The following is a 114,577-nucleotide window of genomic DNA, read 5'->3' on the forward strand; positions in this document are numbered from 1 at the left end:
CAGGCTGTGGACCGCACGCCAGGAGGAGGTTGTCCTCCCAGCCCGAGGGGGTCCATTTGTCCAGCGGTTCCAGTGGTTCCAGCGCTTCCCTTTCGTCCGGTTCCAGCGGTTCCCGTCCGCTCCGCCGCCGGGTGATCGCGGGCGCCGCCGCATTCGCCGCCGCCGTCGCGCTCACCGCGTGCGGCGCCAAGACCGACGCCGCGGGCGGCTCGTCCGACCAGGCCGCGAAGGCCGACACGAGCGGCGACACCGTCAAGGTCGGCCTGCTCAACTCGCTCTCCGGCACCATGGCGATCAGCGAGGTGACCGTACGCGACTCGCTGAAACTGGCGATCGAGGAGATCAACGCCTCGGGCGGAGTGCTCGGCAAGCAGATCAAACCGGTCAGTGAGGACGGCGCCTCCGACTGGCCCACGTTCGCCGAGAAGGCGGCCAAGCTCATCAAGGAGGACCGGGTCGCGGCCACCTTCGGCTGCTGGACCTCCGCGAGCCGCAAAGCCGTGAAACCCGTCTTCGAGAAGAACAGGTCCCTGCTGTTCTATCCCGTGCAGTACGAGGGCCTTGAGGAGTCCCCGTACATCTTCTACACGGGGGCGACCACCAATCAGCAGATCGTCCCCGCGCTCGACTATCTCAAGAGCCGGGGCGAGAAGAGCATTTACCTCGTCGGCAGCGACTATGTCTTCCCGCGCACCGCCAACAAGATCATCAAGGCGTACGCCAAGGCCAACGGCATGAAGGTGCTCGGCGAGGACTACGCGCCGCTGGGCTCCACGGAGTTCAGCACGATCGCCAACAAGGTGAAGGCGTCGAAGGCCGACGCGGTCTTCAACACCCTCAACGGCGACTCGAACGTGGCCTTCTTCAAGGAGTACAAGTCGGCGGGCCTGACCGCCAAGAGCATGCCGGTCGTCTCGGTGTCGATCGCCGAGGAAGAGGTCAAGTCGATCGGATCGCAGTACCTGGCAGGGCAGTTGACGGCCTGGAACTACTACCAGACGACACCCGGCGCCGCGAACACCGAGTTCGTGAAGGCGTACAAGGCGAAGTACGGCCAGGACAAGCCGACCAGTGACCCGATGGAGGCCGCGTACACCTCGGTCTACCTGTGGAAGGCCATGGTCGAGAAGGCGAAGTCCTTCGACCCGGAGAAGGTCAAGGCCGCCTCGGACGGCATCACCTTCGACGCCCCCGAGGGCACGGTCACCGTGGACGGCGCGAGCCAGCACATCCACAAGACCGCCCGGATCGGGAAGATCGGCAGCGACGGGCTGATCGAGCAGGTGTGGGACTCCGGCAAGCCGATCGCGCCCGACCCGTTCCTCAAGGGCTACGACTGGGCCTCCGGCCTCTCCTGACCGACCGCGCGTGGGGGCCCTCACGCGGGCCCCCACGTCCTGCCTCCTCGGAGCCGCCGTATGACCGTGATCCTCGGTCAGACCTTCACCGGCATCAGCATCGGTGCCGTCCTGCTGCTCATCGCGCTCGGACTCTCGCTCACCTTCGGCCAGATGAACGTCATCAACATGGCCCACGGCGAGTTCATCATGGCCGGCGCCTACACCACGTACGTCCTCCAGAAGTCCGTCTCCGGTGCCGGCCTGTCCCTCCTCGTGGCGCTGCCCGTCGCCTTCCTGGTGGCGGGCGCGCTCGGCGCACTGCTGGAATGGGTGCTCATCCGGCGTCTGTATCTGCGCCCGCTCGACACGCTGCTCGTCACCTGGGGTGTGTCCCTGATGCTCCAGCAGCTCGCCCGGGACATCTTCGGCGCACCCAACGTGCAGACCCGCGCACCGGACCGGCTGACGGGGAACATCACCGTCCTCGGCGGCGACGACCCGCTGACCTTCGCCAACAGCCGGCTCTTCATCCTCGGTCTCGCGGTCGCGGCCGTCGTCGCCCTGTCGCTGACACTGCGGCTGACCCCGCTCGGCCGCCGGATCCGCGGGGTCGTGCAGAACCGGGACCTGGCCGAGGTGTCCGGCATCTCCACCTCACGGGTGGACCGGACCGCGTTCTTCCTCGGCTCCGGCCTCGCCGGGGTCGCGGGCGTCGCGCTGACACTGGTCGGCCCGATCGGACCCACGATGGGCACCAACATCATCATCGACGCGTTCCTGGTGATCGTGGTCGGCGGCATCGGACAGCTCAAGGGCACCGTGATCGTCGCGTTCGCCCTGGGAGTCATGCAGTCCGTCCTGGAGTACTCCACCACCGTCAGCGTGGCGAAGGTGCTCGTCCTCGTGGCCATCGTCGCCTTCCTCCAGTGGCGGCCCCAGGGGCTGTACACCCTGCGCACGAGGAGTCTCGTATGACCCTGTTGAAAGGGGCCTCGACGGTCAAGGGCCCGTCGGTGTTCAGGAGCCGCTCCGCCCGCGCCCGGGCCGGATTCGCCGCCGCGGCCGTCGCGCTCTTCGCCCTCGCGCCGCTGGCGCTCTCCGACTTCCGGCTCGGGCTGCTCGCCAAGTACCTGTGCACCGCGATGGTCGCCGTCGGCATCTGTCTGGCCTGGGGCCGCGGCGGCCTGCTCACCCTCGGCCAGGGTGTGTTCTTCGGACTCGGCGGCTACGCCATGGCGATGCATCTGAAGATCGCGGACGCCGGTCCCGGCAACCTCCCCGACTTCATGCAGCTGTACGGCACCGCCACCGAACTCCCCTGGTGGTGGCGGCCGTTCGGGAACCCGCTGTTCGCCCTCGCGGCCACCGTGCTGCTGCCGATGGCCGTCGCCGCGATCCTCGGTTCGTTCATCTTCCGCCGCCGGGTCAAGGGCGCGTACTTCGCGATCCTCAGCCAGGCGCTCGCCGCGGCCTTCGCGATCTGGCTGATCGGCCAGCAGGCGACGACCGGCGGCACCAACGGACTCACCGACATCCAGGGCTTCTTCGGCTACGACCTCGACGACCCGGTCAACCAGCGGATGGTGTACTTCGTCATCGCCGCCGCCCTGCTGCTCCTGATCGCCCTGGTCCGGCAGCTGATCCACAGCAGGTACGGCGAACTCCTCGTCGCCGTGCGGGACTCGGAGGAGAGGGTGCGCTTCCTCGGGTACGACCCGGCGAACGTGAAGCTCGTCGCGTACGTCGTGGCGGCCGGCACCGCCGGGCTCGCGGGGGCGCTGTTCGTGCCCGCGGTCGGCATCATCTCTCCGGCGATGATCGGCATCGTGCCGTCGATCGAGTTCGTCATCGGCGCCGCGGTCGGCGGCCGGGCGAGCCTCGCGGGGGCGGTGCTGGGCGCGATCGGGGTGGCGTGGGCGAAGACCGCCCTGTCGGAGGAGTTCCCGGCGGGCTGGACGTACTTCCAGGGGCTGCTGTTCATCGTGGCCCTGGCGTTCCTGCCGGGCGGTCTCGTCTCCCTGGCCGGGATCGTGCGGCGGCGCAGGGCCGCGCACCCGAGCGGGGACGCCGACGACGGGGACGCCGATCCGGACTCGGACTCGGGCACGGGCACGGGCACGAACTCGGAGACGGATGGGGGCGCCGGCAGGGAGAAGTCGTCCGCCCTTCCACTGGGAGGAGCGGTATGAGTGAGCTTTCCGGGCTTCAGATACGCGGACTGCGGGTGTCCTTCGACGGGTTCACCGCGGTCGACGGGGTGGACCTCGACGTGACGCCGGGCGACCTCCGCTTCCTGATCGGACCGAACGGCGCGGGCAAGACCACGCTCGTCGACGCCGTCACCGGACTGGTGAAGGCACAGGGCTCGGTCCTCTTCGGGGGCGGGGAACTGCTCGGCCGGAGCGTGCACCGGATCGCCCGGTCGGGCATCGGCCGGACCTTCCAGACCGCCACCGTCTTCGAGGAACTGACGGTCCTTCAGAACCTGGACATCGCGGCCGGCGCCGGGCGCGGCATGCTGACGATGCTGCGGCGCCGCAAGTGCGTGCCGGAGCCCGTCGCCCACGCGCTGGAGACGGTCGGGCTCACGGACCTGGCCGACAGCCTCGCCGGGACGCTCGCCCACGGCCAGAAGCAGTGGCTGGAGATCGGCATGCTGCTCGTGCAGGACGTACGGCTGCTGCTGCTCGACGAACCGGTCGCCGGGATGAGCCACGACGAACGGCAGGTCACGGGCGAGTTGTTGGAGCACATCAGCGAGGAGCGGACCGTGGTCGTCATCGAGCACGACATGGACTTCATGCGGTCCTTCGCGCGCAGCGTCAGCGTGCTGCACGCGGGCAAGGTGCTCAGCGAGGGGACCGTGGCGGAGGTCCAGGCCGATCCCCGGGTGCAGGAGGTGTACCTCGGTCACGCGGCCGTCGGCGCCGTGCCGAGCGCCGCCGTACAGGAGGTGTGAGGCGTATGAAGCTGGAGATCGACGACATCCGGGTCGGCTACCACCGCAGTCTCGTCCTGCACGGAGTCTCCGTCGACGTGCCGGACGACGGCGTCGCGGCGGTGCTCGGGCACAACGGCGCGGGCAAGAGCACCCTGCTGCGGGCTGCCGTCGGCCTGCTCACACCGTCGAGCGGCGCGATCAGGCTCGACGGCGAGGACATCACCCGCCGCAAGCCGCACGAGCGCGTGGCGCGCGGTATGGCGTACGTGCCGCAGGGGCAGCAGGCCTTTCCCCACCTCACGACGGCGGAGAACCTCCAGCTCGTCGCCGACGGCCGCAGACGGGGGAAGGCCGCCATCTCGGAGGCGCTGGACCTGTTCCCGGTGCTGCGTGCCCTGTCGACGCGGCGGGCGGGTCTGCTGTCGGGCGGACAACGGCAGCAACTCGCCATCGCACGAGCCCTGGTGACGGACCCTCGGATCCTGCTGCTCGACGAGCCGACCGAGGGCATCCAGCCCTCGGTCGTGGCGGAGATCGAGGAGACGGTCCTCGCCCTGGCCGCGCGCGGCGGACTCTCCGTGCTCCTCGTGGAGCAGCACGTCGGTTTCGCGATGCGGGCGGCCCAGCGGTACTACGTCCTGGAGGCGGGGCGGGTCACATCATTGGGCGAGGGAGGTCAGGAGGCCGAGCGGTCGGTGCGGGAGGCGCTGAGCGTGTGAGGTGGGCCGGTCACGGTCCGGACCGCGTGTAGTACGCGGCCCGGACCCGGCGCAGCCAGGCCTCGGCGGGAGCCTCGTCGGCCTGGTCGGGCAGGGCGCTGCGGGTCTCGTCGAAGGCCGCCTCGTACCGCTGGAGCAGGGGCAGCGCGACCATCGCGTCGGCCGCCACCTGCTCGCCGAAGCGGTGGTAGTCGTCGGGGTCCTCGACGCGGATGGTCAGGGCGCCGGTGGCGTACAGCTCGAAGCCCTGGTGGCACAGGCGCCGCAGGTGCCGGGCGTGCTTGGCGGTGCGCCTGCGAGTGTCCGCGGAGGCGGAGCCGGCCCCACGGTCGTAGAGCCGCTTGAACTGCTGGGTGGCGTAGCCGAGGTAGGCGTCACGGACCCGTTTCGCGGAGAGCAGGGTTGTGCGGATGCCGATCAGTTCGTCGCCGAGCGGGGTGCGGACCTCGTACAACTCGTCGGGCAGCCAGACCAGTTCGGTCACGGTCGGGTTGCCGCTCAGGGCGAGCCGGCACCACTTCGCCGCTTCGTGCAGAGTGTTGTCGGGCTTGGTCGTGACGTGGGTCTCCTTCGGCCCGTGCAGGCCGTGGAAGTCCTCGGTGGGGGCGGCGAACATGCCGAGCCGGTCCACGTCGGAGCCCTCGCGGGCCAGTCCGTACGCGGTCGAGCCGACGATGCCGGACAACAGGATGTTCTCGGTGCGCACAGCCGTCCCCCTTCTCCCCCGCCGCCCGCTGCCTTGTGCGAGCCGGGCGGCTCGGACAAGGTCATCACCCGGAGGACGGTCGCGTACAGCGAATTTCCTGGGAGTACGGGCGCTGGGGACAGGGTGCCGGGGACGGCGGGCTGAGGACGGGGGGTGCCGGGGACGGCCCCGGTGCTCAGCTCGCGAACGGGACCTGTGCCGAGGGAGCCGGCCGGGCGGCGAACGGGTGCTGCCACAGGCCCTGCGCGGCGAGCCGGGGCAGGACGCCCTCGCCGAACCAGTACGCCTCCTCCAGGTGCGGGTAGCCGGAGAGCACGAACTCGTCGATGCCCAGGCGGTGATACTCGCCGATGCGTTCGGCGACCTCGTCGTGGCTGCCGACCAGGGCGGTGCCCGCGCCGCCGCGCACGAGGCCGATGCCCGCCCAGAGGTTGGGGTGGATCTCCAGCCCGTCCCGGTTGCCGCCGCCGTGCAGGGCGAGCATGCGCTGCTGGCCCTCGGACTCGCTGCGGGCCAGTCCGGCCTGTACGGACTTCACGGTCTCGGGGTCGAACCCGGCGAGCAGCCGGTCCGCCTCCGCCCACGCCTGCGCGGAGGTGTCCCGGGTGATGACGTGCAGCCGGATGCCGAACCGGACGGTGCGGCCCTCCTTCTCGGCCAGCGCGCGCACCCGGGCGATCTTCTCGGCGACTTGCGCGGGCGGCTCGCCCCAGGTGAGGTAGACGTCCACGTGCTGGGCGGCGACCTCCCCCGCGATGGGCGAGGAGCCGCCGAAGTACACCTCGGGGACCGGGTCGGGCACCCGGGCCAGCTTGGCGTCCTCGACCTTGAGGAACTCGCCGTCCAGGTCGACGGTCCTGCCCTCCCACAGGCCCCGGACGATCTCCAGGAACTCGCCGGTACGACGGTAGCGGGCGTCCTTGTCGAGGAAGTCGCCGTACGCCCGCTGCTCGTGGCTCTCGCCGCCGGTGACGACGTTGAGGAGGAGGCGTCCGCCGGACTGGCGCTGGAAGGTGGACGCCATCTGCGCGGCGAGCGTCGGCGAGACGAACCCGGGCCGGAAGGCGACCAGGAACTTCAGCCGCTCGGTGTGCTGGCTGACCATCGCGGTGGTCAGCCAGGCGTCCTCGCACCACGCGCCGGTGGGCGTGAGCGCGCCGACGAAGCCGAGGTCCTCGGCCGCGCGGGCGATCTGGCTCAGATACGCGACCGTCGGCGGCCGGTCCCGGCCGGACACCGTGGCGGGGGTGCCGTGGCCGCCCCCGACGACATGGCGGCTGTCGCCGTTGGTGGGCAGGAACCAGTGGAAGGTGAGGGACACGGGTGCGTTCTCCGATCGGGCGCGGGGCGGGGCGGTGTGGTGTACGGGGCGGCTCTACGTTTCCGGATCCGCGGCTTCGGGTCTGCGGCTTCGGGTCTGCGGCTTCGGCTCTTCTGATTCGGCTCTGCTGTTTCGGCTCAGAGGAGTCCGTGGCGGGGCGGCAGGGTGCCGTTCAGGACGTACCGGCCGATGTGCTGGATCTTCCAGCGGGCCGGATCGTGCAGGGTGTGGGTGCGTGCGTCACGCCAGTGCCGGTGCAGATTGAGGGAGTCGAGGGCGGACCGGGTGCCGGACACCTCGAAGAGCGCGCTCGACACCTCGACGGCGGTCGCCGCCGCGTGCGCCTTGGCGGCGGCCACCGCGACGGACGCCTCGGCGGCCGACTCCTCGGTGAGGCCCGCGCGGGCCGAGTCGACCTCGCGGGCCGCCGCGCCGAGCAGCGCCTCGGTGGCCCGCACCTGGACGGCCAGTTCCCCGAACCGCTGGATGAGCAGCGGGTCCTCGGCCGCGGTCTCGAAGCCGCTCTCGAACCACGGGCGGCTCTTGGTGCGGACGAAGTCCACGGCCTCCGAGAGCGCGCCCGCCGCGATCCCGGCGTCGATGGCCGCGTGCAGCAACTGGGCGACGGCGCCGTGCAGTTGCGGTCCCTGGAAGGTGAGGTGGTGCGGAAGGACGCGATCGGCGGGGACGGGCACGGAGTCGAGGCGGACCGTACCGCTGGCGGTGGTGCGCTGGCCCATGCCGTCCCAGTCGTCGACGACGGTCAGCCCCTCGGCGTCCCTGTGGACGTACGCGACGTGCAGGGTGTCGTCCTCGGTGCGGGCGAGGACGGGGATCCAGTCGGCGAAGAGGGCACCCGTGGAGTACTGCTTGACGCCGGTGAGAAGGTACGAGCCGTCCGGCTGCCGTGCCAGGCGGGTGCGGATGTCCTGGACGTGTTTCGTGCCGGCCTCCGACTGGGCGTTGCCGAAGCGGCGCCCGGCCAGCACCTCGCCGAAGAAGAACGCGCGCTGCTCCACGGTCCCCTGCCGGCGGATGACGTTGACGTAGACGAAGTGGCTCTGCGGGATCTGGGCGAGGCTGGCGTCGGCGGACGCGAGGAGGCGGAAGACCTCGGCGAGCGTCTCCTGGGTCACGTCGGCGCCGCCGCGCTCGGCGGGCACCGTGACGGCGAGCAGGCCGGAGCCGGAGAGCCGGTCCAGCTCCGCGCGCGGGAGCCTGCGTTCGGCATCCCGGTCGGCCGCCCCGGTCCGGAACTCGTCGGCGAGGGCGGCGGCCACGGACAGGGCTTCGACGTCGTCGGCGATGACCTTGGCGGCGCCTCCGCCGGCGGCGGCTGCTGCTTCGGAGGAAGCCGTTTCGGAGGAGGCTGTCTCGGAGGCGGCTGTTTCGGAGGCGTGCGCGGAGGCCGCTTCCGCGGAGAGGTTCGCGGACATGGTCAGCTCGCCGCGGCCAGGACCGGCCGGCGGCCCAGCGCCTCGGAGAACTGGTCGAGCACCTGGGTCAGCGCCTCGGAGGCCGCGGGCGCCACCGTGAGGCCGCCGTCCTCACCGACCACGATGTCCTTGTCGAGGGTGAACCAGCCCTGGACTATGTGTTGGGCACCCATGGAGCTGAGCACCGGGCGCAGCGCGTAGTCGATGGCCAGCACATGTGCGGTCGTCCCACCCGTGGCCAGGGGCAGCACGGTCTTGCCGGTGAGGGCGTACTGCGGAAGCAGGTCGAGCAGTGCCTTGAGCACCCCGGAGTAGGCGGCCTTGTAGACGGGCGTGCCGATGACGACGCCGTCGGCCCGTGCGACGAGGGCGGTGGCCTCGACGATCGCCGGATGCCGGAAGTCGGCGCCGAGCAGCGCCTCGGCGGGGATCGTACGGACGTCGAGCGGGATCACTTCGTGGCCCTGTGCGGTCAGCCGGTTGTCGAGGTGGCGCAGCAGGCGGTTGGTGCGGGAGGAGGCGGAGGGGCTGCCGGAGACGGACAGGACGGTGGCCATGGGTCCTCTTTCGGGACGGGGGCGGGTTCGGGCAGCTGCCCTTCGGGGCGGCGGAAGCGGCCGGCTCAGACGCGGAGGGATGCGGCGGGCGCGGATTCGGTTGCGGCGTCCGGGAGTTGGGACTCCAGTTCACGTACGAGGGGCAGCACGCGACGGCCGAAGTACTCGACCTCCTCGTGGTAGTGCAGGAAGCCCAGGAGCAGGAGGTCGACGCCGAGGCGCTTGTAGGCGACGATCCGCTCGGCGATCTGCTCCGGGGTGCCGATGAGTCCCGTACGGAAGCCGTCGTTGTACTGGACCAGGTCCTCGAAGGAGGAGTCCTGCCACATGCCCTTGCCGTCGCCGGTGGACCGTCCGGCCTGCTTGACCGCGGCGCCGAAGCCCTCGACGGCCTCGCGGTCGGCGTGCGCGACGATCTCGCGGAGGGTCTCGCGGGCCTCGGCCTCGGTGTCGCGGGCGATGAGGAAGCCGTTGAGGCCGAACTTCGGTGGCGTACGGCCGACTTGGGCCGCCGACGCCCGTACGTCCGCGAGCTGTTCGACGACTCCGTCGAAGTCCTTGCCGTTGGAGAAGTACCAGTCGGAGACCCGGCCCGCCATGGCGCGCGCGGCCGTGGAGTTGCCGCCCTGGAAGATCTCCGGGTGCGGGCGCTCGGGAGTGTTGAGGGGCTTGGGCTTGAGGGAGAAGTCGCGCAACCGGTAGAAGTCACCGGCGAGTTCGGTGTGGTCCTCGGTCCAGATCTGGCGCAGGGCCCGGATGAACTCCTCGGAGCGGCGGTAGCGCTCGTCGTGCTCCAGCCAGGGCTCGCCGAGGGCGGTGAACTCGTCCTTGAACCAGCCGGACACGACGTTCACCGCGAAGCGGCCGTTCGACAGATGGTCGGCGGTGGCGCCGAGCTTGGCGAGGACACCGGGGTGCCACAGGCCGGGGTGGACCGCGGCGATGACCTTCAGGCGCTGGGTGGCGAGCAGCAGGGCGAGGCTGAAGCTGGTCGACTCGTGCTGGAACTCGGCTCCGTAACCGGCCATGTAGCGGACCTGGCTGAGGGCGTAGTCGAAGCCGTTGTTCTCGGCGAGGACGGCGAGTTCGCGGTTGTAGTCGTAGCCCCAGTCGGTGCGCTGTTCGATGGTGCTGGTGACCAGGCCGCCACTGACATTGGGCACCCAGTAGGCGAAGCGGACGGGGTCTGCGGAAAGGTTCTCGGCAGGCATGGGGAACTCCTGTTGCGGGAATTCGGGCAGGCCGAATTCAGGGGGTCGATTCAGCGGCGGCTGCGGCGTTCGGTGAATCGTCGAATTCGGGCGGCGGAATGCGTCGCACGGCGGTCGACGGCGATCGGTCGCGGTCAGGACCGTGGGAGGAACGTGGTGGGGCGCGGCGGACCCGGTGAATCGGGCCGCGGATCCGGGGGATCAGGCCACGGAGCAACAGGCGGCACTGGAGACACGCGCGAGGTCGACATGGCGTCGCCGCGTGAGGTCCAGTCGCATCATCATGTGCTCGATCGTGGCAGCCGACGGTCCGGACCGTCAAGGAATACCCGATCGGTCTCGTATCCCGGACCGGCGAATTTCACGAAGGCGTGACAGGGCAACCCTTGAACAGGGCGGTACGGCCCCGCATTCTGGCCGGGTGCGAACAGAGCAGCTGGAATACATCACGGCGGTCACCCGGCTGGGCTCACTGCGCCGGGCCGCCGAGGAACTCCACCTCTCGCAGCCCGCGCTGAGCGAGACCGTCCGCAATCTTGAGCGGGAACTCGGCGTCGACCTCCTGGAGCGGAAACGCTCCGGGGCGAAGATGAGCGCGGAGGGGCGGGAACTGCTGCCCCACATCATCCAAGTGCTGGAGGCGGTGGACCGGCTGCGGGGCGCGGCGGGCGAGCAGCACCGCATCAGGCGCATGGTGCGCGTCGGCACGGTGAACGCGGCGACGGTCCCTCTTCTGTTCCCGGCCGTGAGCGAGTTCCGTGCCTCGCATCCGCAGACGCAGGTGGAGGTGGTCGGCGCGCAGCAGTCCGACATCCACCGGACGCTGCTGGAGGGCGGCTTCGACCTGGGTCTGGTGAACCACCTGGAGGGCGACGACGTGGCCGCCGACTTCGAGTACACGGAACTGCTGTGGGGGCGGCCGGTGGTGTGCGTCCGGCCGGACAGTCCCCTGGCGTCGCTGTCCGTGGTGACCGTGCCGGACCTGCTCGCGCAGCCGCTCATCGCGATGCGCTCGGGCTATGTGATGAACCGGTTCGTGCACCGGCTCCTGGGCGGCCGTGAGCCGTCCTTCTCCTACTCCACCGACGGCGCGGAGATGGGAAAGCTGATGGTCGCGGAAGGGCTGGGTGCCACGGTGCTGCCCGACTTCAGTGTGATCGACGATCCGCTGGCCCGGCAGGGGGCGATCACCTGCCGCCCGCTGGCCGGCGACTCGACGCGGGTACTGCTGATGCTCCAGCGGCGCAGGGCGGACTCGGTGCCGCGGGCCGCGCACGATCTGCACGAGGTGTTCGTGCGCCGGGCGGCGGCACTCGGCGGAACGATGACCCGGGCCGTCTGACCGCGCCTGTCCCCGGGGACGGCGCCGGGCGCTCAGTCCCCGTCGTGCGCCGGGACGACCACGAGGAACGCGTCCGACTCCAGGTCCATCACCACGGCAGCGGGCTCGCCCTCGGCCCGGCGACGTGCCGCGTACTCCTCCGCGGGCCACGACCCACGCGGGGCTCCCGCGGGAAACTGCTCCAGCACCTTCGCACCCATGACGGCCGACCTTCCGTAGGAACCGACGCCTCTGTGGAAGCTCGTCTGCCCCCGATCTCCCCGCACATGTACCCCAAGTGGCCCACACGGCGCATCCGCAGAAGGCCGACACGGGGAAGGGATCACGAGGAGGACATCGAACAGAGCTGCGCACAGTCGCACAGAGCCGAAGAGAAGGGCCGGAACACCATGAGCGGTGACGACACCGGAGCCGGGCTGCGCTGCCTGGTGACGGGCGCGACGGGGTACATCGGGGGCCGTCTGGTCCCGGAGCTCCTCGCCGAGGCGCACCGGGTGCGCTGTGTGGCCCGCTCCCCCGGCGCGCTGCGGGACCATCCGTGGGCCGGTGACGTCGAGGTGGTCCGCGGTGACGTCACGGACGCCGACTCGGTCGCCGCCGCGATGCGGGACATCGATGTCGCGTACTACCTCGTGCACGCGCTGGGCACGGGCAAGGGATTCGAGGACACCGACCGCAGGGCGGCACGGATCTTCGGCGAGCAGGCCCGCGCGGCGGGTGTGCGCCGGATCGTCTATCTGGGCGGGCTCACCCCCGCCGGGGTGCCGGACAGCGAACTCTCCCCGCATCTGCGCTCCCGCGCCGAGGTCGGCCGCGTCCTGCTGGACTCCGGTGTCCCGACGACCGTGCTGCGGGCGGCCGTCATCATCGGTTCGGGCTCGGCCTCCTTCGAGATGCTGCGCTACCTCACCGAGCGGCTGCCGGTGATGGTCACGCCCAACTGGGTCCACACCCGGATCCAGCCGATCGCGGTGCGGGACGTCCTGCGCACGCTCGTGGGCAGCGCGCGGATGCCGGACGACGTCAACAGGGCCTTCGACATCGGCGGCCCGGAGATCCTGACGTACCGGCAGATGATGGTGCGGTACGCGGCCCTGGCCGGACTCCCCCGGCGGCTCATCGTGCCCGTGCCCGTCCTGACGCCGAGGCTCTCCAGTCACTGGGTCGGCCTGGTCACGCCCGTGCCGCGGTCCATCGCGCGCCCGCTGACCGAGTCGCTGCGCCACGAGGTGATCTGCCACGAGCACGACATCGCCCGGTACGTGCCCGACCCGCCGGGCCGGCCGATCCCCTTCGACGAGTCGGTGCGCCTGGCCCTGCAGCGCATCCAGGACGCCCGGGTCACCACCCGCTGGTCGTCCGCCTCGCTGCCCGGCGCCCCCAGCGACCCCCTGCCCACGGACCCCGACTGGGCGGGCGGCAGCCTCTACACGGACCGGCGCGAACGCGCCGTCGACGCCTCGCCCGAGGCCCTGTGGCGGGTGATCGAGGGCATCGGCGGCGACAACGGCTGGTACTCCTTCCCCCTCGCCTGGGCGGCCCGCGGGCTCCTCGACCGGCTGGTGGGCGGGGTGGGCCTGCGCCGGGGGCGCCGCGACGCGGCACGGCTGCGGGTCGGCGACTCGCTCGACTTCTGGCGCGTCGAGGAGATCGAACCGGGCCGGCTGCTGCGCCTGCGCGCCGAGATGCGGCTGCCGGGTCTGGCCTGGCTGGAGATGTACGCGGAGACGGACGACGACGGCCGTGTCCGCTACCGCCAGCGCGCCCTCTTCCATCCGCACGGACTGCTCGGCCACGCCTACTGGTGGAGCGTGTCGCCGTTCCACGCCGTCGTGTTCGGCGGCATGGCCCGCAACATCGCGCGGACCGCCGAGAAGACGGGTCCCCCGGCGGCGGCGCCGTCGCGCACACCCACCGGCTGACGCGGGCCGCCCGTCCGCGGCCTCCCGCCGACTGCCGCATCCGTCGGGCGTCCCGGTCCGGAAGTACTTGATGGCCGCAGGCAACCACGGCCCGGTCCGCCCTCTCTCTGCCCGTCCCGTCCCGGAGCTCCGGAGTCCCGTCATGAACGTCTCGGTCGTCCTGTTCACCTCCGACCTTCGGCTGCACGACCATCCGCCGCTGCGCGCGGCGCTCGACGGCTCGCGCACGGTGGTGCCCCTCTTCGTGCGCGACCGGGCCGTCGACAGGGCCGGTTTCGCCGCCCCCAACCGGCTGGCGTTCCTCGCCGACTGTCTGCGGGACCTGGACGCGGGTCTGCGCGAGCGCGGCGGCCGGCTCGTGTACCGCTCGGGCGACCTCGTCGACGAGGTGTGCAAGGTGGTCACCGAGACGGACGCCGACGAGGTGCACATGGCGGCCGGGGTCTCCGCCCACGCCCACCGGCGCGAGGAACGGCTGCGTGCCGCGCTGGAGAGCGACGGGCGCCGGCTGCACGTCCACGACGAGGTGGTCACCGCGCTGGCACCGGGCGAGGTCACTCCGGCCTCCTCGGACCACTTCGCCGTGTTCACCCCGTACTTCCGGCACTGGGACCGGCACCACCAGCGTCAGGTGCTCGGCGCGCCCCGCGCCTTCCGCGTACCGGAGGACGTCGGGTCGGAGCGCCTCCCCGAGCGCGGCGAACTGTCCGGCCTGTCCGAGGGGCTCGCCACGGGCGGCGAGCGGGAGGGCAGGAAGCGGCTCACGGCCTGGCTCAGGAGCGGGATTCACTCGTACGTGGACGGCCACGACGATCTCGCCGGGGACGCCACCTCGCGCCTCTCCCCGCACCTCCACTTCGGCACGCTGTCCGCCGTGGAGGTCGTCCACCGGGCCCGGAGGGCGGGCGGTCCGGGCGCCGACCCCTTCGTACGGCAGATGGCGTGGCGGGACTTCCACCACCAGGTGCTGGCCGCGCGGCCGGCCTCGTCCTGGAAGGACCTCCGCACCCGCAACGACCTGTGGCGCTCACCCGACTCGGCCGCCCAGGAGATCGAGGCCTGGAAGGAAGGGCGGACCGGCTATCCCGTCGTCGACGCGGCCATGCGGCAGCTGCGGCACGAGGGCTGGATGCACAACCGCGGACGCCTGCTGACCGCGAGCTTCCTCGCCAAGACGCTGTACGTCGACTGGCGGGTGGGCGCCGACCACTTCCTCGGCCTGCTCGTCGACGGCGACATCGCCAACAACCAGCTCAACTGGCAGTGGGTGGCGGGAACGGGCACCGACAGCCGCCCCAACCGGGTCCTCAACCCCGTCATCCAGGGCAAGCGGTACGACCCCCGGGGCGCGTACGTACGGCGCTGGGTGCCCGAGCTCGAAGGGCTCGCCGGGGCCGCCGTGCACGAGCCGTGGAAGCTCAAGGGGCCCGAACGGGCCGCCTACGACTACCCCGGGCCCATCGTCGACCTCTCCGACGCGCTGGCACGCTTCAAGCACGCCCGCGGACGCGACTGAGCCGGCCGTCGGCCCACCGGCGCGTCAGCGTCAGCCCACCGCCGTGACGCTCTCGTAGCGGGCCGTGAGGACGGACAGGGCCTCGTTCAGGCTCGGCGGGCGCAGCATTCCCTGGGCCGAACGGCCTGCCCAGCCGGGGCCGCCGAGCACGACCATCGGATGTCTGCGCGCCCCTCGTACGCCCCACTGCGTGGCGGCGACGTGCCGGGCCAGCGGGAGGCTCGCCGTGGAACGGGCCTGGGCCCACAGGACGACGGCCGCGGGTCCGAGGCGGCGGACCGCCGCGGTGAGTGCTTCCGCCGGCACCGCGGCGCCGAACATCCTGGTGGGCATGCCGTGCTCCGTGAGTCCGGCGTTGAGCGCCTCCAGAGGCAGGGTGTGCTGCTCGCCGGGTACGCAGGCCAGGACCACGGGCCCCGGCGCGCTGTCCGGTACGGCCGTGCGCGAGACCGGCGTGACCCGGCGGAGCACGGTGGAGATGTGCCAGGACAGCATGTGTTCGACCTCTACGTAGCGGTCGCCGGACGACGCCCATTTGCGGCCGACGGCGTGCAGGGTCGGCACCATCACCTCCTCCCAGGCGACGGCGAGGCCGTACCGCTGGACGGCCGAGGTCAGCTGGCTGTCCACGGCGGGGGCGTCGAGGCGCACCGCCGCCCTGGCCAGTCCGCGGCACTCCTGGCGCACGTCGCCGAGGGGCAGGGTGGCCGCCGCATGCGAGCGCCGGCCGCCGCCGGACGGCCGGTCGTCGGCCGGGAGCATTGCCGGCGACGCGATCGGGGGCGCTGCCGAGCGCGGCGGGGCTGCCGCCTCGGGGGCCGCTCCGCGCTCCCGCGTCACCGTCCCGGTGGCTGCCTCCCGGGCGGCGCGTGCCGCCTCGGCGGGCGGCACTCCGGCCGAGGTCAGCCGGCACATCGCCTCCAGCACCGCCACGTCCTGGGGTGTCCAGCGGCGGTGCCGTCCGTCGGCGCGTACGGCGGGACCCAGTCCGTACCGGCGGTCCCACGAGCGCAGCGTGGTCGGCGACACCCCGAGCCGGCGTGCGAGGCCGCCGGTCGTCATCCCCGTACCGCCCGCCGCGGTCTCCTTCGTATCGGGCTCCGGGGGACCCGGCTCCCCCGTCGGCTCATCCATGGAGCGACTATACGACGCAGAATCGACGCGGTTTGAAGCGTTCGCCCGATCGCTCCCAGGATGACGGGACATGGCCGCCCCGTGCGGCCGGGACGCCGACGTCCGAGGCGAGGAGCCGTGAGCCATGACCGGACAACCGATGCCCGCACAGCTGTCCGCGCCCCGGCGGGTGCTGCTGGAGGAACCGCTCACCGACGACGAGGTGGCCCTGGGGTTGGTGCGCGGCGACGAGGCCTGTCTCGCCGCCGCCCATGACAGGTGGGCGCCCCTGGTGCACACGCTCGCCCGGCGGGCGCTGGGTGACGACAGGGAGGCCGAGGACGTCACCCAGCAGGTGTTCCTGGGCATGTGGCGCGGCCGCCACGGCTACCGGCCCGAGCGCGGCGCCATCGCCGGCTGGATCGTCGGCATCACCAAGCGTAAGATCGCCGACGCCCTCGCGGCCCGGACGCGCCGCGCCGAGCTGGTCGCCTCGGCGGGGGCCGTGCTGGTGCTCGCCGATCCGGTGGCGGAGCGGCCCGAGGCGGTGCTCGACCGCGTGCTGGTGGGACGCGAGATGGCCAAGCTGCCGACCTCCCAGCAGCGGGTCCTGCGCCTGGCCTTCTACGAGGACCTCACCCAGACCCAGATCGCCCGGCGCACCGGCCTGCCGCTGGGGACCGTCAAGAGCCATGCCCGCCGCGGGCTGCACCAGCTGAAGCACGGGCTGCGCCTCGAAGCGAGCGGCTGACTCGACAGCTGTCGAACGGGTACACGACTCAGGTGATCCAGTTCGACGCAGAAACGATGCAAAATTTTCGCTGCCCTCACAAACCGGACCAACTTCGCTTCGAGTCGTGTCACTTTCGTTTCGGTGTATGCCTCTTTCGCTTCGGAACGTATCGATGTCGCTCCGGTGCATCCGTCAGCCCCGTATCTCCGGAAGAGCTGACGACAAGGGGTGGCACGGCCCTGGACTTCGGGCCGCGGACACGGGCAGCCGTGACATCACTCCTTCGAACCCTCCTCCCGGGGCAGTCGGCTGTCCCGGGAGGGGAGGCCGTTTCGGCGTTCGGCCCGCCGGTGCGGCCCAGCAGCCCGGGGCGCCGTCCTGGACCCTCGACGGCGCCCCGGTCTCGGGCTTCGGCCGACGCGTCCCTGCGGACGGGCGGGCAGAGAGCTCCACCCCTGACCAATCCGCCGGCGCCCCGGCAACGGATTCCAGCCGTACGAAGCTCGCCTCCCGGAGGACCCTCTCGTGAAAGAAGCCGTGCACATCGGCAAGAACCCCTCGGCCGAACCGGATCTGCAGGAGCTGATGGGCAGTGTCGCCCTCGGTGACCAGCAGGCCTTCGCCGGGCTCTACGACGTCGTGGCGGGCCCCGTCATCGGCGTCGTGCGCGGCGTGCTGCGCGATCAGGCGCAGTCGGAGGAAGTGGCCCAGGAAGTGCTGGTCGAGGTGTGGCGGTCCGCCGCCCGCTACCGGCGCGAACGCGGTTCGGTGATCAACTGGGTGCTCACGCTCGCCCACCAGCGTGCCGTCGACCGGGTCCGCTCGGTCGAGGCCTCCGCCGCACGAGAGCACAGGGCCGCTCTGCTCGACCACGCCCCCGAGTACGACGAGGTGACGGAACAGGTGGAAGCCCGGCTGGAGCGCGAACAGGTACGACGCTGTCTGCGCACGCTGACGGAACTGCAGCGTCAGTCGGTGACGCTGGCCTACTACCGCGGCATGACCTACCGCGAGGTGGCCGAGTCGCTGGCACTGCCGCTCGGCACGGTCAAGACCCGGCTGCGCGACGGCCTCATCCGCATGCGTGACTGCCTGGGGGTGACCGCATGAGCACGGTCGATCTGCACACGCTGACGGGCGCGTACGCACTGCACGCGCTCTCCGACGACGAGCGGGGCGAGTTCGAACGGCACGCCGCGGACTGCGAGGCCTGCACGCAGGAGGCTCTCGAACTGAGCGAGACCGCGGCCCGGCTCGGTCTGGCGGTCTCCGCCCCCTCGCCCGCCGCGCTCAAGAGCAAGGTCATGCGGCGGATCACGACGGTCCGCCAGGACAGCCCGCGCGTCGTACCCCTGACCCGGCCCCCGGGCAGCGGCGTCCGGGCCCGCCGGCTCTCCCGGTGGGCGCTCGCCGCCTGTGTCGCCGGGGTGGCCGCGTTCGGCGGCACGACCGTGTGGCAGTACGACCGGGCGCAGGACGCGAACGAGCAGGCACGGCAGTCGGAGGCGCGTACGGACGCGATCGCGTCGGTGCTGGCCGCCTCCGACGCCAGGACGAAGAGCGCCGAACTGGCGGACGGGGCCCACGGCACGGTCGTGGTCTCCCAGAGCCGTGACGAGGCGGTCTTCATCGCCTCGGGCATGGCGGCCCCGCCGAGCGGCAAGGTCTATCAGCTGTGGTTCAACGACGGGGGCACCATGCGGTCCGCCGGGCTGATGGACTCCCACCGGACGGCCGAGGCGGTCCTCATGGAGGGGGCCGTGGACAAGGCGTCCGGCATGGGCATCACCGTCGAACCGGCCGGCGGCTCGGCCGAACCGACCTCGGATCCCATCGCCCTGATGACGTTCCCTGCCTGACCCCGAACCGACTGTGCCGTTCCCTTCCCGGCGGGGGAGAGGAACGGCACAGTCAGTTGTGGGCAGGTACTCAAGAGGACATCAGAGGGACTTCAGAAGGTCTTCAGCCGCGCCGCTTCGGCGGTCGTGGGAAGAACCCGCTGGTCCTCGCCCGGTACTCGGCGAATCCCGGACGCTCCGACATGTGCCGCTCCAGCATGGGCTTCCCGCTGCCGTTCATGAGCAGGAAGCTCATCACGAGGGGGGACACCACGGTCACCGCGGCGGCCACACCCGAGTCGCAGACCAGCAGGAACAGGCCCCACCACACACAGAAGTCGCCGAAGTAGTTGGGGTGCCGGGTCCAGCTCCACAGACCGCGGTCCATGATCTTTCCCCGGTTCGCGGGATCGGCCTTGAAGCGGGCGAGCTGGAAGTCGCCGACCGTCTCGAAGAACATCCCGAGCGCCCAGAGCGCGACCCCGGCCCATACGAACCCGCTCAGCGATCCGGACACGTACTGCGCGGCCTGCACCGGCAGGGACACCAGCCAGACCAGGGCGCCCTGCAGGAGGTAGACCATGCGCAGCGCGAAGAGGTCGCGGTTGCCGGGGGCCTTGGCGAGCATCGCGTCGTAGCGCGGGTCCTCGCCGTGGCCCCGGCCGCGCCAGGCGATGTGCCCGGCGAGGCGCAGCCCCCACACCGCGGTCAGTACGGTGACCAGGAGGCGCCGCCCGTCGTCCCCCTCACCGGCGGACGCGAGGAACGACACGACGGCGACGGCGGTGAAGCCGAGCCCCCAGGCCACGTCCACCACACGGTGCATGCCCTTGCGGACGGCGACGGCGAACGTGACGAGCATGACGGTCAGTGCGGCGCCGGCCGCGAAGGCGAGGTTCTGGGCGAAGGCCGCCCAGGGGAACCCGTTCATCGTGCGTCCAGGGCCGTGTACCAGGAGCGCTGCGAGGGCGGCATTCCGCTGTCCCCGCCGGGCGCGGGACGGGTGCTGAGGATCTGGTCGACGCCCATGCGCCCCTCCTCGAACGCGAGGGCGGCGCCGACCATGTACAGCCGCCACACCCGGGCGGTCTCCTCGCCGACGAGGCGGACGAACGCGTCCCAGTTCTCCTCAAGGGTGCGGTGCCAGCCCTCGATCGTGCGGACGTAGTGCTCGCGCATCGACTCCACGGACCGTACTTCGAGTCCGGCGTCCTCCAGCAGGCCGACCGTCTGTCCCATGGGCCGCATGTGCATGTCGGGCGCGATGTACGCCTCGATGAACTCGCCGCCGCCGGGGGCGTTGCTGCCCCGGGACATCTGCTGGACCAGGACACGGCCGCGCGGTCGCACCATGCGGTGCAGGGCGGCGGCGAACGCCGGGTACTCGGCGTCGCCCACGTGCTCTCCCATCTCGACGGTGGCGACCGCGTCGTAGGCGCCGCCCGTGATGTCGCGGTAGTCCTGGCACACCACGTCGACCTGGTGCTCCAGACCGCGCTCGCGGACCTGCTCCCGGATGTACGCGGCCTGTTCGCGGGCCAGGGTGACGGCGGTGACCTGTGCCTTGTGCTGTTCGGCGGCGTACAGGGTGAGGGAGCCCCAGCCGCAGCCGATGTCGAGCAGCCGGGCGCCCGGGACGAGATCGAGCTTGCGGCAGATCAGTTCCAGCTTGGCCCGCTGGGCGTCGGCGTCGGTGAACTCGGCCTCGTCGCTGATCCAGTAGCCGCACGAGTAGGCCATGGTCTCGTCGAGGAGCAGCCGGTAGAAGTCGTTCGACAGGTCGTAATGGTGGCTGATGGCGGCGCGGTCGCGGGCCTTGCTGTGCAGTCCGCCCCTCAGACGTGCCTGGGAGGCGGGGGTGGCGGGGCGCGGGCCGACGGCTCCCAGCCGCACGGCGGTCCCGGCCGCCCTGACGAGGTCGGCGGGGGTGAACCGGGGAGCGTCCCCGCCCCGTTCGCGTGCGGCTCCCCAGATGGCGCGCAGGCCCTGGGCGAGGTCGCCCTCCACGTCGAGTTCGCCGGTGACGTAGGCCTGGGCCAGACCCAGTTCGCCGGGCTGCCACAGCAGCCGGCGCAGGGCGCGCCGGGAGCGTACGACGACGACGGGGGCGTCGGCGGGGCCGGTCTCGCTGCCGTCCCAGGCGCGCAGCCGGACCGGGAGCCGGCCGCCGAGCGCTTCCTCGGCCAGCGCGGCGAGCCGGTGGGCGGCCCCGGGTCGGGAGGGGCGGGCGGTACTCATCGGGACGGGTTCTCCTTCGTGAACAGGAAGTGCTGGACGTCGAGGTAGCCGGAGCGGAACCCGGCTTCCGAGTAGGACAGGTAGAAGGTCCACATCCGGCGGAAGGTTTCGTCGAAGCCGAGCGCGTCGACCTCGTCCGCGCGTTCGGTGAACCGTTCGCGCCACAGACGGAGGGTCTCCGCGTAGTGCGCGCCGTGGGCGTCGCGCCGGGCGACACCCATCTGCGTGTGATCGCGGACGGTCTGTTCCACGGCCTCGACGGAGGGCACCTGGCCGCCGGGGAAGATGTACTTCTGGATCCAGGTGAAGGTGTGCCGGGCGGCCAGCATCCGCTCGTGCGGCATGGTGATGGCCTGCAGTGCGGCGCGCCCGCCGGGGGCCAGGCGGGCGTCGATCGTACGGAAGTAGACGGGCCAGAACTCGACGCCGACCGCCTCGATCATCTCGACGCTCACCACGGCGTCGTACGTCCCCGTGGCCTCGCGGTAGTCGCACAGCTCGACGGAGACCCGGTCGGCGTGCCCGGCCTCGCGGATGCGCTCGCGGGCCAGGTCGCGCTGTTCGCGGGAGAGGGTGAGGGAGGTGACGTGGGCGCCGCGGGCGGCGGCGCGCAGGGCCAGTTCGCCCCAGCCGGTGCCGATCTCAAGGAGCCGGGTGCCCTCGCCGACCTCGGCCAGGTCGAGCAGCCGGTCGATCTTGCGGTGCTGTGCGGTGGCCAGGAGCGGCCAGGTGGCGGGGAAGCCCCGGAAGAGGGCCGCCGAGTAGCTGAGGGTGTCGTCCAGGAAGAGCGCGAACAGGTCGTTGGACAGGTCGTAGTGGCGGCTGATGTTGTCGCGGGCGCCGCCGGGTGTGTTGCGCTGGGCGCCCGGCTGCTTGGGGGCCCACAGTCCGCGCAGTCTCTGGAGCGGCGCCGGGATCAGCTCCGCCAGGCTGCCGGCGAGCACGGTCAGCGCGGCGACCAGGTCGGGCGCGTCCCACTCCCCCGCCATGTAGGACTCGCCGAATCCGATCAGGCCCTGGGTGCCGATGCGGCGGTGGAACGCGTCCGGGTCGTGGATCTCGACGAGCGGTCCGCCCGCGCCGAGCTGGGTCCCGTCGGGGAACCGCACGCGCAGCGGCAGGCGTTCGAGCGCTCTGCGCACCAGGGCCCGGGTGAGCGCGGTCCGGGCGCGCGAGGCGTCCGGCCGGTCGACCACGTCCGGCCAGAGCTCGGGGTTCACGTCCATGCGCCGTCCGGCGATGGAGCCGGGCTCTGCTGTCCTCATTCGGCACTCTCCTGGGATCGGTGACGGGGGCGGGGCTGGACGGGCAGTCCCCGCAGGAAAAGGCGTACGCCGTGGAAGCGGATGGCGGCCGAGACGACCGCGGTGGACCACGGGTGGCGCAGGGCCTCCCGTACCAGTGCGCCGCGGGTGGCGGGGCGGCGGGTGCCGCGGACGGTGGCGGTGAACGGCCGGCCGCCCTCGCGCTCCAGCCGCACGCTCAGGTCGAGCCGGTCGCCGGGCGCGGGCAGGCGCATGCGGTAGGCGCCGTCGACGGGGAAGAACGGCGAGACGTAGAACTCCTTGTCGGTGCGCGCCACACCGGCCTCGTCCGGGGTCAGCAGATAGCTGTGCCGCTCCCCGTAGGTGTTGTGGACCTCGGCGACGACACAGCGCAGTTCGCCCTGCGGGCCGTGGCACCAGTAGAGGCTGAGCGGGTTGAAGACATGGCCCAGTACGCGGGCGTGGGCGAGCATCACCACAGGGCCGCCGTCGAGGTCGACGCCGCGCGAGGCGAGGAAGCGGTCCAGGCCCGCGCGGATCGTCGGCGCGCCGCCACCGAAGTGGTCGCGGGCGTCGAACCGGGCCAACGGGCGCAGGTACCACGGCAGTTCGGGCGGCCGGTCGGGGTCGATGAGCCACAGATAGGTGCGGTGGCGCATGGAGTACCGGCTCGGGGCCGTACGCACGTGGGTGACCGTGCAGGGGTAGAGGGCGGGCGTGGCCGTGCCCGGGCGGGCGGGCGGCTTGCCGGTGCCGGGGTGCGGGGCGGGCTTGCCGGTGCCGGGGTGCGGGGCAGGTGCGTGGGTCACCAGGTCACCCCCAGTGCCTCGGCCGCCGTCACGCCGGAACGGCAGCCGTCCTCGTGGAAACCCCAGCCGTGATAGGCGCCGGCGTACGCGGTGACGGCGGTGTTCAGGGCGGGGAGCCGCCGCTGGGCGGCCACCGACTCGGGGGTGTAGACGGGGTGTTCGTACACCATGCGGGCGAGGACCTGGTCCGGGTCGACGCGGTCGAGACCGCCCAGGGTGACGACGTACGTCTCGGGTGCGTCGAGGCGCTGCAGCCGGCTCATGTCGTAGCTGACCCTGACCCGGTCGGCGCCCGCGGCGCAGGACGGCATCAGGTAGTTCCAGGAGGCGCGCGCTCCACGGGCGCGCGGCAGCGGTGAGGTGTCGGTGTGCAGGAGGGTGGTGTTGCGGGAGTAGCGGAACGCGCCGAGCACCTCCCGCTCCTCGTCGGTGGGGTCGGCCAGCAGGCGCAGGGCCTGGTCCGGGTGGACGGCCAGCACCACCGAGTCGTACGTGCTGGTCGTGCCGTCCTCCGCGATGATCTCGACGCGGTCGTGGTGCCGGCGGATCGCGCGGACCGGGGTCGAGGTGTGCACCGCGTCGATGTGTTTGACGACCCGGTCGACGTATTCGCGCGAGCCGCCGGTCACGGTGCGCCAGGCCGGAGAGTCGCCGATCGACAGCAGCCCGTGGTTCGCCAGGAACCGGAACAGATAGGCCGCCGGATAGCGCTGGGCGGTCTCGGCGTCGCAGGACCACACCGCCGACACCATGGGCGTCATGAAGTGCGCGACGAAGTAGGCGGAGAACCGCTGCTGTGCCAGGAACTCGCCCAGGGTGAGGGTGTGGCCCTCTCCCCCGGTGTCCGCGTCCGCGTCCGCGCGGGCCAGCAGTCGCCGCGCGGCCCGGTGGAAGCGCGGCACCTCGGCGAGCATGCGCAGGTACGGGCCGCGCAGGGCGTTCCGGGGCTGGGCGAAGAGTCCCTTGGGGCCGCGCGCGCCCGCGTATTCGAGGCCGCAGCCGTCGCAGCGTACGGACATGCTCATGTCCGACTCCTGCGTGGCGACGCCGAGTTCGGCGAAGAGCCGGAGCAGGTGGGGATAGGTGCGGCGGTTGTGCACGATGAAACCGGAGTCGACCCGGTGCACCCGGCCGTCCGACGAGGTCAGCTCATGGGTGTGGGCGTGTCCGCCGAGCCGCTCGTCCGCCTCGTACAGGGACACCCGGTGCGTACGTCCGAGGATGTACGCGGCGGTGAGCCCGGCGACACCCGAGCCGACGACGGCCGTACGTGTGGTCCGCCCCGGTATGTCCTCCCCGTCCCCCGCCGTGGCGTCCGGTGACGCTGCTGCCATCGTGCTTCCTCCCAGCCGTCTCCACTCGGAGCCGTCGTGGGTATTCCGAAGCTGCGGCGGACCTGGATTGGCCGGGTGGCCTGCGGATACATCTCCGGCCGGGTGGCCCGCAGATATATCCGCACACCTCTACACATAAAGGACGAATAAGCGCAAACTGGATTCAAGCGGCGTCCATCGCGGATCCTCCGGCCGCGGCTGGGCCCGCAGAGACAGCGGACAAAGGAGTCGAGTCATGGCCAACGTCTCGAACACCAGAGGTGACATCACCCGTCACCCCGATGTGCCCGAGATGCGGGATCGCTATGCCCGCATGCTCGGTGGTCGCGATGTGGCGCTCGTGGACGGACCGGTGTTCCTGCTCGGTCTGTACTGCGCCGCTTCCCCGTGGATCCTCCACTACACGGCGAGCCAGCCCGCCATGATGACGCACAACCTCATCATGGGCATCGCCATCGGCCTGCTGGCCCTGGGATTCACCGTCAACCCGGCACGGATGTACGGCCTGAGCTGGGCCATGTGCGCCATGGGCGTGTGGATGGTCGTCGCGCCCTGGATCGTGGGCAGCAGCCCCGACGCGGGCGTGGTGCTCAACAACATCGTCATCGGCGTCCTGGCCGTGGTGATGGGATTCCTGTGCGCGACGGCCGCGGCGAAGAGCACTCCGCAGACCTAGACGACAGGACGGGTGAGGACGGTCGGCCGGTCCGCGTGCCCGGCGCCGCGGACCGGCCGACGCACGGCCCTCACCGCACCCCCGCGGTCAGTGCTCAGGGACCAGCCACGGCTCCTGCGGCAGCGGCTTTCCGGTCTCCAGGAGCGACTTCAGGTTGGCCAGGACGGCCGGCCAGCCGAGGGAGACCTGCTTGACCGCGGTCTCGTCGGCCAGGTCCTCATGGGTGACGGTGAGCCGGACGATGTCGCCGTGCGGCCTGATGTCGTAGGTGACCCTTGAGTGCTTGTCCTCCTGCCCCTCCTCCTCGGGCGAGGCCCAGGTGGCGACCAGGCGGGTGGGCCGCTCGCTCTCCACGACGGTGCCGACCACGTCGGCGACGCCGGTTCCGTCCGTACGCCGGTGCTCCCACCGCGAGCCGGGGCGCCAGTCCTCGGAGACGTTGCTGTGGCCCCAGTAGGCGGCCGTCAGATCGGCGTCGGTGAGCGCGTCCCAGACCTTCTCCGGCGTACTGGCGATGTAGGTGACGTACACGAATGTCGGCTTGTCGGTCATGTCTTCCTCGGCTCGTCGCTTGAGTGCGCTCAGCGCGCGAAGGCGCGGACGCTCGAACTTGTCGATCCACCGCTCCTGGATCTCGTGGAGCGGTACGGGATTGAGGTAATGCAGCTTTTCCCGTCCGCGTCGCACGGTGGCGACCAGGTTGGCCGCCTCCAGCACGGACAGGTGCTGGGTCACCGACTGGCGGGTCATGTCGATGTGCCCGCAGAGCTCTCCCAGCGTCTGCCCGCCGTGCTCGTGCAGCCTGTCGAGCAGCCGTCTGCGTGTCCCGTCGGCCAGGGCCTTGAAGACCTGGTCCATGTCCGGCCCCCCGTTCGGGCCCGACTCACTCTCCGCCTCTGTTCCCTCATCCGATCGCACACTCAACGTTATGCAGGCAATTGCCTGCATGTCAATCGACGGAGACCGGGAGAGGTACGGGGCACTGAGGTCGGGGGCATACGGGACGGAGGGCGTCCGGGCACAAATTCGCTGGCCACGCCCGGCTCCGCTCGCTCACACTGTCGCGGTGAGCCGAACTTTCAGCGCGTGGGTGACGTCCGGTGAGGACTTTCTCGGAGTCGTCGGCCCCTTCGCCGTCGACGTGCCGTGGTGGGCCCAGGTCGAACCGGTCGTCCTGCGACTGCGACAGGCCCTGAACGTAAGGGTCCTGGTACTGCGCCTCCTGACCGTCGACGGCGGAAAGGGCGGACGCGACGGTCATGTGACCTACCACGTCGAGGCGTTGGAGCGACCGCACTTACTGCTCCACCTGCCTGCCGATCCGGGGCTGTTGGAGGGCGACGAGGCACTGCGGGCGCCGTGGGCCGACATCGACGGGCTGCGGGGGCTCCTCGACTGGTCGACGCGCACACTGGCCGCGGCGGGCCGGCCGGTGACCGGGCCGGTGGAGCAGCAGCGCACCTGGAACCTCGCCGGGCTCTTCCGGCTGCCGACCGACCGCGGGACGGTCTGGCTCAAGGCCACGCCGGCCTTCGGCGCGGACGAGGCCGAGGTGATCGCCGCGTTCGCCCGCGCCGACCCGGGGCTCGTGCCCACCGTCGTGGGTTCCGCCGAGGGGCGCCTGCTGATGGAGCACATCCCGGGCGAGGACTGCTGGCAGGCGTCGTCGCGGACCGCCGCCTCGGGGGTACGGCGGTTCGTCGCCGCGCAGGCGGCCCTCGCGCAGAGGCCGCGGGAACGGCCCGCCTCCGTACCGGACCGCCGGGTGCCCGTCCTCGCCGAGCGGGTCGCCCGGCTGCTCGACGGCCCGGTGTCCGCCGAGCTGACCCCGCAAGAGGTCGACGCGGCCCGGAAGTTGGCCGATCGCTGGCGGCTGCTGACGGAGTGCGGCCTGCCGGACACGGTCGTGCACGGCGACTTCCACCCCGGCAACTGGCGTGCGGACGGCGGGCCGCCGGTCGTGGTCGACTTCGCCGACGCACACTGGGGCAACCCGGTCCTCGACGGTCTGCGCCTGTACTCCTTCCTGCCCGAGCCGGTGCGCGCGAGCGCCACGCGCGCCTGGGCCGGCGCGTGGCGGGAGCGGGTTCCGGACAGTGATCCGGCCCGCGCCCTGGCCGTCGCCGAACCGCTCGCGCCCCTCGCGTACGCGGTGCGCCACCAGGAGTTCCTGGACGCCGTCGAACCGTCGGAAAGGGCCTACCACCTGGGCGATCCCGCATCCGCGATCCGCGAGGCGGTACACCGTGCCGCCACTCCCGACCCCTGCCTCGCAGGACCGGGGCGCACCCTGACGGGGCGGGCGTGAGCCACGCGCCCTTGGCCGCCCACCCGTGCGCGGGGCAGGATCACCCCATGGACAGTCCGCTGACACTCGACACCCCCTCGCACCTCCGCCTCGAAGGGGAGGGAGTTCACCTGCGCGAATGGTCCGAGGACGACCTGGACGCGCTGATCGCGCTGTACGACGACCCCGAGATCGCCCGCTGGACGCCGGTGGCCTCGCCGTTCGACCCGCCCGCCGCGCGGGTCTATCTCGCCGAGGCGCAGGAGGCCCGGGCGCAGGGTCGCAAGGTGCAACTCGCCATCACCACGGACGGTGGTCTGCCGCGCGGCGAGGTGCTGCTGTTCCCCAGCAAGGCCGACGAGCGGGACGCCGAGATCGCGTACGGGGTCGGCGCCGCCCATCGCGGCCGGGGGCTGGCCTCCCGGGCCGTCCGGCTGCTCTCCTCCTACACCCTGGGCCACACGGGAGCCCGCCGCGTGGTGCTGTGCATCGAGGAGGCCAACGCGGCGAGTGCGGCCGTCGCGCTGCGCGCCGGATTCGTCCTCACCGACGACGAGCCCCTCCTGCGGATGTCACGAGGACGCGAGATCGCGCTGCGGACATGGAGTCTCACCAGCCCCTCCTGAGCGCCCGTGCCCGGCAGTCTGCGACCGGGCGAGCCGCGGTGGCTCTGCTCCCCACCTGCTTTTCGTCTGCTACTCGGCGGGTGGGCCGGTGAGTTGGGAAACGGCTCGGACTGCACTCGTCTCCAGGGGGAAGTCCTTTGTATAAGGAGAACGACGAAAAGGGGCTGAGATGGAGATCTCGGGCATCATCAGTGCCATCCTGATCGGCATCATCATCGGTGTGCTGGGCCGGCTCGTGGTTCCGGGCCGTCAGCGGATCGGCATTCTGTGGACGATCGCGGTGGGCATCGTGGCCGCGCTCATCGGCTCGGTGCTCGCGAACGCGTTCGACGTGGGCGACACCGACGGGGTGGACTGGATCGAGTGGCTGATCCAGATCGGGCTCGCGGCGCTCGGTGTCGCGGCGCTGGACCGTTCGAAGGCGGGCCGCCGCTGACGAGAGCGGACACGGGAGCGGACGGCGGCGGTACACCGCACGCCGTTCGGCCCCTTCCTGCAGCGGGATCACGGCTCCTGTCGCGGGGTCACGGTTCCTGTCGCGGGCTCACGGCGCCGCGTGGACGTACGGGACGGTCGGGGTGAGCGGGGCGAAACCCAGCCGCTGGAGAATGGGGCGGCTCTGGTCGGAGGCGTCGACCTGGAGGTAGGGGTAGCCGAGGTCGACGGCGATACGGGCACGGTGGGCGACCATCGCGCGGTAGATGCCGCGACCCCGCCAGGCCTCGACCGTGCCGCCGCCCCACAGACCCGCGAACCGGGTGCCCGGGATCAGTTCCATCCGGGCCGAGCTGACTGGTACCTCACCGGCGAGGGCCACGACCGCGACGACGGTGTCCGGGGCCTCGTCGAGCAGGGCGAGCAGTTGGTGGCGCAGCCCGGTACCGGGTGCGCCGAAGGCCTGCTCGTGGACGTCGACCATGAGGTCGACCCCGGCGGCGTCGGTGACGGGCCGCAGCTCCACGCCCGGCGGTGGCTCGGCGTCGAGCTCCAGTTCCCCCGCCTCGATGATCATCAGGGTTTCCGCCGGTTCGGCGGTGAACCCGGCGGCCAGCAGGCGCTGCCCCAGATCCTGCGGCCGGTCGTGCCCGTACAGCTTCCACTCGAACTCGCGGCCCAGCTGTGCGAAGTAGCGGCGCTGCTCGGCGATCGCCGCGTCCGCGTCGGCCTCCGTGAGGTCCGACCAGAGCACTCCGTTCCAGCCCTGCTCCGATCCCACGTGCCGGACGACCCCGCCGACGCGTTCCACGACGGAGTCGGTGCCGAAGGGGCGCGCGTGCTCACGCATGTCCCGGTCGAACAGTGCCAGTACCGCTGTGTGATCCATCCCGCCACTCCAGCATCCGTGGACCGGCCGGGCAACGGAGTTTCGGGGGGGGTGCGCGGCGCCCGGTGTCAGAGGAGCGTCGGCTGCAGTGCTCCTTCGTGCGTGAGCAGCCGGACCTTGCGCTCGACGCCGCCGGCGTAGCCGCGCATGGATCCGTCCGCGCCGATCACCCGGTGGCAGGGGCGCACGAGGAGCAGGGGGTTCGCGCCGATCGCCGCACCCAGGGCCTGGATGCGCTCCCGGGGCAGACCGAGTCGATCCGCGAGGGTTCCGTACGTGGTTGTCGTCCCGTAGGGGATCTCCTCCAGGGCGTGCCACACACGCCGCTGGAAGTCCGTGCCTGTCGGGGTGAACTCGATGTCGAAGCGGGTGAGTTCACGGGCGAAGTAGGCGGCCAGCTGCCGTGCGACGGCCTCGAAGCGGTCCGGGTCCCGCCGCCAACCCGCCCTCGATTTAGGGGCGTTGCGCTGTTCGGGCATGGTCAGCGAGGTCAGTGTGACGCCGGCCCCCGTCTCCTCACCGACCAGCAGCAGTTCGCCCAGCGGGCTGTCGGTCGTCGTCCACGCGGTCATCGTCGCCTCCCGTTCCTGAACTTCGCTTCATGAGCTTCTGGTCATGAGCTTCGGTGTCACTTCCCATGGTGGGCCCGGACGATCAGGCGTGCTGGCGGGATTCGGACGTGGAGAGCGACGCCTTGCCTTCACACTGATGTGAGTGTTCCAGCCTGGCCCGATGACGACCGCCTCTCTCTCCGGTGGCACCGGTACGCCCGCCGCCACCACGCCCCGGCTGCCTCTCTCCGGGCTCCTCGCGCTGTCCACGGCGGCCTTCACCGCCGTCCTCACTGAACTGCTCCCGGCGGGTCTGCTGCCCCGGATGGCCCCGGATCTCGGCGTCTCCGAGGCACGGGTGGGCTTCCTGGTCACCGGGTACGCGCTCGCGTCGTTCCTCGCCGCGATCCCGCTGACGGCAGCGCTGCGGGGGCTGCCCCGGCGTCCCGTACTCATCGGCGCGCTCCTCGGTCTCGCGGCGGCCAACACAGTCACCGCGCTGTCCTCGTCGTACGGGCTGACGTTCGCGGCGCGGCTGACGGCCGGGGTCATGGGCGGCACGCTGTGGGCCATGCTCGTCGGGTACGCGGCCCGGATGGTGCCCGCGGAGCGGCGCGGCCGGGCCATCGCCCTCGTGCTGGCGGGCATCACCCTCGCCCTCTCGCTGGGCCTTCCCGCGGGCACGGCGCTGGCCGACGTGCTCGGCTGGCGTGCCGCGTTCGCCGCGCCCGCGGTGTCGGCCGCGCTGCTCGTGCTGTGGATACGGCGCCGGGTGCCGGGTTTTCCCGGCGAACCGCCCGGTGAGCGCGTGCCGTTGCTCCGCGTCGCCGCGCTGCCCGGGATCGGCACGGTCCTGTCCGTCACGCTGACGCTGCTCGTCGGCCATCAGGTGATGTACACGTACGTCGCGCCCTTCGCGGAGGACGCCGGTTTCGGCCGGACGGGGCTCGTGCTGCTGGTGTTCGGGGCCGCGACCGTCGCCGGGATCTGGCTGACCGGCGTCCTGGTCGACCGGCACCTGCGGCGAACCCTGCTGGGCGCGCTGGCCCTGTTCGCGGCGGCGATGCTCGCGCTGGGAGCCTGGGCCGGACAGCCCGCCGTCCTGCTGATCGCGGTCGCCCTGTGGGGTGCGGCGTTCGGCGGGGCGCCGACCCTGATCCAGACCGCCCTGGTCGACGCCTCCGGGACCGCGAACGCCGACGTGGCCACCTCGCTCCAGGCCACCGTCTACAACGCGGGCATCGCGGCCGGTTCCCTCACCGGCGGCCTGGTCCTGGAGAGTTCCGGCGCCGCGGCGCTGCCCTGGACGACGCTCCTGCTGGTCACCGTGACCCTCGCGACCGTCGCGGCGGGCCGCCGCCGGGCCTTTCCGCCCCGACGCCCCTCGGACGTACGCGCGAACGCGGGAGACGACTGAGCCGTACGTGAGGGGGCAGGCGGGAGAGATCGGCTCACCGCCACCGAGGCCAGGAGATGTGGTGTCGCACGATCTGTCAGCCCCCGCGCCGACCGCGCCACGGGGAAGCCTCACCGCGATCCCTGCCGAGCCGGTGTCCGCCCGCAGGGATCCGTACTTCGACAACGCGAAGTACCTCACCATCGTGCTGGTGGCCTGTGGCCACGCCTGGGAACCCCTGACCCACGGAAGCCGGTTCGCGACCGCCGCGTATCTGACCGTCTACGCCTTCCACATGCCCGCGTTCGCCCTCGTCTCCGGCTATTTCTCGCGGAGTTTCGACATGGCGCCGGGCCGGGTGCGGCGGCTCCTGACGAGCGTCGTCGTGCCGTATCTGGTCTTCGAGACCGCGTACACGCTGTTCTACCGGTGGGCGCAGGACGACCCCGGCTATCCGCTGAGTCTGCTGGACCCCTGGTACGTGATGTGGTTCCTGCTCGCGCTCTTCATCTGGCGGATCACCACTCCTCTGTGGCTGACGCTGCGTCACCCGGTGCCGGTCGCCATGGCGTTGGCCGTGCTGGCCGCCGTCTCACCGGATCTGGGCGGGGACATCTCCATCCAGCGGGTCCTGGGATTCCTGCCGTTCTTCGTGCTCGGTCTGACGCTGCGCGCCGAGCACTTCGAACGGCTGCGGACCTGGCGCGTACGGCTGTTCGCGCTGCCGGTGGGAGCCGCGGCGCTGATCACGGCGTACCTGGTGGCGCCCTGGTTCAGCGCCGGCTGGCTCTACCACCGGGGCAGTGTCACGGGCCAGGGCGTACCGAACTGGGTGGGCCTGTTCACCACACCCGCGCTGTTCTGCCTCGCCCTGGTCCTGACGGCCTGCTTCCTGTCCTGGGTCCCCGGGCGGCACCTGTGGTGCACGGCGCTGGGCGCGGGCACGATGTACGGCTATCTGCTGCACGGTTTCGTCATCAAGGCATCCCGCTTCTGGGACTGGTACGACCACGCCTGGCTGCACACCGCACCCGGCGAACTGGCCGTCACCGCGGCGGCCGTGGGCCTCATCACCGCGCTGTGCACCGCCCCGGTCCGCAGGGTGTTCCGGTTCGCCGTCGAACCGCGCATGGAGTGGATGTTCCGCCGCCGCGACGAGGTCCCGTCGGGGCGAGCGGCCAAGGACGGCTAGCCGAGTTCCAGCGTCGTGACCACGTACACGCGGTCCGTGGCATACGGCCGGACCGGGCCCGTGTACATCCGGGCCGTCTCGAACGACGGGGTGAGGCCGTGCTCCTCGGCCAGGGCGACGGCCGACGTGTGCGTCTCCGGGATGTCGGCGCAGACCCGCCGACCGCCGGACTCGCCGATCAGTGCGGCGAAGAGCGCTCGGGCGTCGTCCGGGGTGTCCGCGAACAGCGGGCCGATGCGCAGGGAGTCCGCGGCGGGCCGGATCACGCCGTAGCCGGTGAGCCGCCCGCCGACCACCCGGACCAGGGCGCGATGCCCGGTGGCGCCGAGCCAGCTCTCCACGAAGCGCGGCCGGTCGGCGGGGTGGCAACGGCTGTCGTACGCGATGATCGCGTCGAGGTCGGTCGCCTCCGCGCCGCGGACGCCGGAGGCGGCGGTCGTGATGGCGGCGGTAGCGGTGGCCGCGCCCGCTGTCGGGACTCCGCCGTAGCGGAAGGTCTTGTGGGCGAACTCGAATCCCGACCGCCGGTAGTTGCCCTGCTGCGCGACCACGCCGTCCAGGCCGACGGTCCGCCCGCCCGCGTGCGCGAGCGCCGTCCTCCAGGTGGTGAGCCCGTAGCCGCGGCCGCGCAGGTCGGGACGGACGAGGTAGCAGCCCAGGAACGCGTAGTCGGCGCCGTAGTTGACGACGGAGATCGCCGAGACCGGTTCACCGTCGATGCGGCCGAGGAAGAAGCCCTCCGGGTCCTGGGCGAAGAAGCACGGCCCGTCCGACACTCCCGGGTCCCAGCCCTCGTCCCCCGCCCATGCCTTGATCACCGGCCAGTCGCCGAGCGCGGCCCGGGTGACGACGAGGCCTTCGGGGTGCGAAGAGGGGGAGGTCATCGAGCCGCTCCGTTCTTGACCGGACACACAGAACCATGGCACGTACGGGCCCGGGGTCGTGCCCGGACCCGTATGTGCCGGCGACTTCGGGTCAGTGCCCGTCCCGGCGCCCGGTCCGCTGTGCGGCGGGCCGGAAGCGGCGGTGCAGGGCGACTCCGCCCAGCAGCAGCGCGGCACTCGCGGCGGCCGTCGGGCCCAGCAGGTCCGTACCGGTCTGCGCGAGGGCGGCCCTGGGGACCGCCTGCGGCAGGATCTGCGGCCCCTCGGCCTCCACCGGGTCGGCGGGGTCGGCGGGGTCCGCCGGGTCCACGGGCGGCTCCGCCGGCTGGGCCGGCTTCGAACCGGACGGTGTCTCCGGGAGCTGCGGCCCCTCGCCCGAGGTGTTCGTGGATTCGTTGCCGACGGCGGGGTTGCCGATGCCGACCACGCTCACCGAGTTGCCGGTGACGTTCACGGGGAGCTGGACCGGCAGGTGCACGCCGTTGCCGGAGATCAGGCCCGGGGAATCCTTCTCGGCGCCCTCGGCGACCGCCCCGGCGGAGCCGTCGTGGCCGCCTCCCTTGCCGTCGCCGCCCTTGTTGGCGCAGCTGTTGCCCGCCGCGGGGTTGAGGAGCCCGACCACGTTGACGGTGTTCCCGCACGCGTTCACCGGCACGTCCACCGGGAGCTGGACGGTGTTGCCGGAGATCACCCCGGGCGAGTGGGCCGTGCCGCCGTCGGCCGCGGAGTCCGCGAACGCCGGCATGGTCACGGCCACGGCGCCGGAGGCGGCGGCCACGATGATCAAACCACTTCGGGCAACCCGTTTCATAGGTTCCCTGCCTTCCAGGACATGATCGCGAGCAGGCGCCCGCACCGTTTAAACGCGGGCAAACCATGCAGGTTATGGCTCATCCGGCAAACGCCCCCCTTCGAGCGGACGACCGAACGCGGCCGAACACGGCCCGGCGGACAGCGGTCGAGAGGACCCCGGCCGAGCAGGCGTCGGCCGGGCGGGCGGCGCAGGATAAGGCCTGTTCCGGCGCCCCGCTCGCCGAGAGGCGTGGCCGCAGGTGCCCCCTTATCGTGATCGAGGGGGAAATCCCGGCTGTGGGCCGGGGCGTCCCGGGAGGCCTGATGCTGTCAACGCGCCAACGCCGCGCCTTCACCTGCGCCATGACGCTGGCCCTGCTGGGAGCAGGACTGCCGTCGCTGGCCGCGGCTGCCGCCGACCGACCCGACCTGTCCCGCTTCCACGACCAGACGATCCAGTGGTCGGCCTGTCCGGGCGACGGACTGCCCGACGGCCTGCAGTGCGGGAAGGTGACCGTCCCCGTCGACTACGCGAACCCCGCCGACGGGACGCTCGACCTGGCCATGGCCAGATTCCGGGCGACCGGCAAGTCCAGAGGCTCGGTGCTGCTGAACTTCGGCGGCCCCGGCGGCCCGGGGGTCGGCGAACTCGCCGACGGCGGCAAGGACTTCATGGGTCTCACGAACGGCTACGACGTGGTGACCTTCGATCCGCGCGGCGTCGGCCGGAGCTCGCCGGTCAGCTGCGGCGAGGGCATGGAGGACGGAACGCGGGCCCCCGACCCCGACGCGGAGACCGGGGCGGAGCCGGACGAGAGCGACGATCCGCGGGCCGCTCTCGAAGTGCTGCGCGAACTCGCCGCGGACTGCACCGAGCACTCCGGGCCGGTACTGCGGCACATCGGCACGGTCGACGCCGCGCGCGACCTCGACGTGATGCGCGCGGCCCTCGGCGACAAGAAGCTCAACTACCTGGGCTTCTCGTACGGAACGCGGCTGGGCGCGGTGTACGCGGCCCAGTTCCCCGGCAGGACCGGCCGGATGGTCCTCGACGGCGTGGACACCCTCACCGAACCGCTGAGCGAGCAGGGCGTCACCGGCGCCCAGGGCCAGCAGACCGCCCTGGACGACTTCCTCGACTGGTGCACCGAGGACGTCAACTGCGCGTTCGGCCAGGACCCGCGCTCGGCCCGGGAGGAGGTGCTCCGGCTGATCGGCTCGCTGGACGCGGACCCGGTGCCGTCGGACTTCGGCATACCGTTCTCCGGCCAGGACCTGGTGGGCGCGATAGGGCAGGCCCTCTACAGCAAGGAGCTGTGGCCGGCCCTCTCGCAGGCACTCACCTCGCTGGTCCAGGACGGGGACACGCGGGGCATCATGGGGTTCTACGTCGGCGGCGACTCGCACCCCCATGACCGCCTCCCCCGCCAGGACTCCCCTCGTGAGGACGGCGGTCTCGTCGACGAGGGCGAGATCCCGCTCGACAACCTCCCGGCCGCGCTCATGGCCGTCAACTGCGCCGACGACCCCGACCGGCCCACCGCCGACCAGGTCGTCGGGAACCTCGGCAGGCTGCGTGCCGCGTACGAGCAGGCGTCACCGGTCTTCGGCCGGTACCGGCTCGCCCAGGCCCTGATGTGCTACGGACGCCCCAAGGGCACCTCGTACATCCGTGACGAGGTACGGGACGTCGACACCCCGAAGATGCTCCTCGTCGGCACCCGCGGCGACCCCGCCACGCCGTACCGCTGGACCACCGAGACCGCGGACCGGCTCGGCCCGTCGGCCGTCGTCCTCGACAACAAGGGCGAGGGCCACACCGGTTACTCCTCCTCGAAGTGCGTGCACCGGAAGATCGACGACTTCCTGCTGTACGGGCGGCTGCCGGCCGACGGCAGCTCGTGCGGCCCGGAGGAGTGAGCCACGTACGACACACCTGGAAGGGGAAGGGGTCGAGAAGTCGGCCCGGCCTCAGAAGTCGACCGGGTCGCGCACGATCGGGCACGTCATGCAGTGCCCGCCGCCCCTCCCCCGCCCCAGCTCGGCGCCGACGATGGTGATGACCTCGACGCCCGCCTTGCGCAGCAGGGTGTTGGTCTGGGTGTTGCGGTCGTACGTGAAGACCACGCCAGGCTCCAGCGCGACGGCGTTGTTGCCGCTGTCCCACTGCTGGCGCTCCGAGGCGTAGACGTCGCCGCCCGTCTCCACGACCCGCAGGGCGGGGAGCCCGAGGGCCTTGGCCACGACGTCCACGAAGGGGCGGGAGCCCTCGTCGGTCAGTTCGACGCCGGGTGCCTTGTCGGAGGGCCGCAGGGAGAAGGTGTGGACCTTGTCCATGATGGCCGGGTACAGGGTCACGAGGTCGCGGTCGGCGAAGGTGAACACGGTGTCGAGGTGCATCGCGGAACGCAGTCCGGGCATGCCCGCGACGATCACGTGCTCGGCGGCCCCGTTGGCGAACAGGGCCGCCGCGACCTGGGTGATCGCCTGGCGGGAGGTGCGCTCGCTCATGCCCATGAGGACCACGCCGTTGCCGACGGGCATGATGTCGCCGCCCTCGAACGTGGCCTGCCCCCAGTCGAGTTCGGGGTCTCCCCACCACACCGCGGAACCCCGGTAGTCCGGGTGGAAGGTGTAGATCGCCTTCATGAGGAGCGTCTCGTCGTGCCGGGCGGGCCAGTACAGCGGGTTGAGGGTGAGTCCGCCGTAGAGCCAGCAGGTCGTGTCCCGGGTGTAGAGGGTGTTCGGCAGCGGCGGCATCAAGTACTCGCGTGCGCCGGTGGATTCGCGCGCAAGGGACACGTAACCGGTGCGGAACTCGTCGGGCAGGTCGACGGTGGACAGGCCGCCGATCAGGTACTCGGCGAGTCTGCGGGGCTCCAGCGACTCCAGGAAGGCACGGGTGTCGTCGAGGAGTCCGAGGCCGACCTCGTTCGCGGTGATCTTGCGGTCCAGGAGCCAGGCGCGGGCCTCCGGGTCGGCCATGGTCTGTGCGAGCAGGTCGTGCAGTTCGACGACGTCGACGTCCCGTTCGCGCATCTTGTTCACGAAGTCGGCGTGGTCGCGCTGGGCGTTCTCCACCCACATGACGTCGTCGAAGAGCAGGTCGTCGGAGTTGGTGGGGGTGAGTCTGCGGTGGGCGAGGCCGGGTGCGCAGACCAGTACCTTGCGCAGTCTGCCGACCTCGGAGTGGACGCCGTACGCGGGCCGGGTCGGGGTGTCCTGTCGGGTCACGGTCTGCCTTTCGCGGAGTGTGTCGGTGTCTGCGGGGTCAGAGGCTGATCCAGCCGCGCGCGAGCGCGACGACGCCCACGACGGCGCCGGCCACCGAGACGGCGAGGATGACGAGTTCACGGGGAGAGAAGAGCCGGCGGCCCTGTTCACGGCGGGCCATGACGAACAGGACCGTGGCGGGCGCGTAGACGATGAGGGACACGAGGAGGTACTTGAGGCCGGCCGCGTAGATGAGGAACGCGGTGTAGACGGTGGCCAGCGCGGCGACCGGGAGGTCCCACCGGCCCGCGCCGCCGGACCGCGCGACCATGACGGCGAACGCGGCGGCCAGCAGGAACGGGATGAGGGTCAGGGCGCTGGTCAGATCGAGCGCGAAGTTGAACGCGTCGTCCGAGAAGAGCGTGACGACGAGCACGACCTGGGTCAGCACGGTGGTGATCAGCAGGGCGGGCACGGGTACGTCGGCCGCCGTGGAGCGGCCCAGGAAGCGGGGCATGTCCTCGTCCTTGGCGGCGACGAAGAGCACTTCGGCGGCCATCAGGGTCCAGGCGAGGTAGGCGCCGAGGACGGAGACGATCAGGCCGACGCTGACGAAGACCTTGCCCCAGGTGCCGACCGCCTCCTCCAGGACGCCCGCCATGGAGGGCTGGCGCAGCTCGGCGATCTCGCTCATCGGCAGGATGCCGTACGACACGACGGTGACCGAGGCGAAGATCGCGAAGACGCTCAGGAAGCCCAGGACGGTCGCGCGTCCGACGTCCTCGCGGCGTTTGGCGTGCCGGGAGTAGACGCTGGCGCCCTCGACCCCGAGGAACACGAAGACCGTGGCCAGCATGGTGCCCTTGACCTGCTGGAACAGTGATCCGGCGTAGTCGGCGCCGGCGAAGTTCTCGGCGAAGACGCCGGGCTTGAGGCAGAACAGCGCGATGAGGACGAAGACGAGGATGGGCACGACCTTGGCGACCGTGACGATCCGGTTGATGGCCGCGGCCTCCTTGACCCCACGGCTGATGAGCAGGAAGAACGCCCACAGGCCGGCGGAGGAGAGCAGCATGGCGAGGACCGTGTCGCCGTCGCCGAGCGCCGGGGCGATCGCCCCGATCGTCGACATGATGAGGACCCAGTACGTCACGTTGCCGACGCAGGCGCTCGCCCAGTAGCCGAACGCGGCGAAGAAGCCGAGGTATTCGCCGAAGCCGGCCTTCGCGTAGGCGTAGACACCGGCGTCGAGGTCGGGTCTGCGCAGCGCGAGCCGCTGGAAGACGAAGGCCAGCATGAGCATGCCGGCGCCGGCCACCGCCCAGGCGATGAGCGCGCCGGCCACGCCGGTCTCCTGGCCGAAGCGCCGGGGCAGCGAGAAGACGCCCGCGCCGACCATGGAACCGACGACCATCGTGGTCAGCGTGGGCAGGGTCAGTTTGGCTGCGGGTGTCCGGGGCTCGGTTCCGTCTCCGGCCCCGGTTCCGGTCTCGGCCTGGCTCATGGAGGTCCTCGGGCGTGGCAGGGAGACACGACGCGACTGCCCGGCGACATTAACAACTAATTGCCCCTTTTGCCCGACCTGATTCCCCCGAATGACTCGCCGCCGATTCAGTCATATGGTGCATCTATGGAGCATCTTCTGAGCCCCGCCACCCTCACCGAGCTGCGTCGGCCGCGGCCCTACCCGGCGGTGTCGGTGCTGACACCGACGCACCGCAGGGAGCCCGACAAGGCGCAGGATCCCGTCCGGCTGCGCAATGTGCTGGCCGAGGCGAAGAAGCAACTGGAAGCAGATCCCGCGGTCACCCGTGAGCGGCGGACGGACGTCGTCGAGCAGCTCGAACAGGCGCTGGCGGAGATCGATCTGAACCACTCCGAGGACGGCCTCGCGATCTTCGCGGCTCCCGGGGAGCACCAGGTGTGGTCGCTGGCCCGGACCGTGCCGGAGCGCGTCGTCCTCTCGGACACGTTCCTGACCCGTAATCTCGTCGCCGCGCAGGCCGCCGAGAGCCCGTTCTGGGTGCTGACGGTCTCCGCCGACCGGATCTCGCTGTGGAGCGGCGGCGGGGAACGCGTCGTCGAGGCGGACACGGCGGGGTTCCCGATGACACGGAGCCTGGAACCGCAGGACGTCGAGCGCGAGGAACGGGTCGGCGAGGTGCCGAGCACCTTCCGCGACGAGGAGACACGACACTTCATGCGGGACGCGGACACCGTCCTCGCCGCCGTCCTGCGCTCCGACCCGCGGCCCGTGTACGTCGCCGGTGAACAGGCCGCTCTCTCGCTCCTCGGCGACGTCGGCAACGTCACCAAGGACGCCGTCCACGTTCCGCACGGCGGGCTCGGGCACGCCGGGGCCGAGGCGGTGTGGCAGGCGGTCCGTCCGCTGGTCACGGCCGAGGACCGGAGGAACGTCGAGACCGTGACGACCGAGCTGAAGAACGCCAAGGGCCGCCGGGCGTTCGCGGCGGGCGTCGACGAGGTCTGGCAGAACGCGACGGCCGGCCGTGTGGGTCTGCTGGCCGTCGAGGAGAACTACCGTGTGACGGTACGCGACGACGGCGGCGACCATCTCGTCCCGGCCGACGGCGACGATCTCGACGCCCGGCACGACATCGTGGACGAGATCGTCGAACAGTGCCTGGACACCGGCGCCCAAGTCCGCTTCGTACCGGACGGGACGCTGGCCGAGGCGCAGGGCATCGCGGGAGTGCTCCGGTACTGAGACCCCGCGCGCTCAGCCCAGTTCGGCGCTTCCGAGGTGCTGCAGGAGCTGGTCCGTGGTGAGCGGGTGGAACGGTCCGCTGCGCGCGTCGCGGTACAGCCTCTCCAGCGGGTGGCCGCGGCGGTAGGCGCCGCCACCGACCAGGCGCATGCCGATGTCGACGACGCGGATCGCGTTCTCGGTCGCCACAACCTTCGGGATCTCCAGCGCGCCGAGCCTCAGCGCCGGTTCGTCCGGCAGGTCGCGCCCCTCGTTGAGGCGCGCGGCGGCGACCTCGATCGTGTTGGCGGCGGCCTCGATGAGTACGCGCATCTCCCCGACACCGACCTGCACCAGCTGCTGGTCGCCGACCTTGACGTCGGCGGCCTCGGGCACCGCGCCGAGTCGCTTCGTCCGCAGGATCGCGCGCGTCTCGTCGTACGCACGGCGGGCGAGCCCGAGGTACACCGACGCGAAACTCAGCGTCTGCCATTCCAGGTTCGCGAACAGACCCGGCCGGAACTCCGGGGACACGAGGTCGCCGACCGGTACGAACACGTCCTCGAACACCACGGTCTCGGTGCCCGTCGCACGCATGCCGAGCGCGTCCCAGGTCTTCTCGACGCGTACGCCCTCGGCCGAGGCCGGACAGACGAGCAACACCTCGCGCGTCGCGCGCACCGCGTGGTCGGCCGGCAATTCGCCGTCGGGCTCGGTGATCGTGGCGTTCAGCGTGTGGAAGTCGGCCACCGGCGCCAGGGTGCCCCAGCTCTTGCGGCCGCTGACACGGAACCCGCCGTCGACCGGCACGGCACGGGTGTCGGCCAGGCCGATCACGCCGGCGCGGGTCTCGCTGTACGCGCCGTCGAACAGGTGCCCGTCGCGTGCCACGCCCGGGAAGAAGCGCTGCTGGTGTTCCTCGCTCCACATGCCGCGGAAGAAGCCGATCACGCCCCAGTGCATGGTGAAGGCCAGCGCGATCGCCGGATCGCCGTACGCCAGCAGTTCCACGCACCGCGCGGTGGTCGCGATGTCGGCGCCCCACCCGCCGTACCGCTTCGGGACGTTGAGTCCCGGCAGTCCCAGCGCCCTTACGCGCTCGGCCAGTTCGTACGGGAACGTGTTCTCCGCGTCGTGCCGCGGCCCGGCCTTGCCGAACTCCTCCGCCAGTTGGCGGCAGATCTCGAAGGCCCGCTCGCGCTCGGCGGAGTCCATCTCGACGACGTGCACCGGTGAGGCCATCGAGTCCTCCTCGCTCACGGCGGCGCGGGACGTCGCCGGACTCTGCGGGGCTGCGGGGGACCGTGCGGAAAGCTCCTACAGCAGAATCAAATACAGCAGACCTCGCCGACGCCGCAAGAACGCCTGCCCGAAACGGCCGTCCGGCCGGGCCGGGTCAGTCGCGTTCCGCGTTGAGCCGGTCCACCGCGGCCTTCGCGTCACCGACGGTCAGGTAGTCGATGGCGACGAAGTTGACCGGCGCGCCCCTCACCCGTTCGCACGTGTGCGCCCGGTCCAGTACGGCCCGGCGGGTGTTGATCTCGCCCGCGTCGAGACGGCTGCCGCCGTCGGCGGTGATGAAGTGGTTGAGCAGGAACAGCCGCTTGCCCGTGCCGCCGCGGTGCGGGACACAGCTCAGTTCCGCGGGGGAACGGAAGGCGAACGGCGTCTCCATGGCGTACCGGTAGAAGTTGCGGTACCAGGGCGCCGGCCCGTCGGCCCGCTCGGCGAAGACCACGAGACGACGGCCGCTGTCGATCATCTCGCCGAGCGTCGGCCAGGGCCGGTCCGGATCCTCGTCCGGTGTGAACAGCAGGTCCCGCAGACCCGCTTCGCGGAACGCGGCCTCCGTCTCCTCGCCGCTGAGGGCGTCCTGGACGATCAGCGTGACGACGTCCCCCGGGTGGGCTCGCAGCCAGTCGCCGATCTGCCGCAGCGTCGGCACCAGTTCGATCGCGCCCGCACGGCAGACGGAGTGGCAGAGCCACAGGCCCGGCCTCGGCGGGTTGAGCCCCTGGACGGCAACGGTGATCTGACGGCGCAGCTCGGGCGGGAAGTCCGACTCGTCGAGCCGGTCGGTCACTTCCTCGGGGCGCTCCCAGCGGTAGGTGTCGAGCTGCAGGGCCCGTACGCCCGCGTCGAGCTGATCGGCGATGAGGGGGTCCTGGAGGGGGCCGATGAACTTGTCGGCGGTGGTGGACATGGCGTTGTGCGAGGTGAGCTGGGCGACCTCGTCGTACCGCCGGTCGCACAGGCGCGGGCTGCCCTGGCAGCTGCGCGGGGTGTCGTCGGAGAAGGCGATCGGCACGAGTGCGGCACCCGCGAGGGCGAGGGCCGTCGCGCCGGCCGCGGGCCAGAGCCCCGGCCGCCACGCGCGTACGGGCGCCCTGCGCCGCTCCCCCGCCCAGGCCAGGCCGACCAGGAGAGCGCCGGCGACCACCGGCACGAGGGCGGCGGTCAGCATTCCCGCGAGGAAGCGGTCGACGGCGGTGGTCTGCAGGTCGTCGAGCAGGCGGGCCGCCGACTCCGGCCAGGCCGCGGAGATGTCGACCGGCCTGCGGCCCACGGTCCACAGGACCACGAGCGCGACGAGCGCCGTGCACAGTCCGCCGGCCGCGAGCGCCCAGCCGAGGTGTCGCAGTCGCCGGGGCCGGGAGTCGGGGCCGGTGAACCAGAGTGCGGCGAGGGCCGCGATGCCGAGGGCGGCGGCCAGGGGCTCGACGACGTCGAGGGTGAGGTGGGTCGCCGCGCGGACCTGACGCACCTCGTCGAGTTCGAGGTCGGCGGCGATGTCCCAGGTCCCGCCGTCCGCGACCGTGCGCAGCCGGGCGGCGGCGGCGCGGGTGCGCTCCGAGAAGGCGGCCGGTCCGACGGCGGCGAGGGCGGTGGCCACGTCGCCGTTCTGCAGGGCGACCGTGACCTCCGGGCGCAGCGTGCCGCGTACGTCCTCGGGGGCGGCCCGCAGCAGGGCGTCGGCGGCGGTGGCCGCCTGGGCCTCCGTCAGGGCCAGCGTCGGCAGGCCTTCCGGGGGCCGGCCGGCACCGACCTGCCCCACCGCGTCCTTGAGGTCGGCGAGGAAGGCCGGAAAGTCCGGTTCCTTCTGCTCCTGGAGCGAGGAGACCATGTCGCCGAAGTACGCCCTGGTCAGGCCGGTGATGTTGGCGATGACCGGCCGCAGGTCGACGGAGAGCCGCAGGTCGTCCCTGGTTCCGCGCAGGTAGTCGACGAGATGCCCGATCTGCTGGTCCGTCAGCGCGCGCAGGGTCTCGGGCGGGAGGACCGTCTTGAGGTTGGAGGTCAGTACGGCCTCGGGCACCGGGAGCCGCCCCAGGAGGTCGCGGGTGACCGGCGTGATCCGCGGGTCGACCAGCACCTGGTTGTAGAGCCGGTCGTACGCGCGTTCGTCGGCCAGCACCGAACGGTGGAAGCCCGCGCTCAGTACGGTGCTGCGCGCGGTGGCCGTCAGCGCGACGACCGCGACGCACAGGACCGCGCAGATCCAGGCCACGCAGCGCAACGCTCGTATCCGGGCCGACCCGACCATGCCCTCATGCTGCGCCAAGGGGCGCGCGGTGGCGAGCCGTGCGGCGGAACGGGTGAGGCGTTTCCGGACGGACCGGCGGCCTGTGGGCCCGCACGGCATGCCTCACTGAATTATCCGACATAAAGTTCATTTCGACCGCCCGGCCGCTCCGGCTCATCCCCACCGACACCGCTAGCGACAGCGACAGCGACAGCGAGGACAGCACTCGATGAACACACCACCGTCCCAGGGGCCCCACGGGCCCCGCCGACAGGGCCGCACGCGTTCGATCGTCGTCGCGGTGGCGGCGCTGGCCGCGGTCGCGAGCGCCGTCACCTCGTGCAGCACGGGCAGCGACTCGGACACCTCCACCCCCTCCTTCAGCGAACGCCCCTCGCCTCCCGACACCGCGTCCTTCTCGGGAACGGCCCCCTCGATGAAGGAGTCGGTCGTCGAGTCCGCGCGCGCCGCGGCCTCCGCGGCGGCGTCCTCCGCCTCGGCCGCGGCCTCCTCCTTCGAGGCGTCCGTGTCGGCGGAGGTGGAGCGGGCCAACAGTGCCGCGGAGAAGGCGCTCAAGGACGTGGACGGCCAGGGAAACGCCATGTCCGACGTCTCCATGACCGGCAAGCCGCGGTCCGGGACCGGCGGCCTGCTCGTCGTGCTGGTGAACATCACCAACAAGACCGACAGCAAGGCCTCGTACGCCGTGCGGGTCGATTTCACCGACTCCTCCGGCAAGACGGTGGAGACCCGGTATGTCGGCGCCGAGGACCTCGCGCCGGGCGAACGCGCCCAGCCACTGGCCGTGAGCCGCAAACCGGCCGACCCGCCCCTGACTCCCAAACTGTCCCAGGCCCAGCGGTACTGACCTGCTGCGCGGCTGAGGGGACGGTGCGGCGCGCGGCCATTGCCTGTGCCGCGCGGAGCGGCTAGGAAGATCGGATGACTCGCTCCCCGCTCCCGGTCTGCGGCCCCGAGGGGCCCTTGCGCGCCGCGCCCTCGGCGCAGGGCCCGTCCCCCGTCCGGGCCGTGCTGTTCGACTTCGGCGGCACGCTCTTTCAAATGGGCTCCTACGCCGACCGGATCCGTGCCGTGGTGCAACGGCCGGTCGGTGAGCGGGAGATGGGCGAGTTTCTGAACGGGCTGGAGAAAGGGCTGGCCGATCCGGACGTCGTCGAGGCGCAGCGCGGGCGTGATGTGTCCTCGCGCGCACACCGGCACGCGTTCACCACGTGGTACGCGTCGGTACCGGAGCTCGCGCCGCACGCGGACGCGCTCTACGCGCAGTTGCAGGCACCCGAGCACTGGGTGCCGTACGCGGACACACGGTCCACGCTCGCACGGCTGAGCGACGAGGGCATCGCGCTCGGCGTGGTCAGTGACGTGGGCTGGGATCTGCGGGCGACGTTCGCGCACCACGGACTCGATCAGTATTTCTCGTCGTGGGTGCACTCCTACGCGTACGTCAGGAGAAGCCCGACCCGGTGCTCTTCGGGCGCGCCTGCCGCGAGTTGGGGGTCCCGGCCACCGAGACGCTGATGGTCGGTGACCATCCGGCGAAGGACGGCGGGGCGGCGGGCGCGGGGCTCCGGGCCTATGTGCTGCCCGCCGGAGCCGCTCCGGGCGCGGTCCGGGGGCTGGACGCCGTGCTGCGGCTGGCAGGGCCGGCCGGGGCGAGTCGCACCCCTTCGACTCCCCCGGGTTGAGTACGACTGTCGAGTACGCCTGTTGAGTACGCTCCGGCCGCCGATCCGCGTACCGGATTCGTCCCGGTCAGCTCCCCCGGCAGGACAGCGGCACGTGCCAGCGGCACCACCCTGTCGTGTGTTGCCGAATCCCTTACAGCGCGTCGCAGGCTGTGCAACAGTCGTAACGGTCCTTCCCTCTGCCTTGGTCGTACCGTGCCTGTATCGGAGTACGTCATGCCGTCCCCTCTCTCGGCGGACCACCCTGCCGCCCAGCCGCCTCCGCGCGGCGCGGTCGACGCGCTCATCTCGCAGACGCGCCGGCTCCGGGGCGACATGGACGCCGTCCGACGCGACGCGCCGGCCGACGGCACGGACCCGGAGGGCCGCTGGCAGCGTGCTCTGTGCGACCTGGCGATGCATCAGATCGACGACCTCGACGCGCACTTGTCGCAGTTGAGGGACGGCCCCTCGACCGTGCCCGCCGAACGGGAAGCGGCACCCCCCGCCGTACGGGCCGTGCCGCCCCCGTCCCCCGGGCGCGGCTCGCTGATCAGCCGGGTCGGCAGTGCCGAGTGGAACCTGCTGACGGACGAGGCCACGTGGTCCGGTGAGTTGTACCAGATCCTCGGCAGGGACCCCGCGGCTCCCCCGCTCACCCTCGACGAACTGCCCTCCGTCGTCCTCGACGAGGACCGGCCGAGGCTGACCTCGATGGTCACGGACTGTCTGATCGACGGCAAACCGATCGACGGGGAGTTCGGCATGGTCCGGCCCGACGGCGGTGTACGGACCGTGCACATGATGGGCGAGCCGGTGCTCGACGCGGACGGCAGCACCGCCTCGATGTGGGCCGTCCTGCGGGACGTCAGCGAACTGCGCCGCAGCCAGCGGACCGTCAGTGAGACCAGAGACTCGCTGCAACGCCAGCGGCAGGCCGCACAGACCGAACACCGCCTCGCGGTCGAGCTGCAGGAGACCGTCCTGCCACCGTGGCGCGGCTCCCCGCCGCTCCCGCAGCAGGGCCCGGGAACGCTGGACCTGGCCGCCCGCTATCTGCCCTCCTCGACCAGCACCCTGATCGGCGGCAACTGGTACGACGCCCTCGACATGCCCGACGGACAGACGCTGTTGAGCGTCGGCGACCTCACCGGCCACGGCGTCGCCGTCACCTCGGGCATGGCGATGCTGCTCGGCGCGCTGCGCGGCATGGCCGTGGCGGGCACCGAACCCGGCCAGCTCATGTCCTGGCTCAACCAGTTACTCGACTCCTCCGCCCAGCCCGCCCTGGGCAGCGCGGTGTGCTGCCGCTACCGGCCGCAGAGCCGGACCCTCGTGTGGGCGCAGGCCGGACACCCCGCCCCGCTGCTGTTCCGCAACGGGACGGGGCGCATGCTCGCTCCGCCCGACGGCGTCCTGCTCGGCGCCACCTCGGGTGCCGTCTACGTGCAGGCCGAAGTGCCCCTCGAACCGGGCGACCTGCTGCTCCTGCACACCGACGGGCTGGTCCCCGCGCGGTCGGGATGCCTCCGCCCGGACGTGACCGGGACGGTGGAGAGCACCGCGGACGTCAGCCGCCTCCTCGACCTGGCCCCCCGTTTCCAGGAGGCCCGCAGCGCCCAGGACTGCGTACGGACCGTGGTGGAGGAGTTCGGTGAGACGGAACGCGAGGACGACGCCTGCGTCCTCGTGGCCCGGGTCACCACCTGAGGAGTCCTGAGGCGGGCGGCCCGGGTCGTCGGTCGCAGCGCACACGTCCCGGCGCGCGGGTCTCGGCGCACAAGCCCCCTACGCCCGTGCGCCGTTGCCGCCCCTCGGCTTCAACGCACCCGACTTCAACGAGCCCTTGGGCAGCGACAGTTTGATCTCCTCACGCAGATCGTGGATCTTCGGATAGCTGGAGTACTGCCCCGTCAGCCGGTACATCTCGCGGAGCCGGTCCCAGGTGCGATGGGACGAGTTCGACCCCATCGACGTCAGGGCCAGGCGCGCGTACCGGTCGGCCTGTTCGGGGTCGTCGGCGAGGAAGCAGGCGGAGGCGAGCGAGAGATGGTCGAAGATCTTCGACCGGTCCCGGCCCTTCTCCCGGAGCGCCAGGGCCTCCTTGGCGTGGCGCTGCGCGACGGCCGCCGCGGCCGGGTCGTGCTCCGCCAGCGTCCGGTACGCCAGGGCCTGCATGCCGTGCATGTCCGCCTCGTCGAAGAGCTGCATCCAGCTCGGCGGCGGCACGTCACCCTTGTCCGAGACGAAGAGGTCCTCCGCCTCGCCCAGGGTGCGCCGCATGGCCTGGCCCTTGCCCAGTGACGCCTGTGCCCAGGCCTCGATGGTGTAGAGCATGGCCCGCGTACGCGGCAGGACCTCGTCGCCTGATCCCGACTTGGCGAGATGCATGAGGTCGAGCGCGTCGTCGGGCCGGCCCAGGTGCACCATCTGACGGGCCGCCCGGGAGAGGGCCTCGCCCGCACGGGGCCGGTCACCGCCTTCCCGGGCCGCGTGCGCGGCGATGATGAAGTACTTCTGAGCCGTGGGCTCCAGGCCGACGTCGTGCGACATCCAGCCCGCGAGCACGGCGAGATTGGCGGCGACGCCCCACAGGCGCCGCTGCAGATGGTCGGGGTGCCGGTAGGAGAGCATGCCTCCCACTTCGTTGAGCTGTCCTACGACAGCCTTTCTCTGCAGGCCGCCACCGCGGGCCGCGTCCCAGGCCCGGAACACCTCGACCGAGCGCTCCAGTTCCTCGATCTCCTGCGACCCGATGGGGGCGGCCTCGTAGCGGTCGAACCCGGCGGGGTCGGCGTGCAGGGGATCGTCGGTTTCAGGGGCGTCGGCCACCAGGGCCGGATCGGTGTGCAGCCACTCGTGCATGGAGCTGCTGATTGCGGATCCTGCGGCGAGCGCGGCGCCCGCGCCCACCAAGCCGCGTCGGTTGAGCATGAGGTCCATTCCCGTGAATTCGGTGAGGACCGCGGCAGTCCGCTCGGGCGCCCACGGCACACCGTCGGGATGTTCAGCACTCCCGCCGCTTGGCCGTTTCCCCGTGCGCCCGTGCCGGACCAGACCGAGATCCTCGATGGTCACGACACGGCCGAGACGCTCGGTGAACAGTGCTGCCAGCACCCGTGGCACCGGATCGCGCGGGATCTCTCCCGTGTCGATCCACCGCCGTACCCGTGAGGTGTCCGTCGCCAGCTGGGGGTGGCCCATGGCCGCCGCCTGCCGGTTGACCAGCCTCGCGAGTTCGCCCTTGGACCAGCCGGCCAGGCCGAACAGGTCCGACAGTCGGGTGTTGGGTTGTCCGCTCACGTCAAGCCCCCAGGTTCTCGGCTGAGTTGACAGTAACCGTCTGTCAGTTGCTGAGCGACTATTCGCCAGGGTTCGCCAGGGCACGCCAGATGGTGTGCCAGTGGGCGCCGGGTGTCAGGTAGGAACGCGCCACCCCGACCCGGTCACCGAGGGACATTCCCCAGGGTGTACCGGCGCGACCGGGGCGGGTAGCGCGGCAACTCGCCGGCACACGAAGGGATCTGTCTCGCCCATGTACACAGCATCGTCCTCCGTGTCCGCCCCACCCCGGTCGCTGCACGCCCGCCCGGTCGGCGGCGGCCCCTACCTCGACCCCGCGCGTCCCGCGGCGGCTCCCGTACTCGGTGCCGGCCGGACGCGGCGCATTCCGGGGCTCGGGACGCCACCGCTCAGCGGGAGACTCGACTTGTCCGGCCCCCAGGGCGCCCAGCTCCGTACGGCGATCGCGTCGGTGCACCGGATCTGCCCGGAGTTCGCTCCGGTGCAGGTGCTGCGCCGCAGCGGACGCTCCGTGCTCCTTGTCGGTACGACAGGGCGCAGCACCGCCGTGGCCAAGTGTTTACTGGACCACTCCCCCGTGTGGACCGAGCGCATCCGGCACGAGATAGCGGCATACCGCTCCTTCGTGCGGCACCGGCCGCCGGTGCGGGTGCCCCGGCTGATCGCGGCGGACCCGGACAACTGCACCCTGGTCATCGAGCGGATGCCGGGACGGGTGGCGGCGCTGAACCGGCATCCGGTGGAGGCCCCGCCCCGCGCGGACATCAGGGCGGCGCTCGGCGCGATCTGCCGGCTGAACGCGTGGCGGCCACCGGCGGGGACGTTCGACGCCCCGCTGGACTACGCGGCACGGATCTCCCGGTATCACGAGCTGGGACTGCTCACCGACCGGGACATGGGTGACCTGCAGAAACTGGTGCACGGCATCGCACACTCGGCCGGCCGCCAGGGCATGGGCCAGTTCTGTCACGGCGATTCCCTCCTGTCGAACATGCTCCTCTCACCGGCCGGTCCAGTGCTGGTGGACTGGGAGCACGCGGGTTGGTATCTGCCGGGCTACGACCTGGCGACGCTCTGGGCGGTCCTCGGGGAGGCGCCCGTCGCCCGCCGGCAGATCAGCCAGCTGGCCCAGTCGGCGGGACCCGCGGCGCGTGACGCGTTCCTGGTCAATCTGATGCTCGTCCTGACCAGGGAGATCCGTACGTACGAGACGGCCGTGCAGCGGTCGATGCAGGAGGCGACTCCGGCGGCACCGGGACCGGCCCACCCGGGCGCCGCGCCGTCAGGTGAGGAACAGCGGCTGCTGCTGAGGCGGCTGCACGACGACTGCCAGATGGCCCGCAAGGCCGTTCGCGCGGCGGTCGGTACTCGCTGACGGGGACGAAGGCCCGCGGTACGCCCAGGGACAGGGCGCACCGCGGGCCTTCTTCGTGTCCGCCGCCTCCTCCTGTGCCTCTGTCGCGGCCTTTTCATCAGAGGTCCACTCCACTGACGCCTCGCAGGCCGGGTCGCCACCGCACCGAAATCGGTGAACCACCCACCGCTGACGTGGGAAATCGTCAGCCTCTGGGAATGATTGACGGATCGTCGGAGAGCCGGTACCACTGACGCACACCCGCCCCCGTACGCACCGTCACGCCCGATCGTCCCAGGAGGCCAGCTTTGCGAGGATCCCCCACCGACCCCAGCCCTTCCGCCCGGCACAGACGTGCCCGCCGGACCGCGGGTGCCGTCGCCTCGGCCGCACTGCTGCTGCCCCTGCTCGGCGCGGCCCCGTACGACGGCGTCGGCGACGGCGGCCGGACGTCCGCGTCCTCCGCGCAGCCGTCCTCGCTGCCCTCCGCGCGTCTGCAGAATGCTTTCGCCATGGCCGCCGACGCGTACGACGTACCGCAGAGCGTGCTCCTGGCCGTCTCGTATCTGCAGTCCCGGTGGGACGCGCACGAGGGGGCTCCGAGCGTGACGGGCGGCTACGGCCCGATGCATCTGACCGACGCCCGCACGGCGATCGCCCGGACCGTGGCACCGCACCACAGCGACGATACGGAGGACGCGCGGGGCGACGACTCGCGCGGCCCCCGCCTGCCCGACACGCAGGATCCGGACACGCGGGTGCCGGAGAACGCCGAGCTTCCGGCACGCCTCAAGACGCTGGCGAAGGCCGCCGAGCTGAGCGGCATTCCCGCGGAGCGGCTGCGTTCGGACGCCGCCGCGAACGTGGCGGGCGGTGCCGCGCTGCTGGCGGCGGCCCAGAAGCAGCTCGGCGGGCCGCTCACCGACGACGCGGCCGACTGGTACGGGGCGGTGGCGCGCTACTCGGGTGCCGACGACACGGCGACGGCGGCGACGTACGCCGATGACGTCTTCGACGTCATCCGTCGCGGCGAGGAGCGCACGACGGACGCGGGGCAGCGGATCACGCTCGCCGCGCAGCCGCGGTTGCGCCCGGCGACGGCCCAGTTGAAGGCGGCGGGGCTGCGGGCACCGGCCGCGGGCACCACCGAGTGTCCGTCGACGGTGTCCTGCGAGTGGATTCCGGCACCGTACGAGGAGTTCGGGGACGGCGACTACGGCAACCACGACCTGGGCGACCGGCCGACGTCCCAGAGCATCAAGTACATCGTCGTCCACGACACCGAGGGCGCCTGGGACGGCGTCCTCAACCTGGTGCAGGACCCGACCTATGTGTCGTGGCAGTACACCCTGCGCTCCACCGACGGGCACATCGCCCAGCATGTGAAGGCCAAGGACGTGGCCTGGCACGCGGGCAACTGGTACATCAACGCCAAGTCGATCGGCCTGGAGCACGAGGGGTTCCTGACCGCGCCCGACACCTGGTACACGGAGGCGATGTACCGGTCGTCGGCGCGTCTGGTGACGTACCTCGCCAAGAAGTACGGCATCCCGCTGGACCGCCAGCACATCCTCGGCCACGACACCGTGCCCGGTACGACGACCGCGACCATCCCGGGGATGCACACGGACCCGGGCCCGTACTGGGACTGGCAGCACTACTTCGCGCTGCTCGGCAAGCCGCTGCGCGCCACGGCCGGGCCGAAGGGCGGGCTGGTGACCGTCGCGCCGAAGTTCGCCGCGAACAAGCCGGTGTTCACCGGCTGCGTCACGGCGGGTCAGCCCTGTGCCGTCCACGGATCGAGCGCCGTACGCCTCTACACCGAGCCGCGCGAGGACGCCCCGCTGATCAAGGACATCGGTCTGCGGCCCGGCGGCGGCGACTCCACCACCGATGTGAACGACCTCGGTTCGCGGGTCTCCACCGGTCAGCGGTACGCGGTCGCCGGGCGCGACGGCGACTGGACCGCGATCTGGTACCTCGGCCAGAAGGCCTGGTTCAAGAACCCGGCGAAGCAGCCGACGGCGGTGAACGCGACCGGTGCCGTCATCACCCCGAAGGCCGGGCTGACCGACATCCCGGTGTACGGGCGCGCGTACCCGGAGAAGGAGGCGTACCCGGCGGGTGTGCCCGTCCAGACGGTCTCGCCGCTGCCGTACAAACTGCTCGCGGGACAGAAGTACGCGGTCGGTGACAAGGTGCCGGGCGAGTACTTCTACGCGCCGACCTTCGACACGACACCGCACCGGGTGGTGCGGGGGACGGACATGTACTACGAGATCCAGTTCGGGCACCGGGTGGCGTTCGTGCGCGCCGCCGATGTGCGGGTGACGCCGTCCGCGTGACCGGAAGGGCGGGCTGCGCCGGGCCTCAGGACTCGATCCGGCGCAACCGCTCGGCGTCGCAGGTGCGCGGGCAGGTGGCGCAGGCCTCGGCGGGGCGGATCGTGTAGTAGAGGCAGCACCCCATCCGGGTACGGGTCGGGTGCTGCCGGCCGTCGGCGCCGGTGAGGTGGCGGAAGTCCGCCCCGCCGGGGAAGGGTGTGACGGCGGAGGGCAGCAGCGCGGTGGCGGCCCGTACGGAGTCGGGTTCCCGGCCGAGCATGCGGCCGAGGTACCAGATGCCGGAGACGAGGTCGTCGGTGACCAGGCCCCACAGCGCGCGCGGGCCGCGCCGGACGTAGGGGCCGATCGCGGTGAGCAGCGGCTCCATGTGGTCGGCGACGGCGACCCTCAACTCCGCTCGCAGCGCCTCCTCGTGCGGGACCGTGAGGACCCCGGGGAGAGAGCCTGCCGAGTCCTCCGGCAGACAGGCCAGGTCGGATCCGGGGGTGATCTCGAACGTGCCGGACGACAGATCGATCCGCACGTCCTCGGGGCGGACACGCGGCACCCGGCCGGTGAGGTACCAGACGCCGCTCATCAGCAGGCCGACCGACCACGCGTAGTCGTGCAGGGCGCGGGAGGCGGCGACATCGCGGCGCGGGACGTGGTCGTGGCGTTCCCGGATGCGGGAGTCCTCGGCCGTCAGGAACGACTCAAGGGCCTCCTGATTTTTCGTCAACTCCGCGCCGCTCAGGCCCGTTCGGGTGAAGTCCGCCGCCGGGTCCGCCACGCGCACCGTCAACGCCGGGCACACCCGGGCCAGTTGCCGATACGTGTCGGAGAGCAGGCCGGACACGGTCGTGGGCGCACCGGTCGACACGGTCTCCAGGGCCACGGTCATCGGTACTCCTGTGCATGGGGGAAAGCAAGAAAAGCAGGTAAGCCTTACCTTAGTATAGAGATCACTCACAGCAGTGCGTGACGACACCCCCTGAGCAACGATCAAGGGAGGCGCACGTCACAGCACCTCCATGGCCGGTCGAGAAACAGAACATGCCTCACCTGAATTCACTTAATGTGACTGCGACCGGACAGGCCGCGCCTGCGCGGGCAGAGCGCTGCCCCACCACGCCCCACCGGCGCCGGCCGCTCGTCCTCACCCGCCCACCCACGAGCGGAAGTTGTTCCCCCGCGTGCGTATGTACCTGCTTGCCCGCAACCCCACCGACTCCGTCACGGAGGGGTTTCTGCCCGCCGCCGCACGGCTCGGCCTCGACGTGACCGTCCTCACCGACCAGCCGGACGCCCATCGTCGCGTGTATCCGGAGAGGGAGATCGTGGAGTGCGACGTCCGCGACTTCCGTTCCGTCGTCACCCGTGTCTCGACGCTCGGCCGTCCCGACGCGATCTTCTCCAACAGCGACCATCTGCAGACCCAGACCGCGCTGGCCGCCGACTACTTCGGGCTGCCGGGCAAGGACTGGCGGGCCGCCCTGCGCACCAAGGACAAGGCGGAGATGCGACGCCGTCTCGCGTCCGCCGGCGTGGACACGGTGTGGTCGGCGGAGGTCACCGAGGACACGGACGTGGCCGCTCTCGACGTGCCGTACCCGTGTGTGGTCAAGCCGCGTGAGGGTGTGGCCAGCGAGGACGTCGTACGGGTCGAGGGCCGCGAGGAACTGGTGGCCCGCTGCGCGGAGATCCGCGCCCGCCGCCCCGGGGCCGCCCTGGTCGTCGAGGAGTATCTGCCCGGTGAGCTGTACACCCTGGAGACACTCGGGGACGGCCGCGTCCGCCATGTCCTGGGCGGCTTCCACACCGTGCTGTCCCCGCCGCCGTACTTCATCGAGGAGCGGCTGACCTTCGTCGCGGCCCGTCCCGGGACGGTCGTCGCCCAGGTACTGGCCCAACTCGACGCTCTCGGCGTCGGTTTCGGCGCCTGCCACACCGAGTTCGTGGTGCACGAGGGCCGGGCGAGGATCATCGAGGTCAACTACCGCGCCATAGGCGACCAGTGCGATCTGCTGCTCGCCCACCTGCTGGAGATTCCGCTCTTCGAGCACATCCTGCGTACGCATCTGGGTGAGCCCCTGCCCGTCTCGCTCGGCGCGCGCAACGACGGCGTGGCCCGGCTGGACTACCCGTGCGCGCAGAGCGCGGGAACACTGACGGCGGCTCCGGCCGCGACCGATCTGCACGCCGACGGGGTGCGGTTGACCTACCGGCCGCTCCGCGAGATCGGTGAGCGGCACGAGGTGTACCGCACCAACCGCGACTTCCTCGGCGTGGTGAGGGCCACCGGAACCGTCCAGGAGGACGTGGACAGGGCGGTGGCCGGGTTCCTGGCCGGTCAGCGGTGGGAGATCCGGCCGTGACCGGTTCCGAGGGCGCGCTGGTGATCCGGGTGCTCGGCGCCCTGCTGCGCGAGGACGTCGTCGGCCTGCGCTCGATGGGCAGCCTCGTGCACCGGCCGGACGGCGCCTGGCTGCGACGGGACGCCGGCGAGGGGCAGTCCCTTCTGCTGCCGGTCGCCGAGGACGGGTTCCAGTGCGAGTACGCGGCCCGACTGCCGCAGCTCGTAAGGGAGTTCGGCGGACACGAGAAATCCGTGTCCTACGAGACGTGCGACACGGTCCTCGCCGCCCTGCGCGATCTCGCTCATCCCCTCGACCGGGACGGATTCGACGCGTTCGCCGAGGAGTGCCGCCAGACGCTGGTCACGATGCGGCTGCACGCGGCGGTCCGCGAGGAGGTGTCCAGCGGACTGACGGACACGCATGGGCCGGCGCCCGCCCGTTGGTCGGGGATGTCCGGAGGGCTGGCGTACGACACCCTCGCCGCCCATCTGGACCATCCCGTCTACCCCACCGCACGCGGCCGCTCCGGATTGGACGAGCGGCACCTCCGCGCGTACGCACCGGAGTTCGCCCCCCGCTTCGCTCTGCGCTGGCTCGCGCTGCCGCAGGACGCCGTCGCGGTCACCGGAACGTTTCCGGAGGGCTGGCCATCCCCCGCGCGGCTCGGGCTGCCGGGGCTCGACGGCACGCATGTGGCCCTGCCCGTACACCCGTTGACCGTCGGGCCCGCGCTGGAGGGGGCCCTGCGTGCCACCGGGCTGGCGGACCGGGCCGTGCTCGCCGACCGCGCCCACCTCGACGTCGTCCCGACCCTGTCGATGCGTACCGTGGCCCTGTCCGCGCAACCGCTCCTGCACGTCAAACTCCCCCTGGAAATCGCCACCTTGGGGCTGCGCAACCGGCGGACCATCAAGCCCGGCACACTCCTCGACGGGGCCGCGGGACAGCGTCTGATCGAGCAGATCATCGACCGCGAACCGCGCTTCCGGAGCACGATCCTGCACGCCGACGAGACCGTGTACGCGCATGCCGGGCACGAACTGCTCGCCGCGCTGTTCCGGCGGCACCCCGACGGCCTCCAGGACTCCGTCGTCGTACCCATGGCCGCGCTCCTGGCCGAGGCGCCCGGCGGACGACTGGTCGTCGACCATCTTGCCGACCGCTTCTACGCCGGTGACGTCCTCGGGCTGCTGGACGCGTGCCTGACCCTGCTCTTCGACTGGCAGACCACCCTGTTCGGGTACGGGATCGCCCTTGAGTCGCACCAGCAGAACATCTCGCTGGTGCTGGACCGGCAGGACGACGGCCGTACCCGGCTGCGACTGCTGTTGAAGGACAACGACGGGCCGCGCATCAACGGCACGCGGCTGAGCGAACGGCTGGGGGCCGCGGCGCCGGGACCCGCGGACTTCGCCGACACCAGGACCTTCACCGAGGGCGACCGGCCGGTCGTCGACCTGTTCACCACGATCACGGTCCATCTGTGCGCGGGCGCCTACGCCTTCGGGCTGGCGCGGCACGGTCGAGCACCCCTGCCGGTGCTGCTGCGGCTCGTGCGCGACCGGCTCGCCGAGGCGATCGAACGGCTCGGTACGGGAGCGGGCGAACCCGGTGCCGTGCTGCGGGCCCGGGTCCTGGACGCGCCGCGCCTGCCGGTCAAGGCGATGGTCACCGCCGGAACACTCCTCAGCAAGGAACGCTCGGGCGCGGCGGACATCAACAAGCACTACACCAGCGGGCCCAACTACCTGCGACACGTCGGAACTTCGGCATGAGCGCCGGGGCGAGGCACGGTCGGCCCCCTCCCCGGCCGACACTCCGAACTTTCCACGCACGACCGTTCTTCGCTCTCTTCGCACTTGCTGGAGCCGCACATGCCCCCGCTGACCGACTCGCTCGGTAGCACCTCCGTCGCCACCCCCCGCCGCACTCCCGGCCCCGCACCACAGACCCACCTCCCCTCCGCCGACGACGTCGTGGCGCACACCCTCCTCAACTGCCTGCTGCGCGAGGTGTCGGCCCCCGAGCACCAGACCGCCGTCACCGACCGCCACCTGCTGCTGCGGCTGCCCCGCCGCGGTGTGCTGCTGCGGGTCGCGCTGCGCCGTACGTCGATGCTCGGCGCGCACCGCTTCACCGGACCGGTGAGTGAGCGGACGGCTGACGGCGACTGGAGCGAGATCAGCTGGCGGCGGCTGGCGGAACACACACAGGACGAGCTGTCCCTGCGGACCGGTGTACGCAACGAGGAGTTCCTGGAGCAGATCGACTCCAGCCACCGGAGCATCGCCGCGTCCTTCGCCGTACGGACCCGGGCCCGTCGCCTACAGCGCGGGACCGGTCCGGCGGCGGACGCGCCCGTAGCCGCCTACCTCGCCTCCGAGCAGTCACTGCTGTTCGGGCACCGCTTCCACCCCACGCCCAAGGCCCGCACAGGGGACGCGGACTCCTGGCCCGCCTACGCGCCCGAGGCCGGTGCGGCCTTCCCGCTGCGCCACCTCGCCGTGCGCGACCACCTGATCGCCGAGGAGTCCGCGGAGCCCGGCGCCCTCGCCGCGCTCGACCGGCTGTCCGCACCCGGCTCCCTCCCCGAGGGGTACCGGCTGCTGCCCGCGCACCCCTGGCAGTACGAGATGCTGCGCGAGCACCCGATGCTGCGCGCGGCTCTCGGACGCGGGGACATCCTCGACCTCGGAAAGGCCGGCCGGCCCTTCGCCGCCACCGCCTCCGTCCGGACCCTGTACGACGGCGAGTCTTTCCTGAAGTTCAGCCTGAACATCAGGATCACCAACTGCCTTCGCAAGAACGCCAGTTACGAGCTGTCCGGCGCCGTCGCGCTCACCCGGGTACTGGGCCCGGTCCTGGCCGACCTGGCCGAACGCTTCCCCGGCAGCGCGGTGCTCCGCGAGCCCGCCTACCGCAGCCTCGCCCTGCCGGGACCCGACGGCACACCGGACCGCGACCTGCTCGAAGGCTTCGGCGTCATCGTCCGTGAGGGCCTGGCCCACCGGCTCCTGCCCGGCACCACCCCCCTGCTCGCGGCGGCCGTGGCGGACGAGTACCCCACGAGCCCCGCGCACATCTCCCGGCTCCTCGACGGGGCCGGGCCGCGGGCCGCACTCGACTGGTGGGCGGCCTACCTCAGGCTCCTCGTGCCGCCCGTGCTCGCCGCCTACTTCGACCACGGCCTCGTACTGGAACCCCATCTGCAGAATGTGCTGATCTGCGTCGACGGCGACGGCATGCCCGCCCAGGTCCTCTTCCGCGACCTGGAGGGCACCAAGCTCGTGCCGGAGCGGCACGCCGAGACCCTCGCCTCGCTGCCGCCCGAGGTCGCGGGCCCGATGACGTACGACGCGCAGCGCGGCTGGGACCGGGTCGTCTACTGCCTGCTCGTGAACCACGTCGCCGAGCTGCTCGCGGCCGTCGCCGATCTGCATCCCCGTGCCGAGGCCGCGTTGTGGGCCGAGGTCCGCGGCGCCCTGCGGACGTACGCCGACCGCTACGGCTGTCCACCGCCGCTGGCCGCGCTGCTCGCGGGAGTGCCCCTGCCCGCCAAGACGAACCTCCTGACCCGCTGGGCACGCCAGGCCGACCGCGAGGCCGGATACGTCCGTCTGCCCTCGCCCCTCGGCGAGCCGATCACCGCCGCTACCGCCACCGGGGGCACCCGATGACTGATCCCACCGATGCCGTACGGGACCGGGTGCTCTCCCTGTCCTCCGGTGAACTTCCCGCGTACATCTACGATTTGGCGGCGCTGCGCGCGCACGTGGCTGCCGTGCGAGCCTGTCTGCCCGAGCGCGTCGAGCTGTACTACGCGGCGAAGGCCAACCCGGAGCCGGAGATCCTGGCCGCACTGAGTGCGTACGTGGACGGGTACGAGGTCGCTTCGGGCGGCGAACTCGCCCATGTCGCCGAGGCGGTGCCGGGCCGCCCGCTGGCCTTCGGCGGCCCCGGCAAGACTCCCGCCGAGATCGTGGCCGCGTTGGAGCTGGGCGTGGAGCGCTTCCATGTGGAGAGCGAGTACGAGCTGCACATGCTGGCCGAACTGGCCCGGCAGGTGCGCCCCGACGGCCGGGTGGGCGTGCTGCCGCGCTTCAACCTCCCCTTGGCGGCGGGCTCGTTGGCGGCGAGTTCCCTCGCCATGGGCGGGCGCCCCTCACCCTTCGGCCTGGACCCGGCCCAGGCGGACACGGTGATGGGTCTGCTCACCGACGGCACGTATCCGCAGCTCGAACTCATGGGTGTGCACGCCCATCTGGCGAGCGGGCTCCGGGCTCCGGAGCAGCTCGCGATGGCCGAGTCCATCGTGGACTGGGCCGTTCGGCTGGCGGAGCGGCACGGGGTGCGGCTGGCGGAGGTGAACGTCGGCGGGGGCATGACGGTCGACTACGCGGCCCCCGACGAGCGCTTCGACTGGGCCGCGTACGGGACGGGTCTCTCCCGACTTCTCGCGCCGCACGGTGATCTGACGTTGCGTATCGAACCCGGGCGGGCGCTGACGGCGTACTGCGGCTGGTACGTGACCGAGGTGCTGGACGTGAAGCCGAGCCACGGCGAGGAGTTCGCCGTGGTGCGCGGCGGCACACATCACCTGCGCACGCCGGCGACCAAGGGGCACGACCAGCCCTGCACCCTGCTCGGGGTGGAGGACTGGCCGCATCCGTGGGCCCGGCCGATCGCGCGAGGCGAACTCGTCACACTCACCGGCCAGTTGTGCACTCCGAAGGACGTCCTGGCCAGGAACGTCCCCGCTCCGGAGCTGCGTGCGGGCGATCGTGTGGCGTTCGGGCTGGCGGGGGCCTACGCGTGGAACATCTCCCACCACGACTTCCTCATGCACCCGCGCCCCGGTTTCCACTTCCTCGGCGGGCCGGGCCGGGTACCCCGCCGATAGCGGGTTCTTCACTTGCCGGGCTGTGCGCCCCAGATGTAGGTCCGGCCCGCGATGGCCTTGAACGTGGTCTCGCCGGCCGGCACCAGCTCGCTGCGGACGGTGAGGCGTCGCGTGCGGGCGGCGGTCAGGGTGACGCGGGTCGCGCGGCCGTCGGCCCAGGCGATGTCGACGGTGGCGCCCCCGCGGGCGCGCAGCCCGCGGACCGAGCCGTCCCGCCAGGCGGCGGGCAGCGCGGGAAGAATCTCGATGACGTCGTACTGGCTCTGCAGCAGCATCTCGACGACTCCGGACGTCGCCCCGAAGTTGCCGTCGATCTGGAACGGCGGATGCGTGTCCCAAAGGTTCGGCAGGGTCGAGGACTTGAGCTGTTCGGCGAGCATCTTGTGCGCGTGGTCGCCGTCGCGCAGCCGTGCCCAGAAGTTGATCTTCCAGGCCTTGGACCAGCCGGTGCCGCCGTCCCCACGTGCGGTGAGCGAGACTTTCGCGGCGTCGGCCCATGCGCTGCCGGGCTCGATCCGCCGGCCGGGGTGCAGCGCGTAGAGGTGGGAGACGTGCCGGTGGTCGTCCTTCGGGTCGTCCAGGTCCGCCTTCCACTCCTGGAGCTGGCCCCAGGAGCCGATCCGCAGGCCGGGGTCCAGGTCGGCGAGGGTCTTCTCCAGTTCCGCGCGGAACGCGGGGCTGTCGCCCAGGGTGCGGGCGGCCTCAAGGGTGTTGGTGAGCAGGTCGTGCACGATCTGCTGGGACATGGCCGCGCCCGCGGTGAAGTCGCCGTGCTCGGGCGAGTAGCTGGGCGTGACGACGAGGGTGCCGTCGCGCGGATCGGTGCGCAGGTTGTCGAGCCAGAACTCGGCGGCCTCCTTCATCACCGGGTACGCGGTCGAGCGCAGATACTCCACGGATCCACCGAACCGGTAGTGCTCGTACAGCTGTTGGGTCAGCCAGGCGGCAGCCTCGGGGAACCAGAAGGCGGTGGCCCAGTCGTGCACGCCGGTGAAGCCGTAGGGGTTGGTCTCGTTGTGCACGACCCAGCCCCGCGAGCCGAACATCTCCTTCGCCGTACGGCGTCCGGGTGCGCGCAGCGCCTCGACGAAGCGGTCGTAGGGCGCCGTGGTCTCGGCGAGGTTCGCCGCCTCGGCGGGCCAGTAGTTCATCTGGAGGTTGATGTTGACGTGGTAGTCGGCCGACCAGGGCGGTGACGTGCTGTTGTTCCAGAGCCCCTGGAGGTTGGCGGGCAGTGAACCGGGGCGCGAGGAGGCGATCAGGAGGTAGCGGCCGTACTGGAAGTAGAGCGCTTCCAGGGCGCGGTCCGTGGCCGTGGTGCCGCCGGTGTAGTGCGCCAGCAGCTGGTCCGTCGGGATGTCGGGGACCTCGGCGCGTACGTCCAGCGCCACGCGGCCGAACAGGGCTCGGTGGTCCCGTGCGTGACGGTCGATCAGCGACTCGTAGCTTGTGCTGCCCGCCCTGTCGACGGCCCGGGTGACGGCCGCGTGCGGGTCCTCGCCCCGGTAGGCGGGGTACGTGTCGGCGTAGTCCGTACCGGCGGCGAGCACGAACCAGGCGCTGTCGGCGCCCGCCACGGTCAGGGTGCCGTCGGGGTTCGCGGTGACGGTGCCGCCCTTGCCGCTCACGCGGACGCGGAGCTGTACCTCGAAGCGCAGCCCGTTGTCGGCCAGGGCGCCGCGCACCGTCAGCCGGCCGCCGGCCGCGGTGGCGACGGAGGTGACGGTGAAGTCGTCGCGGGGTGAGGTGTGGCGCAGGGTGAAGGCGACGCTGCCCGGCCGGTCCGCGCTCAGCCGTCCCGCGATCACCCCGTCGGGGTACGAGGCGAAGAACTCCCGCCGGTGGCGTACCTCTTGGTGGGTGTACACGACGGTCGCCACGGCGTCGGCGATGTCGAGTGCGCGTCGGTACGTGTCCGGGGGCGTCGCCGGTGCGTCCGGCACGTCGAGGTGGAGGTCGCCGAGGGTCTGGTGGGCGCCGTACCCGGTCTTCGGCTGGCCGAGTTCGTCGGCCACGGCCTCGGGGTCGAGGCGCGTCCCGGCGTCGATGCGGTCCTGCACCGCGCTGATCGCGCCGGGGCGGGCGTCGCGCCAGTTGCCGTGGTCGTACCCCTGGACCGAGCCGGGGCCGCCGGTCCAGAGGGTCTTCTCGTTGAGCTGCAGTCGCTCGAAGGCGAGCGTCCCGAAGACCGTGGCACCGAGGGCGCCGTTGCCGATGGGGAGCGCCTCACGCTCCCAGTCGTCGGCCGGGGCGGTGTACCAGAGCGACGAAAGCCCGGGTGCCGGTGGTGGCGCCACCGCCGACACATCCGATGTATCCGGCGCTTCCGCGGCCATCACTTCGGCGGAGCCGAGAGCCCCGGAACCCAGGGCGACACCGGCCGCGCCGCCAACTGCGGTTCTAAGTGTGGCTCTTCGGGAGAGTTCATGGGTCGCCGGACGGGTCGGCTGCACATCGTGTGGTTCAGGTGACTGAAACGACATGACCCCTGACGCTAGAGGTCCGATCACCCGAGCGGCAAGGGTCATGACAAAGACGGGGGACGGCGGAGAGGCGGCTCACCGCCGGAGACTTGAGGAGGTTCAGCCCTGCTGGAACAGCTCCGCGGGCAGCGGCTTCAGAAGCGCGTACAGATCGTCGGTGATGGGACGGTCCCAGGCGGCGATCGTCACGAGGACCTTGTCGCTGCGGTCGAACTGCACACAGGAGATACGCGTCTCGGAGAGCTTGAGGCGCCGCACGATGAGGAGGTTGTCACCCTGCATGACCGGCATGTCCTCGGCGCCGGTGACGACGACCTCTTCGTCGTTCTCCAGTGCCTGCAGCAGCTGGGCCACCTCGAAGGGGACCTCTCCCTCGGCGACCTCCCGGGCCGGTGAGCCCTCCGGCAGATTGCCGATGATCATCGCCGGACCGCGCCCGCCGAACAGGTCGTAACGCAGGAACACACCCTGGCAGCTGCCATCGGGGGCGGGCAGCAGGCCCGCGCCGAGATTGCCCGGCCAGTCGCCCGGATCCATGGCCAGAACGTCGAAGTCTGGCCCGGCGGGAGTGGCGCTGCGGCGGCGGAGGAAGGACATGCCGCAATGGTACGTGCATCGGAGGGCGTACGGCCGTGGGGTCGGCGGCCACCGACCCCGGAGACCGGTCAGCGGCCCCCGGCGCCGCCCCGGGCCCCGGGGCTCTCCCTTCTCGCCGTCGCCAACGCCGCTCCCAGCCCCGTCCGCTCCGTTCCCACCTTCCGGTACACCGCCGACAGCAGCCGTACCACCGCCGTCTCCTCCGTGCGGAGCTGCTCGGCGATGGTCGCCGTGGTGAGACCCCGCGCGGCCAGTTCCGCGACCGCGCACTCCCGGGCGGTGAGCGCGTCCGTCTCGGCGCTGCGCAGACGGCGGGGCCGCAGCCCGGCGGCCTCCAGTTCGTCGCGCGCCGCCCCGGCCAGCCCGTCGGCGCCGCACTGCACGGCCGTGTCGAGCCCCCGGTAGAGGTGCTCGGCGGCCTCCCCGGGACGGCTGCTGCGGCGCAGCTCCGCGCCGAGGGCGACCAGCGCGCAGGCCAGTTCGTACGCCGCCGGGGAACGCTCCAAATGGTCGACGGACTCTTCGAGGAGGTTGACGCGGGCCAGGCCCGAGGAGACGTCGGCCGCCGCGCGCAGCGCCTGGCCGACCGCCGACGGCGCTCCGTACAGCCGGGCCCGCCGCACCGCGTCGGCCGCCGTGGCCACGGCCCGCTCCGGAGCGTCGTGGCTCTCGGCGCGGGCCAGGTGCAGCTGCCACGGGCACCAGGCGGGGTTGCGCATGCCGCGCGGATCGAGGCGGCGCCCGGCCGCCGCGAGTTCGGCGGCGGCATCCTTCGCCAGACCCCTGGCCAGCAGCAGCTCGCCGTGCACGGTCTGGGCGTCGGGGAAGACGACGGCGGCGGGGAACGGTGCCTGGAAGGCGTGGTCCTCGGCGAGCCGCGTGGCCTCGGTGAGCCGGCCGCGGGCGAGCAGGACCTCGACGAGGATACCGACCGCGTACCAGTGGGCCGGGGTGCCGGGGCCGACCCGTTCGGCGAGCCTGAGCCCCGCCCGGACGAAGTCCTCGGCCTCGGCGAGCCGGCCGCGGCGGAAGCGTACGTACGCGAGCAGGGTGTAGCCGAAGGAGAGGTGGGCGCCGTGCCAGCCCTGCCGTTCGAAGTCGGCGATCCCGGCGGCGAACAGTTCCTCGGTGCGCCCCGGCCGGTCGGCGTACATGAAGGTGAGGGCGACGAGGACGGGTACCTCGAAGCCGCGGTCGGCCTCGGCCCAGCCGAAGCCGCCGGCCAGGGCGCGCTCCGCGTGGTGGACCGCGATGTGGGCGGGTTCGCCGCGCAGGGTGGCGTCCCAGGCGCGCAGGCCGATCACATAGCGCTCGGTGAGGTCGCGGCCGGTGAGGCGGTCGGCGAGCCGGGCCAGCCGTCGGGAGCGGGCCGGCGATTCGGGTTCGTCGGCCCGGAAGGCGTCCCACATGAACTGCTCGGACTGCATCCGCAGCCGTACGCGTACGTCGCCGGTCACCTTGATCTCGCGGGCGAGGGTGTCGGAGGCTTCGCCGAGCCGGTCGCTGTGGGCGAGGACCTGGGAGAGCCGGTAGACGATGTTGTGGCGCAGCCCGGGGTCGTCGATCGGCTCTTCGAGGGCGGCCCGCAGATGGTTGACGGTGGTCGCCGGTTCGGTGAGCAGGGAGGCGCAGCCGAGTTCGTAGAGGACGGCGGCGCGTTCCGCGAGGGGCGGGGGTTCGCGCAGGGCGCGGGCCAGGTGGCGGCGCGCGGCGTCGGGTGCTCCGGCGCGCAGGGTCTCGCGGGCGGCGGCCCGCAGTTGCTGGACGACCCAGGTGTCGCCGTCGGGGTGGGTCTCCATGAGGTGGCGGGCGGCGGCGGACGGGCCGAGCCCCGCGTCGATGACGCACCAGGCGGCCTGTCCGTGCAGGGCGACCCGGAAGCTGCCGGGGATGGCCCGGTAGACGGCGGTGGCGATGAGCGGGTGGACGAATTCGAGAGTGCCCTCGCCCGTCCCGGCGCCGGTGAGGATACGGGCGTCGCGCAGGGCGTCCGCCGCGTCGGCCGCCTCCTCTGAGCCGAGGCCCGCCACGGCCGCCGCGAGCGTCGGGGAGATCTCGGTGCCGAGGAGGGCGCAGGCCCAGGCGAAGCGGACGGTGGAGGTGCCGAGGCGTTCGAGACGGGCGACGAGTCCGCTGCCCTTGACGGCGGCGGCCAGGTCGCGCAGGAGGTGCGCGCCCGGTTCGGTCGGGGCGAGGCCGCGGTCGCGTACCTTCGCGGTGAGTTCGACGGTCTCGAACGGGTTGCCCGCGGTGACGGCCCAGCACTCGCGGCAGAACGCGTCGTCGGCCCGCGTGCCGAGGCTCTCGCGCACCAGACGGGCGACGGCGTCGGCGCTGAGCGGTTCCAGGTCGAGGGGGCGCCCGCCCGCGCGGCCCGGCAGACCTCTGAACGCCTCGGCGTGGTCCGGGAGTTCGTCGGGGCGGTAGGCGACGACGAGGAGCAGGGGCAGTTGTTCGGCGCGGGGCGCGAACGCGGCGAGCCACTGCAGTGACTCCGGGTCGGCCCAGTGCGCGTCGTCGAGGACGAGCACCATCGGGGCGCGGCGCACGGCGAGATGGGTGAGGACCCAGTCGAGTCCGTCACGCAGGCCCTGCTGGTCGGGCGGTGAGCCCTCAGTGGTCGCGCACAGGCCGAGCGCGGGTCCGACGATGGCGTACCAACTCCCCAGCGTGGTACGGAGTTCGGCCTCCGGGACGCCCGCCAGCTGGGGTTGGAGGAGCTGGCGTGCGACGTGGAAGGCGACGCGCTGTTCCTGGTCGCCGCCTCGTGCGGACAGGACCGTGCAGCTCCTGGCCTCGGCGCGCCTGCGTACTTCGGCGAGGAGGCTCGTCTTGCCGATTCCGGCACGTCCGGCGAAGGCCAGCAGTCCGCCCCGGAGCCGGTCGGGCGGCTCGGCGCCGTCCCTGAGAGGAGCGGTGTCCCCGGGAGGAACGGTGTTGTCGGGAGGGGCGGTGTTGTGGGGAGGGGCGGTGTGGGGAGAGATTGCGTCCTGCTGCGGCGCGGCTGTTCGGTGGGGCCCGGCGCCGGGCGGGTGGGTGCGGTGGGTCCCGGGGGTGTCCGTGCGGACGCTTGTGGCGGTCGCGCGGAGCCCGAGAGGGTCCGCGCCGAGTTCGAAGGTACCCGTGCGCAGCCCGGTGACCTCGCCCAACGCCTCGTCCACCGCGGCGAGTTCCAGCTCGCGTTCGAAGAGCGTTCTGCCGCTCCGCATGCCCTGCCGCCCCATGACGCACCCCCTGCCACGGTGGTGCGGCCGACGCGGGGAGACGGTGCACACCGTGGCTTACAGGCACCTCAGCGTACGCCGGGGGCGGGTGCCGCGGGCCCGTCCGAGGGTTACCGACCGGAGCGTTCGGCCAGCCGTTCGAGCAGGGCCACGGCCTCGCCGGCCCGCTCGTGCGGGACGAAGAGGTGGTCGTGGTGGAAGCCCGCGACGACGTTGCAGCTCAGACCCTCTTCGGCGAGGGCCTGGGCGACGGCGGCCGTGAGTCCGACGGCGTCCAGCGCCGAGTGGATGCGCAGAGTGATCCATCCGGCCACATAGTCGTAGGGCAGGCGTGCCGTGTCGGCGTCCTCCTGTGCGACGACGAGGGTGAGGCCCTCGTCCTCGACGACGGTGACGACGGGTGAGAGACCGGGGGGTGCCGTGCTGCCGGGGACGGTGGTGAAGACGTAGCGGCCGGGGTGCAGGGCGGGTTCCATACCGCTCAGCAGCCGTCCTAGATCACGTTCCGCGCCCGTTGCACCGCTCGCTCCACCGCTTGCTCCGCTCATGCCAGGAGGTTATGCCGTCTTCTTGTGCCGCTCGTGGTGCCGGGCGACACGGGCACGGTTTCCGCACGAGGGCTTGCACCACTCCTGGCGCGGGTGGTCCTTGAGGAAGTAGCGCACACAGCGCGGGGCATGGCAGGCGCGCAACCGCTGCCGGTCGGGACTCGCGAGAAAGGCGATGGCTGCGCGGGCCAGGGCCGACGCGAGGGCCGAACCGTCGTGCGCGGGCACCTGACGTTCCAGGGGTTCGTGGCGTACGAACGGTTCTTGGCGTACGACGGATTCCTGGCGCACGAACGGTTCCTGGCGTACGACGGGTTCGGCGCCCTCTGTCCACGAGAGCACCGGGACGGTCGGGACCAGGGCGGCGCGGGCGTTGAGCAGTTCGACGGCGTCCCGCATCGGGATCAGCCGGCCCGCGTCGGCCGGGCTCGGCTCATCGGGGCGCACGGCGTGGGCGAACAGGGCGCGCACGGCGGCGCGCACCTCGCGGACTGCGGCCAGCGCGGCGTCGTCGGCCCTAAATTCGGCGGACCCGATCCCTTTGATTCCGGCGGGCCCGGCCGACCCGGCGGTCTCCGTGGGCTCGGTGGCGCCGGATCCGGGCGCGACGGTCGTCACTGTCGTCACGGGCGAAACCGCCTCCGGATGCTCGGCCACCCACGCCGTGAGGCCCCGCGCGGTGGCGAGATCGTCGGCCACTCCGCCCCGGCCGTCGTGGCGGACGGTCAGGGCGAGGTCCAGGGCGAGCCGTGCGTCCGCGCTGAGCGAGTCGGTCATGGCCTAATGATACGGGCCGCCACAACCATTAAATCCCGGATACCGTGACGCCGGTCCTCGGGCCTGTTCAGCTCTCCGCCGCCTCCGCCGCTTCAGCCACTTCCGTCCCCTCCGGCGGAATCACCGCCACCGGGCCCGCCGCGTGCAGCAGGACCGCCTGTGTGACCGAGCCCATCATGCGGGCGGGTGCGAGCAGGCGTCGGCGATGGCGGCCCACCACCACGAGGTCCGCTCCCCGGGAGGCCGCGACGAGTTGGCCCGCCGCGTCACCGGGCAGTACGTACAGATCGACGCCGACCCCGGGGTGCCGCTCGGCGTGCGGTGCGACGAAGCCCGCGGTCAGGGTCCTCGTCTCGGACTCGATGGCGTCCTCGTCGACGACCGGCGGCGGTACGAGGTCGCCCGACTGCACCGGCCAGGGGAACACGGCGAGCACCTGGAGGCGGGCCTCGCGCCGCGCGGCCTCGGCGAACGCGAACGCGAGGGCCTCGTTGTTCGGGCTGTCCACGTGCAGTCCGACGACCACACGCGGCCCTGGGGTGACGAGTTCGGAGTCGTGCACCTCCCGTCCGGGCCTGGGGACCACCACGACGGGGCACTCCGCGTCGCGCGCGGCGGCCGTGCCGTTCGAGCCGAGGAGCAGGCTCGCGAAACCGCCCCGGCCTCGGGAGCCGAACACCATCAGCTGCGCGTCGGAGCCCAGGCCGGGCAGCAGACCGGCGGGGGCGCCGTCCAGCGCCAGGTACTCCGTGACCGGCGCGTCCTCGCCCAGGCCCTTGAGCCGGTCGCGGACCAGGTCGAGCACCTGATCGGTGTCCGGTTCGGGCTGGACGGCGGCGAGCGTCTCCGGCCGCAGCAGGAGGGGCCCGTACTCCCGCACATGGACCACGCGCAGGGGCGCCTCGCGTCGGCGGGCCGCGTCGAGGGCCCAGTCGAGGGCGCGCAGGCTGTCGTCCGATCCGTCGACCGCAGCGATGACGGGCAGGGTGTTCATGGGATTCTCGCCTCCGGAACGTCTTCTTCCGCTTCCTGCGGCCAGCCTCGCTCAGGCAGGACCCCAGGAAGGGGTCGAAGATCGCGTGTCCGGAAAAAGGGGCGGGAAACTCCCGCTCTTCGGGCGGGATCGGATCTCGCACGAGGTCGGATCCCGGCCGAGGCCGGATCTCAGGTGAGGTCGAACTCCCCCTCCCGCGCCCCCGACACGAACGCGCCCCACTCCGCGGGCGTGAAGATCAAGGACGGGCTTTCCGGGCGGCCGCTGTTGCGCATCGCGATGAAACCCTCGACAAAGGCGATCTGGACATCCCCCTGCCCACGGCTGCTCGAATGCCAGTCGGCGCTGCTGAGGTCAAGCTCCGGCTTGTCCCAGCCCGCGAGCGGGTGCTGCTGGATGGTGCTCTCGGCCACGTCCGTGCTCCTCCCGGTTCGTCGTCCGCGGCCAGCCTAGCTTTCGGCACCTGCCGCGCACAGGCCACGTAAGAAGGACATTCACGAGGTGGGCGGCTCGGCTCCGACCAGCCACATCGAGAAGAACTGGGAGCCGCCGCCGTAGGCGTGCCCGAGGACCCGGCGTGCGCCGTCGACCTGGTGTTCTCCGGCCTGTCCACGTACCTGAAGTGCGGCTTCGGCGAAGCGGATCATCCCGGAGGCTCCGATGGGGTTGGTGGAGAGCACCCCTCCCGACATGTTCACCGGAAGATCGCCGTCCAGTTCCGTGACCCCGGACTCGGTGAGCTTCCAGCCCTCGCCCTCGTCCGCGAAGCCCAGATTCTCCAGCCACATGGGCTCGTACCAGGAGAACGGGACGTACATCTCGACCGCGTCGATGTCCCGGCGGGGGTCCGCGATGCCCGCCTGCCGGTACACGTCGGCCGCGCAGTCCTTGCCGGCCTGCGGGGAGACGAAGTCCTTGCCCGCGAAGAGCGTCGGTTCGCTGCGCATCGCGCCGCCGTGCATCCAGGCGGCCGGCCGCGGCGAACGGGCCGCGCCCGCCCGGTCGGTGAGGACCATCGCGCAGGCGCCGTCGGAGGACGGGCAGGTCTCCGAGTAGCGGATCGGGTCCCAGAGCATCGGCGAGGCCTGGACCTTCTCCAGCGTGATGTCGTGCTCGTGCAGATGCGCGTACGGGTTCTTGAGCGCGTTGCGGCGGTCCTTGTAGGCGACCAGGGAGCCGACCGCGTCGGGGGCGCCGGTGCGCCGCATGTAGGCGCGCACGTGCGGGGCGAAGAAGCCGCCCGCGCCGGCGAGCAGGGGCTGCTGGAAGGGGATCGGCAGGGACAGGCCCCACATGGCGTTCGACTCGGACTGCTTCTCGTAGGCGAGGGTCAGTACGGTGCCGTGGACGCGGCCCGCTATCAGGTTCGTGGCGACGAGCGCGGTCGAGCCGCCGACGGAGCCCGCGGTGTGGACGCGCAGCATCGGTTTGCCGACCGCGCCGAGGGCGTCGGCGAGGTACAGCTCGGGCATCATGACGCCCTCGAAGAAGTCGGGCGCCTTGCCGATGACGACGGCGTCGATGTCGGCCCAGGTCAACTCGGCGTCGGCGAGCGCACGTTGAGCGGCCTCGCGGACGAGTCCGGCGATCGACACGTCCCGCCGGGCCGCCACGTGCTTGGTCTGGCCGATCCCGACGACGGCCACCGGCTCCTTGCCCGTCGCGGGGCTCGTCACCGGGCTCGCCGCCCGGCTCGTTGCGGGGCTCATCGCGGGTCTCCTTCCAGTACGGCGACCAGGTTCTGTTGCAGACAGGGCCCCGAAGTGGCGTGCGCCAGTGCCCGGTCGGAGTCGCCGCGCCCGATCCGGGCGGCGGCCTCGCCGATCCGGATGAGCCCCGCGGCCATGACGGGATTGGCGGCGAGCGCTCCCCCGGACGGATTGACGTCGACGCCTTCGCCCAGGCGCAGGGCTTTGCGCAGCACCACTTCCTGGGAGCTGAAGGGCGCGTGCAACTCGGCCGTGTCGACGGGCCGTTCGAAGGCGCCCGCCCGTTCCGCCGCCAGCCGCGCGGAGGGCGAGTCGGTCAGATCCCGTACCCCCAGGCCGTGCGCCTCGATGCGGTGGTCGATGCCCCGTATCCAGGCGGGCCGCTCGCACAGTTCACGGGCCCGCTCCCCCGCGGCGAGGATCACGGCGGCGGCCCCGTCGCCGATGGGCGGACAGTCTCCGGTGCGCAGGGGGCGTACGGCGTACTCGCCCTGCGGCACCGAACCGCGCAGCTGCGCATGGGAGTTGTCGGTGGCCGAGGCCCGGCTGCGGGTGGCGACGGCGGCGAGCGCCGGTTCGTCCGTGTCGCCCGCGTCGATGAGCGCCTGCGCCTGGAGGGCGGCCAGCGCGACGGAGTCGGGCCACAGGGGTGCCACGTAGTACGGGTCGAGCTGCCGGGTCAGCACATCGCGCACGGAGCCGGGGGACGACTTGCCGTACGCGTACACCAGCGCGGTGTCCGCGTCGCCGGTGAGGAGCTTCGTCCAGGCCTCGTACAGCGCCCACGCGCCGTCCATCTCCACGTGCGACTCGGAGATCGGCGGCCAGGCTCCCACGCCGTCCAGGGCCATGGTGAAGGAGAAGGCCCGGCCCGCGAGATAGTCCGTGGAGCCGGAGCAGGTGAAGCCGATGTCGCTGGTCCTCAACCCGGTCTGCGCCAGCACCTGGTGCAGGACCGGCATGAGCATCTCCACCTCGGAGAGCTCGTCGCTGGTGCGCCGGTGGTCGGTCTGCGCGAAGGCGACGACGGCGATGTCCCGGAGCGGGCCGGGTACGGACCTCGGTGCGGGCATCTACAACAGCTCCTTGTACGTCTCGTAGTCCGCGTCGGGTTCGCCGGTGGGCCGGTAGTGGTCGGGGTGGCCGCCCCCGTCCGACCACACGGGTTCGACCCGCAGTCCCATGCGCACCTGGTCGTAGGGGATGCCGCCGATCCGGCCGTGCAGGGCGAGGTCGGCGCCGTCGAGAGCGATGTGCGCGTAGACGTACGGCACTTCGATGTCGAGGTTCTTCGCCTTGATGTTGACGATGCAGTAGGTCGTCACTGTGCCGCGTGGACCCACTTCGACCCGTTCCAATGTGGCCACACCACATGTGGGGCACGCACCCCTGGGCGGGACGTACACCTTGCGGCACGACGGGCAGCGCTCTCCGACGACCCGCCGCTCGGCGAGCGCGTGGATGTAGGCGGTCTGGGCGCGGCCCGGCGAGTACGTGTAGTCGAGCCGGGCGGGCGCGACGATGCCGGTCACCAGGTCCTCGAACCGCCCGTCGCTGCCGGTGAGTGCGGCGGTGCCGTCGTTGTGGGGCTCGAAGCAGGCGATGTCCGTGATGGCGCCGGAGCGTTCGCCGGCCCAGCGGACCCGCACGCGCATACCGGTGTGCACGGAGTCGGGGCCGCCGGGGGCGTCGAGAGCGTGCAGCAGCCCGGTGTCGGCGCCGTCGAGCCGCACCAGCACCCAGGCGAACGGCCGGTCGAGCGGCTGGCCCCGGCGGGGTTCGGGGTTCCAGGCCCAGGTGGTGACGGTCCCGGTGGCCGCGACCTCGACGAGTTCGCTCAACTCTTCGGAGCTGACGGGGTCGTACTCGACGGGCGGCACCAGCGTGCGCCCGTCGACGGTCCTCACCCCCAGGACGACCCGCTCGCGCAGCCCGGTCAGAAACGCACTCTGAACGGGCCCGAGGGACCGCGTAAAAGGAAACTCGACGACAAGGGGAGCTTTGAGAACTTCGGGCACGGAATCTCCTCACAGTTTGGGGCCGGGCTCCGGCGCGGGCTGCGCCTGCGAACGGACTGCGCCCCGAAAGGGGCGCGGGGAACTGCGCGGCCAGCCACGACGGCGCCGCAGCGACGAACCGGCCTCCCGCGAAGCGGGCATGACGGCGAGGCGCGGCGGGGCTCACTGCCGCCGGTACACCGCGGGCCGCCGCTCGGCGAAGGCCCGAGCCCCTTCCTTCGCATCAGCGGTGTCGAACACCGGCCACCCCCGCTTCAGCTCGGCGGCCAGCCCCTCCGACTCGCTCATCTCCGCGGTCTCGTACACGGACGCCTTCACCGCCTCGACGGCCAGCGGCCCGCACGCGTTGACCTGCTCGGCGATGGCCAGGGCCTTCTCCAGCGCGGTCCCGTCGGGCACGACATGCCCGATCAGCCCGATGCCGGCGGCCTCCCGCGCCGAGTACGGCCGCCCGGTCAGCAGCATCTCCAGTGCGTGCGTCCGCGGAATCTGCCGCTGGAGCCGCACCGTCGAGCCCCCGATCGGGAACAGACCGCGCCGCACCTCGAAGAGCCCGAACGTGGCGGACTCCCCCGCGACCCGGATGTCGGTCCCCTGGAGGATCTCGGTGCCGCCGGCCACACAGTGGCCCTCGACCGCGGCGATCACGGGTTTGCGTGGCCGGTGATGCCGCAGCATCGCCTTCCAGTGCAGATCGGGGTCGGCCGTGAGGCGCTCCCGGTGCTGCTGCCCCTCCATCCCCTTGCCCGCGAGGGCCTTGAGGTCCATGCCCGCGCAGAACGCGCCGCCCGCGCCGGTCAGGACGATCGAGCGGATGGCGTCGTCCTCGTCGGCCTCGACCCAGCCGTCGTACAGGCCGACCAGCATCGGCAGCGAGAGCGCGTTCTTGGCCTCGGGCCTGTTGAGCGTGAGCACCAGTGTGGCGCCTTCGCGCTGCACGGTGAGGTGTTCCGTCCCACCCATAGCCGTCCTCCCGTCTCAGGAACGAGAACAGGTTGCAGGAGGCGCCGAAGCAGTTCAAGGGTTTTCTGACAGACAGTCAGATTTCTTCTGCGCGGACCCTTCACAGTTGTGGCGGGCTTTGCTCTGATGACCGGCGAAGCGATGACGCACGTCCCTTCATCGACGCGCGGCCGACACGTCCCCTGCCCGTCTCGGCGCACGTCGGTGTCCGTCGATGCTTGCCGGGGTCTGGAGGAGCGGTGGAGTACAACCTTGCCGACCTGTTCGAGTCGGTGGTCGACGTGGTCCCCGACCGTGAGGCACTGATCCACATCGACCATCCCGGTACGGGAGCCGAGCGCCGCCTCACCTACGCGGAGCTGGACGCGGCGGCCAACCGCGTCGCCCACCATCTGATCGACAGCGGTATCCGCCCCGGTGAGCACCTCGGGCTGCACCTCTACAACGGCATCGAGTACCTGCAGACCGTCCTCGGGTGCCTGAAGGCACGGATCGTGCCGGTCAACGTCAACTACCGTTATGTCGAGGAGGAGTTGATCTACCTCTACAAGGACGCCGACCTGGTGGCGCTCGTCTTCGACGCGGAGTTCACCGGGCGGGTGGCGGCGGCCCTGCCGCGCACCCCGGCGCTGCGCCTCCTCATGCGGGTGGGGGTTCCGGCCCTGGACGCGCCCCCGTTGCCGGTGCTGGACTTCGCGGCGGCCGAGGCCACCGGATCCCCCGGGCGGGGCTTCCCGGCGCGGTCGGCCGACGACCAGTTCATCATCTACACCGGCGGCACGACCGGGATGCCGAAGGGCGTGATGTGGCGTCAGGAGGACCTGTTCTTCTCGGGGTTGGGTGGCGGTGCTCCGACCGGCGATCCGGTGAAGAAGCCGGAGGAGCTGGCCGAGCGGGTGGCGGCCGGCGGCGACGGGATCACCTTCTTCCCCACGGCTCCGCTGATGCACGGCACCTCGACCCTCACCGCCTTCATCGGTTTCCACTTCGGTCAACGCATCGTGATCCACAGTAAGTTCGTGCCCGACAAGGTGCTGCGGACCATCGAGAGGGAGAAGGTGACCAGCGTGTCGCTGGTCGGCGACGCGATGCTGCGGCCACTGATCGACGCGTTGAACGGGTCCATGAAGGGCACCGACTGCTCCTCCCTGTTCAGCGTCTCCTCGTCCGGCGCGATCATGTCGGAGACGGTGCGGGCCCAGTTCCAGGCCCTCGTGCCGAACGTGATGCTGCTCAACAACTTCGGCTCCTCGGAGTCCGGATTCAACGGCACGGCGACCGCCGACTCGGGCCCCGGACGCGGTTTCCGCATCCAGGTCAACTCCCGTACGCAGGTGGTGGACCCGGCGACGTACGAGCCGGTCGCCGTCGGTGAGCCGGGGCGCATCGCGCAGCGCGGACACGTGCCTCTCGGCTACTACAACGACCCGAGGAAAACCGCCGAGACCTTCTTCGAGAAGGACGGCGAGCGATGGGTGCTGCTCGGCGACATGGCGACGGTCGACGAGGAGGGCATCGTCACCGTGCTGGGCCGCGGCTCGCAGTGCATCAACACCGGCGGGGAGAAGGTGTATCCGGAAGAGGTCGAGCAGGCGCTCAAGTCGCACCCCGACGTGTACGACGCGCTGGTGGCCGGGGTGCCCGACGCGACCTGGGGCAACCATGTGGCGGCCGTGGTGCAACTGCGCGAGGGCGGCGGGCGGCTCTCCCTGGACGAGATCCAGACCCACTGCCGTACCCATCTGGCGGGCTACAAGATCCCGCGCCAGCTGGTGATCACCGACTCCATCCAGCGGTCACCGAGCGGCAAGGCGGACTACCGCTGGGCACGGTCGGTGGCGGCCGAGGCGTCGGAGGCTGCACGCTGAAAAGGCGGTTCATGTGTTGGAGGAGCCGGTGGTCGGTTCATGTATTGAAGGGCCGGTAGTGGACGAGGGCGCGGCCGTCGCTCCCGTCCCGCACCGTCAACTCCACCGCCACGGCGCCTCCTTCGGCGTACGGGTCCAGGGTCAGGCCCCCGCAGCGGTCGGCATCCTCCTGGGCGCAGTCCGTACGCAGCTCCAGGTCGGGGTAGGTGTCGGCCAGCCAGGTGTCGAGGTCGGCCCGGGCGATACGGAACCGGATGTCGTACAGCGTGTCGATGCCGTGCTGTACGACGCAGGCCGCGTCCTTCGCCCCGGACGGCAGCCGCTGCTGGTCCGCGAACCGCAACGCCTCCCGGCACGGCACCTTCACCCCCGCGACCCGCGGGTCACCGCCCTGCGTGTCCCCGGTCCGCACCCCGCCGGCCCGCGCGTCCTCGCCCTCGCCGGGCCCGCCCGAAGCCGTCGCCCAGACCGCCCAGCCGAGACAGGCCAGCGCCAGTGCGGCGACCAGCCCGCCCACCCCGGCTGCCCTTCCCCCAGTACGTGACACCCGCACCCCTCCGTCTCCGGCTCCGGCTCCGGCTCCGGGGCACCGATCGCCCGCTCGTCCGCCCGCCTGCTCGTCCACTCGGCAGGGAAGAGGGGTGATCGGCGGACCCGGTTCCCGCCGCACGCCTTGACGGCCGCCCGTACGACTGGATTACTTGATCCCCGAGGACACGACCGAATGATCGGTCGCCCGAAATGACCCAGGGGTGAGGGAGAAGGCCTGTGGCGGATGTGACGGACCTGCTGGACGCGGGCGAACGGCTCGACGCCGACGGCCTGCGCGCGCTCCAGCTGGAGCGGCTGCGGACCACCCTGCGGCACGCGTACGAGAACGTGCCGTTCTACCGCGACTCCTTCGACAAGGCGGGGCTGCGGCCCGAGGACTGCCACTCGCTCGCCGATCTGGCCCGGTTCCCCTTCACCACGAAGGCGGACCTGCGCGACAACTACCCGTACGGGATGTTCGCCGTGCCCCGGGACCGTATTCGCCGCATCCATGCCTCCAGCGGCACCACAGGGCTCCCCACGGTCGTCGGATACACCGAGAACGACCTCTCCATGTGGTCCGACATGGTGGCCCGCTCGATCCGCGCGGCGGGCGGCCGGCCCGGTGACATCGCACATGTGGCCTACGGCTATGGCCTGTTCACCGGTGGGCTCGGCGCACACTACGGCGCCGAACGGCTCGGCTGTACGGTCATTCCCGCGTCCGGCGGCATGACCACGCGCCAGGTCCAGCTGATCCAGGACCTGAAGCCCGGGATCATCATGGTGACGCCCTCCTACATGCTGACGATTCTCGACGAGTTCGAGCGTCAGGGTGTGGATCCGCGCCACACCTCGCTCCGCGTGGGCATCTTCGGTGCCGAGCCCTGGACCGAGGAGATGCGCCGGGAGATCGAGGAGCGGTTCGCCATCGACGCGGTCGACATATACGGGCTGTCGGAGGTGATCGGCCCCGGGGTGGCCCAGGAGTGCGTGGAGACGAAGGACGGACTGCACATCTGGGAGGACCATTTCTACCCGGAGGTCGTCGATCCGCTCACGGGCGAGGTGCTGCCGGACGGCGAGGAGGGCGAGCTGGTGTTCACCTCCCTCACCAAGGAGGCCATGCCCGTGATCCGCTACCGGACCCGGGACCTGACCACGCTGCTGCCCGGCACGGCCAGGGTCTTCCGCCGGATGCGCAAGATCACCGGCCGCAGCGACGACCTGGTCATCGTGCGCGGGGTGAACCTCTTCCCCACCCAGGTCGAGGAGATCGTCCTGCGCACCCCGGGCGTCGCCCCGCACTTCCAGCTGCGGCTGACCCGCGAGGGCCGCCTCGACTCGCTCACCGTCCGGGCCGAGGCGCGCGCGGGCGCCACCCCGGAGATCCGCGACGCGGCCGCGCGCTCCATCGCGGCGGCCGTGAAGGACGGCATCGGCGTCTCGGCGCGGGTCGAGATCGTCGAACCGGAGTCGCTGGAGCGGTCGGTGGGCAAGATCCGGCGCATCGTGGACCTGCGCCCGCGATAGCCGACGGCAGCGGCGACGGCGACCCGGCACGGCCTGCGCTGCCCGTCCGGCCCATGTGGTCCCGAACCATCTGGGTCCGGGCCACATGTGTCCGGGCTAGGGGTGGGGCGTCGAGCCGTACGCCATCAGGAAGCGGTCGCGGAAGGAGTCCATCCGCCAGACCGGGGCCGTGTCGTCGGGCTTGAGGCCCTCGGTCCAGTTCCAGTCGTCGATCTTGTCGAGGACGGACTTGTCGTGGGCGACGATCGAGACCGGCACGTCCCGGTTGGCGTGGTCGCCGCTCACCCTGGCGAGGGGCTGGTGGTCGCCCAGGAAGACCAGCACGGTGTTCTTGTTGCCGTACTTCACCACGTAGTCGATGAGGCTGGTCACGGAGTACTGGATGGACTTGCCGTACTCCTCCTTGACCTTGGTCGAGTCGTAGAAGACGTCCGCGGGCTTCTTGCCGTCCTTCTGGATGTCCTTGTAGACCGAGCCGTCGCCGACCTCGTCCCAGGGGATCGTCTTGGGGATCGGCGCCCAGGGCTGGTGGCTGGAGGTCAGGATGATCTCCGACATCAGCGGCTTGTCGCGCTTCTTGCCGTGCTCAAGGCGCTGGTAGGCGCTCAGGGCGTACTGGTCGGGCATGGTCGACCAGCTGAACTTGGGTCCCTTGTAGCCGAGTTCCCGTGAGTCGTAGACGTTGTCGAGGCCGTAGAACGAGCCCTCGGGCCAGTTCTTCTGGACGCCCGGCATGATGCCCACGGTCCGCCAGTCGCCGGTGCGCTGGAAAGCGCCGGTGAGCGTCAGGTGATCGCCCGCGGTGACGGTGCGGTAGCGGGCCTGGTTGCTGATCCACAGCCCGGACAGGAACGTGGAGTGGCCGAGCCAGCTGCTGCCGCCGTACGTCGCCGAGGTGAGCCAGCCGCTCTTGGCCGCGTACCCGGCCTCGGCCAGTTCGGCCGTCTTGTCGTCGAGCGTGGCGTCGACCCCGGGCGCCATGACCGGGTCCTCGATGGCGCTGCGGCCGTAACTCTCGATGAAGGCGAAGATGACGTCCTTGCCGCGCAGATCGGGGACGAGCTGGGCCGGTGGCGTCTTCGCGAACTTGTCCCTCTTGGCGATCTTGGCGAATTCCGCCTCGTCCTTGAGGGTCGCCTGTACGCGGTCCACCCGGTTCTGGACGGCGCCCGCGGTGCTGCGGGCCGCGAACTGCACCCCCGCGAACTGCACGCCGAGCGCCGAGCAGGCCACCCAGACCGTGCCGGCGACCAGCGTGGCACGGGTCGCCCGCCCGCTCTGGCGGGCCAGCAGGTTGCCGAGCCGGACGACGGAGAGGGCCATCAGCGCGAATATGGCGATGACGAGCACGACGACCGCGATCACGACGGCGACCGCGCCGGTCTTGCCCATCGAGTCCTCAAGGTACGTCCGGGCGTCGTTGAACAGGGTCCAGTCGAGTACGACGTTGAAGCCGCGTCCGAGGAATTCGTTGAAGCCGAGGTCGAGGAGGTTCAGGACGGTCATCGCGCCCAGGCTCAGACCGGCGAGGACGGCCGTGATCAGCCTCAGCGTCTTCGGCAGGACCATGAGGACGGCCGCGCCGAAGATCGCCTCCACCGGCAGCCGGAGGAACACGGCGGGCCGGAAGCGGTCGGGATCGTTCGGCATGAGCAGCGCGAAGAGCACGAGCAGGGCGGCGAGGGAGGTGATCGTCCAGGTCACGGTCCGGGCGGCGCCCGGGTGCTTCGCACGCCAGCCGCGGGGGGCGGGGGGTGCCTCGGCCGCCTCCTCGGCACTGGCCGAGGCGTCCTCGTCCGTACCGGTCGCAGCGTCCTCGTCGGCGTCGGGGACGGCGGACGTGCCCTTGCCCTCGACACCCTCGGCACCCTCGGCGGTGGACGCTTTCCCATCGGCGGACGCATCCGCGTCGGCGGATATGTCCGCGCCGACCGGTGCGGCTTCGTCGGCGGGTGCGGCCTCGTCGGCGGGTGCGGCCTCGTCGGCGGCCGGGTCCGTCTGCTCCGCGGGGGCGTCCGCCTTCTCGGCGGCCGGGGCCGCCTTCTCCGTGGGCGTGCTGTCCGCCGGAGGCACTGCCTCGGGCATCTCGGGTTCCTTCGGGGTTGTCCGGTCCAGGTCCGGCAATGAGTGAGAGTTCGTGGTGCTAGACAACCCGAAGGTCCTTCCGTGCGAAACCCGGTGGTGGCTGGGCGGACCAGGCTCGGGTGGTCGGACCGCCGTAACGTAACTGGTACGGCCCACCAGCGTGTTCAGTTCAGTGGGTCGGGGGTTCGCCCGGCAAAGATTCAGTCACCGGTGGGTCAAGGTCACGAGGGGTCGCCGCCGGGGAGCCCTCCCCGAACCGGTCCCGCAGTTCCCGCTTGAGGATCTTCCCGCTCGCGTTGCGCGGCAGCTCGTCCACGAACACCACCCGCTTCGGCGCCTTGAAGTGGGCGAGCTTCTCGCGGGCGTGGGCGAGCAGTTCGTCCTCCGTGACCTCGCCACGGCGTACGACGACCGCGGTGACGGCCTCGATCCACCGCTCGTCGGGCAGGCCGACCACCGCGGCCTCGGCCACCTCGGGATGGGTGTAGAGCGCGTCCTCGACCTGCCGTGAAGCGACCAGTACGCCCCCGGAGTTGATGACGTCCTTCACCCGGTCGACGACGGTGAAGTATCCCTCTGCGTCCCGCACCACGAGATCACCGGAGTGGAACCAGCCGTCCCGGAAGGCCTCGGCGCTCTCCTCCGGCTTGTCCCAGTAGCCCTCGCAGAGCTGCGGCGACCGGTAGACGACCTCGCCGGAGGTGCCGTCGGGCACGTCCTTGCCGTCCTCGTCGACCACCCGCGCGTCCACGAAGAGCACCGGACGTCCGCAGGAGTCCAGCCGCTTCTTGCGGTGCTCGTGCGGCCCGAGAACCATGGCCAGCGGACCGATCTCGCTCTGGCCGAAGCAGTTGTAGAAGGCCAGCTTCGGCAGCCTGGACCGCAGCCGTTCCAGCACGGGCACCGGCATGATCGACGCCCCGTAGTACGCCTTGCGCAGTCCGCTCAGGTCACGGGTGGCGAAGTCGGGGCGGTTCGACAGGCCGATCCACACGGTGGGCGGCGCGAAGAGGCTGTCCGCCCGGCCGGCCTCGACGAGGTCGAACAGCCGGTCCCCGTCGGGGGCGTCGAGGATGGTGTTGGTGGCGCCGACCGCGAGGTAGGGCAGCAGGAACACGTGCATCTGCGCCGAGTGGTAGAGCGGCAGCGAGTGCACGGGCAGATCCCCCGCGCTCAGGTCGAGGGCGGTGATCGCGCTCAGGTACTCGTGCACCAGCGCGCGGTGGGTCAGCATCGCGCCCTTGGGCAGGGCCGTCGTGCCCGAGGTGTAGAGCAGCTGCACCAGGTCCTCGGTGCGCGGCTCGGGACCGTCGTAGGGGGGTGTCGACTCCAGCCGGGCGAGCAGCGAGTCCTCGGCGTCGCGCAGCGGCAGCACGCGTACGCCGTCGGGGAGCCGGTCCGCGAGGTCCGGGTCGGCCAGCACCAGGGTGCTGCCCGACTGGCCGACGATGTACGCGAGATCGTCGCCGGTGAGGTTCTGGTTCACCGGCACATGGACGAGTCCGGCGCGGGCGCAGGCCAGGAAGCCGATGAGGTACGCGTCGGAGTTGTGCCCGTAAGCGCCGACGCGGTCTCCCGGGGCGAGTCCCGAGGAGCGCAGGACCTCGGCCGCGCGGGAGACGGCCTCGTCGAGTTCGGCGTAGGTCCAGGTGCGTTCGCGGTAGGTGACCGCGGCGCGAACCGGGGTGCGCCGGGCGCTGCGTCGCAGCACCCCGTCAACCGTGCTGCCGTGTCCAGGCGTCATGGGACTTGATCCTGGTTCCGTCCAGGTCGCAGGTCAAGCCGGGCGGCACGGGCTCCGGAACGCGCGACGCGGACGGTCTCTTGTGGCATGGGACCACACAAGACCGGCGCACATGTGGGCCGGAGCCACATGGCACCGAACCACATGTGCGCCGAGGCCTCACACCGGTCGCGTACGACCCTCCCAGTACGGCTCCCGAAGCCGTCGTTTGTACAGCTTCCCGTTCGGGTCGCGGGGCATCGTCTCGATGAAGTCGACGCTCCCGGGCCGCTTGTAGCCGGCGAGTTGCTGTGCGCAGTGTTCGAGAATCCGCGCGGCCAGCACCTCGCCCGGCTCGAAGCCGGGAGCGGGTTCGACGACCGCCTTCACCGCCTCGCCCCAGTCGTCGTGCGGGATCCCGAAGGCGGCCGCGTCGGCGACGGCGGGGTGGGTGAGGAGCGCGGCCTCGATCTCGGCGGGATAGATGTTGACCCCGCCCGAGATGATCATGTCGATCTTGCGGTCGCGGAGGAAGAGATAGCCGTCCTCGTCGATGTACCCCAGGTCGCCGACGGTGAAGAAGTCCCCGATGCGGTTCTTCCTCGTCTTGGTCTCGTCCTTGTGGTACGAGAATCCGCCGGTGCTCATCTTCATGTAGACGGTCCCGAGTTCGCCGGGCGGCAGCCTGTTGCCGTCGTCGTCGAAGACGGCGAGTTCGCTGATGGGCCACGCCTTGCCGACCGTGCCGGGTTTCTTCAGCCAGTCCTCGGCGGTGGCGAAGGCCCCACCGCCCTCACTGGCCGCGTAGTACTCCTCGACGCTGTGGCCCCACCACTCGATCATGGCCCGTTTCACATGGTCCGGGCAGGGGGCGGCGCCATGGATGGCGTGCCGCATGGACGACACGTCGTACGCCTCTCTGGTGTGTTGAGGCAACGCGAGCAGGCGGTGGAACTGGGTCGGCACCATATGGGTGTGGGTGCACTGATGGGTGTCGATGAGCCGGAGCATCTCCTCGGGCGTCCACTTGTCCATCAGCACCAGCCGGTGCCCGATGTGCAGGGACGCGCCCGCGAACTGGAGGACCGCCGTGTGGTAGAGCGGCGAGCACACCAGATGCACGTTGCCGTCGAACGGTTTGATGCCGAAGATGCCGAGGAAGCCGCCGAGATACGTCTCCTCGGGGAGCTTGCCGGGCAGCGGGCGGCGGATGCCGCGCGGGCGTCCCGTGGTGCCGGAGGTGTAGTTCATGACCCAGCCGAGCGTCCGGTCCGCGGGCACGGTCCCGGGCTGCCCGTCGAGGAGGTCGCCGTACGGCCGGAACCCCTCGATCGAACCGGCCGTACCGGCTGTACCGACCGCACCCACCGCGTACCGCCGGTCCGCCGGGAGCTTCGCCTCGTCGGCCGCGTGGCGTGCGGCGTCGCCGAACCGCTCGTGCGCGATGAGCGCCTTGGCCCCGGAGTCGGCGACGATCCAGGCGATCTCGGGGCCGACCAGATGGTGGTTGACGGGCACGAGGTAGAAACCGGCCTGGGAGGCGGCGAGGTAGACGGTGAGGAACTCGACACCGTTGGGGAGCACGACGGCGAAGGAGTCGCCGCGTTCGAGCCCGGCGGCGCGCAGTCCGTGGACCAGGCGGTTGGCCTCGGCGTGCAGCCGTCCGGCGGTCCACTCCTCGCCGTCGGTCGCGACGAGCACGACGCGTTCGGGGTCGGCGGTGGCCTGGGACCAGAAACCGTTGGGGGGCTGGCTCACTCGTGGCTCCTTCCGGCGATGCGGTCGAGTCGGTCCACGGCCTCCTCGAAACCGCGGGTGAGGTCGTCGACGACCTCCTGGACACCGCGTTCACTGTTCATCCGGCCGACGATCTGTCCCACGGGTGTGCCGAGCAGCGGTTCCACCTCGTGCTTCTGGATCCGTGAGACCGCCTCGGCGACCAGGAGTCCCTGCAATGGCATGGGGAGCGTGCCGGGTCCGTTCGGGTCGTCCCAGGCGTCGGTCCATTCGGTACGCAGCTGCCGTGCGGGTTTCCCGGTCAGGGCGCGCGAGCGGACCGTGTCGCCTGACCCGGCGGCGAGGAGTTTGCGTGTCAGGGCACGCGAGTGCATATCGGCCTCTGTGGTGGTCAGCCATATGGAGCCGAGCCACACACCCTGGGCGCCGAGTGTGAGCGCGGCGGCCATCTGCTGTCCGCTGCCAATGCCCCCTGCGGCGAGCACGGGCAGGGGCGCGACGGCTTCGACGACCTCGGGCGTGAGCACCATGGAGGCGATCTCACCGGTGTGGCCGCCGCCCTCGTAGCCCTGGGCGACGACGATGTCGATGCCCGCCTCGGCGTGCTTGCGCGCGTGCCGGGCGCTGCCCGCGAGGGCGGCCACCAGCACGCCCTTCTCATGGGCGCGCTCGATGACGTCGGCGGGCGGCGAGCCGAGCGCGTTGGCCAGCAGCTTGATCGGGTAGTCGAAGGCGACGTCCAGCTGGGTGCGGGCGACCTGTTCCATCCAGCCGGTGATGCGCCAGCCGGAGGCCTCGCCCTCGTCGAGTTCGGGGACCGCGTACTTGGCCAGGGTGTCCCTGACATACTGCCGGTGCCCCTCCGGGATCATCGCCTCGACGTCTGCCTCGGTGACGCCCTCGACCTTCTTGGCGGGCATGACGACATCGAGCCCGTACGGCATTCCGTCGACATGTGCCTCGATCCAGTCGAGGTCCCGTTTGAGCTCGTCGGGGTCGGTGTAGCGGACCGCGCCGAGCACGCCGAGTCCACCGGCCCGGCTGATGGCAGCGGCGACGGCGGGGAACGGCGTGAAGCCGAAGAGGGCGTGCTCGACTCCCAGTTTCTTGCTCAGCTCCGTCTGCATGGGCGCAGGATGCCGCAGTCCTGTGGACGAGGGAAGAGCTTTTCTGATGGCCCGTCAGTTTTTTGGACCGCCGGCGAGTCGGGCGCCACCGTTGACACGGCCCTCCTCTGACACAAAAGTTTCACCGGACACGGCGAGGGCGGAAAAATACTTTCAGGCGGCGTGACGGCGTGACGGGAGGCTCTTCAATGGCATCGATGTCATCGACGGGGGACAGAGCGGGCGGCGGGCCGACCCGTCGTCAAGTGGGGCGCGGTCTGACGGCGTTGGGAGGCGCACTGATTCTCGCGCCCCTGCCCGCGGCCTCGGCGGCGCCCGGCACGGCCGGGGGCGACGGAGCCGGCCACAGGCACCCGACCCTGCGCCACGGCTCCGCCGAACGCGCCGGTCTGCTCCCCGCCCCGCTGCGTCAACTCGTCACCGACGCGGAGTCGTTCCTCGCCCCCTCCCCCACGTACCCCTGGTACGCGGGTGCCGTACTGCTCGCGGGCCGCGGCGGCACCGTCGCCCTGCACGAGCCGATCGGCAAGGCGGTGCGTTATTCGGCGTACGACGAGAAGACCGACACCGCTGTGGAGTTCCCCGCCGAGCAGCAGATCGCGATGGCCGAGGACACGGTCTTCGACCTGGCCTCGGTGTCCAAACTGTTCACGTCGATCCTCGCCGTGCAGCAGATCGAGCGCGGCACGCTGGAGCTGGAGGCCGAGGTCGCCTCGTACCTCCCCGACTTCGGCGGCGCGGGCAAGCAGGACATCACGATCCGCCAACTGCTCACCCACACCTCGGGGTTCCGTGCCTGGATCCCGCTCTACAGCGCGCCGACGTACGAGGAGAAGCTTCAGCTCGTCTGGAAGGAGGCGCCTCTCAACCCGCCGGGCACCAAGTACCTGTACTCGGACCTCAATCTGATCTCGCTGCAACTGGTCCTGGAGAAGGTCACCGGCCGCGCCCTGGACGCCCTGCTCCGCACCGAGATCACCGCTCCGCTGGGCATGAAGCGCACCCGCTACAACCCGCCACCCTCCTGGAAGCCGCGGATCGCCGCCACCGAGGACGCGCGCAAGCCGTGGTCGGGGCTCGACCGAGGGCTCGTGTGGGGCGAGGTGCACGACGAGAACGCGTACAGCCTGGGTGGTGTCGCGGGGCACGCCGGTGTCTTCTCCACCGCGTGGGACCTGGCGGTCCTCGGCCGGACGCTGCTCAACGGCGGCGTGTACGGCGGGGCGCGCATCCTGGAGCCGGAGTCCGTGGACCTGATGTTCACCGACTTCAACACGGCCTTCCCCGGCGACGAGCACGGTCTGGGCTTCGAGCTCTACCAGCACTGGTACATGGGCGCGATGGCCACTCCCCGCACCGCTGGTCACACAGGCTTCACGGGCACCTCGCTCGTCCTCGACCCGACGACCGACTCGTTCCTCGTCCTCCTCGGCAACTCCGTCCACCCCGTGCGCAGTTGGCGTTCCGGATCGGCTCCCCGGGTCGCCGCCGCCAACCACCTGGCCCGCGCTGTTCCGGTCCGGCCCGCGCGGGGGCGTACGGCCTGGTTCTCCGGCATGGCGACCGCGGCCTCCGCGACGCTGACGCTGCCCGCGCTGGACGTGGGCGCCGGCGGGCGGCTGCGGTGCGCGCTGTGGTGGGACACCGAGCCGCAGGCCGACGTGCTCTTCCTGGAGTCGTCGGCGGACGGCGGGGAGACGTGGGAGGCGGTGCCGTTCACGACCGTCCGCGACGGGGAGGCTCCCGCCGGGCATCCGGCCGGGTCGGTGACCGGCTGGTCGGGCCGGGTGTGGCACCGGGTCGGCGCGGACCTTCCCGCTGCCGCGCGGCTCGTCCTGCGGTGGCGGTATGCGACGGATCGGCTGTACGTGGGACGGGGCGCGTACGTGGACGCGCTGCGGGTCGGTGACGCCGGGCGTGTCCTGTTCGACGACGGCCGCCCGGCGGACTCCGCGCGCGTCGAGGCCGTGGGGTGGGTGGCGTCCTCGGACTGAGGGCCCGGCCCCCACGACCCGCAACCGCAACCGCACCCGCCGCCGGCCCTGCCGTAGCGGATGCGACTGCGGGCCGTGGGGGTTGCCCGCGCCGTTGCACGCGCCCCTCAAGCGCCCGCCCGCCGCCGGCCCTGCCGTAGCGGATGCGACTGCGGGCCGTGGGGGTTGCCCGCGCCGTTCCTCGCGCCCCTCAAGCGCCCGCCCGCCGCCGGCCCTGCCCTAGCGGATGCGACTGCGGGCCGTGGGGGTTGCCCGCGCCGTTCCCCGCGCCCCTGAAGCGCCCCTACGGGGCTTCCAGGAGGGCCATGGCGGCGTTGTGGCCCGGTACCCCGCTCACGCCTCCGCCCCTCACCGCGCCCGCGCCGCAGAGGAGGATGTTGGGGTGGGCCGTCTCGACGCCCCAGCGGCCGGTCTCCGCCTGGGTGTGGGGGAAGGCGAGGTCGCGGTGGAAGATGTTGCCGCCGGGGAGCCGCAGGTCGCGTTCCAGGTCGAGGGGGGTCTTCGCCTCGATGCACAGGCGGCCGTCCCCGTCGGTCGCCAGGCAGTCGACGATGGGTTCGACGAGGTGTGCGTCCAGTTGCGCGAGGGTCGACTTCAGCAGCTCGCGGCGTACGCCGTCGTTGTCCTGGGCGAAGAGGCGGGCCGGTGTGTGCAGCCCGAAGAGGGTGAGCGTGTGGTAGCCCTGCTGTTGCAGGTCGGGGCCCAGGATCGTGGGGTCGGTCAGCGAGTGGCAGTAGATCTCGGAGGGCGGTGCCTCGGGCAGCACACCGGACGAGGCCTGCGCGTGCGCGGTCGCCAGTTGCTCGTACCCCTCGGCGATGTGGAAGGTCCCGGCGAAGGCCTCGCGCGGGTCGACGGAGGTGTCGCGCAGCCGGGGCAGCCGCTTCAGCAGCATGTTGACCTTGAGCTGGGCGCCCTCGGCGGGGGTGGGCGCTTCGTCGCCGGTCAGCCGCGCGAGTTCCTGCGGGGAGGCGTTGACGAGCACGTGCCGGGCGGCGACGGTTCCCTCGCCGTCGGCGGTCCGGTAGGTGACCTCGGCGGCGCGTCCGTCGGTCTCCACCCGCAGGACCTCGTGGCCGGTGGCGAGGACCGCGCCGGCGTTGCGCGCGGCGGTGGCCAGCGCGTGGGTGAGGGCGCCCATGCCGCCGACCGGGACGTCCCAGGCTCCGGTGCCGCCGCCGATCACGTGGTAGAGGAAGCAGCGGTTCTGCCGCAGGGTCGGGTCGTGGGCGTCGGCGAAGGTGCCGATGAGGGCGTCGGTGAGGACGACTCCGCGGACGAGGTCGTCGGCGAAGGTGTCCTCGACGGCGATCCCGAGCGGCTCCTCGAAGAGGATGCGCCAGGCGTCCTCGTCGTCGATGCGGCGGCGCAGTTCGTCGCGGGTGGGGAGTGGTTCGGTGAGGGTGGGGAAGACCTTCTTGGCGAGGCGGCCGGTCATGCCGTAGAAGCGCTGCCAGGCCTGGTACTCGCTGCCCGAGCCGGTGAGCTTGGTGAAGGCCTCCCGGGTGCGCCGCTCGCCGCCCCCGACGAGCAGTCCGGCGGGCCGGCCGCCGCGCTCGGTGGGGGTGTACGAGGACACGTTGCGGCCACGGACCCGGAAGTCGAGGCCCAGGTCCCGGACGATCTTCCGGGGCAGCAGACTGACCAGATAGGAGTAGCGCGACAGCCGGGCGTCGATCCCGGCGAACGGCCGCGTGGACACGGCGGCGCCGCCGGTGTTGGCCAGCCGCTCCAGAACGAGCACGGACTTGCCGGCGCGGGCCAGGTAGGCGGCGGCCACCAGCCCGTTGTGTCCTCCGCCGACAATGACGACGTCGTGTTCCCGGTATCCCTCGTGAGCACCCATCCCCCTAGGTAACACGCAAAGATCCACACCGACCACCCCCACACGCACCCGGCGGGCACCCATATGAACCTATTGGCAGCACAGGGAACAGCACGCCCACCCCCACCCCCTGAGGGGCGCGAGGAACGGCGCGACCAGCCACGGCCGGCCCCCACCCACCCAGGGGCGCGGGGAACGGCGCGACCAGCCCCCACCGGCCTGCACCCAAGAACGACCGGGGGCCGAGGGGCGCAGCCCCCGTTCACCGAAAGGCAGCGCGGTACGTCAGTACGCCCCGGAAACCCCCTGCCGCAGAGCAGCGACCTGCCGATACAGCGACGCCGCCTCCCCCGCCCGCCCCAACTGTTCCAGACAGTGCGCCTCGTCGTTCCGGCTGGCCAGCGCATCGGGATGGTCGGCCCCGAGCACCCGCTCACGCGCCCCGGCCACCTGCCGGTACTCCGCGAGCGCGTCCCCCCACCGGCCGAGCCAGCCGAGCCCGACGGCGACCTCGCGACGGCTCACCAGGGTGTCCGGGTGGTCGGGCCCGAGGATCCGCTCCCGGATGGCGCACACGTCACGGGACTCGGCGAGCGCCTCCTCCCACCGGCCGAGGCGCCCGAGGTTGACGCCGAGTCCGTGCCGGGCGCGCAGGGTCTCGGGATGGGCGGGTCCGTGCACCCGGGTCCGGTCGTCGATCAGCCCCCGGTACAGCTCCAGTGCCTGCGTGCTGTGTCCGAGCCTGCCGAGGCTGATGCCGACCTCGTAGCGGGCGGCGAGCGTGTCCGGATGGTCGGGCCCGAGGGCCTGTGCCCGTGCCCCGGCGACCTCCTGGTAGGTGCCCAGCGCCTCGGTCCACCGCCCCAACTGGCCGAGTGCGTAAGCGACTTCGTACCGGGTGACGAGCGTGTCGGGATGGTTCGCGCCGAGCACCCGGGCGCGGGCCTCGGCGACCTCGCTCGCCATCCGGTACGAGTCGTCGAGGCGCCCGAGCCTGCTGAGGTTGAAGGCGAGGTTGTGGCGGCAGCGCAGGGTGTCCGGATGGTCGGGTCCCATCGCGCGCTCCCGGGTGCCGAGCACGCCCGTATAGACCTGGTGGGCCTCGAAGTGACGGCCCAACTGGCCCAGTACGTAGGCCATTTCCTGGCGGGCGGCCAGGGTGTCGGGGTGCTCGGGGCCGAGGACGTGTTCCCTGGTGCGGGCCACGTGTGTGTATTCGCGCAGTGCGTCGGCGGGGCGGCCCGTGCGGCTGAGGGTGAAGCCGACCTCGTAGCGGCTGGCGAGGGTGTCGGGGTGGTCGGGCCCCAGGGCGTGCTCGCGTTCGGCGGCGACGGCGCGGTGCACCTCGCCGGCCTCCGCCCATCGGTTCAGCCGCCCGAGGCTCAGGCCCGCGTTGTGGCGGCCGGTGAGTGCGGTGAGCAACTCCGGTGCCGGGGTGGGCCGTTCGTCGGGCACCGGGTCCGGGGCGCCGCGGGTGTCGGTGCGGGCTATCCAGTCGCCGGTGAGGCCCGCGGCGGCGTCCGGCGGTGTGGCGCGCAGTCCCGTGCCGGTCCCGGTCGCCTTGTGGCCGGTGGTCATGCCGCGGGTCCAGGACGGCAGGCGCGCCTCGCGGGAGACGGGCCGCTCGGCCACCTCGGAGCCACCCGCCCCTTCGGGACGTGCCGCCACCTCGGGCCACTCCCGTACCTCGGGCCACTTCACCGCCTCGGGCCGCAGGGGCGCCGACACCATGGTCGGCACGTACGCCGGTGTGGTGCGGCCCGCGCCGATGCGGCGGCCCAGTTCGCGGGCGTCGTACGGTCGCCGGCCGGGCTCCTTGGCCAGCAGGTCGAGGATGATCCGGTCGAGGAACTCGGGGAGTTCGGCCCGGTGGCTGCGCGGCGGCCGGGGCGCCGTGTCGCGGTGTCCGACGAGGACCGCCCACGCGTCGTCGAGGTCGAACGGCGGGGCGCCGGTGGCGATCTCGTACAGGACGCAGCCGAAGGAGTAGAGGTCGCTGCGCTGGTCGACCTCCGTGCCGCCGATCTGCTCGGGCGACATGTAGTGCGGGGTGCCCATGGCGATACCGGTGCCGGTGAGGCGTGAGGTGAAGCCGATGTCGTGGCCGAGGCGGGCGATGCCGAAGTCGCAGATCTTCACCGTGCCGTCGTCGAGCCGCATGATGTTGGCGGGCTTCAGATCGCGGTGCACGATGCCCTGCTGGTGGGTGTAGGCGAGGGCGGCGGCGACCTGTTCGGCGATGTCCACGATGTCGCCGACCGGCAGCGGATGCTGTCTGTTGTCCTCCAGGAGCTGGCTCAGATTGCGGCCGTCGAGCAGTTCCATCACCAGGTACAGGACGCCGTCGGACTCGCCGAAGTCGTGGACGACGGTCACGCCGCGGTGCTGGAGGGCCGCGGCCACCCGCGCCTCGCGCCGGAAGCGCTCCCGCAGCACACGCGTGAACGCGTTCTCGTGTTGATGGCCCAGCGGTTTGAGGCACTTCACGGCGACCTGTCTGCCCAGCGACTCGTCCCGCGCCCGCCACACCTCTCCCATGCCGCCTCGACCGATCAGGTCGAGCAATCGGTACCGGCCCTGGATGAGCCTGGTCTCCCCCATCTGCCCCGATCGCCCCCGTCGTCCGGACCCGCCCTCCCCTGGCCCGCCCAGTATGACGAGCTATGGTCCGACTTTGTACGGTGCGGGGCGCGAGCCGGGGCCGAGCCGTGACATGGCGCGGATAATGTGTTTGGGCGGCAGTTGCCAGCGCAGACGTGCGGGAACGCAGCGCAGCACGGTGCCTGTGAGGCATAGCCGCCGGGTCACCGTCCGGGGCGACCGTACGGATCTTCCGTACAACTCATGGGCGTGGGGCGGCAGTGAGGCGTACGCGGTCTGCGCCACCCAGCGCCACAGCAGGGCCCGCGCCGGGATCAGCAGCGGGTGGACGGGCGGTCCGCGCAGGAAGTCGTCGACGTCCCGTGCCTCCGGACCGGCGGCCAGTTCGGGGCGGACCTTGTCGAAATACGCGGCCAGTTCGCCCTGGTCGGACGGTACGTCGGCGGGGTCGAGGCCCACCAGGCGTGCGCTGACGCGGTGTTCGTCGATGTACCGGTCGGCCTGCGCGTCCGTGAGCCGGAGGCCGGAGCGGCGCAGGACGTGCAGATAGGAGTCGATCTCGGCGCAGTGGACCCACAGCAGCAGCGCGGGATCGTCGATGCCGTAGCGCTCCCCCGTGCCGGGGTCGGTCGCCGTGAGCATCGAGTGGATCCTCCGTACGCGCGCACCGGCCTTCTCGGCCGCCTCCTTCGTCCCGTACGTGGTGGTGCCGACGAAGCGGGCCGTCCGCATCAGCCGGCCCCAGGCGTCCTTGCGGAAGTCGGAGTTCTGCATGATGCCGCGCACCGCACGCGGGTGCAGTGCCTGGAGGTAGAGCGCGCGGACCCCGGCGACCCACATCATGGGGTCGCTGTGCAGTTGCCAGGTCACGGAGTCAGGACCGAACAGCCCCGGATCGCCTGTGTGCCCCACACCTGTGTGCTCGACATCCATGTATGCAACCGTAACGGCCCTTTCTGCTTATCGACACGCATATGGCGCGGGCACCCTCACGGTGATAGCCATGAGTGGACGTCACCGATCGGCACAAGCCGGTGGTACGAGCCGGCACTCCATACGAAGGGAGACGGCGCATGCCGCGTCTCGCCCGTTCCGAGTGGTACGACCTGACCCGTGACATGAACTGGTCCCTGTCCTACGTCAAGGAGGAGGAGGTCTGGCCGGCCGAGCTCTCCAACGGCTTCGGGCTGCCGGCCGAGGCGTGGTGGGTGTGGGACGAGCCGTACAAGGTCACGTACCCGGAGTACGTGCACAACCAGTACGGCAAGGACGCCGGTGTCTACGCCGTCAACGCCGTCATCGGGCGGTCGAAGGTGTACGAGCAGCTGGATCCGGGGTGGAAGTCGGCGATCATCGCGCACTACGGCGTGATCGCGATCCCGGAGTACCTGGCGAGTCTCGCGGAGTCCCGGATGGGCCGGTTCGGGCGGGCGGCGGCGTGGCGGAACATGGCGACCTTCGGCACCCTCGACGAGATCCGCCACGGCCAGATCCAGACCTATTTCCCGTACGGGCTGCTGGCCAAGGAGCCGCGGGCCGACTGGGCGCACAAGGCCCTGCACACGAACGAGTGGGGCGCGGTCGCCGCCCGCAGTCTGTTCGACGACATGTTCACCGCGAACGACGCGGTGTCCACGGCCGTCCAGCTGACCTTCACGTTCGAGACCGGGTTCACCAATCTGCAGTTCCTGGGGATGGCCGCGGACGCCATGAAGGTCGGGGACGTGGACTTCGGGGCGCTGATCTCCTCGATCCAGACCGACGAGGCCCGCCACTCCCAGCAGGGGGAACCGACCATCAAGCTGCTGGTGGAGCACGGCCGCAAGGATGTCGCCCAGCAGCTGGTGGACCACATGTTCTGGCGGTCGTGGCGGCTCTTCGCCCTGCTGACCGGCTTGTCGATGGACTACTACACGCCGCTGGAGCACCGCGGCCACTCCTTCAAGGAGTTCATGCAGGAGTGGATCTGCAAGCAGTTCCTGGACCAGTTCCGCGACTTCGGCCTGGAGAAACCCTGGTACTGGGACGAGCACTTCCTGCCCGAACTCGACTGGTACCACCACGCCCTGCAGCTCGGCATCTGGTACTGGCGCCCGACCGTCTGGTGGAACCCCGACGCGGGTGTCGCCCCCGAGGAGCGGGAGTGGCTCGAAGAGAAGTACCCGGGCTGGCACGACGCCTTCGGCGGGAACTGGGACGTCATCGCCGCCAACCTGCGGGCGGGCCGTCCGGAGGCCACCCTGCCCGAGACCTTCCCCATGATCTGCAACCTGTGTCATGTCCCGGTGGTGGCTCCCGCCGGGTACCGGGCGGGCAGGCTCGCCAGTCCGCTGCCGAGGATCCTCGACCGGGGCGGGCGCCGGTACGTCTTCTGCTCCGCGCCCTGCCAGTGGGTCTTCGAACAGGCTCCCCAGCGGTTCCAGGGGCACACCACCGTCATCGACCGGTTCCTCGGCGGGCAGATCCAGCCGCCGACGATGGAGGGCGCGCTGACCTACATGGGGCTGTCGCCCGAGGAGATGGGCCGGGACGCCACCGACTACGCCTGGGCGCATGCCGCACCGCACGACCGCACCACCGCCCGCGGCTGACACCGGTGCCGACTGCTCGGACGACTCGGACGACTCGGACGGAAGGGAAGGCTCGGCGATGGCGCTGTTTCCTCTGCAGGCCCTGTTCGACGGGGACATGGTGGTGCTGCTGGTACCGGTGGACGACGGGGACCCGATGACCGTGGTCGCCGGCAAGGTGGCCCACCATGTGGTCGACCACCGTGTGGCGGCGCAGGACCGGCCGCTGCGGGTCCGGCACGACGGGCGGACGCTGCCCGACGACGCCACCGTGGTGAGCGCGGGTGTGCGGCCGCTGGACGTGGTGGTAGTGGGGTACGCGTCATGAGCGACGCTCCGGTGCGGTGGTTCGACGTGCCGGAGGCCGAGGGGCTGTGGGAGGGCGATCTCGTCGAAGCCGAGGTCGCCGGTGAGCGGGTGCTCGTCGTGCACCACGTGGACGGGTCCTTCGCCGCCTACCAAGGGGTGTGCCCGCACCAGGAGTTCCCGCTGGCCTACGGCAAGTGGGACGAGGAGGAGAACACCCTGACCTGCGCCGGACACGGCTGGGAGTTCGACCTGGGGTCCGGCGCGGGCATCAACCCGTCCGCATGCCGGCTCTACCGGTACGCGATCCGGGCCACCGGGGCGGGCGCCGTACGGATCGGCATCCCGCAGGACGGCGGGGCCCACCACAACAGCTCCCGAGAAGCGTGAGGACGAGACGATGACCGTATCCGGCACCAGTGCCGACAAGGGTGTGGGCCCCGTGATCCGCGGCATCGACGGCGACCTCGCCGAGGCGGTGGCCGCCGCGATCGAGCGGGACAATCCCGACGCCGAGGTGGCGGTCGACGACCAGGGCGGATACGTACGGATCAGCGTCCCCCGGCGGTGCGTGCTGACCCGCGCCAGCCTGGAGGAGGAACTGGGCCGGGCGTTCCGGCTGAGTGAACTGGAGCCCGCGCTGGCGGCGTTCGCCGGGCGCCTCAAGCAGACCGAGGAACAGTTGGTCTGGTACCTGGAGAGGCAGGACTGAGCCATGACCGGTGCAGCGAACGGGCGGCGGCAGAAGACCTGGAGCATGTTCGGTGACGTCCGGCGCAGGCCGACGCCGTACGAGGTGGTCACCGGCAGGTTCCACTACCACTTCCGGCGCGATCCGGTCCCGTTCGAGCTGGACCCCGAATGGGCCCTGAACACGTGGTACCTCACGCACCGGGAGGGGTCGCCCCTGCAGGTGGACGACTGGGAGGGTTTCCGCGACCCCGCGAAGCTGACCTACCGCGACTACGTCGCGCTCCAGCACGACCGCGAGATCTACCTGGACGCCCTCGTCGACCGGTACGAGGAGAACGGCACCGCGGCAACGCAGGACCCCGGCTGGGTGGACACCTTACGGACGCTGTTCGTCCCCTTGCGCTTCCCGCTGCACGTCCTGCAGATGGTCGGCCTGTACGTCGGGCAGATGGCGCCCTCGTCGTACATCACCAACTGCGCGCACTTCCAGGCCGCCGACGAGATGCGCCGGATCCAGCGCATCGCCTACTGGACCAGGGTGCTGGCCGACGCGCACGGCGACGAGCTGGCGCGGACCGCCACCGCCCGCCGGGCCTGGGAGGACGGCCCCGCCTGGCAGCCGCTGCGGCAGACCCTGGAACACCTCCTGATCGCGTACGACTGGGGTGAGGCCTTCGCCGGGCTCAACCTCGCGGTCAAACCCGCGGTGGACACCCTCGTCAACGAGATGTTCGGGCAGCTGGCCGAGGCCAACGGGGACCGTTTCCTGGCCGAGTTGTGCACCGAGTTCGGCAGGGACGCCCGCCGCAGCCAGGACTGGACGCAGGCTCTGACGGGCTACGCGATCGAGCGGCGGCCGGAGCTGGCCGGGGTGCTCGACGACTGGGTGACGACGTGGCGGCCCCGCGCCGACGAGAGTGTGGAAGGACTGGCGGCGCTGTTCGCCGGCGCGCCCCGGCCGCTCGCCGCCGCCGACGTCACCGCGCGCGTCCGCGCGGTCCACGACGAATTCCTCGTCGGAACCTCCGTCTGACGGCACGACGGCACCGCCCACCGCCCGGCCCGTCGCCGTGCGGGGCGGACAGGTCGTGGACCGGGCCACGCCGCGGCGACGAACCCGGCGCTGGGCCTGGACACGACGCGCCGCCTGGTGAACACGGACGGCCGCGGTCGGATCGGCTAGCGCCGCACCCTCGGCATGCCCAGGCCGATCCACGAGATGATCTCGCGCTGGATCTCGTTGTTGCCGCCGCCGAAGGTGAAGATGACGGCCGAGCGGTAGCCGCGCTCCAGGTCGCCGTGGAGGACCGCGCCCGCCGACCCCTCCTTGAGGACGCCCGCGACGGCGACGACCTCCATGAGCCAGGCGTACGCGTCACGGCGGGCCTCGGACCCGTACACCTTGACCGCGGAGGCGTCCTGCGGGGTGAGGGTGCCTTCCTGGACGGCGTTCACCATCTGCCAGTTGAGGAGTTTCATCGCGTCGAGCCTGATGTGGGTCCGGGCGAGGGTCCGGCGCACCCAGGGCAGGTCGGCGACCCGGCGGCCGTCGGCGAGTTTGGTCTCCATGGCCCAGCGCTGGACGTCGTGCAGGGCGCGGACTGCCATGGTGCCGTGGGCGGCGAGCGTGACGCGCTCGTGGTTGAGCTGGTTGGTGATCAGCCGCCAGCCCTTGTTCTCCTCGCCGACGCGGCGGGAGGCGGGGACGCGGATGTTCTCGTAGTAGCTGGCGGTGGTGTCGTGCGAGGCGAGGGTGTTGATGAGCGTGCAGGAGTAGCCGGGGTCGGAGGTCGGCACGAGGAGCATGGTGATGCCCTTGTGCGGCGGGGCGTCGGGGTCGGTGCGGACGGCGAGCCAGACCCAGTCCGCCGTGTCGCCGTTCGTCGTCCAGATCTTCTGCCCGTCGACCGTGTAGTGGCCGCTCTCGGCGTCTCCCTCCCTGACGGCCTTCGTCTTCAACGCGGCCAGGTCCGTGCCCGCGTCGGGTTCGCTGTAGCCGATCGCGAAGTCGATCTCGCCGGAGAGGATCTTCGGCAGGAAGTACGCCTTCTGCTCGTCCGTGCCGAACCTCATGATGGTCGGGCCGACCGTGTTCAGCGCCATCAGCGGTAGCGGTACGCCGGCCTGGGCGGCCTCGTCGAAGAAGATGAACTGCTCCATCGGCGTCAGACCGCGTCCGCCGTACTCCTTCGGCCAGCCGACTCCCAGCCAGCCGTCGGAGCCCAGCCGGCGGATGGTGTCACGGTAGAAGCGCTTCTGCGCGGCCGGGTCGTCGTAGCGGGCGTGCACGTCGTCCGGTACGAGTTCGGCGAAATAGGCGCGCAGTTCGGTGCGCAACCGCTGCTGCTCCGGCGTGTATTCGAGATGCACGGCGCCTCCCTGGTTCCCCGGCCCGCTGCCGCGGGCGCCCGGACCTGACGGCGCACACCGTAGAACGTGTTCCAGAAATAGGGAATGCCGGTGACAGGCCCGGGTGGGTCACCGCAGCCGGGTGAGGAATTCCGTACAGGCGCGGGCGCAGTCGCGGCAGGCCTGGGCGCTCTCCTCGGAACCGGTACCGGAACCCGGGCCGGAGCCGGGGTCGAGGGCGAGGTCGAAGACCTGGGCCGTTTCGAGGCAGACGGTGCGGCACCACTCGACCTGGGAGCGCATCGCGTCCTCGGACTGGGTGACCTGCTCCGCCAGGAGACGGCAGGTCGCGTCGCAGACCTCCGTGCACAGCATGCCCTTGCGCCGGATCAGTTGCTGGCCCTCGGGACCGTCGATGTCGGCGAGGCTCGCACGCAGGGCACACGCCCTCGCGCACTCCGTGCAGGCCTGCGCACAGGCGAACCGGTCCTCAAGGAAGCGAACGAGTTCCTGAAGCTCTGTTACTGACACATGGTCCGGGTAGCCGGACGCCGCCGCGCCAAACCCGGTGAGAACAAGCGCGCCGCGAGTGACCGGACGTGTCCAGCGGGTCGGGCGTGCCGAAGTTATTGACGTGGTCACGACCGCGCTCTACGTTCTGACCGGCTCACCGAACCTCGTTCGACATATCGACAGACCTCTCCCTCGGCAACCAACCCGGTGCGGGCGACCACTGATCCGCGACACCGTACGGATCGGCAGACAAGGAGGCCTCGTGCGCACTGCGGGCATGCTCACAGGGACAGCGCTGAGTGCCGCGCTGACGGCGGCGGCGAGCGCGGTTCCGGCGACGGCCGCACCGGCCACGCCGACCGCGGCGGCCATATCGACCACATCGGCCGCGGCGACCATCGTGGTGGCGGTCGACGGTAACGACTCCGCCGCGGGCACCCTCGGACAGCCGCTGCGGACCATCCAGCGGGCCGTCGACAGGGCGGGACCGGGTGACGTCATCGCCGTGCGCGGCGGCACCTACGCCCTGACCGACAACATCACCGTCACCACCTCGGGAACGGCGTCGCAGCCGATCTCCCTGGGCGCCTACCAGGGCGAACGAGTCGTCATCGACGGCGAGCAGCTGCCGGCCAGTCACACACCGGTCGGCGGCAGCATCCCGCGCGCCGAGCGGGGCGCCGTCCACCAGGAGGCCTCGTACTGGAAGGTCTCCGGTCTGGAGATCGTCAACGGGCCGTACGGCTACTACTGCGACGGCTGCGACAACAACGTGTTCTCCCGTCTCACCACGCACGACAACTACGAGTCCGGCTTCCAGCTCCAGGGCGCCTCGGCGGGCAACCAGATCCTGGACCTGGACAGTTACGGCAACCGCGACCCCCGTAAGAACGGCGAGAGCGCCGACGGACTGGCCGTCAAGGAGGGCAGCGGGGCCGGCAACGTCGTGCGGGGCGCGCGGCTGTGGAACAACGTGGACGACGGTTACGACGCCTGGAAGTTCGCCTCGCCGGTCGTGGTGGAGAACACGATCGCGTACGGCAACGGCTACAACCGCTGGAACTTCCCCGACTTCGCGGGCGACGGCAACGGCTTCAAGCTGGGCGGCGGAAGTCCGGCCCCGGCGGTGGCCCACACACTGCGCAACTCGGTCGCGTACGGGAACGCTGCGCACGGCGTCACCGACAACGGAAATCCCGGCGCGCTCGCCCTGAGCCGCAACACGACGTTCCGCAACACGGGCACGGGCTTCGACGCGGACGGCTCGGGCGGGACGGCGGTCCTCACCGCCAACCTCTCCGTCGTGGACTCCCGGGCCGCCGCCCTCGGCCCCACGACCACGTCCTCAGGCAACTCCTGGGACCTGGGCGGCACTTGGGGCGAGACGTCGGTCGTGAGCACGGACACAAGCGCCGTCACCGGCCCACGCGCGTCCGACGGCTCACTGCCCCCGGCGCGGGACTTCCTGGTCCCCCGGGACGGCACACCGATCGGCGCCAGGTTCTGAACCAGCCGCCGGACCCGGTCGCCTGAACCACCCACCTGAGCCGGCCCTGCGAGCCAGTCACCCGAACCGCTGCACCCGAACCATCGACCCAACCGGCCCCACCAGCCTCACCGAGCCCAACCGCCCCAGCGCACCACGAACGGCAGGCACGCGCCCATCTAGGAGAGCCGCACATGATCACGCCAGACAGACCCGCCGGATTCACCGGACCCGCCCCCACACCGGACGCGACCGGTTCACCCCGCCCCTTCGCCCCCTCGCGCCGCACCCTGTTGCGGGCCATGGCCGCCGTACCGGTCTCGGCCCTCGCCGTGGGCGGGCTGCCGGGCCTGCTCGGTTCGGCCGCGGCGGCGGCCCCGCCCAGCGGTTCCGCCACCCGCTACACCATCGTGCCGTTCCTCAACAGCAACGACGGCACCGTGAACGTCTACCAGTCGGACGACGCGACGGACTTCCGGCTGCTCAAGGCCTCCGCGTACACCCCGCCGGCGAACCGGATCCGGGACGCCAGCATCTTCAAGCACACCGACGGCTACTACTACATCACCTACACCACCCACACCTGGCAGGACACCAGCACCACCATCGGCTTCGCCCGCAGCTCGGACCGGAGCAACTGGACGTTCCTGTACGACTACACGGTCCCCATCGCCAACCTGTCGCGCGCCTGGGCGCCGGAGTGGTTCGTCGACAGCGACGGCAGCGTGAACATCCTGGTGTCCTGCTCGACCACCAACGACGAGTGGATCTTCACCCCGTACCGTCTGAGGGCCACCAACTCGACTCTCACTGCATGGAGTTCACCCGTCGCGCTGTCCGGCATCGGCACCAACCACATCGACACGTTCGTGGTGCGGACCGGCTCGACCTACCACGCCTTCACGAAGAACGAGACGTCGAAGTACATCGAGTACGCCACGGCCGGCGCGCTCACCGGGCCGTACACCATCAGCCGGACCGGCAACTGGGCGGGCTGGGGCGGCACCCGTGAGGGCGCCGCGCTGATCCAGCTCGACAACGGCGCGTGGCGCATCTTCTTCGACGGGTACGGCGACGGCAGTTACTACTACAGCGACAGCTACGACAGCTTCGCCACCTGGAGCGCGCCCCGGGCCCTGCCGGGCATCTCCGGTACCGCGCGCCACTTCACCGTGATCAAGGAGATGGTGTCCGGCGGGGTGAGTCTGCCGACGGGGGTGACCCGTTCGCTCCGGTCGGGCAACTACACCACCCGCTACTGGCAGGACCAGTCCGCCCTGCTCAACCTGCCCGTGGTGACCGCGTCCAGCACGGCCGCGGAGAAGCAGGCGTCCACGTTCACGATCGTGGCGGGTCTCGCCGACGGGAACGCCTACTCCTTCCGCAACGCGGCGGGCAACTACCTGCGGCACTGGGACTTCCGGGGCCGTTTCGACGCGAACGACGGCTCGTCCACGTTCGCCAGGGACGCCACGTTCATCGCCCGTACGGGCACCGCCGGCGGCTCGGTCCGGCTGGAGTCGTACAACTATCCCGGCTACCACCTGCGCCACTACAACTACCAGCTGCGCGTGGACGCGCCGGACGGCACCGACCTCTTCCGGCAGGACAGTTCGTTCGTGGCCACGACCGCCTGGGCCTAGAGACGGCCCGCAACCGGAGGCGACGCGGCGTCACAGACAGACAGCGGCCTTCGGCCGGACACGCGTCCGGCGGCCGGGCGAACCTCCATGGGGGAAGAGAGGTCCGTCCGGCCGCCGGATGTCAGCGTGCTCATGGGTGGTGTCCGGGTAGGCGCTTCCGGGTGGGGCCGGAGTCACCGTCCGGGGCGGAGCATCGTGCCAGGCTGAACTCGGTGGCGCTTCTCGCGTTCGCGGTGCCGGATGCAGGTCACGCTGATGAACCGGAACGTATTCGGTAAGCGCTTTCTAGTCAACGCCCCACGCAGTCCGCATCCGGCCAACTCCGCCCGCCGCGTGGCCAGTCGCCCCGAAGGCTCTGCCGAGCCCCGCCCGCACCGGAACCCGGCCTCCGACGCGCGGCACCGGCCGGGGTGTAATGGGAGGCCAGAGACCGAACCACCGGGAGTGTCCATGGCCGCCGACCGGCCCAGACTGCTGTTCGTGACCGATCTGGCCTACCCCGCCAAGGGCCGCCGGTACTGCGACGAGGACATCTTCCTGACCTCCCGGCTCCGCGAGGACTTCGACCTCGCGCTGTGCCACCCGCTCGACGCGCCCGCGCTGATGGACTCCCCCGGCTTCGACGTGGTCGTGGTCCGCAACAGCGGGCCCGTCCTGCACCACCAGGCCGCGTACGACGCCTTCCGTGAGCGGGCGACGGGCCGCGGGACGCCTGTCTGCACCCAGCTGACGGGCAAGGGCGACCAGGCCGGGAAGCAGTACCTCGTCGACCTCACCGCCCAGGGCTTTCCCGTGATCCCGACCGTCGACCGGCCGGAGGATCTCGGGCTGCTCCCGCACGCGGCCGAATACGTGGTGAAGCCGAAGTTCGGCGCGGACTCGATAGGCCTGGAGTTCGTCCCCCGGGAGCGGCTGCCGACCCTGGCGTACGAGGACGGCCCCGGTCTCCTCGTCCAGCCGCGCATCGACTTCCGGTACGAGGTGTCGTTCTACTACGTCGACCACACCTTCCAGTACGCCCTGTACGCGCCCCGCCCCGACCGGCGCTGGCACCTCGAACGCTATGAACCGACACCCGCCGACCTGGACTTCGCGGCACGGTTCATCGACTGGAACGACATCGACCACGGCATCCAGCGCGTCGACGCCTGCCGCGCCCCGGACGGCGCACTGCTGCTGGTCGAGCTGGAGGACCTCAACCCCTATCTGTCGCTGGACCTCCTCGACGACGCGACCCGTGACTCCTTCGTGGTGAGCTTCAAGGCCTCGCTCCACCGCCTGCTCGGCCGCATCTGATCTTCGTCGTTCGCCGCCGTTCCGTGCCGTACGCACCCGGGTGCAGGCGCCTGACCTGGCGCGACACGGGGCGGCGCGGCCCGTCACGGGCAATGCGGTTCCACCCGGCGGCTCTTGACACGCCCGGACCAGGTCGCTTTACTCCATCCAACGCCAGCCGAGCACCTGGCGCGAGAGGGACGCCCAGCCGGTAGACGGTCCACGCACCGTGAGCCCGGACAAAGTCGCCAGGACGGCCGCACAGCGGCGGATTCCGAGGCGGGGACGTACCCCCCGGTCTCTGGAGCTCATCATGTTCCTCCCCCTCCCCCACCGGACGATCTCGTTCGGCGACCACGTGAGCGTGGCCGGGTGCCAGGAGCGGAACTCCCGGCGAGTGCGACGCCGTACGCGCTGATCGTCCCGGCGCCGCCCCGCGCCCCGCGCATCGCGCGCTCCGTACTTCCGGGCAACCCGCGCTGCCGGTCATGCCGGTACCACCGTCGCCGCCGGTGGCAGCGCACGTCACCTCACCGACCCGCACCGCCGGCCGTGTCGTGGCGCCCCGCACCACCGTCCCGTACCGCCTCACGCACGTACTCCTGGGGGCTCATATGGCCGCAGCACATCGCCCGAGCGGCACTTCCGCACGACCGACCCGCCGCACGGTGCTGCGGCGCGGTGCGGCCGTGGCGGGAGGGGCCGCGGCGTCGGCAGCCCTGTCGGCCTGCGCGGGAGAGGGCAGCGGTGTCGACGCCGACGGCCGGGTCAGGATCGAAGTGTGGCACGGACAGACCGACACCGGCCGGGCCGCGATCGAGGACCTGACGGCCGAGTTCAACCGGACGCATCCGCGTATCCGGGTCGACCTCGGCGGCGGTGTCCTCTCTGACGCGATGCTGCAGAAGATCACCGCCGCCCTCGCCTCCGGTTCGTTCCCGGACATCGCCTACATCTTCGGCTCCGACCTGGCGAGCGTCGCCCGCAGTCCCTCCGTGGTGGATCTGACGGACACGTTCCACTCGGGGCCCGTCCCCTGGAAGGACTTCTGGGAACCGGCCCGCGAGGCCGTCACCCTCAACGGCCAGGTACGGGCCGCGCCCGCGCTCATCGACTCACTGGCAGTCGTGTGCAACAAGAAGCTCTTCCGTGACGCCGGTCTGCCGCTGCCCCGGCCCGGCTGGAGCTGGGACGACTTCACGAGGACGGCGGCCAAACTCACCGACCGTGCGCGCGGTGTCTTCGGGACGGGCTGGCCCGGCGTGGGCGACGAGGACACCGTGTGGCGGCTGTGGCCGATGATCTGGGACCTCGGAGGTGACGTCACCAGCCGGGACGGACGGCGGATCGGCTTCGAGGACACCGGCCTGCGGGCCCTGCAGACGGTGGAGTCCCTGGTGAAGACGCGGAGCGTCTACATCGACGCCAAGCCCGGCAGCGAACAGATGTACCGGGTCTTCCTCTCGGGCCGTATGGGCATGGCCGTCACCGGCCCGTGGCAACTCCCCGACATCCGGCAGGCGAAGGTCGACTACCACGTCGTACCGCTGCCCAGTTACAGCGGAAGGCCCATCACCATCTCCGGGCCCGACACCTGGACCGTCTTCGACAACGGCGCCGCCCGCGTCGAAGCCGCCCGCACCTTCGTGACCTGGCTGTCGCGGCCCGCCCAGGACGTGCAGTGGGACATCCACGCCGGCAGCCTGCCCATGAGCCGGGGCACCCAGGCGCTGCCCGAGTGGCGCGAGCAGGAGGCCGACACCCCGGGGCTGCAGGTGTTCACCAAGTCCCTGGAGTCGGCGCGGGTGCGGCCGGTGCATCCGGCGTATCCGCAGATCTCGCAGTCACTCGGCCAGGCGATCACCGCCGTGCTCCTCGGCCGCAGCTCCCCCGCCGAGGCCCTGCGCGACTGCGTGGACGAAGCCAACGCCGCCCTGCTCATACCGCGTTGAGAGGACCTGTCATGCCCCGCCTGCCCACCCCTGTGACACTCCCGGACCGGGGCGAGAAGCGCAGTCCCCGTACGCGGACACGCCCTCTCCTCGGCAAGGGCGGTACGGTCCCCGACGCCCCGCCGGGCCGTCACTCGCCGCGCCGGCGTCTTCGGCAGGAGACGGCGACCGCCTGGGCGTTCGTCGCGCCCTCCGTCCTCGTCATCCTCGGACTGAGCGTCGTCCCCGTGGTCTGGTCGCTCCTGCTGTCCTTCCAGGCCGACGATCTCGTGACGCCGAGCCGGTGGGTCGGCCTGGACAACTACCGGGCCCTCGCCCAGGACCCCCACTTCGACCAGGCGGTCCGCAACACCATCGTGTACACGGTGCTGTACGTACCGCTGAGCATCGGCTTCGGCCTGCTGCTCGCCCTCGCCCTGAACCGGCGCATCCGGCTCGTCGGGCTCTACCGGACCCTCATCTTCGTGCCGTTCGTCATCTCGGCCGCCGCGCAGGGCGTGCTGTTCTCCTTCATCCTCGACCCGGAGTTCGGAGCGGCCAACGCGCTCCTGGACAAGATAGGGATCTCCCCCCAGGGCTTCCTCAACGACCCGGGCCAGGCGCTCGCCGCCCTGCTGGCGATCTCCCTGTGGAGCGGTACCGGCTTCTGTGTGGTGGTGCTGCTGGCGGCGTTGCAGGACGTGCCGCCCTCCCTCATCGAAGCGGCCCGTCTCGACGGGGCCGGACGGCTGCACCTGCTGCGCCATGTCGTCCTGCCCTCCCTCGGACCCGTCATGGTCTTCCTCCTGCTGTGGCAGGCCATCACCTCCCTCCAGGTCTTCGACCTCGTCTATGTCACGACGAAGGGCGGCCCCCTCGGGTCGACGACGGTGATCGTCTACTTCATCTGGGAGCAGGCGTTCAAGAACTTCACGGCGGGTTACGGCGCGGCGGCGGCGTACGCCCTGGCGCTCGCCCTGCTGGTGCTCGCCGCGGTGCCGCGGCTGACGCGCAGCGTGCGCGACCGGACCCGCGCGGACCGGCACCTCGAAGGAGCCGCACGATGACGACCGCTTCCCCCTCACCGGCGGCTTCCCCCTCACCGGCGGCTTCCCCCTCACCGGCGGCTTCCTCCTCGCCTGCCGCGTCCGCTTCGGCCGCCGCGTCTACCTCGGCCACCGTGTACGCGGATACCGCCGGTCCCGCGCCCGCCGGATCTGCCCAGGGACCGGGCCGGCGGCGGAAACTGCTGCCGTTCAGTCCCTGGCACCTCCTGCTCGCCCCGCTCTGTCTGGTCTTCGCGATCCCGCTGATCTGGCTGCTGCTCAGTTCCGTCATGAGCGACGCCGAGATCAACCGGTTCCCGCCCTCGCTGTGGCCGTCGGGGATCGACCTGGCGGGCTACCGGTACGTCATCGGCAACGCGATGTTCCCCCGGTGGTTCGCCAACTCGCTGATCGTGTCCCTGACGGCCGTGGCGTCCAACCTGGTACTGGGCTCCCTGGGCGGCTACGCCTTCGCCCGGATGCGGTTCGCGGGTTCGCGGATCCTGCTCGCCCTCATGCTGGCCACGATGGCGATCCCGTTCCAGCTGACGATGATCCCCACGTTCCTGGTCATGAAGCGGCTGGGGCTCATCGACTCGCTGGGCGCGCTGATCGTCCCCTCGCTGGTCACGCCGTTCGCGGTGTTCCTGCTGCGCCAGTTCTTCCTGTCGCTGCCCAGGGAGCTGGAGGAGGCGGCCTGGCTCGACGGCTGTTCACGGCTGGGCGTGCTCTGGCGGATCGTGCTGCCGCTGTCCCGGCCGGCACTGAGCACCGTGGCCGTCCTGACGTTCCTCACCACGTGGAACGACCTGACCTGGCCGTTGATCGCCATCAACCATGACACCCAGTACACCCTGCAACTGGGGCTGACGACCTTCCAGGGTCAGCACCACACCAGGTGGTCGGCGGTCATGGCGGGCAACATGATCACCGTGCTGCCCGTGCTGCTGGCCTTCCTGTTCGCCCAGAAGACCTTCATCCAGTCGATCACGTCGAGCGGCCTCAAGGGATAGGCCCCCGTCCGGCATCATCCGTACTCCGCCCGGTACTCCGCCGCCCGGTCCGCCGTCCGGCTGCCCAGCGCGGTTCCGCCCGTACGCCCCCGCACCCGCACTCCCTCTTCAGGAAGACCGTATGCCGCACACCTTCGACTTCGACCTGCTCGTCATCGGGGACGCCAATCCCGATGTCGTCCTCGGTCCCCTCGACGCGCCACTGTCCTTCGGGCAGCACGAACAACTCGTCGACTCCGGACTCCTCACCCTCGGTGGCTCGGCCGCCATCATGGCCTGTGGCGCGGCCCGGCTCGGTCTCGAGGTGGCCTTCGCCGGACGCGTCGGCGACGACGACGCGGGCCGTTTCGTACGGGCCGCTCTGCACGACCGCGGTGTGGACACCACCGCGTTGCGCGTCGACAGGACACTGGCCACTCCCCTGACCGTCGTGCTGACCCGGCCGGACGGCGACCGGGCGATCCTCACCTCGCCCGGCACGTTGACCGCCACGGGACCGGAGGACGTACCCGAGTCCCTGCTCGGCGCCGCCCGTCACGTCCACGCGGCGTCGTACTTCCTGCTGCCTCACCTGGCCGCCGCGCTGCCGGAGTTGTTCGGTGCGGCCCGTGCCCGGGGAGCCACCACCTCACTCGACACCAACGACGACCCGTCGGGCGGGTGGGCGCCGGACACGCTGCCTGCCACGCTCGCCGTCACCGACTTCCTCCTGCCCAACGCACAGGAGGCGACGGCCCTTTCGGCCGCCGCCCGGTCGAGGGCCGCCTTGTCGAACGCCACCGCTTCGAGCGTCGCCGCTTCGCATGCCACCGCTTCGAGCGCTTCCTCTACCAGTGCTGCGTCTTCGAGTGCTGCCGGAGCAGCCCCGGAGTCCATCGAGGCGGCAGCCGCGGCTCTGGCGGCGCACGGCCCGCACGTGATCGTCAAGAACGGTCCGGACGGGGCCGTCGCCCACGACGGCTCCACCGTGCTGCGCACGGACGGCATCCCCGCCGAGCCGGTGGACACCGTCGGGGCGGGCGACAGCTTCGACGCCGGATTCGTCGCCGCGCACCTGCGCGGTCTGTCCACCGCCGACGCCCTCGCCCTTGCCGCGGCCTGCGGCGCGCTGTCCACGCGTGCTCATGGCGGCACTCCGGCCCAGCCCACCTGGGACGAGGCCGTGGCCGCCCTCTCCCGTAACGGAAAGAACCTCTGATGACTCTCAGTACCCCGAAGATCGTGTTCGTCGGCGCGGGCAGTGTCGTGTTCACCCAGGGCCTGCTGGCCGATCTGCTGGCCTTCCCCGAGCTGCGGGGTGCCCACATCGCCCTGCACGACATCGACACCGAACGCCTCGCCACCGCCGAGGGCGCGGCCCGGCAGATCGCGGACCGGCTCACCGGGACCGGGAGCGGCTCTCCCCACCCCCGGGTGACCGCTCACCTCGATCGCCGCGCGGCTCTCCAGGACGCCGACTTCGTCATCAACATCGTGCAGGTCGGCATGGGCGAGGCCACCCGGACCGACTTCGAGGTCCCGCAGCGCCACGGCCTGCGGCAGACCATCGGTGACACCCTGGGCATCGGCGGCATCTTCCGCGCGCTGCGCACCTTCCCCGTACTGAAGTCGCTGGCCGCCGACATCGCCGAACTCTGCCCGGACGCCTGGCTGCTCAACTACACCAACCCCATGGCCATGAACGTCCAGTACCTGACCCGGGCGACCGGTCTGACCCGCGTGGTGGGACTGTGCCACTCGGTGTACTGGACCATCCACGACCTGGGCGAACTGCTCGGCGTCCCGTACGAGGAGATCACCTACCGTGCCGCCGGGGTCAACCACCAGGCGTGGGTGCTGCGCCTGGAGCACCAGGGCAACGACCTCTACCCGCTCCTCGACAAACTGATCGAGCAGGACCCGCAGTTGCGGCGCCGGGTCCGCGTCGACATGTACCGGCGCCTCGGTTTCTACCCGACCGAGACGAGCGAGCACTCCTCCGAGTACGTCCCCTGGTACCTGCACCACGACAGCGAGATCGAACGGCTGCGCCTCCCGATCGGCGCGTACCTCGGCATCGTCGACGAGAACGTCGCCGCCTACGAGGAGACCCGCCAGGCACTCGCCTCCGGTACGCCCCTCACGGTCGAGGGCACCATGGAGTACGCGCCGCAGATCATCCACAGCATCGTGACCGGCACCCCGCGCACGGTCAACGGCAATGTCCCCAACCACGGTCTGATCGACAATCTCCCGGCCTCCGGCACCGTCGAAGTGCCGTGCCTGGTCGACGCCTTGGGCGTCCAGCCGACCAGGGTCGGTCCGCTGCCCGCCCAGTTGGCCGCGCTCAACCGCAACTACCTGAGCATGAACGAGCTGGTGGTCCGCGCCGCCGTCGAGGACGACCCCCGGTCGATCCGCCAGGCGGCCATGGCCGATCCCGCCACCGCCGCCGCCCTGCCGGTCGAGCGCATCTGGGACCTGTGCGACGACATGGTACGAGCCCACGGAGACCTCCTCCAGCCGTCGCTGCGGGCCACCCTGGGCCACTGAGGACGAGCCGATGTAGTGCGTGGGCACCAGGAGTCGGGTGCGGCTGGTCCGTTCGCACCAGGGCAGGACGGCGGCGGGGAACGATGCCCGGCCGGGGCGCCGGAAGGAAGTCTGGGAGACGCGTGAACCGCACGCGTCTCCCCTTCCTCACGGTGTCTGGAGTGATCGACAGGTGGCAACTTTTCTCTACCGGATCGGACGGTGGGCCTTCCGGCGCCGGCGGCTCGTGGGTGGTCTGTGGCTGGGTGCGCTGGTACTGGCCGTGGCCGCCGCCGCACTGGCACCGGCCGGGGAGGAGGAGGACCTCTCCATGCCCGGCACCGAGTCGCAGAAGGCGTTCGACCTGCTCGACGAGCGCTTCCCCGAGAGCAACTCGCAGGGCGCCGAGGCCCGGTTGGTGTTCCGGGCCCCGGACGGGCAGCGGGTGACGGCCCGGAAGAACAGGGCGGCCGTCGAGGACACCCTCGGCTCGCTCGACGGGACCGATCAGGTCGCGTCGGCCTCCGACCCCTACGAGTCGGGCGCCGTCAGCGAGGACGGCACCATCGCCTACTCCACGGTCACCTACGCCGTGGACGCCGTCGACCTGACCGAGCCTACGAAGAGCGCCCTCGAAAGCGCCGCGAGCCGGGCCCGGGACGCGGGGCTGACCGTGGAGATCGGCGGCTCCGCCCTGGACGCGGAGGAGGAGCCGGGCGGCACGACGGAGATCATCGGCGTGGCCGTGGCGGCGGTGGTGCTGGTCCTCGCCCTCGGATCGCTGGTCGCGGCCGGGCTGTCGCTGCTGACCGCCGTCGTGGGCGTGGCCATCGCCTTCGGCCTGGTCTCCGCGCTGGCGGTGCCGCTGGGGCTGACGTCCACCGTCGCCATCCTGGCGCTGATGCTGGGCCTCGCGGTCGGCATCGACTACGCCCTCTTCATCACCTCCCGCTTCCGCGACGAGTGCGCCCGGGGCGGCGAGCCCGAGGAGGCCGCCGGGCGGGCGGTGGGCACGGCCGGCTCCGCGGTCGTGTTCGCCGGCGCGACCGTCTTCATCGCCCTGGTCGGGCTGGGTGTCGTCGGCATCCCCGAACTCACCAAGATGGGCCTGGGCGGCGCGGGCGCCGTGGCCCTCGCCGTACTCGTCGCACTGACCCTGGTCCCCGCGCTGTTCGGCTTCTTCGGCCGGCGGGTGCTGTCCCGCGCCGTCCGCAGGTCCGGCCGGCCGGGCGGCGACCACACGCACCAGGCGCCCACCTCGGTCGGCCGCGATGGGCTCGGCACCCGCTGGGCCCGGTTCGTGCTGCGCCGGCCGGGCGCCGTGCTGCTGACCGCCGTCCTCGGTCTCGGGGCGGTCGCCCTGCCGGCGCTGAGCCTCGAACTCGGGCTGCCCGGCGACGAGTCCAAGTCGGTGGAGACCACCCAGCGCCGCGCCTACGACCTGCTGTCGGAAGGCTTCGGCCCCGGCTTCAACGGCCCTCTGACCGTGGTCGTGGACACCTCGCGGTCCAAGGACGCCCGGACCGCCACGGACCTGGTCGCCAGGACCGTACGAGGAGTGGACGGGGTGGCGTCGGTCGGTGATCCGGTGCTCAACCGGGCCAAGGACACGGCCGTCCTCACCGCCGTCCCGCGGACCGCGCCGAACAGCGCCGAGACCAAGGACCTGGTGCAGGCGATCCGGTACGCGGTCTCCGGCGTCGAGGCCGGCACGGGCGCCACCGTCCTGGTGACCGGCACGACCGCCCTGAACATCGACATCTCCGAAGCCATGTCCGACGCCCTCCTCCCCTATCTGACCGTGGTCATCGGCCTGGCGGTCCTCCTGCTGACGGTGGTCTTCCGCTCGCTCCTCGTCCCGGTCAAGGCCGCGCTCGGCTTCCTGCTGTCGGTGGGTGCCGCCTTCGGTGTCCTGGTCGCCGTCTTCCAGTGGGGCTGGGCGGCGGACCTGCTCGGCATCGAGCAGACCGGACCGGTCATGTCACTGATGCCGATCCTCGTCATCGGCATAGTGTTCGGCCTCGCGATGGACTACGAGGTCTTCCTCCTCACCCGGATGCGGGAGGCCTACGTACGGGGCGCGTCCCCCGGCGAGGCGGTCGTCACGGGTTTCCGGCACAGCGGACGCGTGGTGGCCGCGGCGGCGATCATCATGATCAGCGTGTTCGGCGGTTTCGTCGGGATGAGCAGCCCGACCATCCAGACGATGGGCGTGGGTCTGGCCGCCGCCGTGGCCTTCGACGCCTTCGTGGTCCGGATGGCGATCGCACCCGCGGTCCTCGCACTGCTCGGCCACCGTGCCTGGTGGCTGCCCCGTATCCTGAACCGCGTGCTGCCGAATGTGGACATCGAGGGTGAGGCACTGAGCGGGCATGCTCCGGCCTCCGCGACCGGACCGAACGCGGCGGTGCCGCGGTTCCCCGTCGGCCGGCACTGAACCGGCCATGGCGAGCGCAGGTGGCGGTGGCCCGCGATCACACGGCCCGCGATCCCTTGGCACGTGGCGGCGGCAGGGCACGGTCCCGGCGACGGCGTTCGTGCTCTGTCTGCTCGGCGGTGTGATCCAGGTCGACGACACACTGTCGGCGCCGCCTGTCGCCGCCTACTTCGTCGCCGTGGTGTCCTGTGCCGTGCTGCCGCTGCGGCACCGGGCACCCCTGGCCACCCTCGCGGCCACCACCGCGGCCACGGTCCTCGTACAGCCCCTGGGCCTGCTGCTGAGCCCGCTCACCGCGGCTCCCGCCGTGATCACCGCTTACTCCTACGCGCTCACCGCGCGCACCGAACGGCGCGCGGCGGGCGCGGTGGCGCTCAGTGCCGCCGTACTGCTGGTGGCTTCCCTTCCCTTGACCGGGGACCTCTCGTGGCAGGACACGAGCCGGATAGGAGTGGTGTCGGCGTTCCCGCTGGTGGCCGGCGTGCTCGGGCACTCGGTGCGCAACCGCCGGGCCTACCTGGCGGCCGTGGAGGAGCGGGCCCGGCGGGCCGAGGAGACCCGGGACGAGGAGGCGCGTCGGCGTGTGGCCGAGGAACGGGTGCGTATCGCCCGCGAGCTGCACGATCTCGTGGCCCATCAGATCACCCTGGCCAACGCGCAGGCCACGGTCGCCGCCCACCTCTTCGACACGCGCCCGGAGCAGACCCGTAGGAGCCTCGGGGAGCTGATCGAGACCACCGGGCACGCGCTCGACGAACTGCGGGCCACGGTCGGCCTGTTGCGGCAGACCGGGGACGCGGCCGCGCCCGCCGAACCGGCGCCCGGGCTGTCCCGGCTTCCCACCCTCATCGAGTCCTTCCACCGCGCGGGCCTTGAGGTGTCGGTGCACCAGGAGGGCACGGCCAGGCCGCTGCCGCCGGGGGTCGACCTCACCGCCTACCGCATCGTCCAGGAGGCCCTGACCAACGTGACCAAACACTCCGGTACCCGCAGCGCCCGGGTGCGCCTCGCCTGGAACCGCGACCGCGTGACCGTCACGGTCGCCGACGACGGAGGGGGCACCCGCACGGCCCCGGCCGTGTCCACGCGACCGGGTTCGCCCGCGGCTCCGGACCGTCCGTCGCCCGGTTTCGGTCTGATCGGGATGCGTGAGCGGGCCACCGCGGTGGGGGGTCACCTCTCCGCGGGCAGCCGCGCGGAGGGCGGCTTCCTGGTCTCGGCGCAGCTGCCGCTCCCGCCCGCCAGGGACACCGGGGATGACGGGGATGGCGGCGCCATCGGTGGTGTCGGTGACATCAGTGGTGTCGGTCGTATCGGTGACAGCAAGGTCCGCGGGGACGCGTCGTGACGCTCAGGGTGCTCCTCGCCGACGATCAGGCCCTGTTGCGCGGTGCCTTCCGGCTGCTCCTCGACAGCGCCGACGACATCACCGTGGTCGGTGAGGCGGGCGACGGCAGGGAGGCGGTGCGGCTCACCAGGGAGCTGCGCCCCGACGTGGTGATCATGGACATCCGTATGCCCGAGGTGGACGGTCTCGCCGCCACCTCGGAGATCTGCGCGGACCCGGAACTGCGTACCAGCCGCATCCTGATCCTCACCACGTACGAGACCGACGAGTACGTCGCCCAGGCGCTGCGCGCGGGGGCCGGCGGCTTCATCGGCAAGGGCATCGGGGCCGAGGACCTGCTGGACGCCGTGCGGACGATCGCCGACGGAGACACTCTTCTGTCCCCCGCCGCGACCCGTTCCCTGGTGGCCCGTTTCCTGGCCACTCCGGACAACGACCTGCCGCAGCACGCCGAACAGCTCGCCGTGCTCACCCCGCGCGAACGCGAGATGGTGGCGCTGGTCGCGACCGGTCTGTCCAACCAGGAGATCGCCGAGCGGATGTTCCTCAGCCCGTTCACGGTACGCGCCCATGTGCAGCGCGCCATGACGAAGCTGGAGGCCCGCGACCGGGCCCAACTCGTCGTCATCGCCTACCGGACGGGCCTGGCCCACCCCGCCCCCGACGGCCTGTCGTGATCCACCGCCGGGGGTCGGCCGTTCTCACAGCCACTGCTCACGGCTGGCTCTTGCGGCGGCTGCTCCTCACGGCTCCTGGGTGAACTCGGGCAGTGTGAGTGCCGAATGAGCCGGTCGGGCCGGGGCCGAGGGCAGGGTGACGAGGTCGCGCAGCCTGGCGTTGCGCTGTTCCAACGCCCGTGCCGTGGTGGGGAAGAGCGAGGCCGCGCCCTGGTCGACCAGTGCCTGGTTCATGGCCACGAACCCGCGGGTGTCGCGTTCGTAGGCGGCGAAGGCCGCGGTGTGGTCCCGGTGGGTGGCCAGTGCGTGGGCGAGCATGTAGGCGCCGGTCAGCGCGAGGCTCGTTCCCTGTCCGGTGAGGAACGAGGGTGCGTACGCGGCGTCGCCGACGAGCGCGACACGGCCACGGGACCAGTGGGGCATACGGATCTGCCCGGCCGTGTCGAAGAACAGGTCGTCCGCGTGGCGCATGGCGTCGACGATGTCGGGGACCTTCCATCCCTCGCCCGCGAAGGCCGCGGCGACCAACCGCTTCTGGGCGCCGGAATCGCGGAGGGTGCCGAACGGTGGTTGCGGCCGGTGGACGTTCAGAAAGGCGTGCAGTTCGTCGTTGTCCCCGACGGCGTACAGGGCCGCGGCCTTTCCCGGGGTGTTCCACAGCATGACTTCGCGGGAGAGCCCGAAGGAGTTCGGCATGGTGAACAGCGCGAAGCAGTAGCCGAGATAGTGGTGGAACTGTTCCTCGGGGCCGAACACCAGCTCCCGGGTGTGCGAGTGCATGCCGTCGGCGCCGACCACCAGGTCGAACGTACGCCGTCGCCCGCTGCGGAAGGTGACGTCGACACCTTGCCCGTGCTGGCCAGGGACGTGCGGGGAGTTGGGGGTGTTAAGCAGCGGGTCGAGGGTGTCGATGGAGTCGTCGAACAGGAACTCCACGTCGTCGCGGACCAACGCGTGGAGCAGCGCGGCCAGATCCCCGCGGCGCACCTCAAGGTCCTGTCCCTCGACACTGCCGGCAACGGTGCTCGGACGCACCGAAGTCACCTGACTGCCCTCCGAGTCGAGGAACGTGCAGCGGCGCGAGTCGATGTGGGCGTCCCGCAACTGCGGCAATATCCCCATCCGCCGGACGACCTCGATCGCGGTGCCGCGGATGTCGATCGGGTAACCGCCGGCGCGTAGTGCGCCCGCCTTCTCCACCACGGTGACCGCGCATCCGGACCGGTGCAGCCAGTACGCCAGCGCGGGTCCGGAGATGCTGGCCCCGGAGATCAGGACGTTACGCCTCACGGGACCTCTCGTGTTCTTCGTGATCCCCGTGTCCTTCGTGTTCTTCACGTCCGTCGTGTTCTTCACGTCCGTCGTGTTCTTCACGTCCGTCGTGTTCTTCACGTCCGTCGACGGACCGGTCGGCGTCGGTGTCGGTATCGGCGTCGGTGTCATGCCTGGGCTCCTTTTTTCGTGAGACGGACAACGAGCAGTGCCGACGCGGCGACGAGACCGGCGACGGTGAACCCCGCGGCGAAGGCCGACTCGGCGGGCAGGCCCGTGACCGGTCCGGCCCCGGCGTCGAGGATCGCGCCGGCCACCTGGGCGCCCAGTGCGACACCGATCACGCGCGTCACCACGAGCAGGCTGGTGGCGATGCCGATGTCCTTGGTCGCGATGGCGGTGGCGGTCCCGGCGAGCAGGGCCGTGGTGCCGACGCCCGCGGCGAACGCGGTCAGCACCTTCGCGAGGACGAGCTGCCATTCCGCGCTGTGCAGCCAGGCCAGGGCGATCATCGTGGCCGCCGTGGCGACGGAGCCCACGACGACCACGGCACGCGAGCCGAAACGCCGCACCGCGAGCCCGCCGACCGAATCGCTCACCGCTCCCGCGACGGCGCCGGGCAGCAGGAACAGACCGATGCCGGTGGTGTCCGCTCCGAAGCCGTAGCCGTCGGCCGAGACGGCGAACAGCTGCGGGAGCAGGAAGAGCACCATCCCGGAACTGATGGTCACGACGAAGGTGAGTAGGCAGGCCTGCCACATCGCGGGCTTCGCCAGCATGCGCAGATCGACCATCGGCGAGGCCGCCCGACGCTCGACGGCGACCCAGCCGGCCGCGAGGACGGCCACGGCCACCGCGACGGCACCGACCGCGAACGGCGGCAGACCGCCGTCCCTCGTCACCGTCACGAGCCCGAGCATGAACGCGAGCAACGCGCCACTGAGCAGCACCACACCGGGCCAGTCGATCCCGTGGTCCGAGAGGGCCGGCGGATCGTGCGGCATCAGCCGGCTCACGACCACCGTCGTCGCGATGATCGCGATCGTGGGCAGCGCGAACATCCAGTGCCAGGACAGCCCTTCGGCGATCGGCCCGGCGAACAGCATGCCCACCATGCCGCCGCCCGTGAACAGCGCGACGACGACTCCGATCGCCACCTGTGACTCCGCCGGCGGGAGGTGTTTGCGCACCAGGATGAAGGAGAGGGGCAGTGCGCCCACCATCACGCCCTGCAACACCTGACCGAGCAGCAGCACCGGCAGGTTCGGCGCCAGACCGGCCAGCAGGCCACCGGCCGAGACCACGGCCATCAGCCAGATCAGCACGCGTTTTCCGCCGTAGCGGTCGCCGAGTTTGCCCGCGACGGGTGTGATGACCGCGCCCGTGACGAGTAACGCGTTGCCGACCAGGGCCCCTTCGGCGGGGCTGACCCCCAACTCGCCCTGCAGCAGCGGGAGTGCGGGCTCCACGACCGACTGCAGGGCACCGAGGGCCAGTGCCAGGACGCCGAGGGCGGCGATCGACGGTCGTCCGAGGCGGACCGGGGGACGTGTGGCTTCGGACAGCTCGGACACGTCCGATGCATCGGATACGTCGGACGGAGAGGTTCTTGCCATCACCTGCGGATCACTCCAGACACCGGGAGGGAAGTGTGGGATCACGTGAGATGCACGTGTCTCCCACACTCCCCTCCGGCGCCCGTGCCGGGCATCGTCCCCAGCCGCCGTCTCCCTCT

General features: G+C 71.4%; 95 protein-coding genes. 48 read left to right on the forward strand and 47 right to left on the reverse strand.

Annotated features, from left to right (window positions below):
• Positions 1–131 precede the first annotated feature (131 nt).
• Genes urtA through urtE form a run of 5 tightly spaced genes read left to right on the forward strand, consistent with a single transcriptional unit; the run spans position 132 to position 5,000 of the window.
• Positions 132–1,358 carry an urea ABC transporter substrate-binding protein gene (gene urtA / locus ACFVH5_RS08530; RefSeq protein ID WP_385832790.1) on the forward strand — a complete coding sequence of 409 codons (1,227 nt, stop codon included), beginning with the start codon at positions 132–134 and terminating at the stop codon, positions 1,356–1,358.
• 60 nt (positions 1,359–1,418) lie between these two features.
• Complete coding sequence (gene urtB / locus ACFVH5_RS08535; RefSeq protein ID WP_385832791.1) at positions 1,419–2,315, forward strand: urea ABC transporter permease subunit UrtB; 897 nt, start codon at positions 1,419–1,421, stop codon at positions 2,313–2,315.
• Positions 2,312–3,529 carry an urea ABC transporter permease subunit UrtC gene (gene urtC, locus ACFVH5_RS08540; RefSeq protein ID WP_385832792.1) on the forward strand — a complete coding sequence of 406 codons (1,218 nt, stop codon included), beginning with the start codon at positions 2,312–2,314 and terminating at the stop codon, positions 3,527–3,529. Before urtB ends, urtC begins: the two co-directional genes overlap by 4 nt.
• A complete protein-coding gene (gene urtD, locus ACFVH5_RS08545; RefSeq protein WP_385832793.1) occupies positions 3,526–4,299 on the forward strand; it encodes an urea ABC transporter ATP-binding protein UrtD in 774 nt (257 codons plus the stop codon). Before urtC ends, urtD begins: the two co-directional genes overlap by 4 nt.
• A 5-nt stretch (positions 4,300–4,304) precedes the next feature.
• The gene (urtE, locus tag ACFVH5_RS08550; protein ID WP_385832794.1) at positions 4,305–5,000 is read left to right on the forward strand and encodes an urea ABC transporter ATP-binding subunit UrtE; all 696 of its coding nucleotides are present in this window, start codon (positions 4,305–4,307) and stop codon (positions 4,998–5,000) included.
• Positions 5,001–5,010: 10 nt separating this feature from the next.
• Here urtE and ACFVH5_RS08555 read toward each other — a convergent pair whose 3' ends face one another.
• The 6 genes from ACFVH5_RS08555 to ACFVH5_RS08580 form a co-directional block, all read right to left on the reverse strand.
• Positions 5,011–5,706 (reverse strand): DNA polymerase beta superfamily protein, encoded by a 696-nt coding sequence (locus tag ACFVH5_RS08555; protein ID WP_385832795.1) that lies wholly within the window; start codon positions 5,704–5,706, stop codon positions 5,011–5,013.
• A 175-nt stretch (positions 5,707–5,881) separates the two neighbouring features.
• Positions 5,882–7,027 carry an LLM class flavin-dependent oxidoreductase gene (locus tag ACFVH5_RS08560; protein WP_385832797.1) on the reverse strand — a complete coding sequence of 382 codons (1,146 nt, stop codon included), beginning with the start codon at positions 7,025–7,027 and terminating at the stop codon, positions 5,882–5,884.
• A gap of 137 nt (positions 7,028–7,164) precedes the next feature.
• Positions 7,165–8,463: an SfnB family sulfur acquisition oxidoreductase gene (locus ACFVH5_RS08565; RefSeq protein WP_385832798.1), complete on the reverse strand. Its 1,299-nt coding sequence runs from the start codon at positions 8,461–8,463 to the stop codon at positions 7,165–7,167.
• Between the two features lie 2 nt (positions 8,464–8,465).
• Positions 8,466–9,020 carry an NADPH-dependent FMN reductase gene (ssuE, locus tag ACFVH5_RS08570; protein ID WP_384809145.1) on the reverse strand — a complete coding sequence of 185 codons (555 nt, stop codon included), beginning with the start codon at positions 9,018–9,020 and terminating at the stop codon, positions 8,466–8,468.
• A gap of 65 nt (positions 9,021–9,085) precedes the next feature.
• Entirely contained in the window at positions 9,086–10,231 is a 1,146-nt protein-coding gene (gene sfnG / locus ACFVH5_RS08575) for a dimethylsulfone monooxygenase SfnG (protein WP_385832799.1), read from the reverse strand.
• 201 nt (positions 10,232–10,432) lie between these two features.
• A complete protein-coding gene (locus ACFVH5_RS08580; RefSeq protein ID WP_359948811.1) occupies positions 10,433–10,516 on the reverse strand; it encodes a putative leader peptide in 84 nt (27 codons plus the stop codon).
• Positions 10,517–10,652: 136 nt separating this feature from the next.
• Between ACFVH5_RS08580 and ACFVH5_RS08585 the strand changes: the two genes are divergently transcribed.
• Positions 10,653–11,573, forward strand: a complete 921-nt coding sequence (locus tag ACFVH5_RS08585; RefSeq protein WP_385832800.1) for a LysR family transcriptional regulator — start codon at positions 10,653–10,655, stop codon at positions 11,571–11,573.
• Between the two features lie 32 nt (positions 11,574–11,605).
• Here ACFVH5_RS08585 and ACFVH5_RS08590 read toward each other — a convergent pair whose 3' ends face one another.
• Positions 11,606–11,773, reverse strand: coding sequence for a hypothetical protein (locus ACFVH5_RS08590; RefSeq protein ID WP_199854848.1), 168 nt, complete (start codon positions 11,771–11,773; stop codon positions 11,606–11,608).
• Positions 11,774–11,962: 189 nt separating this feature from the next.
• On the opposite strand from ACFVH5_RS08590, the gene ACFVH5_RS08595 reads away from it, so the two are divergent.
• Positions 11,963–13,495, forward strand: a complete 1,533-nt coding sequence (locus tag ACFVH5_RS08595) for an SDR family oxidoreductase (RefSeq protein ID WP_385832801.1) — start codon at positions 11,963–11,965, stop codon at positions 13,493–13,495.
• A 142-nt stretch (positions 13,496–13,637) separates the two neighbouring features.
• Positions 13,638–15,011: a cryptochrome/photolyase family protein gene (locus ACFVH5_RS08600; protein ID WP_385832802.1), complete on the forward strand. Its 1,374-nt coding sequence runs from the start codon at positions 13,638–13,640 to the stop codon at positions 15,009–15,011.
• Positions 15,012–15,041: 30 nt separating this feature from the next.
• On the opposite strand, the gene ACFVH5_RS08605 is transcribed toward ACFVH5_RS08600, so the two are convergent.
• Entirely contained in the window at positions 15,042–16,145 is a 1,104-nt protein-coding gene (locus ACFVH5_RS08605) for a MerR family transcriptional regulator (protein ID WP_385832803.1), read from the reverse strand.
• A 124-nt stretch (positions 16,146–16,269) separates the two neighbouring features.
• Between ACFVH5_RS08605 and ACFVH5_RS08610 the strand changes: the two genes are divergently transcribed.
• From ACFVH5_RS08610 to ACFVH5_RS08620, 3 genes are all read left to right on the forward strand, one after another.
• The gene (locus ACFVH5_RS08610; RefSeq protein ID WP_385832804.1) at positions 16,270–16,875 is read left to right on the forward strand and encodes a sigma-70 family RNA polymerase sigma factor; all 606 of its coding nucleotides are present in this window, start codon (positions 16,270–16,272) and stop codon (positions 16,873–16,875) included.
• A gap of 507 nt (positions 16,876–17,382) precedes the next feature.
• The gene (locus ACFVH5_RS08615) at positions 17,383–17,967 is read left to right on the forward strand and encodes a sigma-70 family RNA polymerase sigma factor (protein WP_384809135.1); all 585 of its coding nucleotides are present in this window, start codon (positions 17,383–17,385) and stop codon (positions 17,965–17,967) included.
• On the forward strand, positions 17,964–18,716 hold the full coding sequence (locus ACFVH5_RS08620) for an anti-sigma factor domain-containing protein (RefSeq protein WP_385832805.1): 753 nt from the start codon (positions 17,964–17,966) through the stop codon (positions 18,714–18,716). The genes ACFVH5_RS08615 and ACFVH5_RS08620 overlap by 4 nt, the downstream gene beginning before the upstream one ends.
• A gap of 103 nt (positions 18,717–18,819) precedes the next feature.
• Here the strand turns inward: ACFVH5_RS08620 and ACFVH5_RS08625 are convergent, their stop codons facing one another.
• The 5 genes from ACFVH5_RS08625 to ACFVH5_RS08645 all read right to left on the reverse strand — a co-directional run bounded on the left by ACFVH5_RS08625 (position 18,820) and on the right by ACFVH5_RS08645 (position 24,341).
• The gene (locus ACFVH5_RS08625; RefSeq protein ID WP_385832807.1) at positions 18,820–19,626 is read right to left on the reverse strand and encodes a DUF1295 domain-containing protein; all 807 of its coding nucleotides are present in this window, start codon (positions 19,624–19,626) and stop codon (positions 18,820–18,822) included.
• Positions 19,623–20,933, reverse strand: coding sequence for a class I SAM-dependent methyltransferase (locus ACFVH5_RS08630; RefSeq protein ID WP_385832808.1), 1,311 nt, complete (start codon positions 20,931–20,933; stop codon positions 19,623–19,625). Before ACFVH5_RS08630 ends, ACFVH5_RS08625 begins: the two co-directional genes overlap by 4 nt.
• Entirely contained in the window at positions 20,930–22,198 is a 1,269-nt protein-coding gene (locus tag ACFVH5_RS08635; protein WP_385832809.1) for a class I SAM-dependent methyltransferase, read from the reverse strand. The genes ACFVH5_RS08630 and ACFVH5_RS08635 overlap by 4 nt, the downstream gene beginning before the upstream one ends.
• A complete protein-coding gene (locus ACFVH5_RS08640; protein WP_384809168.1) occupies positions 22,195–22,857 on the reverse strand; it encodes a DUF1365 domain-containing protein in 663 nt (220 codons plus the stop codon). Before ACFVH5_RS08640 ends, ACFVH5_RS08635 begins: the two co-directional genes overlap by 4 nt.
• A gap of 146 nt (positions 22,858–23,003) precedes the next feature.
• Positions 23,004–24,341, reverse strand: a complete 1,338-nt coding sequence (locus ACFVH5_RS08645) for an NAD(P)/FAD-dependent oxidoreductase (protein WP_385832810.1) — start codon at positions 24,339–24,341, stop codon at positions 23,004–23,006.
• Positions 24,342–24,576: 235 nt separating this feature from the next.
• On the opposite strand from ACFVH5_RS08645, the gene ACFVH5_RS08650 reads away from it, so the two are divergent.
• Positions 24,577–25,017: an SPW repeat protein gene (locus ACFVH5_RS08650; RefSeq protein ID WP_385832811.1), complete on the forward strand. Its 441-nt coding sequence runs from the start codon at positions 24,577–24,579 to the stop codon at positions 25,015–25,017.
• A gap of 87 nt (positions 25,018–25,104) precedes the next feature.
• Here ACFVH5_RS08650 and ACFVH5_RS08655 read toward each other — a convergent pair whose 3' ends face one another.
• Complete coding sequence (locus ACFVH5_RS08655; RefSeq protein ID WP_385832812.1) at positions 25,105–25,875, reverse strand: ArsR/SmtB family transcription factor; 771 nt, start codon at positions 25,873–25,875, stop codon at positions 25,105–25,107.
• A 208-nt stretch (positions 25,876–26,083) separates the two neighbouring features.
• Here ACFVH5_RS08655 and ACFVH5_RS08660 point away from each other — a divergent pair, with 208 nt between their 5' ends.
• The 3 genes from ACFVH5_RS08660 (at position 26,084) to ACFVH5_RS08670 (ending at position 28,366) form a co-directional block, all read left to right on the forward strand.
• Entirely contained in the window at positions 26,084–27,325 is a 1,242-nt protein-coding gene (locus ACFVH5_RS08660) for an aminoglycoside phosphotransferase family protein (protein WP_385832814.1), read from the forward strand.
• A 47-nt stretch (positions 27,326–27,372) separates the two neighbouring features.
• Positions 27,373–27,930 carry a GNAT family N-acetyltransferase gene (locus ACFVH5_RS08665; RefSeq protein WP_385832815.1) on the forward strand — a complete coding sequence of 186 codons (558 nt, stop codon included), beginning with the start codon at positions 27,373–27,375 and terminating at the stop codon, positions 27,928–27,930.
• A 169-nt stretch (positions 27,931–28,099) separates the two neighbouring features.
• Complete coding sequence (locus tag ACFVH5_RS08670; RefSeq protein WP_384809118.1) at positions 28,100–28,366, forward strand: GlsB/YeaQ/YmgE family stress response membrane protein; 267 nt, start codon at positions 28,100–28,102, stop codon at positions 28,364–28,366.
• A gap of 108 nt (positions 28,367–28,474) precedes the next feature.
• Here ACFVH5_RS08670 and ACFVH5_RS08675 read toward each other — a convergent pair whose 3' ends face one another.
• Both ACFVH5_RS08675 and ACFVH5_RS08680 read right to left on the reverse strand, forming a co-directional pair.
• A complete protein-coding gene (locus ACFVH5_RS08675; RefSeq protein WP_385832816.1) occupies positions 28,475–29,254 on the reverse strand; it encodes a GNAT family N-acetyltransferase in 780 nt (259 codons plus the stop codon).
• Between the two features lie 68 nt (positions 29,255–29,322).
• The gene (locus ACFVH5_RS08680) at positions 29,323–29,826 is read right to left on the reverse strand and encodes a methylated-DNA--[protein]-cysteine S-methyltransferase (RefSeq protein WP_385832817.1); all 504 of its coding nucleotides are present in this window, start codon (positions 29,824–29,826) and stop codon (positions 29,323–29,325) included.
• A gap of 160 nt (positions 29,827–29,986) precedes the next feature.
• Between ACFVH5_RS08680 and ACFVH5_RS08685 the strand changes: the two genes are divergently transcribed.
• Both ACFVH5_RS08685 and ACFVH5_RS08690 read left to right on the forward strand, forming a co-directional pair.
• Positions 29,987–31,222 carry an MFS transporter gene (locus ACFVH5_RS08685; protein WP_385832818.1) on the forward strand — a complete coding sequence of 412 codons (1,236 nt, stop codon included), beginning with the start codon at positions 29,987–29,989 and terminating at the stop codon, positions 31,220–31,222.
• A 61-nt stretch (positions 31,223–31,283) separates the two neighbouring features.
• On the forward strand, positions 31,284–32,393 hold the full coding sequence (locus ACFVH5_RS08690; protein WP_385832819.1) for an acyltransferase family protein: 1,110 nt from the start codon (positions 31,284–31,286) through the stop codon (positions 32,391–32,393).
• On the opposite strand, the gene ACFVH5_RS08695 is transcribed toward ACFVH5_RS08690, so the two are convergent.
• Entirely contained in the window at positions 32,390–33,277 is an 888-nt protein-coding gene (locus tag ACFVH5_RS08695) for a GNAT family N-acetyltransferase (RefSeq protein ID WP_385832820.1), read from the reverse strand. The two genes, ACFVH5_RS08690 and ACFVH5_RS08695, sit on opposite strands and share 4 nt — an antisense overlap.
• Before the next feature lie 91 nt (positions 33,278–33,368).
• Positions 33,369–34,088 carry a chaplin gene (locus tag ACFVH5_RS08700; RefSeq protein ID WP_385832821.1) on the reverse strand — a complete coding sequence of 240 codons (720 nt, stop codon included), beginning with the start codon at positions 34,086–34,088 and terminating at the stop codon, positions 33,369–33,371.
• A 305-nt stretch (positions 34,089–34,393) separates the two neighbouring features.
• On the opposite strand from ACFVH5_RS08700, the gene ACFVH5_RS08705 reads away from it, so the two are divergent.
• Positions 34,394–35,989, forward strand: coding sequence for an alpha/beta hydrolase (locus tag ACFVH5_RS08705; RefSeq protein WP_385832822.1), 1,596 nt, complete (start codon positions 34,394–34,396; stop codon positions 35,987–35,989).
• Between the two features lie 51 nt (positions 35,990–36,040).
• On the opposite strand, the gene ACFVH5_RS08710 is transcribed toward ACFVH5_RS08705, so the two are convergent.
• On the reverse strand, positions 36,041–37,303 hold the full coding sequence (locus tag ACFVH5_RS08710; RefSeq protein ID WP_385832823.1) for an arginine deiminase: 1,263 nt from the start codon (positions 37,301–37,303) through the stop codon (positions 36,041–36,043).
• Positions 37,304–37,340: 37 nt separating this feature from the next.
• Entirely contained in the window at positions 37,341–38,786 is a 1,446-nt protein-coding gene (locus ACFVH5_RS08715) for a basic amino acid/polyamine antiporter (protein WP_385832824.1), read from the reverse strand.
• Positions 38,787–38,912: 126 nt separating this feature from the next.
• Between ACFVH5_RS08715 and ACFVH5_RS08720 the strand changes: the two genes are divergently transcribed.
• The gene (locus tag ACFVH5_RS08720) at positions 38,913–40,010 is read left to right on the forward strand and encodes a chemotaxis protein (protein WP_385832825.1); all 1,098 of its coding nucleotides are present in this window, start codon (positions 38,913–38,915) and stop codon (positions 40,008–40,010) included.
• A 12-nt stretch (positions 40,011–40,022) separates the two neighbouring features.
• Here ACFVH5_RS08720 and ACFVH5_RS08725 read toward each other — a convergent pair whose 3' ends face one another.
• Entirely contained in the window at positions 40,023–41,231 is a 1,209-nt protein-coding gene (locus tag ACFVH5_RS08725) for an acyl-CoA dehydrogenase family protein (RefSeq protein WP_385832826.1), read from the reverse strand.
• 154 nt (positions 41,232–41,385) lie between these two features.
• Positions 41,386–43,533, reverse strand: coding sequence for a hypothetical protein (locus ACFVH5_RS08730; protein WP_385832881.1), 2,148 nt, complete (start codon positions 43,531–43,533; stop codon positions 41,386–41,388).
• A gap of 208 nt (positions 43,534–43,741) precedes the next feature.
• Here ACFVH5_RS08730 and ACFVH5_RS08735 point away from each other — a divergent pair, with 208 nt between their 5' ends.
• The 4 genes from ACFVH5_RS08735 (at position 43,742) to ACFVH5_RS08750 (ending at position 46,907) form a co-directional block, all read left to right on the forward strand.
• Entirely contained in the window at positions 43,742–44,380 is a 639-nt protein-coding gene (locus ACFVH5_RS08735) for a hypothetical protein (RefSeq protein ID WP_385832827.1), read from the forward strand.
• Between the two features lie 74 nt (positions 44,381–44,454).
• Positions 44,455–45,051, forward strand: coding sequence for an HAD family hydrolase (locus ACFVH5_RS08740; RefSeq protein ID WP_385832828.1), 597 nt, complete (start codon positions 44,455–44,457; stop codon positions 45,049–45,051).
• Positions 44,997–45,218, forward strand: a complete 222-nt coding sequence (locus tag ACFVH5_RS08745) for an HAD hydrolase-like protein (protein ID WP_385832829.1) — start codon at positions 44,997–44,999, stop codon at positions 45,216–45,218. Before ACFVH5_RS08740 ends, ACFVH5_RS08745 begins: the two co-directional genes overlap by 55 nt.
• Positions 45,219–45,434: 216 nt before the next feature.
• Positions 45,435–46,907: a PP2C family protein-serine/threonine phosphatase gene (locus ACFVH5_RS08750; RefSeq protein ID WP_385832830.1), complete on the forward strand. Its 1,473-nt coding sequence runs from the start codon at positions 45,435–45,437 to the stop codon at positions 46,905–46,907.
• 78 nt (positions 46,908–46,985) lie between these two features.
• On the opposite strand, the gene ACFVH5_RS08755 is transcribed toward ACFVH5_RS08750, so the two are convergent.
• Entirely contained in the window at positions 46,986–48,500 is a 1,515-nt protein-coding gene (locus ACFVH5_RS08755) for a hypothetical protein (protein ID WP_385832831.1), read from the reverse strand.
• A gap of 232 nt (positions 48,501–48,732) precedes the next feature.
• Between ACFVH5_RS08755 and ACFVH5_RS08760 the strand changes: the two genes are divergently transcribed.
• Positions 48,733–49,875, forward strand: coding sequence for an aminoglycoside phosphotransferase family protein (locus tag ACFVH5_RS08760; RefSeq protein ID WP_385832832.1), 1,143 nt, complete (start codon positions 48,733–48,735; stop codon positions 49,873–49,875).
• A gap of 287 nt (positions 49,876–50,162) precedes the next feature.
• A complete protein-coding gene (locus tag ACFVH5_RS08765; protein WP_385832833.1) occupies positions 50,163–52,199 on the forward strand; it encodes an N-acetylmuramoyl-L-alanine amidase in 2,037 nt (678 codons plus the stop codon).
• Between the two features lie 25 nt (positions 52,200–52,224).
• Here ACFVH5_RS08765 and ACFVH5_RS08770 read toward each other — a convergent pair whose 3' ends face one another.
• Entirely contained in the window at positions 52,225–53,079 is an 855-nt protein-coding gene (locus ACFVH5_RS08770) for a (2Fe-2S)-binding protein (RefSeq protein ID WP_385832834.1), read from the reverse strand.
• Positions 53,080–53,371: 292 nt separating this feature from the next.
• Between ACFVH5_RS08770 and ACFVH5_RS08775 the strand changes: the two genes are divergently transcribed.
• The 4 genes from ACFVH5_RS08775 to ACFVH5_RS08790 all read left to right on the forward strand — a co-directional run bounded on the left by ACFVH5_RS08775 (position 53,372) and on the right by ACFVH5_RS08790 (position 59,435).
• Complete coding sequence (locus ACFVH5_RS08775; RefSeq protein WP_385832836.1) at positions 53,372–54,553, forward strand: acetyl-CoA carboxylase biotin carboxylase subunit family protein; 1,182 nt, start codon at positions 53,372–53,374, stop codon at positions 54,551–54,553.
• Complete coding sequence (locus ACFVH5_RS08780) at positions 54,550–56,310, forward strand: IucA/IucC family protein (protein ID WP_385832837.1); 1,761 nt, start codon at positions 54,550–54,552, stop codon at positions 56,308–56,310. Before ACFVH5_RS08775 ends, ACFVH5_RS08780 begins: the two co-directional genes overlap by 4 nt.
• A gap of 99 nt (positions 56,311–56,409) precedes the next feature.
• Positions 56,410–58,212, forward strand: coding sequence for an IucA/IucC family protein (locus ACFVH5_RS08785; protein WP_385832838.1), 1,803 nt, complete (start codon positions 56,410–56,412; stop codon positions 58,210–58,212).
• Entirely contained in the window at positions 58,209–59,435 is a 1,227-nt protein-coding gene (locus ACFVH5_RS08790; protein WP_385832839.1) for a type III PLP-dependent enzyme, read from the forward strand. Before ACFVH5_RS08785 ends, ACFVH5_RS08790 begins: the two co-directional genes overlap by 4 nt.
• Positions 59,436–59,443: 8 nt before the next feature.
• Here the strand turns inward: ACFVH5_RS08790 and ACFVH5_RS08795 are convergent, their stop codons facing one another.
• The 11 genes from ACFVH5_RS08795 to ACFVH5_RS08845 form a co-directional block, all read right to left on the reverse strand.
• Positions 59,444–61,918, reverse strand: a complete 2,475-nt coding sequence (locus tag ACFVH5_RS08795) for a glycoside hydrolase N-terminal domain-containing protein (protein WP_385832840.1) — start codon at positions 61,916–61,918, stop codon at positions 59,444–59,446.
• Positions 61,919–62,017: 99 nt separating this feature from the next.
• The gene (locus tag ACFVH5_RS08800; protein WP_107019075.1) at positions 62,018–62,515 is read right to left on the reverse strand and encodes a hypothetical protein; all 498 of its coding nucleotides are present in this window, start codon (positions 62,513–62,515) and stop codon (positions 62,018–62,020) included.
• Between the two features lie 68 nt (positions 62,516–62,583).
• Entirely contained in the window at positions 62,584–65,724 is a 3,141-nt protein-coding gene (locus ACFVH5_RS08805; protein ID WP_385832841.1) for an ATP-binding protein, read from the reverse strand.
• Positions 65,725–65,849: 125 nt separating this feature from the next.
• On the reverse strand, positions 65,850–66,287 hold the full coding sequence (locus ACFVH5_RS08810) for an ACT domain-containing protein (protein ID WP_385832842.1): 438 nt from the start codon (positions 66,285–66,287) through the stop codon (positions 65,850–65,852).
• A 9-nt stretch (positions 66,288–66,296) separates the two neighbouring features.
• The gene (locus tag ACFVH5_RS08815) at positions 66,297–67,064 is read right to left on the reverse strand and encodes a CGNR zinc finger domain-containing protein (protein WP_385832843.1); all 768 of its coding nucleotides are present in this window, start codon (positions 67,062–67,064) and stop codon (positions 66,297–66,299) included.
• Between the two features lie 67 nt (positions 67,065–67,131).
• Positions 67,132–68,058 carry a universal stress protein gene (locus ACFVH5_RS08820; RefSeq protein ID WP_385832844.1) on the reverse strand — a complete coding sequence of 309 codons (927 nt, stop codon included), beginning with the start codon at positions 68,056–68,058 and terminating at the stop codon, positions 67,132–67,134.
• A 170-nt stretch (positions 68,059–68,228) separates the two neighbouring features.
• Entirely contained in the window at positions 68,229–68,471 is a 243-nt protein-coding gene (locus ACFVH5_RS08825) for a DUF397 domain-containing protein (protein ID WP_055617755.1), read from the reverse strand.
• An 81-nt stretch (positions 68,472–68,552) separates the two neighbouring features.
• Positions 68,553–69,767: a thiolase domain-containing protein gene (locus ACFVH5_RS08830; protein WP_385832845.1), complete on the reverse strand. Its 1,215-nt coding sequence runs from the start codon at positions 69,765–69,767 to the stop codon at positions 68,553–68,555.
• Entirely contained in the window at positions 69,764–70,840 is a 1,077-nt protein-coding gene (locus ACFVH5_RS08835; protein WP_385832846.1) for a thiolase domain-containing protein, read from the reverse strand. The genes ACFVH5_RS08830 and ACFVH5_RS08835 overlap by 4 nt, the downstream gene beginning before the upstream one ends.
• Positions 70,841–71,785 carry a Zn-ribbon domain-containing OB-fold protein gene (locus ACFVH5_RS08840; RefSeq protein WP_385832848.1) on the reverse strand — a complete coding sequence of 315 codons (945 nt, stop codon included), beginning with the start codon at positions 71,783–71,785 and terminating at the stop codon, positions 70,841–70,843. It lies immediately after the preceding gene.
• A 162-nt stretch (positions 71,786–71,947) separates the two neighbouring features.
• On the reverse strand, positions 71,948–72,748 hold the full coding sequence (locus ACFVH5_RS08845) for a crotonase/enoyl-CoA hydratase family protein (RefSeq protein WP_385832849.1): 801 nt from the start codon (positions 72,746–72,748) through the stop codon (positions 71,948–71,950).
• Positions 72,749–72,987: 239 nt separating this feature from the next.
• On the opposite strand from ACFVH5_RS08845, the gene ACFVH5_RS08850 reads away from it, so the two are divergent.
• The gene (locus ACFVH5_RS08850) at positions 72,988–74,616 is read left to right on the forward strand and encodes an acyl-CoA synthetase (protein ID WP_385832850.1); all 1,629 of its coding nucleotides are present in this window, start codon (positions 72,988–72,990) and stop codon (positions 74,614–74,616) included.
• Between the two features lie 37 nt (positions 74,617–74,653).
• Here the strand turns inward: ACFVH5_RS08850 and ACFVH5_RS08855 are convergent, their stop codons facing one another.
• Positions 74,654–75,163 (reverse strand): hypothetical protein, encoded by a 510-nt coding sequence (locus ACFVH5_RS08855; RefSeq protein WP_385832851.1) that lies wholly within the window; start codon positions 75,161–75,163, stop codon positions 74,654–74,656.
• Between the two features lie 221 nt (positions 75,164–75,384).
• Between ACFVH5_RS08855 and paaK the strand changes: the two genes are divergently transcribed.
• Positions 75,385–76,680 (forward strand): phenylacetate--CoA ligase PaaK, encoded by a 1,296-nt coding sequence (paaK, locus tag ACFVH5_RS08860; protein WP_385832852.1) that lies wholly within the window; start codon positions 75,385–75,387, stop codon positions 76,678–76,680.
• A gap of 96 nt (positions 76,681–76,776) precedes the next feature.
• Here paaK and ACFVH5_RS08865 read toward each other — a convergent pair whose 3' ends face one another.
• The 4 genes from ACFVH5_RS08865 to ACFVH5_RS08880 form a co-directional block, all read right to left on the reverse strand.
• Positions 76,777–78,765 (reverse strand): sulfatase, encoded by a 1,989-nt coding sequence (locus ACFVH5_RS08865; protein ID WP_385832853.1) that lies wholly within the window; start codon positions 78,763–78,765, stop codon positions 76,777–76,779.
• Between the two features lie 169 nt (positions 78,766–78,934).
• Entirely contained in the window at positions 78,935–80,509 is a 1,575-nt protein-coding gene (locus ACFVH5_RS08870) for an acyl-CoA synthetase (RefSeq protein WP_385832854.1), read from the reverse strand.
• Between the two features lie 159 nt (positions 80,510–80,668).
• Positions 80,669–82,246, reverse strand: coding sequence for an acyl-CoA synthetase (locus ACFVH5_RS08875; protein ID WP_385832855.1), 1,578 nt, complete (start codon positions 82,244–82,246; stop codon positions 80,669–80,671).
• Positions 82,243–83,352, reverse strand: a complete 1,110-nt coding sequence (locus tag ACFVH5_RS08880; protein WP_384809049.1) for an NAD(P)H-dependent flavin oxidoreductase — start codon at positions 83,350–83,352, stop codon at positions 82,243–82,245. Before ACFVH5_RS08880 ends, ACFVH5_RS08875 begins: the two co-directional genes overlap by 4 nt.
• A 197-nt stretch (positions 83,353–83,549) precedes the next feature.
• Between ACFVH5_RS08880 and ACFVH5_RS08885 the strand changes: the two genes are divergently transcribed.
• On the forward strand, positions 83,550–85,346 hold the full coding sequence (locus ACFVH5_RS08885; protein WP_385832856.1) for a serine hydrolase: 1,797 nt from the start codon (positions 83,550–83,552) through the stop codon (positions 85,344–85,346).
• A 283-nt stretch (positions 85,347–85,629) separates the two neighbouring features.
• Here ACFVH5_RS08885 and ACFVH5_RS08890 read toward each other — a convergent pair whose 3' ends face one another.
• The 3 genes from ACFVH5_RS08890 to ACFVH5_RS08900 all read right to left on the reverse strand — a co-directional run bounded on the left by ACFVH5_RS08890 (position 85,630) and on the right by ACFVH5_RS08900 (position 90,705).
• Positions 85,630–87,192 (reverse strand): phytoene desaturase family protein, encoded by a 1,563-nt coding sequence (locus ACFVH5_RS08890; RefSeq protein WP_385832857.1) that lies wholly within the window; start codon positions 87,190–87,192, stop codon positions 85,630–85,632.
• A 264-nt stretch (positions 87,193–87,456) separates the two neighbouring features.
• The gene (locus ACFVH5_RS08895) at positions 87,457–89,772 is read right to left on the reverse strand and encodes a tetratricopeptide repeat protein (protein WP_385832858.1); all 2,316 of its coding nucleotides are present in this window, start codon (positions 89,770–89,772) and stop codon (positions 87,457–87,459) included.
• A gap of 60 nt (positions 89,773–89,832) precedes the next feature.
• On the reverse strand, positions 89,833–90,705 hold the full coding sequence (locus ACFVH5_RS08900; RefSeq protein ID WP_385832860.1) for an oxygenase MpaB family protein: 873 nt from the start codon (positions 90,703–90,705) through the stop codon (positions 89,833–89,835).
• A gap of 140 nt (positions 90,706–90,845) precedes the next feature.
• Here ACFVH5_RS08900 and ACFVH5_RS08905 point away from each other — a divergent pair, with 140 nt between their 5' ends.
• From ACFVH5_RS08905 to ACFVH5_RS08925, 5 genes are read left to right on the forward strand one after another with little or no spacing between them, the layout of a single operon-like run.
• On the forward strand, positions 90,846–92,363 hold the full coding sequence (locus tag ACFVH5_RS08905) for a toluene monooxygenase (RefSeq protein WP_385832861.1): 1,518 nt from the start codon (positions 90,846–90,848) through the stop codon (positions 92,361–92,363).
• Positions 92,326–92,670: a toluene-4-monooxygenase system B family protein gene (locus ACFVH5_RS08910; protein WP_385832862.1), complete on the forward strand. Its 345-nt coding sequence runs from the start codon at positions 92,326–92,328 to the stop codon at positions 92,668–92,670. The genes ACFVH5_RS08905 and ACFVH5_RS08910 overlap by 38 nt, the downstream gene beginning before the upstream one ends.
• On the forward strand, positions 92,667–93,038 hold the full coding sequence (locus tag ACFVH5_RS08915; protein WP_385832863.1) for a Rieske 2Fe-2S domain-containing protein: 372 nt from the start codon (positions 92,667–92,669) through the stop codon (positions 93,036–93,038). Before ACFVH5_RS08910 ends, ACFVH5_RS08915 begins: the two co-directional genes overlap by 4 nt.
• A 10-nt stretch (positions 93,039–93,048) precedes the next feature.
• Positions 93,049–93,360, forward strand: coding sequence for an MmoB/DmpM family protein (locus ACFVH5_RS08920; RefSeq protein ID WP_385832864.1), 312 nt, complete (start codon positions 93,049–93,051; stop codon positions 93,358–93,360).
• A gap of 3 nt (positions 93,361–93,363) precedes the next feature.
• Entirely contained in the window at positions 93,364–94,374 is a 1,011-nt protein-coding gene (locus ACFVH5_RS08925) for a hypothetical protein (protein ID WP_385832865.1), read from the forward strand.
• Positions 94,375–94,520: 146 nt separating this feature from the next.
• On the opposite strand, the gene ACFVH5_RS08930 is transcribed toward ACFVH5_RS08925, so the two are convergent.
• Positions 94,521–95,711: an acyl-CoA dehydrogenase family protein gene (locus ACFVH5_RS08930; RefSeq protein ID WP_385832866.1), complete on the reverse strand. Its 1,191-nt coding sequence runs from the start codon at positions 95,709–95,711 to the stop codon at positions 94,521–94,523.
• 108 nt (positions 95,712–95,819) lie between these two features.
• A complete protein-coding gene (locus ACFVH5_RS08935) occupies positions 95,820–96,221 on the reverse strand; it encodes a four-helix bundle copper-binding protein (protein WP_385832867.1) in 402 nt (133 codons plus the stop codon).
• 244 nt (positions 96,222–96,465) lie between these two features.
• Between ACFVH5_RS08935 and ACFVH5_RS08940 the strand changes: the two genes are divergently transcribed.
• The 11 genes from ACFVH5_RS08940 to ACFVH5_RS08990 all read left to right on the forward strand — a co-directional run bounded on the left by ACFVH5_RS08940 (position 96,466) and on the right by ACFVH5_RS08990 (position 111,570).
• Positions 96,466–97,710, forward strand: a complete 1,245-nt coding sequence (locus tag ACFVH5_RS08940) for a right-handed parallel beta-helix repeat-containing protein (protein WP_385832869.1) — start codon at positions 96,466–96,468, stop codon at positions 97,708–97,710.
• Between the two features lie 281 nt (positions 97,711–97,991).
• Positions 97,992–99,332, forward strand: a complete 1,341-nt coding sequence (locus ACFVH5_RS08945; protein WP_385832882.1) for an AbfB domain-containing protein — start codon at positions 97,992–97,994, stop codon at positions 99,330–99,332.
• A 450-nt stretch (positions 99,333–99,782) separates the two neighbouring features.
• On the forward strand, positions 99,783–100,628 hold the full coding sequence (locus ACFVH5_RS08950; protein ID WP_385832870.1) for a hypothetical protein: 846 nt from the start codon (positions 99,783–99,785) through the stop codon (positions 100,626–100,628).
• Between the two features lie 593 nt (positions 100,629–101,221).
• Complete coding sequence (locus ACFVH5_RS08955; protein ID WP_385832883.1) at positions 101,222–102,559, forward strand: ABC transporter substrate-binding protein; 1,338 nt, start codon at positions 101,222–101,224, stop codon at positions 102,557–102,559.
• A gap of 11 nt (positions 102,560–102,570) precedes the next feature.
• Positions 102,571–103,605 (forward strand): carbohydrate ABC transporter permease, encoded by a 1,035-nt coding sequence (locus ACFVH5_RS08960; RefSeq protein ID WP_385832871.1) that lies wholly within the window; start codon positions 102,571–102,573, stop codon positions 103,603–103,605.
• Positions 103,602–104,597 (forward strand): carbohydrate ABC transporter permease, encoded by a 996-nt coding sequence (locus ACFVH5_RS08965; RefSeq protein WP_385832872.1) that lies wholly within the window; start codon positions 103,602–103,604, stop codon positions 104,595–104,597. The genes ACFVH5_RS08960 and ACFVH5_RS08965 overlap by 4 nt, the downstream gene beginning before the upstream one ends.
• Positions 104,598–104,718: 121 nt before the next feature.
• The gene (locus ACFVH5_RS08970) at positions 104,719–105,795 is read left to right on the forward strand and encodes a carbohydrate kinase family protein (protein ID WP_385832873.1); all 1,077 of its coding nucleotides are present in this window, start codon (positions 104,719–104,721) and stop codon (positions 105,793–105,795) included.
• The gene (locus tag ACFVH5_RS08975; RefSeq protein ID WP_385832874.1) at positions 105,795–107,129 is read left to right on the forward strand and encodes an alpha-glucosidase/alpha-galactosidase; all 1,335 of its coding nucleotides are present in this window, start codon (positions 105,795–105,797) and stop codon (positions 107,127–107,129) included. Before ACFVH5_RS08970 ends, ACFVH5_RS08975 begins: the two co-directional genes overlap by 1 nt.
• A gap of 172 nt (positions 107,130–107,301) precedes the next feature.
• Positions 107,302–109,545 (forward strand): MMPL family transporter, encoded by a 2,244-nt coding sequence (locus tag ACFVH5_RS08980; protein WP_385832875.1) that lies wholly within the window; start codon positions 107,302–107,304, stop codon positions 109,543–109,545.
• A 7-nt stretch (positions 109,546–109,552) separates the two neighbouring features.
• On the forward strand, positions 109,553–110,893 hold the full coding sequence (locus tag ACFVH5_RS08985) for a sensor histidine kinase (RefSeq protein WP_385832876.1): 1,341 nt from the start codon (positions 109,553–109,555) through the stop codon (positions 110,891–110,893).
• A complete protein-coding gene (locus ACFVH5_RS08990; RefSeq protein ID WP_385832877.1) occupies positions 110,890–111,570 on the forward strand; it encodes a response regulator in 681 nt (226 codons plus the stop codon). The genes ACFVH5_RS08985 and ACFVH5_RS08990 overlap by 4 nt, the downstream gene beginning before the upstream one ends.
• A 66-nt stretch (positions 111,571–111,636) precedes the next feature.
• On the opposite strand, the gene ACFVH5_RS08995 is transcribed toward ACFVH5_RS08990, so the two are convergent.
• Complete coding sequence (locus ACFVH5_RS08995; RefSeq protein ID WP_385832878.1) at positions 111,637–113,013, reverse strand: FAD-dependent oxidoreductase; 1,377 nt, start codon at positions 113,011–113,013, stop codon at positions 111,637–111,639.
• Positions 113,010–114,407: an MFS transporter gene (locus ACFVH5_RS09000; RefSeq protein WP_385832884.1), complete on the reverse strand. Its 1,398-nt coding sequence runs from the start codon at positions 114,405–114,407 to the stop codon at positions 113,010–113,012. Before ACFVH5_RS09000 ends, ACFVH5_RS08995 begins: the two co-directional genes overlap by 4 nt.
• Between the last annotated feature and the right edge of the window lie 170 nt (positions 114,408–114,577).

It is taken from the genome of Streptomyces sp. NPDC127119 (assembly GCF_042677425.1).
Taxonomy (GTDB): Bacteria; Actinomycetota; Actinomycetes; order Streptomycetales; family Streptomycetaceae; genus Streptomyces.

Excerpts from the sequence above, each read along its gene's own strand:
- ACFVH5_RS08955 (WP_385832883.1), top strand. The coding sequence starts at position 101,222 with ATGGCCGCAGCACATCGCCCGAGCGGCACTTCCGCACGACCGACCCGC.
- ACFVH5_RS08620 (WP_385832805.1), top strand. The coding sequence starts at position 17,964 with ATGAGCACGGTCGATCTGCACACGCTGACGGGCGCGTACGCACTGCAC.
- ACFVH5_RS08890 (WP_385832857.1), bottom strand. The coding sequence starts at position 87,192 with ATGGGTGCTCACGAGGGATACCGGGAACACGACGTCGTCATTGTCGGC.
- urtB (WP_385832791.1), top strand. The coding sequence starts at position 1,419 with ATGACCGTGATCCTCGGTCAGACCTTCACCGGCATCAGCATCGGTGCC.
- ACFVH5_RS08835 (WP_385832846.1), bottom strand. The coding sequence starts at position 70,840 with ATGCCCGCACCGAGGTCCGTACCCGGCCCGCTCCGGGACATCGCCGTC.
- ACFVH5_RS08695 (WP_385832820.1), bottom strand. The coding sequence starts at position 33,277 with ATGACCTCCCCCTCTTCGCACCCCGAAGGCCTCGTCGTCACCCGGGCC.
- ACFVH5_RS08675 (WP_385832816.1), bottom strand. The coding sequence starts at position 29,254 with ATGGATCACACAGCGGTACTGGCACTGTTCGACCGGGACATGCGTGAG.
- ACFVH5_RS08580 (WP_359948811.1), bottom strand. The coding sequence starts at position 10,516 with ATGATGATGCGACTGGACCTCACGCGGCGACGCCATGTCGACCTCGCG.
- ACFVH5_RS08625 (WP_385832807.1), bottom strand. The coding sequence starts at position 19,626 with ATGAACGGGTTCCCCTGGGCGGCCTTCGCCCAGAACCTCGCCTTCGCG.
- ACFVH5_RS08565 (WP_385832798.1), bottom strand. The coding sequence starts at position 8,463 with ATGTCCGCGAACCTCTCCGCGGAAGCGGCCTCCGCGCACGCCTCCGAA.
- ACFVH5_RS08945 (WP_385832882.1), top strand. The coding sequence starts at position 97,992 with ATGGCCGCCGTACCGGTCTCGGCCCTCGCCGTGGGCGGGCTGCCGGGC.
- ACFVH5_RS08595 (WP_385832801.1), top strand. The coding sequence starts at position 11,963 with ATGAGCGGTGACGACACCGGAGCCGGGCTGCGCTGCCTGGTGACGGGC.
- ACFVH5_RS08915 (WP_385832863.1), top strand. The coding sequence starts at position 92,667 with ATGAGCGACGCTCCGGTGCGGTGGTTCGACGTGCCGGAGGCCGAGGGG.
- ACFVH5_RS08905 (WP_385832861.1), top strand. The coding sequence starts at position 90,846 with ATGCCGCGTCTCGCCCGTTCCGAGTGGTACGACCTGACCCGTGACATG.
- ssuE (WP_384809145.1), bottom strand. The coding sequence starts at position 9,020 with ATGGCCACCGTCCTGTCCGTCTCCGGCAGCCCCTCCGCCTCCTCCCGC.
- ACFVH5_RS08760 (WP_385832832.1), top strand. The coding sequence starts at position 48,733 with ATGTACACAGCATCGTCCTCCGTGTCCGCCCCACCCCGGTCGCTGCAC.
- ACFVH5_RS08655 (WP_385832812.1), bottom strand. The coding sequence starts at position 25,875 with ATGGACCAGGTCTTCAAGGCCCTGGCCGACGGGACACGCAGACGGCTG.
- ACFVH5_RS08680 (WP_385832817.1), bottom strand. The coding sequence starts at position 29,826 with ATGACCGCGTGGACGACGACCGACAGCCCGCTGGGCGAACTGCTGCTG.
- ACFVH5_RS08730 (WP_385832881.1), bottom strand. The coding sequence starts at position 43,533 with ATGGTCGGGTCGGCCCGGATACGAGCGTTGCGCTGCGTGGCCTGGATC.
- ACFVH5_RS08610 (WP_385832804.1), top strand. The coding sequence starts at position 16,270 with ATGACCGGACAACCGATGCCCGCACAGCTGTCCGCGCCCCGGCGGGTG.
- ACFVH5_RS08880 (WP_384809049.1), bottom strand. The coding sequence starts at position 83,352 with ATGCAGACGGAGCTGAGCAAGAAACTGGGAGTCGAGCACGCCCTCTTC.
- ACFVH5_RS08640 (WP_384809168.1), bottom strand. The coding sequence starts at position 22,857 with ATGCGCCACCGCACCTATCTGTGGCTCATCGACCCCGACCGGCCGCCC.
- ACFVH5_RS08950 (WP_385832870.1), top strand. The coding sequence starts at position 99,783 with ATGGCCGCCGACCGGCCCAGACTGCTGTTCGTGACCGATCTGGCCTAC.
- ACFVH5_RS08805 (WP_385832841.1), bottom strand. The coding sequence starts at position 65,724 with ATGCGGAGCGGCAGAACGCTCTTCGAACGCGAGCTGGAACTCGCCGCG.
- ACFVH5_RS08925 (WP_385832865.1), top strand. The coding sequence starts at position 93,364 with ATGACCGGTGCAGCGAACGGGCGGCGGCAGAAGACCTGGAGCATGTTC.
- urtC (WP_385832792.1), top strand. The coding sequence starts at position 2,312 with ATGACCCTGTTGAAAGGGGCCTCGACGGTCAAGGGCCCGTCGGTGTTC.
- ACFVH5_RS08900 (WP_385832860.1), bottom strand. The coding sequence starts at position 90,705 with ATGGATGTCGAGCACACAGGTGTGGGGCACACAGGCGATCCGGGGCTG.
- ACFVH5_RS08960 (WP_385832871.1), top strand. The coding sequence starts at position 102,571 with ATGCCCCGCCTGCCCACCCCTGTGACACTCCCGGACCGGGGCGAGAAG.
- ACFVH5_RS08685 (WP_385832818.1), top strand. The coding sequence starts at position 29,987 with ATGACGACCGCCTCTCTCTCCGGTGGCACCGGTACGCCCGCCGCCACC.
- ACFVH5_RS08785 (WP_385832838.1), top strand. The coding sequence starts at position 56,410 with ATGCCCCCGCTGACCGACTCGCTCGGTAGCACCTCCGTCGCCACCCCC.
- ACFVH5_RS08795 (WP_385832840.1), bottom strand. The coding sequence starts at position 61,918 with ATGTCGTTTCAGTCACCTGAACCACACGATGTGCAGCCGACCCGTCCG.
- ACFVH5_RS08720 (WP_385832825.1), top strand. The coding sequence starts at position 38,913 with ATGGAGCATCTTCTGAGCCCCGCCACCCTCACCGAGCTGCGTCGGCCG.
- ACFVH5_RS08895 (WP_385832858.1), bottom strand. The coding sequence starts at position 89,772 with ATGGGGGAGACCAGGCTCATCCAGGGCCGGTACCGATTGCTCGACCTG.
- ACFVH5_RS08630 (WP_385832808.1), bottom strand. The coding sequence starts at position 20,933 with ATGAGTACCGCCCGCCCCTCCCGACCCGGGGCCGCCCACCGGCTCGCC.
- ACFVH5_RS08985 (WP_385832876.1), top strand. The coding sequence starts at position 109,553 with ATGGCGAGCGCAGGTGGCGGTGGCCCGCGATCACACGGCCCGCGATCC.
- ACFVH5_RS08910 (WP_385832862.1), top strand. The coding sequence starts at position 92,326 with ATGCCGCACCGCACGACCGCACCACCGCCCGCGGCTGACACCGGTGCC.
- ACFVH5_RS08970 (WP_385832873.1), top strand. The coding sequence starts at position 104,719 with ATGCCGCACACCTTCGACTTCGACCTGCTCGTCATCGGGGACGCCAAT.
- ACFVH5_RS08865 (WP_385832853.1), bottom strand. The coding sequence starts at position 78,765 with ATGCCCGAGGCAGTGCCTCCGGCGGACAGCACGCCCACGGAGAAGGCG.
- urtD (WP_385832793.1), top strand. The coding sequence starts at position 3,526 with ATGAGTGAGCTTTCCGGGCTTCAGATACGCGGACTGCGGGTGTCCTTC.
- ACFVH5_RS08665 (WP_385832815.1), top strand. The coding sequence starts at position 27,373 with ATGGACAGTCCGCTGACACTCGACACCCCCTCGCACCTCCGCCTCGAA.
- ACFVH5_RS08920 (WP_385832864.1), top strand. The coding sequence starts at position 93,049 with ATGACCGTATCCGGCACCAGTGCCGACAAGGGTGTGGGCCCCGTGATC.
- ACFVH5_RS08885 (WP_385832856.1), top strand. The coding sequence starts at position 83,550 with ATGTCATCGACGGGGGACAGAGCGGGCGGCGGGCCGACCCGTCGTCAA.
- ACFVH5_RS08845 (WP_385832849.1), bottom strand. The coding sequence starts at position 72,748 with ATGGGTGGGACGGAACACCTCACCGTGCAGCGCGAAGGCGCCACACTG.
- ACFVH5_RS08830 (WP_385832845.1), bottom strand. The coding sequence starts at position 69,767 with ATGAGCCCCGCAACGAGCCGGGCGGCGAGCCCGGTGACGAGCCCCGCG.
- ACFVH5_RS08740 (WP_385832828.1), top strand. The coding sequence starts at position 44,455 with ATGACTCGCTCCCCGCTCCCGGTCTGCGGCCCCGAGGGGCCCTTGCGC.
- ACFVH5_RS08790 (WP_385832839.1), top strand. The coding sequence starts at position 58,209 with ATGACTGATCCCACCGATGCCGTACGGGACCGGGTGCTCTCCCTGTCC.
- ACFVH5_RS08870 (WP_385832854.1), bottom strand. The coding sequence starts at position 80,509 with ATGACGCCTGGACACGGCAGCACGGTTGACGGGGTGCTGCGACGCAGC.
- ACFVH5_RS08635 (WP_385832809.1), bottom strand. The coding sequence starts at position 22,198 with ATGAGGACAGCAGAGCCCGGCTCCATCGCCGGACGGCGCATGGACGTG.
- ACFVH5_RS08670 (WP_384809118.1), top strand. The coding sequence starts at position 28,100 with ATGGAGATCTCGGGCATCATCAGTGCCATCCTGATCGGCATCATCATC.
- ACFVH5_RS08820 (WP_385832844.1), bottom strand. The coding sequence starts at position 68,058 with ATGAACACCCTGCCCGTCATCGCTGCGGTCGACGGATCGGACGACAGC.
- ACFVH5_RS08975 (WP_385832874.1), top strand. The coding sequence starts at position 105,795 with ATGACTCTCAGTACCCCGAAGATCGTGTTCGTCGGCGCGGGCAGTGTC.
- ACFVH5_RS08650 (WP_385832811.1), top strand. The coding sequence starts at position 24,577 with ATGGCCAACGTCTCGAACACCAGAGGTGACATCACCCGTCACCCCGAT.
- ACFVH5_RS08815 (WP_385832843.1), bottom strand. The coding sequence starts at position 67,064 with ATGACCGACTCGCTCAGCGCGGACGCACGGCTCGCCCTGGACCTCGCC.
- ACFVH5_RS08995 (WP_385832878.1), bottom strand. The coding sequence starts at position 113,013 with ATGACACCGACGCCGATACCGACACCGACGCCGACCGGTCCGTCGACG.
- ACFVH5_RS08700 (WP_385832821.1), bottom strand. The coding sequence starts at position 34,088 with ATGAAACGGGTTGCCCGAAGTGGTTTGATCATCGTGGCCGCCGCCTCC.
- ACFVH5_RS08810 (WP_385832842.1), bottom strand. The coding sequence starts at position 66,287 with ATGAGCGGAGCAAGCGGTGGAGCGAGCGGTGCAACGGGCGCGGAACGT.
- ACFVH5_RS08750 (WP_385832830.1), top strand. The coding sequence starts at position 45,435 with ATGCCGTCCCCTCTCTCGGCGGACCACCCTGCCGCCCAGCCGCCTCCG.
- sfnG (WP_385832799.1), bottom strand. The coding sequence starts at position 10,231 with ATGCCTGCCGAGAACCTTTCCGCAGACCCCGTCCGCTTCGCCTACTGG.
- ACFVH5_RS08705 (WP_385832822.1), top strand. The coding sequence starts at position 34,394 with ATGCTGTCAACGCGCCAACGCCGCGCCTTCACCTGCGCCATGACGCTG.
- ACFVH5_RS08965 (WP_385832872.1), top strand. The coding sequence starts at position 103,602 with ATGACGACCGCTTCCCCCTCACCGGCGGCTTCCCCCTCACCGGCGGCT.
- ACFVH5_RS08770 (WP_385832834.1), bottom strand. The coding sequence starts at position 53,079 with ATGACCGTGGCCCTGGAGACCGTGTCGACCGGTGCGCCCACGACCGTG.
- ACFVH5_RS08725 (WP_385832826.1), bottom strand. The coding sequence starts at position 41,231 with ATGGCCTCACCGGTGCACGTCGTCGAGATGGACTCCGCCGAGCGCGAG.
- ACFVH5_RS08715 (WP_385832824.1), bottom strand. The coding sequence starts at position 38,786 with ATGAGCCAGGCCGAGACCGGAACCGGGGCCGGAGACGGAACCGAGCCC.
- ACFVH5_RS08605 (WP_385832803.1), bottom strand. The coding sequence starts at position 16,145 with ATGGATGAGCCGACGGGGGAGCCGGGTCCCCCGGAGCCCGATACGAAG.
- urtE (WP_385832794.1), top strand. The coding sequence starts at position 4,305 with ATGAAGCTGGAGATCGACGACATCCGGGTCGGCTACCACCGCAGTCTC.
- ACFVH5_RS08600 (WP_385832802.1), top strand. The coding sequence starts at position 13,638 with ATGAACGTCTCGGTCGTCCTGTTCACCTCCGACCTTCGGCTGCACGAC.
- ACFVH5_RS08800 (WP_107019075.1), bottom strand. The coding sequence starts at position 62,515 with ATGTCCTTCCTCCGCCGCCGCAGCGCCACTCCCGCCGGGCCAGACTTC.
- ACFVH5_RS08735 (WP_385832827.1), top strand. The coding sequence starts at position 43,742 with ATGAACACACCACCGTCCCAGGGGCCCCACGGGCCCCGCCGACAGGGC.
- ACFVH5_RS08590 (WP_199854848.1), bottom strand. The coding sequence starts at position 11,773 with ATGGGTGCGAAGGTGCTGGAGCAGTTTCCCGCGGGAGCCCCGCGTGGG.
- ACFVH5_RS08645 (WP_385832810.1), bottom strand. The coding sequence starts at position 24,341 with ATGGCAGCAGCGTCACCGGACGCCACGGCGGGGGACGGGGAGGACATA.